At 74.1% G+C, this 115,343-nt stretch carries 93 protein-coding genes and 3 pseudogenes (1 of these 96 running past the window's edge); 46 read left to right on the forward strand and 50 right to left on the reverse strand.

The window, feature by feature from the left end:
* Positions 1-204: 204 nt before the first annotated feature.
* The 10 genes from AB0L29_RS01900 (at position 205) to AB0L29_RS01945 (ending at position 10,775) form a co-directional block, all read left to right on the forward strand.
* Positions 205-372 carry a hypothetical protein gene (locus AB0L29_RS01900; RefSeq protein ID WP_365822272.1) on the forward strand — a complete coding sequence of 56 codons (168 nt, stop codon included), beginning with the start codon at positions 205-207 and terminating at the stop codon, positions 370-372.
* Positions 373-685: 313 nt separating this feature from the next.
* Positions 686-2,152 (forward strand): radical SAM protein, encoded by a 1,467-nt coding sequence (locus AB0L29_RS01905; RefSeq protein WP_365822274.1) that lies wholly within the window; start codon positions 686-688, stop codon positions 2,150-2,152.
* 108 nt (positions 2,153-2,260) lie between these two features.
* On the forward strand, positions 2,261-4,144 hold the full coding sequence (locus AB0L29_RS01910; RefSeq protein WP_365822276.1) for a carbamoyltransferase C-terminal domain-containing protein: 1,884 nt from the start codon (positions 2,261-2,263) through the stop codon (positions 4,142-4,144).
* 133 nt (positions 4,145-4,277) lie between these two features.
* The gene (locus AB0L29_RS01915; protein WP_365822278.1) at positions 4,278-5,180 is read left to right on the forward strand and encodes a phytanoyl-CoA dioxygenase family protein; all 903 of its coding nucleotides are present in this window, start codon (positions 4,278-4,280) and stop codon (positions 5,178-5,180) included.
* Entirely contained in the window at positions 5,173-6,522 is a 1,350-nt protein-coding gene (locus AB0L29_RS01920; protein ID WP_365822280.1) for an MFS transporter, read from the forward strand. The genes AB0L29_RS01915 and AB0L29_RS01920 overlap by 8 nt, the downstream gene beginning before the upstream one ends.
* A 3-nt stretch (positions 6,523-6,525) precedes the next feature.
* A complete protein-coding gene (locus AB0L29_RS01925; RefSeq protein ID WP_365822282.1) occupies positions 6,526-7,461 on the forward strand; it encodes an NAD(P)/FAD-dependent oxidoreductase in 936 nt (311 codons plus the stop codon).
* 130 nt (positions 7,462-7,591) lie between these two features.
* A complete protein-coding gene (locus AB0L29_RS01930) occupies positions 7,592-8,509 on the forward strand; it encodes an Inducer of phenazine A (RefSeq protein ID WP_365822284.1) in 918 nt (305 codons plus the stop codon).
* An 11-nt stretch (positions 8,510-8,520) separates the two neighbouring features.
* Positions 8,521-8,703, forward strand: a complete 183-nt coding sequence (locus tag AB0L29_RS01935) for a hypothetical protein (RefSeq protein ID WP_365822286.1) — start codon at positions 8,521-8,523, stop codon at positions 8,701-8,703.
* A 1-nt stretch (position 8,704) separates the two neighbouring features.
* Positions 8,705-10,597, forward strand: a complete 1,893-nt coding sequence (locus AB0L29_RS01940; protein ID WP_365822288.1) for a carbamoyltransferase N-terminal domain-containing protein — start codon at positions 8,705-8,707, stop codon at positions 10,595-10,597.
* The gene (locus AB0L29_RS01945) at positions 10,575-10,775 is read left to right on the forward strand and encodes a hypothetical protein (RefSeq protein WP_365822290.1); all 201 of its coding nucleotides are present in this window, start codon (positions 10,575-10,577) and stop codon (positions 10,773-10,775) included. The genes AB0L29_RS01940 and AB0L29_RS01945 overlap by 23 nt, the downstream gene beginning before the upstream one ends.
* 144 nt (positions 10,776-10,919) lie before the next feature.
* On the opposite strand, the gene AB0L29_RS01950 is transcribed toward AB0L29_RS01945, so the two are convergent.
* The 5 genes from AB0L29_RS01950 to AB0L29_RS01970 all read right to left on the reverse strand — a co-directional run bounded on the left by AB0L29_RS01950 (position 10,920) and on the right by AB0L29_RS01970 (position 14,090).
* A complete protein-coding gene (locus AB0L29_RS01950; RefSeq protein WP_365822292.1) occupies positions 10,920-11,543 on the reverse strand; it encodes a methyltransferase domain-containing protein in 624 nt (207 codons plus the stop codon).
* 525 nt (positions 11,544-12,068) lie between these two features.
* Complete coding sequence (locus AB0L29_RS01955) at positions 12,069-12,665, reverse strand: hypothetical protein (RefSeq protein WP_365822294.1); 597 nt, start codon at positions 12,663-12,665, stop codon at positions 12,069-12,071.
* 281 nt (positions 12,666-12,946) lie between these two features.
* Positions 12,947-13,363: a CBS domain-containing protein gene (locus tag AB0L29_RS01960; protein ID WP_365822296.1), complete on the reverse strand. Its 417-nt coding sequence runs from the start codon at positions 13,361-13,363 to the stop codon at positions 12,947-12,949.
* Positions 13,360-13,617 carry a hypothetical protein gene (locus tag AB0L29_RS01965; protein ID WP_365822297.1) on the reverse strand — a complete coding sequence of 86 codons (258 nt, stop codon included), beginning with the start codon at positions 13,615-13,617 and terminating at the stop codon, positions 13,360-13,362. Before AB0L29_RS01965 ends, AB0L29_RS01960 begins: the two co-directional genes overlap by 4 nt.
* The gene (locus AB0L29_RS01970) at positions 13,614-14,090 is read right to left on the reverse strand and encodes a DinB family protein (RefSeq protein WP_365822679.1); all 477 of its coding nucleotides are present in this window, start codon (positions 14,088-14,090) and stop codon (positions 13,614-13,616) included. The genes AB0L29_RS01965 and AB0L29_RS01970 overlap by 4 nt, the downstream gene beginning before the upstream one ends.
* Between AB0L29_RS01970 and AB0L29_RS01975 the strand changes: the two genes are divergently transcribed.
* The gene (locus AB0L29_RS01975) at positions 13,980-14,207 is read left to right on the forward strand and encodes a hypothetical protein (RefSeq protein ID WP_365822299.1); all 228 of its coding nucleotides are present in this window, start codon (positions 13,980-13,982) and stop codon (positions 14,205-14,207) included. The two genes, AB0L29_RS01970 and AB0L29_RS01975, sit on opposite strands and share 111 nt — an antisense overlap.
* 36 nt (positions 14,208-14,243) lie before the next feature.
* Here the strand turns inward: AB0L29_RS01975 and AB0L29_RS01980 are convergent, their stop codons facing one another.
* Genes AB0L29_RS01980 through AB0L29_RS02000 form a run of 5 tightly spaced genes read right to left on the reverse strand, consistent with a single transcriptional unit; the run spans position 14,244 to position 27,247 of the window.
* Complete coding sequence (locus AB0L29_RS01980; protein WP_365822301.1) at positions 14,244-16,064, reverse strand: hypothetical protein; 1,821 nt, start codon at positions 16,062-16,064, stop codon at positions 14,244-14,246.
* Positions 16,061-19,999, reverse strand: coding sequence for a DUF5682 family protein (locus AB0L29_RS01985; RefSeq protein WP_365822681.1), 3,939 nt, complete (start codon positions 19,997-19,999; stop codon positions 16,061-16,063). The genes AB0L29_RS01980 and AB0L29_RS01985 overlap by 4 nt, the downstream gene beginning before the upstream one ends.
* A gap of 53 nt (positions 20,000-20,052) precedes the next feature.
* On the reverse strand, positions 20,053-21,240 hold the full coding sequence (locus AB0L29_RS01990; RefSeq protein ID WP_365822302.1) for an AAA family ATPase: 1,188 nt from the start codon (positions 21,238-21,240) through the stop codon (positions 20,053-20,055).
* Between the two features lie 35 nt (positions 21,241-21,275).
* On the reverse strand, positions 21,276-26,396 hold the full coding sequence (locus tag AB0L29_RS01995; protein WP_365822304.1) for a hypothetical protein: 5,121 nt from the start codon (positions 26,394-26,396) through the stop codon (positions 21,276-21,278).
* On the reverse strand, positions 26,393-27,247 hold the full coding sequence (locus tag AB0L29_RS02000; protein ID WP_365822306.1) for a DUF4132 domain-containing protein: 855 nt from the start codon (positions 27,245-27,247) through the stop codon (positions 26,393-26,395). Before AB0L29_RS02000 ends, AB0L29_RS01995 begins: the two co-directional genes overlap by 4 nt.
* Before the next feature lie 812 nt (positions 27,248-28,059).
* Between AB0L29_RS02000 and AB0L29_RS02005 the strand changes: the two genes are divergently transcribed.
* On the forward strand, positions 28,060-28,617 hold the full coding sequence (locus AB0L29_RS02005; protein ID WP_365822308.1) for a 2'-5' RNA ligase family protein: 558 nt from the start codon (positions 28,060-28,062) through the stop codon (positions 28,615-28,617).
* A gap of 288 nt (positions 28,618-28,905) precedes the next feature.
* On the opposite strand, the gene AB0L29_RS02010 is transcribed toward AB0L29_RS02005, so the two are convergent.
* Entirely contained in the window at positions 28,906-29,469 is a 564-nt protein-coding gene (locus tag AB0L29_RS02010) for a DNA starvation/stationary phase protection protein (RefSeq protein ID WP_365822310.1), read from the reverse strand.
* 305 nt (positions 29,470-29,774) lie between these two features.
* Here AB0L29_RS02010 and AB0L29_RS02015 point away from each other — a divergent pair, with 305 nt between their 5' ends.
* The 5 genes from AB0L29_RS02015 (at position 29,775) to AB0L29_RS02035 (ending at position 35,494) form a co-directional block, all read left to right on the forward strand.
* Positions 29,775-30,017, forward strand: a complete 243-nt coding sequence (locus AB0L29_RS02015; RefSeq protein WP_365822312.1) for a hypothetical protein — start codon at positions 29,775-29,777, stop codon at positions 30,015-30,017.
* 139 nt (positions 30,018-30,156) lie between these two features.
* Positions 30,157-30,474: a hypothetical protein gene (locus AB0L29_RS02020; protein ID WP_365822314.1), complete on the forward strand. Its 318-nt coding sequence runs from the start codon at positions 30,157-30,159 to the stop codon at positions 30,472-30,474.
* A gap of 321 nt (positions 30,475-30,795) precedes the next feature.
* Positions 30,796-32,496, forward strand: coding sequence for a hypothetical protein (locus AB0L29_RS02025; protein WP_365822316.1), 1,701 nt, complete (start codon positions 30,796-30,798; stop codon positions 32,494-32,496).
* Between the two features lie 171 nt (positions 32,497-32,667).
* Positions 32,668-34,929 carry a helix-turn-helix domain-containing protein gene (locus tag AB0L29_RS02030; RefSeq protein WP_365822318.1) on the forward strand — a complete coding sequence of 754 codons (2,262 nt, stop codon included), beginning with the start codon at positions 32,668-32,670 and terminating at the stop codon, positions 34,927-34,929.
* A 10-nt stretch (positions 34,930-34,939) separates the two neighbouring features.
* Positions 34,940-35,494, forward strand: coding sequence for an XRE family transcriptional regulator (locus tag AB0L29_RS02035; RefSeq protein ID WP_365822320.1), 555 nt, complete (start codon positions 34,940-34,942; stop codon positions 35,492-35,494).
* Positions 35,495-35,600: 106 nt separating this feature from the next.
* On the opposite strand, the gene AB0L29_RS02040 is transcribed toward AB0L29_RS02035, so the two are convergent.
* Positions 35,601-36,125 (reverse strand): ATP-binding protein, encoded by a 525-nt coding sequence (locus tag AB0L29_RS02040; protein WP_365822322.1) that lies wholly within the window; start codon positions 36,123-36,125, stop codon positions 35,601-35,603.
* Between the two features lie 765 nt (positions 36,126-36,890).
* On the opposite strand from AB0L29_RS02040, the gene AB0L29_RS02045 reads away from it, so the two are divergent.
* Positions 36,891-37,283, forward strand: a complete 393-nt coding sequence (locus AB0L29_RS02045) for a hypothetical protein (protein ID WP_365822324.1) — start codon at positions 36,891-36,893, stop codon at positions 37,281-37,283.
* On the opposite strand, the gene AB0L29_RS02050 is transcribed toward AB0L29_RS02045, so the two are convergent.
* The 5 genes from AB0L29_RS02050 to AB0L29_RS02070 are packed head-to-tail and all read right to left on the reverse strand — an operon-like array spanning position 37,205 to position 41,041.
* A complete protein-coding gene (locus AB0L29_RS02050; RefSeq protein ID WP_365822326.1) occupies positions 37,205-38,011 on the reverse strand; it encodes a TniQ family protein in 807 nt (268 codons plus the stop codon). The genes AB0L29_RS02045 and AB0L29_RS02050 overlap by 79 nt on opposite strands.
* Position 38,012: 1 nt before the next feature.
* On the reverse strand, positions 38,013-38,762 hold the full coding sequence (locus AB0L29_RS02055; RefSeq protein ID WP_365822328.1) for a hypothetical protein: 750 nt from the start codon (positions 38,760-38,762) through the stop codon (positions 38,013-38,015).
* Complete coding sequence (locus AB0L29_RS02060) at positions 38,759-39,271, reverse strand: hypothetical protein (RefSeq protein WP_365822330.1); 513 nt, start codon at positions 39,269-39,271, stop codon at positions 38,759-38,761. Before AB0L29_RS02060 ends, AB0L29_RS02055 begins: the two co-directional genes overlap by 4 nt.
* The gene (locus AB0L29_RS02065; protein WP_365822332.1) at positions 39,249-40,373 is read right to left on the reverse strand and encodes a hypothetical protein; all 1,125 of its coding nucleotides are present in this window, start codon (positions 40,371-40,373) and stop codon (positions 39,249-39,251) included. The genes AB0L29_RS02060 and AB0L29_RS02065 overlap by 23 nt, the downstream gene beginning before the upstream one ends.
* An 11-nt stretch (positions 40,374-40,384) precedes the next feature.
* Positions 40,385-41,041, reverse strand: a complete 657-nt coding sequence (locus AB0L29_RS02070) for a TnsA-like heteromeric transposase endonuclease subunit (RefSeq protein ID WP_365822334.1) — start codon at positions 41,039-41,041, stop codon at positions 40,385-40,387.
* A gap of 501 nt (positions 41,042-41,542) precedes the next feature.
* Between AB0L29_RS02070 and AB0L29_RS02075 the strand changes: the two are divergent.
* The 3 genes and pseudogenes from AB0L29_RS02075 to AB0L29_RS02085 form a co-directional block, all read left to right on the forward strand.
* Positions 41,543-41,925 (forward strand): annotated as a pseudogene (locus AB0L29_RS02075) (hypothetical protein); the annotation flags it as partial.
* Between the two features lie 111 nt (positions 41,926-42,036).
* The gene (locus AB0L29_RS02080) at positions 42,037-42,906 is read left to right on the forward strand and encodes a hypothetical protein (protein ID WP_365822336.1); all 870 of its coding nucleotides are present in this window, start codon (positions 42,037-42,039) and stop codon (positions 42,904-42,906) included.
* On the forward strand, positions 42,903-47,186 hold the full coding sequence (locus AB0L29_RS02085; RefSeq protein WP_365822338.1) for an AAA family ATPase: 4,284 nt from the start codon (positions 42,903-42,905) through the stop codon (positions 47,184-47,186). Before AB0L29_RS02080 ends, AB0L29_RS02085 begins: the two co-directional genes overlap by 4 nt.
* Positions 47,187-47,266: 80 nt before the next feature.
* Here AB0L29_RS02085 and AB0L29_RS02090 read toward each other — a convergent pair whose 3' ends face one another.
* From AB0L29_RS02090 to AB0L29_RS02100, 3 genes are all read right to left on the reverse strand, one after another.
* Positions 47,267-47,395, reverse strand: coding sequence for a hypothetical protein (locus AB0L29_RS02090; RefSeq protein ID WP_365822699.1), 129 nt, complete (start codon positions 47,393-47,395; stop codon positions 47,267-47,269).
* Between the two features lie 323 nt (positions 47,396-47,718).
* Positions 47,719-48,600 carry a YegS/Rv2252/BmrU family lipid kinase gene (locus AB0L29_RS02095; protein ID WP_365822340.1) on the reverse strand — a complete coding sequence of 294 codons (882 nt, stop codon included), beginning with the start codon at positions 48,598-48,600 and terminating at the stop codon, positions 47,719-47,721.
* A gap of 43 nt (positions 48,601-48,643) precedes the next feature.
* Positions 48,644-50,239: an FAD-binding oxidoreductase gene (locus AB0L29_RS02100; RefSeq protein ID WP_365822342.1), complete on the reverse strand. Its 1,596-nt coding sequence runs from the start codon at positions 50,237-50,239 to the stop codon at positions 48,644-48,646.
* Between the two features lie 72 nt (positions 50,240-50,311).
* Here AB0L29_RS02100 and AB0L29_RS02105 point away from each other — a divergent pair, with 72 nt between their 5' ends.
* Together AB0L29_RS02105 and AB0L29_RS02110 are read left to right on the forward strand one after the other, a co-directional pair.
* Positions 50,312-50,911 (forward strand): TetR/AcrR family transcriptional regulator, encoded by a 600-nt coding sequence (locus tag AB0L29_RS02105; RefSeq protein WP_365822344.1) that lies wholly within the window; start codon positions 50,312-50,314, stop codon positions 50,909-50,911.
* A complete protein-coding gene (locus AB0L29_RS02110) occupies positions 50,908-52,479 on the forward strand; it encodes a glycerol-3-phosphate dehydrogenase/oxidase (protein ID WP_365822346.1) in 1,572 nt (523 codons plus the stop codon). Before AB0L29_RS02105 ends, AB0L29_RS02110 begins: the two co-directional genes overlap by 4 nt.
* Before the next feature lie 190 nt (positions 52,480-52,669).
* Here the strand turns inward: AB0L29_RS02110 and manD are convergent, their stop codons facing one another.
* The 12 genes from manD to AB0L29_RS02170 all read right to left on the reverse strand — a co-directional run bounded on the left by manD (position 52,670) and on the right by AB0L29_RS02170 (position 65,031).
* A complete protein-coding gene (gene manD / locus AB0L29_RS02115) occupies positions 52,670-53,911 on the reverse strand; it encodes a D-mannonate dehydratase ManD (protein ID WP_365822348.1) in 1,242 nt (413 codons plus the stop codon).
* A gap of 892 nt (positions 53,912-54,803) precedes the next feature.
* A complete protein-coding gene (locus AB0L29_RS02120; protein ID WP_365822350.1) occupies positions 54,804-55,823 on the reverse strand; it encodes a pectate lyase in 1,020 nt (339 codons plus the stop codon).
* Between the two features lie 16 nt (positions 55,824-55,839).
* A complete protein-coding gene (locus AB0L29_RS02125; RefSeq protein WP_365822351.1) occupies positions 55,840-56,862 on the reverse strand; it encodes a pectate lyase in 1,023 nt (340 codons plus the stop codon).
* A 10-nt stretch (positions 56,863-56,872) separates the two neighbouring features.
* Positions 56,873-57,895, reverse strand: a complete 1,023-nt coding sequence (locus AB0L29_RS02130) for a pectate lyase (RefSeq protein ID WP_365822353.1) — start codon at positions 57,893-57,895, stop codon at positions 56,873-56,875.
* 15 nt (positions 57,896-57,910) lie between these two features.
* Entirely contained in the window at positions 57,911-58,951 is a 1,041-nt protein-coding gene (locus AB0L29_RS02135) for a pectate lyase (protein ID WP_365822355.1), read from the reverse strand.
* Positions 58,952-59,141: 190 nt separating this feature from the next.
* Positions 59,142-59,492 carry a TetR-like C-terminal domain-containing protein gene (locus AB0L29_RS02140; RefSeq protein WP_365822356.1) on the reverse strand — a complete coding sequence of 117 codons (351 nt, stop codon included), beginning with the start codon at positions 59,490-59,492 and terminating at the stop codon, positions 59,142-59,144.
* A gap of 483 nt (positions 59,493-59,975) precedes the next feature.
* Complete coding sequence (locus AB0L29_RS02145) at positions 59,976-61,172, reverse strand: cytochrome P450 (RefSeq protein WP_365822358.1); 1,197 nt, start codon at positions 61,170-61,172, stop codon at positions 59,976-59,978.
* Positions 61,173-61,396: 224 nt separating this feature from the next.
* Positions 61,397-61,954, reverse strand: a complete 558-nt coding sequence (locus tag AB0L29_RS02150; protein WP_365822360.1) for a hypothetical protein — start codon at positions 61,952-61,954, stop codon at positions 61,397-61,399.
* Between the two features lie 79 nt (positions 61,955-62,033).
* On the reverse strand, positions 62,034-62,711 hold the full coding sequence (locus AB0L29_RS02155; RefSeq protein ID WP_365822362.1) for an NUDIX domain-containing protein: 678 nt from the start codon (positions 62,709-62,711) through the stop codon (positions 62,034-62,036).
* Positions 62,708-63,061: a DUF4406 domain-containing protein gene (locus AB0L29_RS02160; protein ID WP_365822683.1), complete on the reverse strand. Its 354-nt coding sequence runs from the start codon at positions 63,059-63,061 to the stop codon at positions 62,708-62,710. The genes AB0L29_RS02155 and AB0L29_RS02160 overlap by 4 nt, the downstream gene beginning before the upstream one ends.
* Before the next feature lie 74 nt (positions 63,062-63,135).
* On the reverse strand, positions 63,136-63,921 hold the full coding sequence (locus AB0L29_RS02165) for a DeoR/GlpR family DNA-binding transcription regulator (RefSeq protein WP_365822364.1): 786 nt from the start codon (positions 63,919-63,921) through the stop codon (positions 63,136-63,138).
* Between the two features lie 450 nt (positions 63,922-64,371).
* The gene (locus tag AB0L29_RS02170) at positions 64,372-65,031 is read right to left on the reverse strand and encodes a lysophospholipid acyltransferase family protein (protein WP_365822366.1); all 660 of its coding nucleotides are present in this window, start codon (positions 65,029-65,031) and stop codon (positions 64,372-64,374) included.
* A 268-nt stretch (positions 65,032-65,299) separates the two neighbouring features.
* Here AB0L29_RS02170 and AB0L29_RS02175 point away from each other — a divergent pair.
* Both AB0L29_RS02175 and AB0L29_RS02180 read left to right on the forward strand, forming a co-directional pair.
* Positions 65,300-66,012 (forward strand): annotated as a pseudogene (locus tag AB0L29_RS02175) (NAD(P)H-binding protein).
* A gap of 363 nt (positions 66,013-66,375) precedes the next feature.
* Entirely contained in the window at positions 66,376-67,284 is a 909-nt protein-coding gene (locus tag AB0L29_RS02180; protein WP_365822368.1) for a CAP domain-containing protein, read from the forward strand.
* A 145-nt stretch (positions 67,285-67,429) separates the two neighbouring features.
* Here the strand turns inward: AB0L29_RS02180 and AB0L29_RS02185 are convergent, their stop codons facing one another.
* On the reverse strand, positions 67,430-68,347 hold the full coding sequence (locus tag AB0L29_RS02185) for an AraC family transcriptional regulator (RefSeq protein ID WP_365822370.1): 918 nt from the start codon (positions 68,345-68,347) through the stop codon (positions 67,430-67,432).
* A 143-nt stretch (positions 68,348-68,490) separates the two neighbouring features.
* On the opposite strand from AB0L29_RS02185, the gene AB0L29_RS02190 reads away from it, so the two are divergent.
* The 3 genes from AB0L29_RS02190 (at position 68,491) to AB0L29_RS02200 (ending at position 70,693) form a co-directional block, all read left to right on the forward strand.
* Positions 68,491-68,808 (forward strand): antibiotic biosynthesis monooxygenase, encoded by a 318-nt coding sequence (locus tag AB0L29_RS02190; protein WP_365822372.1) that lies wholly within the window; start codon positions 68,491-68,493, stop codon positions 68,806-68,808.
* A 102-nt stretch (positions 68,809-68,910) separates the two neighbouring features.
* On the forward strand, positions 68,911-69,879 hold the full coding sequence (locus tag AB0L29_RS02195) for an alpha/beta hydrolase (protein WP_365822374.1): 969 nt from the start codon (positions 68,911-68,913) through the stop codon (positions 69,877-69,879).
* A gap of 55 nt (positions 69,880-69,934) precedes the next feature.
* Positions 69,935-70,693 carry an SDR family oxidoreductase gene (locus AB0L29_RS02200; protein WP_365822376.1) on the forward strand — a complete coding sequence of 253 codons (759 nt, stop codon included), beginning with the start codon at positions 69,935-69,937 and terminating at the stop codon, positions 70,691-70,693.
* 128 nt (positions 70,694-70,821) lie between these two features.
* On the opposite strand, the gene AB0L29_RS02205 is transcribed toward AB0L29_RS02200, so the two are convergent.
* Positions 70,822-71,781 (reverse strand): chlorophyllase, encoded by a 960-nt coding sequence (locus AB0L29_RS02205; protein ID WP_365822378.1) that lies wholly within the window; start codon positions 71,779-71,781, stop codon positions 70,822-70,824.
* A 166-nt stretch (positions 71,782-71,947) separates the two neighbouring features.
* Between AB0L29_RS02205 and AB0L29_RS02210 the strand changes: the two genes are divergently transcribed.
* Entirely contained in the window at positions 71,948-72,544 is a 597-nt protein-coding gene (locus AB0L29_RS02210; RefSeq protein ID WP_365822379.1) for a TetR family transcriptional regulator, read from the forward strand.
* 544 nt (positions 72,545-73,088) lie between these two features.
* Positions 73,089-74,570: an amidase gene (locus AB0L29_RS02215; protein ID WP_365822381.1), complete on the forward strand. Its 1,482-nt coding sequence runs from the start codon at positions 73,089-73,091 to the stop codon at positions 74,568-74,570.
* A 345-nt stretch (positions 74,571-74,915) separates the two neighbouring features.
* On the opposite strand, the gene AB0L29_RS02220 is transcribed toward AB0L29_RS02215, so the two are convergent.
* The 3 genes from AB0L29_RS02220 to AB0L29_RS02230 form a co-directional block, all read right to left on the reverse strand.
* Entirely contained in the window at positions 74,916-77,282 is a 2,367-nt protein-coding gene (locus AB0L29_RS02220; RefSeq protein ID WP_365822383.1) for an AbfB domain-containing protein, read from the reverse strand.
* Positions 77,283-77,370: 88 nt separating this feature from the next.
* Positions 77,371-79,770, reverse strand: a complete 2,400-nt coding sequence (locus AB0L29_RS02225; RefSeq protein ID WP_365822385.1) for an RICIN domain-containing protein — start codon at positions 79,768-79,770, stop codon at positions 77,371-77,373.
* A gap of 1,462 nt (positions 79,771-81,232) precedes the next feature.
* Positions 81,233-83,527 carry an FhaA domain-containing protein gene (locus AB0L29_RS02230; RefSeq protein ID WP_365822387.1) on the reverse strand — a complete coding sequence of 765 codons (2,295 nt, stop codon included), beginning with the start codon at positions 83,525-83,527 and terminating at the stop codon, positions 81,233-81,235.
* A gap of 387 nt (positions 83,528-83,914) precedes the next feature.
* On the opposite strand from AB0L29_RS02230, the pseudogene AB0L29_RS02235 reads away from it, so the two are divergent.
* Positions 83,915-84,268: pseudogene (locus AB0L29_RS02235) on the forward strand (fibronectin type III-like domain-contianing protein); the annotation flags it as partial.
* A 33-nt stretch (positions 84,269-84,301) separates the two neighbouring features.
* Complete coding sequence (locus tag AB0L29_RS02240; RefSeq protein WP_365822389.1) at positions 84,302-85,342, forward strand: LacI family DNA-binding transcriptional regulator; 1,041 nt, start codon at positions 84,302-84,304, stop codon at positions 85,340-85,342.
* 345 nt (positions 85,343-85,687) lie between these two features.
* Here the strand turns inward: AB0L29_RS02240 and AB0L29_RS02245 are convergent, their stop codons facing one another.
* From AB0L29_RS02245 to AB0L29_RS02255, 3 genes are all read right to left on the reverse strand, one after another.
* Entirely contained in the window at positions 85,688-86,773 is a 1,086-nt protein-coding gene (locus AB0L29_RS02245; RefSeq protein WP_365822391.1) for a DUF1996 domain-containing protein, read from the reverse strand.
* Between the two features lie 193 nt (positions 86,774-86,966).
* Complete coding sequence (locus tag AB0L29_RS02250; RefSeq protein ID WP_365822393.1) at positions 86,967-89,141, reverse strand: discoidin domain-containing protein; 2,175 nt, start codon at positions 89,139-89,141, stop codon at positions 86,967-86,969.
* 707 nt (positions 89,142-89,848) lie between these two features.
* Positions 89,849-90,775, reverse strand: coding sequence for a GNAT family N-acetyltransferase (locus tag AB0L29_RS02255; RefSeq protein WP_365822395.1), 927 nt, complete (start codon positions 90,773-90,775; stop codon positions 89,849-89,851).
* A 305-nt stretch (positions 90,776-91,080) separates the two neighbouring features.
* Between AB0L29_RS02255 and AB0L29_RS02260 the strand changes: the two genes are divergently transcribed.
* The gene (locus tag AB0L29_RS02260; RefSeq protein WP_365822397.1) at positions 91,081-91,395 is read left to right on the forward strand and encodes a hypothetical protein; all 315 of its coding nucleotides are present in this window, start codon (positions 91,081-91,083) and stop codon (positions 91,393-91,395) included.
* A 198-nt stretch (positions 91,396-91,593) separates the two neighbouring features.
* Entirely contained in the window at positions 91,594-91,815 is a 222-nt protein-coding gene (locus AB0L29_RS02265; RefSeq protein ID WP_365822399.1) for a hypothetical protein, read from the forward strand.
* A gap of 72 nt (positions 91,816-91,887) precedes the next feature.
* Here AB0L29_RS02265 and AB0L29_RS02270 read toward each other — a convergent pair whose 3' ends face one another.
* Positions 91,888-95,007: a family 78 glycoside hydrolase catalytic domain gene (locus tag AB0L29_RS02270; protein ID WP_365822401.1), complete on the reverse strand. Its 3,120-nt coding sequence runs from the start codon at positions 95,005-95,007 to the stop codon at positions 91,888-91,890.
* A 988-nt stretch (positions 95,008-95,995) separates the two neighbouring features.
* Here AB0L29_RS02270 and AB0L29_RS02275 point away from each other — a divergent pair.
* Positions 95,996-96,340 (forward strand): MerR family transcriptional regulator, encoded by a 345-nt coding sequence (locus AB0L29_RS02275; RefSeq protein WP_365822403.1) that lies wholly within the window; start codon positions 95,996-95,998, stop codon positions 96,338-96,340.
* Positions 96,341-96,622: 282 nt separating this feature from the next.
* Here the strand turns inward: AB0L29_RS02275 and AB0L29_RS02280 are convergent, their stop codons facing one another.
* Positions 96,623-99,022, reverse strand: a complete 2,400-nt coding sequence (locus AB0L29_RS02280) for a lectin (protein ID WP_365822405.1) — start codon at positions 99,020-99,022, stop codon at positions 96,623-96,625.
* 400 nt (positions 99,023-99,422) lie between these two features.
* Complete coding sequence (locus tag AB0L29_RS02285) at positions 99,423-100,448, reverse strand: LacI family DNA-binding transcriptional regulator (protein WP_365822407.1); 1,026 nt, start codon at positions 100,446-100,448, stop codon at positions 99,423-99,425.
* A gap of 115 nt (positions 100,449-100,563) precedes the next feature.
* On the opposite strand from AB0L29_RS02285, the gene AB0L29_RS02290 reads away from it, so the two are divergent.
* A complete protein-coding gene (locus tag AB0L29_RS02290) occupies positions 100,564-101,415 on the forward strand; it encodes a phytanoyl-CoA dioxygenase family protein (RefSeq protein WP_365822408.1) in 852 nt (283 codons plus the stop codon).
* A 199-nt stretch (positions 101,416-101,614) separates the two neighbouring features.
* Here AB0L29_RS02290 and AB0L29_RS02295 read toward each other — a convergent pair whose 3' ends face one another.
* The gene (locus AB0L29_RS02295; protein ID WP_365822410.1) at positions 101,615-102,112 is read right to left on the reverse strand and encodes a helix-turn-helix domain-containing protein; all 498 of its coding nucleotides are present in this window, start codon (positions 102,110-102,112) and stop codon (positions 101,615-101,617) included.
* Between AB0L29_RS02295 and AB0L29_RS02300 the strand changes: the two genes are divergently transcribed.
* The 8 genes from AB0L29_RS02300 to hypE all read left to right on the forward strand — a co-directional run bounded on the left by AB0L29_RS02300 (position 102,111) and on the right by hypE (position 110,580).
* Positions 102,111-102,359, forward strand: a complete 249-nt coding sequence (locus AB0L29_RS02300) for a hypothetical protein (protein WP_365822412.1) — start codon at positions 102,111-102,113, stop codon at positions 102,357-102,359. The two genes, AB0L29_RS02295 and AB0L29_RS02300, sit on opposite strands and share 2 nt — an antisense overlap.
* Before the next feature lie 100 nt (positions 102,360-102,459).
* Complete coding sequence (locus AB0L29_RS02305; protein ID WP_365822414.1) at positions 102,460-104,259, forward strand: enoyl-CoA hydratase-related protein; 1,800 nt, start codon at positions 102,460-102,462, stop codon at positions 104,257-104,259.
* Positions 104,256-104,852, forward strand: a complete 597-nt coding sequence (locus AB0L29_RS02310) for a hydrogenase maturation protease (protein ID WP_365822415.1) — start codon at positions 104,256-104,258, stop codon at positions 104,850-104,852. Before AB0L29_RS02305 ends, AB0L29_RS02310 begins: the two co-directional genes overlap by 4 nt.
* Before the next feature lie 53 nt (positions 104,853-104,905).
* The gene (gene hypB, locus AB0L29_RS02315) at positions 104,906-105,655 is read left to right on the forward strand and encodes a hydrogenase nickel incorporation protein HypB (protein ID WP_365822417.1); all 750 of its coding nucleotides are present in this window, start codon (positions 104,906-104,908) and stop codon (positions 105,653-105,655) included.
* Positions 105,652-108,033, forward strand: a complete 2,382-nt coding sequence (gene hypF, locus AB0L29_RS02320) for a carbamoyltransferase HypF (RefSeq protein ID WP_365822418.1) — start codon at positions 105,652-105,654, stop codon at positions 108,031-108,033. The genes hypB and hypF overlap by 4 nt, the downstream gene beginning before the upstream one ends.
* Before the next feature lie 3 nt (positions 108,034-108,036).
* The gene (locus AB0L29_RS02325; RefSeq protein WP_365822419.1) at positions 108,037-108,372 is read left to right on the forward strand and encodes a HypC/HybG/HupF family hydrogenase formation chaperone; all 336 of its coding nucleotides are present in this window, start codon (positions 108,037-108,039) and stop codon (positions 108,370-108,372) included.
* Positions 108,369-109,511: a hydrogenase formation protein HypD gene (hypD, locus tag AB0L29_RS02330; protein WP_365822420.1), complete on the forward strand. Its 1,143-nt coding sequence runs from the start codon at positions 108,369-108,371 to the stop codon at positions 109,509-109,511. The genes AB0L29_RS02325 and hypD overlap by 4 nt, the downstream gene beginning before the upstream one ends.
* On the forward strand, positions 109,504-110,580 hold the full coding sequence (gene hypE, locus AB0L29_RS02335) for a hydrogenase expression/formation protein HypE (RefSeq protein WP_365822421.1): 1,077 nt from the start codon (positions 109,504-109,506) through the stop codon (positions 110,578-110,580). The genes hypD and hypE overlap by 8 nt, the downstream gene beginning before the upstream one ends.
* Positions 110,581-110,703: 123 nt before the next feature.
* Here the strand turns inward: hypE and AB0L29_RS02340 are convergent, their stop codons facing one another.
* Positions 110,704-111,291 (reverse strand): ABATE domain-containing protein, encoded by a 588-nt coding sequence (locus AB0L29_RS02340; protein ID WP_365822422.1) that lies wholly within the window; start codon positions 111,289-111,291, stop codon positions 110,704-110,706.
* A gap of 85 nt (positions 111,292-111,376) precedes the next feature.
* Between AB0L29_RS02340 and AB0L29_RS02345 the strand changes: the two genes are divergently transcribed.
* Positions 111,377-112,273, forward strand: a complete 897-nt coding sequence (locus tag AB0L29_RS02345; protein WP_365822423.1) for an alpha/beta hydrolase — start codon at positions 111,377-111,379, stop codon at positions 112,271-112,273.
* Between the two features lie 58 nt (positions 112,274-112,331).
* Entirely contained in the window at positions 112,332-113,273 is a 942-nt protein-coding gene (locus AB0L29_RS02350) for a GNAT family N-acetyltransferase (RefSeq protein ID WP_365822425.1), read from the forward strand.
* 53 nt (positions 113,274-113,326) lie between these two features.
* On the opposite strand, the gene hypA is transcribed toward AB0L29_RS02350, so the two are convergent.
* The 5 genes from hypA to AB0L29_RS02375 form a co-directional block, all read right to left on the reverse strand.
* A complete protein-coding gene (gene hypA, locus AB0L29_RS02355; protein WP_365822427.1) occupies positions 113,327-113,683 on the reverse strand; it encodes a hydrogenase maturation nickel metallochaperone HypA in 357 nt (118 codons plus the stop codon).
* Positions 113,676-113,840: a hypothetical protein gene (locus AB0L29_RS02360; protein WP_365822428.1), complete on the reverse strand. Its 165-nt coding sequence runs from the start codon at positions 113,838-113,840 to the stop codon at positions 113,676-113,678. Before AB0L29_RS02360 ends, hypA begins: the two co-directional genes overlap by 8 nt.
* Positions 113,841-113,891: 51 nt before the next feature.
* On the reverse strand, positions 113,892-114,098 hold the full coding sequence (locus tag AB0L29_RS02365; RefSeq protein WP_365822430.1) for a hypothetical protein: 207 nt from the start codon (positions 114,096-114,098) through the stop codon (positions 113,892-113,894).
* Positions 114,099-114,162: 64 nt separating this feature from the next.
* Positions 114,163-114,756, reverse strand: a complete 594-nt coding sequence (locus AB0L29_RS02370; RefSeq protein WP_365822432.1) for a DUF5947 family protein — start codon at positions 114,754-114,756, stop codon at positions 114,163-114,165.
* A protein-coding gene (locus AB0L29_RS02375) for a NifU family protein (RefSeq protein WP_365822434.1) crosses the window boundary here: on the reverse strand, positions 114,753-115,343 show its 3' portion. It continues 18 nt past the right edge of the window; the window shows 591 of its 609 coding nt (coding positions 19-609); the start codon falls outside the window, past its right edge; it ends in the stop codon at positions 114,753-114,755. Before AB0L29_RS02375 ends, AB0L29_RS02370 begins: the two co-directional genes overlap by 4 nt.

A 115,343-nucleotide genomic window follows, 5' to 3' on the forward strand; every position in this document is an offset into this window, starting at 1 on the left:
CGCCCGGTCGCGCCGGATCATGAGGGGCGTGCGGGTGAATCGGCAGACGGGAGCGGAAAATACCGAATGACGGGAGATCGATTAAGCCGGGAAACCCGCGGAGCGGTGCGCTTTTCCAAGCGTGACCGGTTGAAGTCTTCTTGGGTGTCTCTTTCTTCTGCTTCAGTGGGGCGCGTTGTGTGTCGCACCTACTGAGGAGGCCACATGGCCGAAGTCAAGAAGGTCGCCCGTCCCGCGGTCACCGCGTCGTCCCGTCCGTGCGCGTTCGTCTCGCCGGACAAGGGCAACGCCCCGACCATCACGCCCGCCCGCAAGCAGGCGGAGGTCGTCTCGGTCCCCGCTGAGCAGCGGGAAGAGTGTACGTCGGCCTAAGGGCTGAGGTTCTCCGGGGCCCCGCTCACGGGCCGGGCCCCGGTCTGCAGGGCGGGCCGGGCCCGGAGGCGAGACCGGGCCGCGTCCAACGGCCCCGCTCCCGGTCCTTTCCACCGGCGCCGTGCCGCACGCCGCGCGCCCGGAGCGCGCCGTCCGCCGCGTCGGAAGTCGCAAGACGCAGGGAGAAATCTTCAGCATGCAGAATTCGGTGTACCAGTCCTCGCGCTATGTCCGCACGTTGCGGGCGACGGGAGATCGTGATTTCACGTCGTTCGGAGGCCGGCTCGACTCCTATGAGGGAGACGAGCAAACCATGGCCTTTCATTCACTCTTCGGAAATGCGCGGTTGATCGACCGGGACATCGTCGAACTCCTCAAGGAGGCGGACCGGGGCATCAGCTGGGACCGGCTGCGGGAGCGGGTCGGCGACGACTCGCTGCGCGACCTCGTCGAGGCCCGGTTCCTCGTCGAGGCGGGGCACGACGAGGCCCGGGAGATCGACGGCCTGCTGGAGAGCCGGCGGAGCGCGCTCGGCACCGGCGTGTTCCACTCCTCCATCCAGCTCGTGCTCACCAACGCCTGCAACTTCTCCTGCCAGGGCTGCTTCGCGTACAACTTCGACGGCGGCGTCGAGGAGCGCAACACCTCCGGCGAGTCGGTCAAACCCGGTCCGGTCCTGGTCGAACTGCGCCGCTCGCGCGAGGACGCGGCCCCCGCCCGCCAGGACTCCGGCCCCACCCTCGCCCGGGGCGACTGGAACCACGGCTCGAACGAGGCCCGCAACCCCTCGATGCACATGTCGCGCGAGGTGGCCGAGAAGACCATCAAGGAGGCCATCGAGCTGCGCAAGGCCAACGGCGGCGGCCACCTGACGGTGTCGTTCTTCGGCGGCGAGCCCACCCTGGCGCGCGGCACCATCCTGCACGTGCTGCGCACCTTCGGCGACCGCCACGACGGGGTCACCCTCTCCTACGACCTGACCAGCAACGGCTCCCGTATCGACGACGAACTGCTGGCGGCCCTGGCCCGGCACCGCGTCGACACCACCGTCTCCATCGACTACCTGGTCCCGGAGACCGGCGAGTTCCGCGGCGGGCAGCAGCAGCGCACCCCGTGGGCGGTGGTCCGCAAGGCGATCCTCGACATGAAGGCCGCGGGCGTCCCGGTCAGCATCACTTCGGTGCTCTCGCAGTACACCTGGGACAAGTGGGGCACCCCGCTGATCGACTTCGTCGCCGAGGCCGGTCTGGACACCCTGGACGTGATCGTGTCGTTCCAGGCCAAGGAGTTCTTCGACCGGCACAGCCCGCACGACGTGGCGCAGCGGCTGCTGGCCGCCGTCGACTACGGGCGCGAGCGCGGCGTGCAGCTCAGCGGCTACTGGTACCAGACCTTCCAGATGATCATCGACGAGGGCAAGTGGGCCGAGCAGGCCGACTACAAGACCTGCCCGGCGGTCGGCCGCCAGCTCTCCATCGAGCCCAACGGCAGCGTCTTCGCCTGCAAGGCCACCGCCCGCAAGCTGGGCACCATCGACGACTGGCGCGGCATCTTCTCCTCCCCCGCCTACCAGGACTACGGCATGCGGGCCTACACCAACGGCCCCGGCTGCCAGGGCTGCGAGCTGCAGGGCACCTGCTCGGGGGGCTCCGCCGGCGCGCTGGAGGAGGAGAACGGCTCGATCCAGGTGATGTCGCCCGGCTACTGCGCCTACATGCGCGAGGTGGTACAGGGCCTCCTGGAGCGCCACCACGCCCAGAGCCTCGCCGCCATGTCCTGATCCAGGCCCCGGCGATCCCCGCTCCGGCCCGCCCCGCGCGAGGTGGGCCGCCGATCCACGACCCGGCCCCGCGACCTTCGCCCCGGCCGAGGAAGGGTGACTGGTTCCATGGCAACGATCGGAATGCACTTCGGCCATGACGCGGGTGCCGCGCTCACCGACGCGGGCGGCTACCGCGTCATCGAGGCCGAGCGCCGCCTGGGGCTGCGCCATGTGTGCGGCGGCAACGGCGGCTTCCCGCAGGCCGCCGCCGAGTGGCTGGCGGAGCTGCGGGAGGGGGCGGCCAGCCCGGTGACCCGCGTCGCCGTGGCCGACTGGTACACGCCGATGTGCCGGGTGCTGCCCCCGGCGCTGGTCGAGCTCGTCAACGACGACGCCCGCTGGACGGCCACCGGCGGCGCGGGCCTCGCCGACGCGGTGACCCGGGTGATCAAACCCCTGGACTGGCCGCTGGCCGAGGGGTTAGGCGACATCACCCTGACCGCGGTGCGCCACCACTACGCGCACGCCGCCCTCGCGTACTACACCTCCGGGGCCCGCAAGGCCCTGGTGCTGGCCCTGGACGGGACGGGGAACTACGCCGAGTGCGGCATGGTGTGCCTGGGCGACGGAGACCAGCTCACCCCGGTGATGTCGTTCACCAACCGCACCGGCCCGCGCTTCGGCCTCGTCTACGAGGCGCTCGCCCGGCGCGTGCACGGCAGCCAGTTCGACACCGGCAAACTGCTCGGGCTGACGGCCACCGGGGAGACCGACGACCGCCTGCTGCCGGTGCTGCGCGCCATGCTCGTCCCGCAGTCCACCCGGCGCGCCTCGCCGGACCTGTACGAGCCGCTCGACGAGGACCGGCTGACCGGCACGGCGCTGCGCTACGCCGACACCTGGTGGGAGTACGACCCCGGCAGCGGCGGGTACCTGGACGCGGGCCTGGCCGACTCCTCGGACGAGGACGTGGTGCACTCCTTCGGATCGGTCTTCCCCGACGAGATCCGCACCGCCGACGGCCGCACCACCACGGTCGGCACCTCGCCCGACGACCGGGTCTGCCGGGACCTGGCGGCCACCTTGCAGAGCGCCGTGGAGCGGGACCTGACGCGTCTGGTCACCGGCGTCAGCCGGCGCTTCCCCGGCTACGCCACGCTCTGCTACGCGGGCGGCTGCGCGCTCAACATCACCGCCAACAGCCGCCTCGCCGAGTCGGGCCAGTTCACCCGGGTGTCCATCCCGACCTGCTGCGACGACTCGGGGATCGCGCTGGGCGCGGCGCTGGCGGCCGCCGACCCGGCCGACCGCCCCGCCCTGCTGGGACGCGCGCAGTGGGCGCCGCTGGCCTATGCCGGACCGCCGCTGCAGGGCCTGGGCGCGGCGGAGGGCGACGACGCGGCCCGGGCCGCCGGCCTGGCACGGCGGCTGGAGAGCCTCGGGCTGTCGCTGCGCCGCCCGGCCGACGACGAGGACTTCGTCCAGGCCGTCGCCGAGCTGCTGGCCGGCCGGCGGTGCGTGGCCTGGCTGGAGGGCGGCCTGGAGACCGGGCCGCGCGCGCTGGGCCACCGCTCGCTGCTGGTCTCGGCCCACTGGAGCGGCGCCCGCCGGTACGTCTCCCAGACGATCAAGCGCCGGGAGTGGTTCCGGCCGGTCGCGCCGATCTGCCCGGAGGAGGTGGCCGACCGGTACTTCACCGGGCCCCTGGACCACGCGCAGACCATGCTGTTCGCCGTGCGGGTGCGGCCCGAGCGGGCCGGGCAGCTCGCCGAGGCCCGGCACATCGACGGCACGGCCCGCCTCCAGACCGTACGGCCCGACGCGCAGCCCCTGCTGCACCGGCTGTGCCACGCGGTCGCCGCTCGCACCCGGTTGCCCGTGCTCGTCAACACCAGCGCCAACGGCGGCGGCCGCCCCATCCTCAACCACCTCGACGAGGCCCTGGAACTGCTCACGGAGACGGAGCTGGACGCCGTGGCGCTGCCCGGACTCCGCGTGATCGTCGAGTGATCCCCGTCCCGTCCGATGCCCCCGTCGCCGTCCGCCCGGCGCCCCGGCCCGGCGAGGCCGGCCGGACCGGCGGTGCCGGGGCCGGCCCGTCCCACCCGATCATGTGCAGGCGTCGTGCCCCTGGAGAGTGCCCGTGACCGCCGTTCAACTGCGAGACGTACACAAGACCCGACCGTTGCGCGTCCTGTCCCCCGCGGAGTGGGAACAGTGGATCACCCAAGGCTATGTGATCGTCCGTCAGGCGGTGGCGCCGGAGACGGTCGACGCCCTCACCGAGGGCCTGTACGCCTTCCTCGACATGCGTCCGGAGGATCCGTCGACCTGGACCTCCCCGCACACCGGCAACGACCGGCTGCCCGGGCACAGCGGGCTGGTGGAGATGTACAACCACCAGGCCCAGTGGGACGTCCGGCAGACCCCGCGGGTCTACGAGGCCTTCGTCGACATCTGGGACCGCACCGACCTGTGGGTCACCATCGACTTCGCCAACGTCAACCCGCCCAACCGGGGACCGCGCGCCTTCGACGGCTTCGTCCACTGGGACGTGGACACCTCCACCGACCCGCTGCCGGTGAGCTGCCAGGCGGTGCTCTCGCTGACCGAGGGCGACGAGGAGATCGGCGGCTTCCAGTGCGTGCCGGAGATCTTCACCGAGTGGGAGAAGTGGGTGGGTCAACAGCCGGAGGACCGCGACCCGTTCACCCCGGACATCACCGGCCACCCGGTCATCACACCCGAGGTCGCACCCGGCGACCTGATCATCTTCAACAGCCTGCTGCCGCACGGGGTGCACCCCAACGTCTCCGAGGACCGGGTGCGCATGGCCCAGTACCTGACCATGGCGCCCGCCTGGGAGGAGAACGCCGACCTGCGCCGGGCCCGGGTGCGGTTCTGGCGGGACCGGATCCCGCCGCACCCGCCCGAGGGCGGGGTCCGCAAGGACGAGGCCGAGCTGTACGGGCCGGCGGCGCTGACCGAACTGGGCGAGCGGCTGCTGGGCAGGCGCACGTGGCACGAGGGGAGCGTTGTTGGCTAGCACCGCCCCGTCCGGGACCCGCCCGCACCGCCGGGCGGACCTGGGCCGCCCGTTCCGCTGGCTGTGGGCCTCGACGGCCGCGTCGAACGCGGGCGACGGCATCACCCGCACGCTGCTGCCGCTGCTGGTGGTCGCGCACCACCCCGACCCCGCGGCGGTCGCCGGGCTGACCGCCGTCAACATGCTGCCCTGGCTGCTGTTCGCGCTCCCCGCGGGCGCCCTGGTGGACCGGGTGGACCGGCGCCGGATCGTGCTGGGCAGCAACCTGGTCCGCGCGGCGGCCCTGCTCGGCGCCGCCCTGGCGCTCGCCGGCGACCGCCCGCTGGTCCTGCTGTACGCGCTGGCGTTCCTGCTGGGTGTCGCCGAGACCCTCGCCGACACCGCGGCGCCCGCGATGCTGCCGCGCCTGGTCGACGAGCGGCACCTGGAGCGCGCCAACGGGCGGCTGTCGGCGGCGCAGATCGTGCTCAACGAGACGGCCGGACCGCCCGTGGCGGGCCTGCTGGCGGGCCTGGCCGCGGCGGCGGCGCTGGCCACCGGCGGGGTGCTGTACGCGCTGGCCGCGCTGCTGCTGCTCGGCCTCGCCCCGCTCGCCCGGGCCGGCGGCGGGGCGGCGCCGGACGGGCCGCGCGGCGGGGTGCTGCGCGACATCCGCGAAGGGCTCGGTTTCGTCCTCGGCCACCGCACCCTGCGGCTGACACTGGCCGCGAGCGCCCTGTACGGCCTGGTGTTCTCGGCGACCTTCTCGATGCTGGTGCTGCTCAGCCACCGCACCCTGGGGCTGGGCGGGGCGGGGTACGGACTGCTGCTGGCCGCCGGTTCGCTGGGCGCCGTCGCCGGCAGCTGGCTGGCGCCCCGGGCCGCCGACCGCCTGCCCGCCCTCCGGCTGGCCCGGTGGTCCCTGGCGGCGTCCGGCGCCGCGTACGCCGCGCTGGGCCTGGCCCGCCACCCGGTCCTGGCCGCGCTGGCGCTCGCCGCCAACGGGGTCTTCATGATGGGCTGGAACATCCCCGTGATGTCGCTGCGCCAGCGGCTCACCCCGGAGGATCTCCAGGGCCGGGTGATGAGCGTGTCCCGGCTGTGCGCGTGGGGCTCCATGCCGGTCGGCGCGACACTCGGCGGACTGCTCGCCGAGGCCCTGTCCGTGCCCGCGGTCTTCGTGGTGTGCGGGACCGTCCTGGCGGTGGGCGCGTCGCTGCTGCTCGCGCCCCTGCGCGAACCGCCCCGCGCGTCCGGCGGCCGGCCCGCGCGCACCGGACCCCCGGCGCCCTGCCCGCCACCGCCCGAGGGCCCGCCGCCCTCCGTTCCGCCCGAGCACAGCGACCTTCTCGACAAGGGGTGACCATTGGACACGCAGCTCTACGACACGGTGATCGTCGGAGGCGGCCCGGCAGGCCTGAACGGAGCACTGTACCTGGGCCGTTCACGCCGCCGCGTGCTGCTGATCGACTCGGGCGACGCCCGCAACATGGCGGCGGGCGTCATGCACAACGTCCTGACCAACGACGGGGCGACGATCGCCGACTTCCGCTCCCGCGCCCGCGCCCAGCTCGCCGCGTACGACGTGTCGTTCCGCGACGACGAGGTGGTGTCGGCCGAGCCCGACGGCGACCGGGTGGCGGTCACCACCAAGGAGTCCGGCACCTTCCGCGCCCGCACCCTGCTGTACGCGGCCGGTGTCCGCTCGGTGCTGCCGCCGGTCGCGGGCCTGGCGGACCTGTGGGGCAAGGCGGTCTTCGAGTGTCCGTACTGCCACGCCTGGGAGGTGCGCGAGCGCTCCTTCGCCGTGTACGGAGGGGCCGTGCCCGGCGAGTGCCTGGCCGCGACCCTGACCGTGTGGTCCGACAGCATCACCTACCTCACCGACCGGCGCGAGCTGCCCGGGGACGAGCGGGACCGGCTCACCGCGGCCGGAGTCCCCGTCGTCACCGACAAGGTCGGCGGGGTGAGGCCGCACCCCGAGGGAGTCGAGGTCCTCTTCGAGGACGGCCGGTCCGCGAGCTACGGCGCGCTGTTCCTGCACCTGGACACCGAACCCCGGGTGGCCCCGCTGCGCCCCTGGCTGCAGGCCCCGGACCTGGAGTCCGTACAGACCGACGAGCGCGGCCGCACCAGCCTGCCCCGGCTCTACGTGGCCGGAGACCTCGGCCGGAACATGCAGCAGGCCGCGATGGCCGCCGCCAGCGGAGGCCTGGCGGGCATGGCCATCAACGCCGACCTGATCCGCGAGGACCGCCCCGGCTCCCTGCCCGAGCCGCCGCCCCCGGCCCCCGCCCGCTGAACGCACCCGCACACGCCGTGGCACCGGCCCCGCGCGCACGCCGTGGCACCGGTCGACGCGCACGGCGGGACGGCCGGCCCGCACCCCCAGGCACGACAGCCGCACAGCACACCGACGGGAGCCCCTCGCGATGACGTCACCCCGCGCCGAGTTCACCCCGCACATGGAGCACTACACCTTCGTCCTGGAGGACCAGCCCTACCTGGGGTACTTCCAGTACGGCAACGAGAAGACCCCCGTCTACACCACCGACCGGCACGGCTTCCGGGTCACCCCGGGCCCTGCCGGACTGCGGGCGACGGTCGGCGACGACCGCCCCGACGGCCCGGTGCGGGTGCTCGCGGGCAGTTCCGCGGTCTTCGGGGTGGGCGCCACGGGCGACGCGGCGACGATCACCGCGCGGCTGTGGAACGCCCACGCGCCCCGGCTGCCCTGGCTGAACTTCGCCGGGCAGAGCCACAACTCGGCCCAGGAGCTGCTGCTGTTCACCCTGTTCCAGCACGAACTCCCGCCGGTGGAGGACATCGTGCTGCTCTCCGGGGTCAACAACCTGGTGCTCAGCCGGCTGCCCGAGGAGAAACAGGGCCGGCACGGCGCCTTCTTCGACTGCGGGCCCGCCCCCGACGTGGTACCGCCCCCCGACCGGCGGGTCGCCCACGCCACGGAGTTGACGATCCGTCACCTCGGCGGGTGGAAACGGCTCGCGAACGCCCTGGGCGCCCGGCTGACCTTCGTGCTCCAGCCGCTCGCGCCCTGGGTGCGCGAGGAGCCGCTGCCCCGCGAGAGGCAGCTCTTCGACGAACTGGACGAGGTGTCCAACTTCCGCCGCTTCCACAACGACATCTCCACCACGGCGGTGGGCCGCGCCTACGCGGACCGGCTGGCCGCCGGGTGCGCACGGCTCGACGTGCCGTTCCTGGACATGAACGTCGCGCTGGCCGAGGCCGCCGGTCCGCGGGACTGGCTGTTCATCGACCGTGTGCACTGCACCGACCTCGGCTACGACCTGGTGGCCCGGCAGCTGGCCGGCCGCCTCGACCTCGGGTGAGGAGCCCAGCGATGCACGACGACAGCAACGCGGCGCACACCTCGGCGTTCCGCCGCCTCGCCTCCTGGCTGCGCCGCCGCGGCCGGCCCCGGCCTTCCCCCGGCACCCCGCCGGAGCGTCCCGCCGCCCAGGCCCCGCCGTCCCGGCTGCGACCGCAGCCCGAGGACGACGCGTCCGTCTACCCCCTGTTCTGACATGCGGACCGGCAGGGGCGGCGCGCGCGCCGGCCGCCCGGACCACGGCGGGGCGGACGGCCCGGTGCTGGGCATCTCCGCCTACTACCACGACAGCGCGGCGGCCCTGGTGGCCGGCGGCGCCCCGCTCGCGGCGGCGCAGGAGGAGCGCTTCACCCGGCGTCGCCACGATCCCGGCTTCCCCTCGCACGCCGTCGCCTACTGCCTGCGCGAGGCCGGCCTGCGCCTGGACGAGCTGGCGGCCGTGGCGTTCTACGAGGACCCGGCGCTGAAGTTCCGCCGGGTGCTGGCGACCTGGCTGGCCACGGCCCCGCGCGGTTTCCCCGTGTTCCGCCGGACGTTCCCGCAGTGGGCCGGCTGGAAGCGGCGCGCCCTGGACGAGGTGCGGGCGCATCTGCGCGGCCTGGCGCCCGGGCGGCGGCTGCCGCCGGTGGTGGCGCACCGCCACCACGCCTCGCACGCCGCGTCGGCGTTCTTCCCGAGCCCGTACCCGTCGGCGGCGGTGCTGTGCGTCGACGGCGTGGGGGAGTGGGCGACGACGACGCTGTGGCACGGCCGGGGCACCGGGCTCCGCCCGCTCGCGGAACTGCGCTTCCCCCACTCGCTGGGCATGCTGTACTCGGCGTTCACGTACTTCTGCGGCTTCAAGGTCGACTCCGGCGAGTACAAGCTGATGGGCCTGGCGCCCTACGGGACGCCGCGCTACGCGCCGCTCATCCGGCAGCGGCTGATCGACGTCAAGCCGGACGGCTCCTTCCGCCTGGACCTGAGCCGCTTCACCTTCCAGTACGGGCGGACCATGGCCGGCCGGGCCTTCGAGGAGCTGTTCGACGGGCCGCGCCGGACACCGGAGGGCCCGCTCACCGAAAGGGAGTTCGACCTGGCGGCCTCCGTGCAGCAGGTGACCGAGGAGGTGGTGCTGCGGCTGGCCCGGACGGCGCTGGAACGCACCGGGGAGCGACGGCTGTGCCTGGCCGGCGGCGTGGCGCTCAACTGCGTGGCCAACGGCCGGATCCTGGCCGACGGGGTCTGCGAGGAGGTGTGGGTCCAGCCGGCGGCCGGGGACGCGGGCGGGGCGCTCGGCGCGGCCCTGGCCGAGGCGCACCGCCGGGGCGCGCCCCGCGCCCACGTGGGGCGCGGCACGGACGCGATGCGCGGCGCGCTGCTCGGCCCCGGCTACGGCGACCGGGAGATCGCCGAGTTCCTGACCCGCGGCGGCTACCCCGCCGTGCGCCTGCCGGAGCGGGAACTGGTGGAACGGGTCTCGGCGGAGCTGGCGCGGGGCAGGGTGGTGGGCTGGTTCCAGGGGAGGATGGAGTTCGGACCGCGGGCGCTGGGCAACCGGTCGATCCTCGCCGATCCGCGCGACCCCGCCATGCAGTCCACCCTCAACCTCAAGACCAAGTTCCGGGAGTCCTTCCGCCCGTTCGCGCCCGCGGTGCTCGCCGAGGACGCCAAGGACTGGTTCGACCTGGCGTCGGAGAGCCCGTACATGCTGCTGACCGCGCAGGTCGCCGCGGCCCGGCGGCGGGAGTGCGGGGACGCGGCCGAGGGGGTCAGGGGCCTGGACCTGCTGCGGGTACCGCGCTCGACGATCCCGGCGGTCACCCACGTCGACGGTTCGGCCCGGGTGCAGACCGTGACGGCCGGGCACAACGCGCGCTTCCACGCACTGCTCACCGCCTTCCGGGACCGCACGGGCTGCCCGGTGCTGGTGAACACCTCGTTCAACGTGCGCGGGGAGCCGATCGTGCGCGACCCCGGGGAGGCGTACGCCTGCTTCATGCGCACCCGGATCGATCTGCTGGTCCTCGGCGACTTCCTGCTGGACAAGCGGGACCAGCCCAAGTGGCGGGAGGAGGACGACTGGCGTGCCAGGATCCCGGTGGACTGAGCGGCTGCGGCACCTGGCCCTGGCGGCGCTGTACTTCGCGGTGGTCACCCCGGCCGGGTGGTGCGTGCGGACGGTACGGGACCCCCTGCGGCGTTCCTGGGACGGCGCCCGGACGAGCTACCTGGACGACCCGGCACCTCCCCGCGTCCCCCGGGCGCCTTCTCGCCGGGCGCGCTGAGCGGACGCGGCAGGCTCACGAGGCTCCGCCCGCGGAGGGCGGCACGGCACGGACGCGGAGGCCGCACGCGGCCGGCACCGGCCGCGAGGCCGGCTCCCCGCCCCCGGTCCGCCGTGGATCCCGCGCGGGGGACGGGTTCCCGGTCTACCCGGCGTCCGGGCTGGTCGCCGAAGTCACCACCACGCGACGCGTACCGACGACGTGGACGCGGGAATCGGCCTGGGTGAACCCGCACTCCGTCGCCCAGGCGCTCGCCTCCCGCGCGCTGCCGGGCAGCGGCACGTCACGGGCGACATGGCCGGCGAAGCGCTGCGAGGGACGGAAGTGCGTGGCCAGGGGCAGCGTGAAACCCACCCGGCCGCCCGGACGCAGGGCGCGCCGCCAGTCGGTCAGGGCCCGGCGCCCCAGGAAGTGCAGCGAGGACGCGCAGAGCACGACGTCGAGGGAGTGATCGGCGACGGGCAGCGGTACGGCGTCGGCGACCCGCCAGTCGATCGCCGTGTCACGTCCCAGGGCCGCGGCGCGGGCCCGGCCCACCGCGACCATCCCGGCGGACAGATCGACGGCCAGGACGGGCCGGGCGGTGCCGGGCCGGGCCTGCGCGAGCTGCAGGGCGACGGCTCCCGCGCCGCACGCCACGTCGGCGACCGTGTCGGCCGCGCCGGGTGCCACCCATGCGATCAGGGCCCGCGCGATCTCCTCGTGGTGGGGGTGATCGTAGGTGTCGGCCAGCTCGTCGAAGGCCCCGGCCAGCGCTGTGCTCCGCATCACCGTCCGATCCTAGCCGCCGGGCCGCGCCGGCCGGCCGCGGACCGGGCACCTATCGGCGTCCCGCCGGAGGAGCACGTGAGAGGGCCGGCCGGCCCTGGTCCGGCTGGCGGGCGGGCGCGGTGACCGTGGCACGGCGGCGATGGTCCGGGGCCGGAAGCACCTCGCGCAGGGGCGCGGTGCGCGTATGCGTGTGACCGGGCGGAAAGGCGCCCGCCGCCCGCGACGGGGGAGTGGACGGCGGGGTCCGGCCCGGGGGTCGCCCGTACGGGTCCGGAGCACGGGGTGCCGCTTTCCACGGGCCGGCCGCGTCCGCCCTTCGGAGGCGGGGCCCGCTCCGCCCTGCCCGCCGCACCGCCGTCCGGTTGCTTCCCGGCGGTCACCGGCACGGACGTCGCGGTGACCGTGGTGACCGTGGTGCACGGCGGCCCTCGGCACACCGGGCCGTCAGGGGACCCGAACGCGCCGTCCGGCCGTGGTCACCGGATCCGCCGTCGTGCGCGACACCACGTCGGCACCGGCGGTTCAATGCATGAAGTGGTGGCCCCGTCCCGACTGCATGTGCGGGGTGAAGGTGCGGGCCCGCTGCCACATGCCGCGCTGCTGCTCCTCGGGCCGCTGCTGCTCGCCGTGCAGGGCGTTGAGGACCAGCAGCCCGCCGGTGAGGGCCGGGACGACCCACTGCATGCGCGTGAGCTGCTGCTGGGCCTTGTCGGTGTCGATGGGGTGCTGGGCGGCCTTCTCGGCGTCCTCCTGGTCGGTGGAGGAGGCGAGCTCGATCTTCTTGCCCAGCACGCGGCTGTAGGCGGTGGCCGCGAGTGCGGCGCCGGTCAGGACGGTCTTGGCGAGCGTGGAGGCGCCCACGCCCTGCTGGGCGGTGACGCGCGGGGCGTTCGCGGCGAGCAGGCCGCCGCCGCCGAACAGGTGCGCTGCGATCGCCGCGGCGTTGACGGGTGTCCACTTCGCCCAGCCGGAGCTGGAGATCCTCGCGGTGTTCGCCCAGGTGCCGCCCTCGTCGCGGGCCGCGCCGTTCAGCCCGATCGCGCCCATCAAGGAGCCGCCGAACCAGGCGGCCAGCCCCACGTCGTGCAGGCTGCGCAGCAGCGTGTTGCGTTCGGACATGCCAAGAGCTCCCTTGCTGTGGGGTGAAAGAAACGCCGACGAAGTCCGGTCGACGTCCTCCTCACCGTCGCCCATCGTCCGCACGCCCGCCATCGGGCCGGGGCAAACGGGCCACAGGGGGCGGGAAGTCCGCAAGGGGGCGGGCCGGGTGGCCTCACGGCGGGCCGGGTGGCCTCACCGGCTCCGGCGCCGGTGAGGCGCCGGGCTAGCGCGGCGTCGGGCCGCGGGGGCACGGCGGCGGCCGGAGGGCCCCGGCCCGCGCCCCCCGGCCCACCCGCGGGTCACTCGCTGGAGATGACTTCGAGCAGGTCTCCGACGGCGCGGTCGGGCAGGGCGCGGGCCACGTCGGCCAGCGCGACGATGCCGACGAGGCGGTGGCCGTCGATGACGGGCAGACGGCGCACCTTGTGGGAGGCCATGGTGCTCAGGATCTCCTCGGCGCCGTCGTCCGCACCGATCGTCACGGCCTCGCCCTGAGCCAGGTCACCGGCCTTGACCTGGGCCGGGTCCTTGCCGACGCCCAGAACCTTGACGACGATGTCCCGGTCGGTGAGCACGCCCTTGAGGCGGTCGTCGGTGCCGCAGATGGGCAGCGCGCCCACACCGAGTTCGGTCATCTTGCGCGCCGCGTCCAGGACGGTGTCCTCGGCGCCCACGCACTCAGCACCCTCGGTCATGATCTCCCGCGCCGTGGTCATGCGTCCTCCTGAAAGGTCGAAACGTTGGGGATGCTGTCGGATAACCCGCCTGCGGCGCGGCGAAACACCCTGGGCACGATCTTGCTCATTCCGTGGGTCGAGACGTTCCCGTTCCCGGAGGGCGCGGCCGAAGCGGGCGCGGGGCCGGTCCGGGAGGTCTGGCCGGCGGTGTCACGACGGCGGTCACCGGGGTCGTCGAGGGCGTCGAGGGCGTCGTGGTCGCCGTGGGCGTCGTGGTCGCCGGGGGCGATCACCCCATGCTCTTGGCGCCGTCCAGGGACTCGCGGATGATGTCGGCGTGACCGGCGTGCTGGGCTGTCTCACCGATGATGTGCAGCAGGACCCGGCGAGCGGACCAGCGCGTGCCCGGCTCGTGCCAGGGGGCCGGGGGCAGCGGCTGGGACGCGTCCAGGCCGGGCAGTGCGCGGACCACTTCCTCCGTCCGCCGGGCCACCTCGGCGTACTCCTCCAGCACTCCGGCCAGGGTCTCGCCGGGCAGCATGCGGAAGTCGTCGGCCCGCCGGGCCCAGTCGGCCTCGGTCATGCGGTTCCAGTCGCCCAGTGCCGCCGGGCCTTGCAGGAGGAAGTCCACCCAGGACCGTTCGACGGACGTGACGTGTTTGACGAGGCCGCCGAGGCACAGTTCGCTGACGGTGGTCCGCCGTCCGGCCTGCTCGTCGGTGAGGTCGCGGGTGGTCAGGCGCAGGAACCCGCGGTGGTGGGCCAGTGCCTCCAGCAGGTCGGCGCGTTCGCCGCGGGCCTCGCGGGAGGGCGCGGTCGGGTCGGTGGCGGGGTTGGTCGCGTTCAGCGTCTCCGGCTTTCGTCGGTGGTGCTCCGCGTGTGAGCGCCACGTTATGAGCCGTGTAGGCCGGATCCCGGCCTAAAGACGCGGCAGGGAACCTGGCGCGGACACGTCGGCCGCGTCGGCCCCCCAGGCGCCCGCGCACAGTGCCCGTTCGACCGCCTCGGTGTAGAGGGCCGCAGCGAGCCAGGCGCGGGCGAAGCGGTCCGTGTCGGCCGGGAGCAGGCGGCCGAAGGCGTCGCGGGAGCGGTCTGCGGCGGCGGCGTGGAGGCCGTCCAGGAGATCGCCCGCCGTGGCGAGGCCGAGACGACGCAGGCGGACGGCGTCACCCGGCCCGCTCCCGGCGAAGGCGAGGACCCGGCGGCCCCCGGACACCGCCTGGTGGACGCGGCGGCGCAGCAGGTGCAGCGGGGCCTCGTCCCCGGCGGGGACGGCCGCGGCCGGTGGCGGGACCGCCCCGGTGGGCAGGTCCGCGTGCTGGAGGCGGTCCAGGCCGAGGTCCACCCGTGCGGCGGGGTCGGTGGGGTGCTCGGCGGCGAGCAGCAGGGCCCGGGGGAGCGGCCCGGGGACCAGGCGCGCGACGATCCGCAGCCGGCTGCCCCGGGCGGCGGAGAGCAGGCGGAGGTTGTCGCGGCAGGGGAGCGAGGGATCGTCGTGGGCCGCGGCCAGCCGCAGGGTCAGACCCGCGCAGTCGGCCAGCAGGCAGTCGCCCGTCGCCTCCCGGACCGTGCCCGTGAGGGTCACGTCGAGGAACAGCAGGTCCTGCCCGCCGTTCAGGGCCCGGGCCACCTGTCCGGCGACCGGCACGGCCCACAGCTTCTCCAGCGGCTCGGCGTGCCAGGCCGTGCCGGACGCGCGGACCGCCCGTACCGAGGCCCCCGCGCCCAGGCGGCCCGTCGGGGAGACGGTGGCACCGGACACGGCCAGGCCCGCGCGCGACAGTTCACGGTGGGTCAGGGCGGTGTCGCCGATCCGTACGGTCCGGTCGGCGGCGCCGGCCGCCCGGGCGGGTCCGCCCGGCGCCACGTCCGACACCGTGTACAGGCGTCCGTCGGCGTCGGCGGTCCAGGTGACCGCGCCCGCGTAGCCGGTGGCCGTCAGGACGGGCTCCGAGAAGAGCCCGTACAGACGCAGGGAGCCGTCCGGGCGGTACGGCCGGCGGACCGTGCCGCGCAGTTCGGCCAGGTCCGGGCCGGTGGCGCGCGGGATGCGGTGGGTGACGCCCAGGACGCCGGCCAGCGCCCCGGCGAGGTCGGCGAGGCGGTGTCCGGGGTCGGCGGAGCGGGCCGCGCGCACCCCGGTGACCACGGAGACCGCCGCGGCAGAGGCCCGGGGGAGGCCGGCGAGACGGGCGGTGTGCGCCGCGCGCAGGAGTTCCGCCTGGAGCACGGCGCCCGCACCGTCCGTGCCCGCTTCCAGGACGGCGGCGGCCGCGTCGTACACCGCTCGGGCGGCGGCGCGCTGCTCGGCGGTGGCGTGCTGCTCGGCGGTGGCGGCCTCGGCCCGCGCCTGTCCCGCCGGGTCCGTCTCCCCGGCCGTCCCGGTGTCCTCCGCCGCCTGCACCGCCTGCACCGCCTCCGCGGCCCCGGCAGGGTCCGGGACGGGAGCGTCGGCGGCGACCGGCGCGGCCGAGGCGGCCGCCGCGCGGTGCAGGCAGCCCGGCGCCAGCAGGCACCCGCAGCGGATCGCGTCCGCGCTGCTCACCGTGTTGCCGGGCGCGTGCAGGACGACGTCGGTCTCGTCGTCGACGGCGATCCGCACGGTGTCGCCCGCACGGACCACCGGACGCGCCGCGAGCTTGGCGACACCCGCGTCCAGCCGCTTGCGGAGCCGGGGCGAGAGCGCCCCGACCAGTTCGGCGGTGACGGACGGGAGGACCGGAGGCAGATCCGGGCTCATGCGATCTTCTCCCCTACCCAGCGGGCGAGTTCGAGCGGACTGAGGGCGGCGACGGGCATGCCCGCGGCGACGAGCCGGCCGGCGACTCCCGTGGAGTAGCGGGGCCGGCCCGTGTCGTCGAGGCTCGCGCAGCCCAGGACGTGGCAGCCGGCTCCGACCAGCGCGCGGACCTCGGCGAGCAGGCCGCCGAGCGGATGGCCCTCCTCGAAGTCGCTGACGACCACGACGAGGGTGCGCGACGGCACGGTGACGAGCTCGCGCGCGTGCCGCAGGCCCGCCGCGATGTGGGTGCCGCCGCCCACGCTGACCTCCAGCAGCAGCGACAGCGGGTCGTCCACGTGCCCCGTGAGGTCGATGACCTCCGTGGAGAACGCCAGGAAGTGGGTGGAGAGCGTCGGCACCCCCGCCAGTACCGAGGCGGTCAGCGCGGCCCACACCGTGGACGCCTCCATGGACCCCGACACGTCCGTGACCAGGATCAGCCGCCAGTCGGCGGCCCGGCGCGCCCGCGTGCGGAACACCGGCCGCTCGGGGATCACCCGGATCGTGCCGTCCGGGCCGCGGCGCGCGGTCGCCAGGTTGGCCCGCAGCGTGCGGGGCAGGTCCAGGCCGCCGCCGGGCCGCCGGCCGGGACGCGGCAGGGCCGTGCCGTGCAGGGCGGGGCGCAGGCGGGTGGCCAGTTGCCGGGTCAGCGCGTCGACCAGCCGCCGCACGAGCGGGCGCAGCGCGGCCAGCCGCGCCTCCGGGAGCCCGCCCGCGTGCCGCAGCACGGTGCGCAGCAGGTCCACCGAGGGCCGCACGCTGTCTGCGTCCAGCTCGGCGAGGACGTCCTTGCGGCCCGTCGCGGCGGCCGCCGCCAGCACCTCCTCCCGGATGTCCGGCCCGAACAGCGCGGCCAGCTCCTCGGACCACTCCCGCACCCCGGGGTACGGCGCCTCCCGCCCGCCACCGGTCCCCGGACCCGTCAGGCCGCCCCGGCTGCCTTCACCGCGTCCGCTGCCGTACAGCTCGTCCAGCGCGGTCGCCAAGGGCGCGGCGGACGGCGGCAGCCGGTCCGCGCGGCGGCCGAGGAGCAGGCGCCACCGGTCGGCGGGGGCGAGGAGGCGTTCTCCCGCCCGGGCCGGTGCGCCCTGCGCGGCGGCGCCCTGCGCCGCGCCCCCCGGCGCGGGCTCGCCGGGGACGCCCGCGGGGGCGTCCGCGATGACGCCCGCGGGGACGCCGCGTTCCCGGACCCCGTCCGTCGGGGCGTCGCTCGCCGGGGTGTTGCCCGTCGGGACCCCGTCGGTCGGGGCGTCGCTCGCCGGGGTGTTGCCCGTCGGGACCCCGTCCGTCGAGACCCCGCCCACCGGAACCTCGCCCGTCGGGGCGTCGCTCGCCGGGGTGTTGCCCGCCGGGGCACCGCCCGTCGGGCCCTCGCTCGCTGGAGCGCCGTCCGCCGGGGCGCCGCCCGCCGGGGCGCCGCCCGCCGGGACCCTGCCCGCCGGGGCCCTGCCCGCCGGGGCGTCGCTCGCCGGAGCGTCGCCCGGCGCGGGCAGCAGCCCCAGCGACCGCAGCGTCTCGCGGGCCGCGAAGTCCGCCCCGGTCCAGGCGGCCAGGGCGGCCGGGTCGACTCCGTCCGTGTCGGCGACGCGCGCGGTGCCCAGGCGCTCCTCGACGGCGTCCAGGAGACGGTCGCGAGCCGCGGGGGCGAGGGTGTCGAAACCGCCGCGCAGCGCGGGGAGCCGGTCCAGGAACTCCCGGTCGGACAGCTCCGACACCCGGCTGAGCAGGGGCTCCAGCGCGGGCGCCGCCGACTCCAGCAGCGGGCCCGCGGCGGTCAGCAGGCCACCGAGCCGGGCGGTGAGCGCCGCGCGCGAGTCCGGGCCGGTGGCCCCGTCGACCCAGGAGGCCACACGGTCGCCGAAGACCCGCGCGTCCTCCTGCCCGAGCAGGACGCGCACGGCCCCCGCGGCACCGCGCATCAGCGGCGAGCCGCCGGCGGACAGGCGGGCCAGGGCGTCGGCGAGCCGGATGCCGCCCAGCAGGTCGGCGCGGTGGGCGAGTTCGAGCAGTGCGTGGGCGTCGGCGGGGTCCTCGGACCCGGTCAGGCCGTCCACCTGCCGCACCGCCGCCGCCGTGAGCAGCTCCGCCACGGCGGCCGCCCGGGCCGTACGGTCCGTCCCGGCGCCGAGTCCCGGGACGTGACCGGCCCGCACCCGCTCCAGCAGGGTCAGGCCGGCGAGGAGTTCCGGCAGGGTACCGGCCTGCGGGAGGACTTCGGCGAGGTCGTCGAGCCGCTGGTCCGCGAGCACGGCCAGACCGCACTCCGCCGCCCGTTCGAGCCCTTCGAGGGCCTGTGCGGCCGTCGGGCCGCCCTCGTCCCGCTCCACGCGCCGCCGTTCGCGCAGAACACCCTCGGCGGCCTGCGCGGGAGTGACCCCGCGCACGCCGGCCGCGTTCAGCACGGCCGCCGTGGCGGGTGTCCAGCGCACCTCCCAGCGCGAGGTGAGGGCCTCGGCGCCGCCCGCCCCGACGACTTCCCTGACCTCCCCGTAGGGCACCCCGCACACCGCCAGCCGGCGCAGCAGCAGCTCACGGCGCCGGTCGAGGTCGGACCGCAGCGGGTCCAGCCGCAGATCCCGGGCCGCGCCGGGGCCGTCCTCCTGCGGGCCCGGCAGGCCGATCCGCGCCACCTCGGCCTCCACCGCGGGGGCGAGACCGCTGCGCGGCGCCTGCGGGGCGGGGCGCCCGGTGCGCGTGCCGACGAGGACCCGCTCCATCGCCCGCGCCACGGCCCGCCCCCGCCCGTACGGCTCACCCTGCGCGAGCACCGTCTGCACGGCCTCGACCAGTTCACCGCGGCCCGCCGCGGGCAGCCCGCGCAGCCGGGCGAGGTCCGAGGCGAGCCGGCTGATCTCCCGCGCGTCCGCCGGCCCCGAGGGGTGGCCCAGGTCCCGCAGTTCGGCGCAGACGCGGACGGCCGCCCGCGTGAGCGCCTCCTCCAGCGCCGCGGGATCGCCCGCCGCGCGCAGGACCATGTCCTGCCACTGCGGATCCCGGATGCCCGCCGGGTAGCCGGACCGTTCGTCGAGGAGGGCGTACGTGTACGGGATCAGCGAGGTCGTCCAGGCGGGCCGGTGCGCACCGGCCGCCGCCGCGGCCTCCTCGCCGGTGCCCCGCCGCCCGGGCGCCGGGACGTGGAACGCGCCGGCCCCGGCCGCCGTCCCGTCCTCCTGCCGTACGAGCGCGGGGGCGTGGAACGCGCCGACCACCACGGCGGCCCGCTCCCCGCGCGCGGTGGCCTCGGCCAGCCGGGCCCGCATCCACTCCTCGCGCCGCAGGTCCAGTTCGGGCACGCCGCCCGAGGCGGCCGCGTCCTCGCGCAGCGCCCACCCGGTGAGCAGGGCCGCCCGGCGCAGGGCCTCGGGCGGGGAGCCGGGGGCGGTGGCCTCCACGAGCCGGTCCCACAGGTCGTCCCCGGGGCGGCCCGTCAGCCGGGCCCGCACCGCGGTGGCGAGGCCGGGTGCGCCGGCCTGCCGCCCGCCGTCCCGCCGTCCCCCGTGCCACGCGCGGTCGGCGAGCGGCAGGTCGCAGGCGACGACCGGCACGCCGCGTTGGGCGGCCCAGCGCACCGCGGCCAGTTCGGGCGAGAAGTCGGCGAACGGGTAGAACGCCGGCCCCGCGCCGCCGCTCCCGTCGCCGGGTGCGGCGGCGAGCGCCACCGGGGCCCGCGTCTCCTCGTGCCCCAGCCAGGGCAGCCACTGCTGCATCTCGGCCGGCAGTTCGACGAGCAGTACGTCCGGCTCCGCCCCGTCCAGCAGCGCGGGCACGGCGGCGGCCAGGGAGGGCGCGTGGTGCCGTACGCCGACGAGATAGGGCGCGCACGGGCCGGTGAGGGCGGCGAGTGCCGCGTCGGGCGAGGCGGGCGGGTCACCCGGGCCGGACGGACCGGGCAGGCCACCCGGGCCGGGCGGGGCGGGGACGGCTCCGGGGGAGAGGGACACGGCCGTCAGCCCTCCAGAACCGTACGCAGGTCCCACAGGGTGCGCCAGGTGGCGGAACCCTGCTCGGCGCGGCGCCGGACGGGACCGTCCCAGTAGCCCCGCAGCCGGGCCGCGTCGGCGGGGTCGTCCTTGCGGACCACGCCCAGCAGGTGCCCCGGCAGCAGTCCCAGCACGTCGCGGTCGCCCGGGAAGTACGCCGCCGCGAGGGCGAGCGCGCCGGCCACGGACACGGCCTCCGCGGTGCTCATCACCGTGGACGGCCGCTCCACCTCCCAGCCCTCCGCGGACCGGCCCTCGCGCAGGTCCCGGAAGGCGGTGACCAGGACCTCCAGCACGGCGTCGTCGACCTGGAACGGCGCCCCGGCCCGCTCCACGGACGCCCGCGCCTGGCTGCGCACCAGCGCGGTCTCCGCCTCGAGGTCCCCGATCGGGCCGACCGTCTCGAAGTTGAAGCGGCGCTTGAGGGCCGCGGACATCTCGGAGACGCCCTTGTCGCGCAGGTTGGCGGTGGCGATGAGGTTGAAGCCGGGCGCCGCGTGCGCCAGGGCGTCCTCGGTGCCGGCCAGTTCGGGCACGGCGATCCGCCGCTCGGAGAGCAACGACACCAGCGAGTCCTGCACTTCGGGCAGGCAGCGGGTGACCTCCTCGACGCGGGCGACGGCGCCCCGGGCCATGGCGGTCAGGACGGGAGAGGGCACGAGCGCCTGCCGGGTGGGGCCCTGCGCCAGCAACAAGGCGTAGTTCCAGCCGTACTTGAGCTGGTCCTCGGTGGTGCCGGCCGTGCCCTGCACCACCAGGCCGCTGGTGCCGCACACGGCGGCGGAGAGCAGCTCCGACAGCATCGACTTGGCGGTGCCGGGCTCGCCGACGAGCAGCAGGCCGCGTTCCCCGGCGAGGGTCACCACGCACCGCTCGACCAGCGCCCGGTCGCCGACGAACTTGTCCTCGACCACCAGGCGGCGCGGTACCCCGTCGGGCACTCCGGCGCCGTCGGGCAGCTTCAGGGCCCGACCGCCGCTGCCCATGACGAACGTGACGACCGCGCGCGGGGTGAGCCGCCACGCGGGCGGGCGCGGCCCGTCGTCGTACGCGGCGAGGAAAGCCAGTTCGGCCGCGTACCGGTCCTCGGGCGGGACGATCTGGCGGGCCGGGGAGGGAGAAGGGGAAGGGGAAGGGGAAGAGTTGGTGGTCATCGGCGCGGGTTCTTCCGGGTGCGGGTGGACGGTGGTCATCGGCGGCGGCCCCTGCGGGTGGCGCGGGTGGCGAGTTCCTCGTAGGCCGGGGCGTCACCGGCGCGGACGCGGTCCCACGCGCGCGTGAACAGCTCGGGCACCGGCACCAGCGGCACCGCCCGGGCGTGGCCGCGGACCGGGTACAGGCCCCGCTTCCAGATCTCCACCGGCAGCGCGGGGGACTTCAGGTCGAGCCAGCCGCCCGGCAGGAAGAGGGTGCGCCCGGCGCGCGCCCGCTTCGCCTCGACGACCAGGCCGGTGGCCGCCAGTTCGGCGCGCGCCTTCTTCGCGCGGGCGGGCTTCCAGCCGGTCCAGCGGGCGCAGTTGCGGTCCGTCGGGTCCGGCAGGGCCAGCAGCTGCAGGTAGAGCGCGGCCGCGTCCTCGCCCAGACCGTGGGTCCGCGCGACCTCGGCGACCAGGCCGGGCACGCTGACGGCCGGGTCCTGGGCGTACCCGGTGGGCCCCCCGGCATCCGTTCCGGCCGCGACCGCGCGGGCGAGTTCGTCGCCCAGGATCGTCCGCAGCGCCCGCATGCCCTCGCCCCGGCCGGGCCCGACCAGCCCCTCGACCAGTCCGAACACCGGGTCGTCCGCCCCGCCGAGGCCACCCGTGCGGACCAGGACGGCCTCCTGGTCGCCGTACCAGGGGCGCAGCACCAGCGCCTCGCCGACGCGGGTCAGACCGTGCGCGTCGGCACCCCCGGCGGCGGGCAGTCCGTACGCCCTGCGCAGCTCGGCGGCGGACGCCGTGCCCTTCTCCGTCCACGCGAGGTCGAGATCGAGCAGCAGCCCCGGGTCCGCGACGCGGCGGCGCAGCGCGGCCAGTGCCTCCGGCAGGACGGCGCGCAGACGGTGCCCGTACGGCAGGGAGTAGGCGAGCCCGGCCAGGGCGGCCACGGCACGCGTCAGGTCGTACCGGCCGGGCAGCGCCCTGGCGTCCTCCGGTACCAGCTCGCCGTCCTTGCCGGGCCGCTGCACCGTGGTGCGGCTGATCCAGGGGGTGCGGCGCGGGTTGAGCACCTCCTCGGCGCAGCCGGTGGGCAGACCGTCCAGGGCGAGTTCCCCGGCGAGGTCCTCGGGCAGCCGGACGACCTCGCCGAGCCGCTCCGCCCACACCCGGCCCGCCGCGTCCGTGTCCGGTCCGGCCGTCCACAGGTCGCCGGGGTCGTCGGGCAGCAGCGCGCCGATCAGCGCCGCCCGGTCCCGGGCCCCCAGCGAGGCCAGCAGCGCGTCGCCGAGCTGTTTCTGCCGCGGCTTCAGACCGGTCGCGGCGACGACCTCGGCGGTGAGCTGCGCCGGCTTCCCGGCGAGCAGCAGGGCCGCCTGCACGGGCCCCAGGCCGTCCCGCGTCGCGGCGGCCAGGGCGGCGGGCGCCTGCGGCCGCCAGGGCGCGGCCCCCTTGTCCCGGATCAGCCCGGTCACCGCGGCGAGCGCGTCGGCCGGGAACACCGGCGGGTGCGCGGTCTCCCTCTCCAGCGTGAAGTGCGCGACCGCGCCGAACACGCCGGCCGGATCGTGGTCCAGGGCCAGCCAGTGCACGCGCCCGTCATGGTGGTCGACGCGCCGGCAGCCGAGGACGACGACCGTGCGGCCCCCACGGCGCAGCACCTGGCCGATGCGTTCCTGCTTGCCGCGCGGCTCGCTCAGCACGACCTCGCGCAGCGCGCCCCCGGGCGCGGCCAGCGGCCCCTCCGCGATCGCCTCGAACAGCAGCAGCAGCGCCCGGCGGTGGGCCTCCGGCACGGTGGGCGAGGCGGCGCGGTAGGCGAGCGGGCGCAGCACGTCCAGCACCGACGGCCACATCACACCGATGCCCGGAACGGTGCACGCGTCGCTGCGCCACCCGTCGGCGGGCCCGGCGAGCCGGGAGGCCTCGGGCAGGGGCCTGCCGTCGGCGGGCTTCCCGGACAGCACGTGGTTGACGGCGCGGATCTGGCGCAGCGCGCTCCAGCACTGCCCGCCGCCCCACCAGCCCTGCGGGTCGGCGAGCCCGGCGGTCGCCTCGCGCAGCGTCTGGTCGTCGCCGTCCTCGGGGCTGTAGTCGGCGAACATGCCCTCGACGCGCTTGCGGTCCGCCTCGGGCCGCTCCGCCGGAGGCGCCACGAACGTGGCGATCGACTCCGCCAGACGCAGGACCGCGCGCACGAGGGCGGTGACACCGGTGAGCAGACAGGGCTCGGTGAGGGCCGGCAGGGAACGGGAGACCGCCTCCCGCAGGACCTCGTCGGCGGTCGGAACGGCGGGCTCGCCGGCGGTGGACCCCGCGGGGTCCCCGGCGCCGCCCGCCGCGTTCGCCGTCGCGCCGCCCGGCGCTGGGCCGCCCGCCGTCGCGCCGCCCGCCGCCGTGTGCGCCGGGCCGCCGGCCGCCGCGACCCTCGCCTGCCGCTCCGCCAGCGCCCGGGCCCCGGCGCGCAGCAGCGCGTCGGCCTGTTCGTCGCCCAGCGACCGCAGGAGCGCCGAGGCGCCCTCGTCGCGCGGCCGCAGCGCATGCCAGAAGTCGACCGGCGGGACGAGCCGCGTGCCGGCGGCGAACTCGCCGCCCCGCTCCAGCGGCGTGACCCGGCCCAGTTCCCGCACACCGGTGCCGTCGTCGCCGGTGTACAGGGCGACCTGGCGGTGCAGGGCGACGACGAGGGGCTCGACACCGCCGGGCAGCCGCAGCGCGCCGAGCGGAACGCCCGGTATCCGGCCGCGCGCCGCCGGCAGGGTGACGGTCCGCCCGTCCGGCGTTCCGACGGTCGTGCGGGCCTCGGCCCCCTCGCCCTCGGTGCGCACCCAGCGGCCCAGGACCGTGCCGTCCGTGCCGAACGGGCTGTGCTCCAGACCGGGCAGGAGGGGCAGCACCGCGCAGTGCTGCGGGAGCAGGGTCGCGCCCTCGCGGATGCCGGACCGCAGGAACGCGGGCAGCGAGGCACGCCCGTGCGTACCGGTCACCGGGTCGTACTCGAGCCACACCTGCTGCCGCCCCTGCCGTCCCTGGCGCCAGTACGAGGTGCCGTCCCCGAGGACGCGGCGGCCGGGCGGCACGACCGTGTCGCCGGCGTGCAGGGCGCGCCCGCCGGTGGCGCGGCCGCCGCCCGGCAGCGGGATCGAGGTCTGGCCCGCGTCACCGCCGCCGTACCAGTGCGGGAGCCGCTCGCCGCCGAGCGGGAACACCTCGGACGGGCGGGCCGACCAGTAGCCGTACTGCTTGCCGTCGTGCCGCCACATCACCAGCAACTCGCCGTCCGTGTAACGGAACGACGGGCGCTGCCAGCGGTCCGGGTCCGCCGGCAGCCGCAGCTCGTGCTCCAGCAGGATGCCCTGCGGCCCCACGACGAACGCCTTGTGCCCGCGGGAGACGATCAGCGCCGGCCAGGCCTCCTGGACGGTGAGGGCGTCCCGGCGGTCGCGCCGGGTCTCCGCGTCGAGCCGCCGCAGCGCCTCGTCGAGGGCGGGCCAGCCCAGTTCGTCGGGGATGCCGGCGCGCAGGGTGCGGCCGAGCAGCGGCGCGACCTGGACCGAGGCGACCCGGGCGACGGCTTCCGGGCTGACCCGGGCGGCGACCGCACGGAACGGGCGCATGCGTTCCAGCGCCGCGCGCGCGGCGGGCAGGCCGGCCGCTTCGGCCAGCTCGCGGGCCGCGTCGTCCAGCCACTCGCGCAGTACGTCGGCGAGCACGGGGTGCCCGGCCAGTTCCTTCGGCAGCCCGGTGCCGGGGCGGCGGCCGCTCAGGTTCCCCACGGACCTGTACAGCAGGCGCCGGCAGCGCGGGTCCGCGGCGAGGGCCGTCAGGTCCCGTCGCCCGGGCCGGGTCTCCTTGAGCCATGGGCCGAGAGGGAGGAAGACGTTCTCCTCGGCCCCGGGCAGCGTCAGCGGTACGCCCTCCGCCGTGCACAGGTCCAGCAGGTCCAGGTCGGCGCCGGCGTGCCAGCGGCCCGTGAAGAGGTCCACCGGGCGGCCCTGTGCGCGCAGGCGCGCAGCCATGCGCTCCACGAGCGCCAGGGTGGCCGGCGAGCGGCCGCCGACCGTGGCCCCGTGCTTGCGGTGCAGGGCCCAGCGGCTGAGCCAGTCCGCCGCGTCGACCCCGTCCGCCGCGGTCTCGCCCGTCAGCAGCCGGTCGGCGCCGGTCTCCGCGAGCAGCGCCAGCCAGAACTCGTCGTCCCCCGCCGAGCGGCCCAGCCCGGCCGGCATGATCTCCAGCAGCCGGACCCGTACGGCGGGCCGCTCCTCGGCCAGGACGACGAGCGTCGCCCGGTAGGCGTTCCAGAACGACGCGGGGGCCCGGACCGCCGCGGGGGAGGCGAGCAGGTCCGCCACCAGGGCGCACTCCTCGGCGACCCGGTCCAGCCCGGCGGCCTTGATCAGTCCGCGCGCGTCCTGGGGCAGCGACGCGTAGGGCGGCAGGCCGGCCGCGCAGCGCTCCACGGTCAGCTGCCGGAACTGCGCCCACGCCTCGGCCGGGGTGAGCCGCGCCGAAAGGGCCTTCACGTGTTCCTTGAGGGCCTTGACCGTCAACGCCCCGGCGAAGGCGAACTCCAGGAAGACGGCCCGCTGCCGCTCCTCGTCCACGGTCAGCGCGTGCACCCGCTCGGCCTCGCGGGCCTTGCCGAAGAAGGCGGCGGCGTACGTGGTGTTCTCGTGCTGGAGGAAGACGCGGGCGGCCTGCTCGTAGAAGGTGGGCAGGAAGTGCGGCACGGCCCGGCCGAGGCGCTCGCCGAGCGCCTCGAAGCCCTCCTTGGCGGTGCCGGGACGGGACTTGGCCTGCCGGGCGAGCCGCTCGACGTCCCTGACCAGCGCCAGCGCGTGGTGTCCGTTCGCCGGGTCGTTGACCAGCGCCCACGCGGGGAAGCCGAGGGCCTCCCGGCGCACCTGCCCGACCTCGTGGGTCTGCGGCTCGCGGACCAGTCCGAGGAAGTCCAGGGCGAGGTCCTCCGCCTCGCCGAGCGTGCCCGGCACCAGCCGTACGATCCTCCGCTCGTCCAGCGCGGGGTGCGTGTACGTGCGGACGGTCAGGACGTCGGCGTCCTCCCGGTCCGTGGTGCCCGGGGGCAGGACGGCACCGGCGTCGAGCAGCGCGGCGGAGGCGGTCCCGTCCTGCGCGGCGGTGTTCTGCGTGATGGCGTCGTACGTCGTCATGCCGCGCGCTCCTCGTCCTCGATGTCCCGCCCGGCGTACAGCGCGGCCGCCATGCGCATGCCCTCCGACCAGGCCACCGGCCCGACCCGGCCGAGCTTCAGCACCCGGCCCGCGGGGTCGGTGAAGACCAGGGGGCCGGTCTCCGTCTCCTGGTAGCCGTCGTAGTCGCCGACCCAGACCCGGGCCTCGACACCGCGGCCGTCCTCCAGCACGGAGCACACGGCGTGGCCGCCGCGCACGCGGTAGCCGAGCTGAGTCGCCCGGCCGTGCAGGAACCGCAGCTCCTTGAAGACGCCGCCCGCGTAGTCCTCGACGGAGGCGGCCTCGGCGTCGAGCGCCGCGGGCCGGTGCCACACCTCGCGGAAGAGCTGCTGGGCGCGCTGCTCGACGCCGAGTTCGACGGCGAACTCCCGCAGCTCCTCCAGATCGTCGAGGAGCACGGGGTGCGGCAGGCGGACCAGGCCGGGGCGGAAACGGACGGTGTCGCCGTCGAGGTCGACCAGGCCGAGGCCGCGCTCGGGGTCGGCGTCCCGCAGGAACCCGGCCACCACGCCGTCCGCCCCCGTGACCACCAGGTCGCGCAGGGCGGCCCGCCAGGCCGGGTCCGGCCACACCCGCGCCAGCACCGCGAACGGCACCGGCAGCGAGCGCACCATCCACCGCTCCACGTCGGCCAGGCACTGCCGTTCGTGCCGCTCCAGCCATTCGGCGAGCTGACGCAGCCCCACCACCGCCGGATCGTCGGCGATCTTGGACGGTACGGACTTCAGCCGCCGCCCGGTCGCGTTGCGGCACACCACCTTGCCGTCGTCGAGGGCGACTTCGTAGCCGCCGGCCGACACCCACCCCATGTGTGCCTCCCGCACCCGCAGTGATCAAGTGACGGGAACTGTAGAGCAGGGTGCTGACAACGGGTGTCCCGGGCGACGCCGGGCGGTCCGGGGGCCGGAAGGCCACAGGACGGGGGACCGGTTTCGTCCCGGTGCCTCGGACGGCCCCGGCGGCCCGCCCGGCACGCATACGCGGTCCCGCGGGCGGGCGCCGAACTCCCGGACGCGCCGCGCGGGTTCGGACGGCGCGTCCGGAGCGCCGGTGACGGGGTCCCGGCTCCTGACGCTCCCTCGGCACCGTCCGGGGCGGGGCGGCGGGGCCTTCGGGATCGGATGCCCACGGAGGCCGTCTCGACGGCGGAGCGGTGGCCGGCCGCGGCACGAGGGCGAACGCCACGTCCGAGGTGCCCGCTGCCTGCGGTCACCGCGCACCCCTCCGGCCGGACGACCGCCCCCGGCGCGGGGACCGTCCGAAGGCGTCACGGGATGAACAGGGCCGTCGACGGCGACAGTCCGCCACCGGGGCGGGTGCCGATGAGGGGCGGAGGGCCCGGCCGGTCCACCCGGTCGTGCGGGGCCGGCCGGTGATCGGCACGAGAGGGGACGGGCGGTGTCAGTGCCGTGTGCGACTCTCGCCGCATGGGCTTCTTCGACGACCTCGTCCTGCCGGAGGAACCGGCGGCCGGGCGCGCGGCGTCGATCCGGCTGACGCCGGCGGCCGAGGACGACGACCGGTACGCGCCGCCCGTCGACCGGTTCGCGCCCGCACTGTTGCCGCAGCTCGCCGTGGCCGCCGTCGTCCCGCCCACGCGCCCGCCGCATACGCTGACGCCGTGCGCACCGTGGAACTGCTGCCGGACGCCGCCACCGAACTGCACGTCCGGGACATGTGGCACGCAATCGCCGCCGCCGGGCTGCCCAGCCTCGCGGCACACCGGCACCCGACCAATCGGCCCCACCTGACGCTCGCGACGTGCGAGGACCTCCGCCCCTCGACCCGGGCGGCACTCGCGGCCGTCCTCGACGACGCTCTGCCCGCGCCGTCCCGGCTGGACGGGCTGCTGCGCTTCCCGGGACGCACCCGTGTCCTCGCCTGGCGCGTCGTGGCCGGCCCGGAGCTCGTCGAGCTGCACCGCCGGGTGTGGGACGTGCTCGCCACGGACGCCGTCGGCCCCCTCAACCCCCTCCACGCCCCCGGGCGATGGATCCCCCACCTGACCCTGGCCCGGTCGCGCCGCACGTCGGCGCGATGGCCCGCACACCTCCTGCCACCGGCGCTGTCGCACCCCTGGGAGGCGAGCTTCACCGGCGCCCGCAGCTACGACTCCGCGACCCGCACCGTGGAAACCCTCGGCGGCGAGGCCGGCGGCACGGAACGGTGGGAAGGGTGACGATCCGGCAGTGAGGACCCGGCCGCCGCCGGGTGCGCCGACGAGGGGCGCGCCCCACGACCTCCACCGGACCGCGCGACGCACCGTTCCGGCCGGCCCCCGCACCACGTCACGCCCCGGCCGGTGCCGGCCCGGCGGGGGCGGCACCGCCCCCTCTCCCGCATCGCGGGGCTTCTGCGTCGCGGGCGGTTCGCCGCGGATCAGCGGGACGCCGGGGGGAGGGCCGGGGAGGCCGGCGCGGCGCCCGGCGCCGGACGCCTCGCCCCCGGACGGCCCGGCGCTCGGCGTTCAGCCCAGGTCCGCTCCTCGTTCGGCGGCTTCGACCTCGGAGTGCGCCCCCGCGGTGGCCAGGGTCCCGCCGGCGCTCTCCAGGTGCGCCCGCACGAACCACTGGAACTTCTCCAGGTCGCGCAGCTGGCCGATGAGGAGGTCCTCCGTCGCCGGGTCGATCTCGCCGGCCACCTTGATCGCCTCCCGAACGCCCTCGATCACCCCCGTGTAGACGAGGTCGAGGGCGCCCAGGTGCGCGATGGCGTCGGCCCTCCCGATGGAGTAGTCGTCCCAGTGCCGCTCCGCCACCAGCGCTCCGGGGGTTCCCTGGGCCACGCCGCCGAGGGCGCCGATGCGCTCCGCGACGTCGTCCGCCATCTCGCGCACGCTGTCCACCTGGGGGTCGATCATCTCGTGCACGCCGATGAAGTGCGGACCGACGACGTTCCAGTGCACGTGCTTGAGGGTCAGGTGGAGATCGTTGAGCGCGTGCAGACGCATGCGCAGCACGCCGATCAGCCGGCCGGCCGCCTCGCGCTCGATGCCGGGAACGGTGTACTTCGGGGTCAGGTCCTGCGTCATGGCTCTACCTCTGCTCCTGATTCGGTCTGCGGGTTGCCGCACGTGCGCGTTTGCCCCCGTTCGACCGTGTCAGACATGCCAGGCTGGAGCGAGACGGCCCGGCCCGTACGGGTGGCCCGGCAACCGGGCGGTGGGCGGCCCGTCGGGCGACGCCCCGCCGGGCCGACGGGCGAGGCGGCGGCGAGCTGTCCGAAAGGTGCGCCCGCCGCGGAATCGACCGCGATCGCGTGCGATGAAGTCGCGTGGCGGGGGTATCGGCAGGGCAACGCGTGACGGGACGGTTCGGAAGGGTGACGATGGGTTCGGTGAGTCAGTTGCGACAGCTCAGGGCCGTGTATGCGGGCGGTGTGGTGGCCTGGGCCTTCTGCCTGTTGCTGACCATGGTCCAGGGCGAGGGGTCGACACGGCAGACGGTGGTGCTGTTGGGGCTGCTCGCCGTCTTCCTCGTCCTGCTGCTGTGGGCGACCTGGTGCCTCTGGGAGGCCGGGGCGCGCCGCCCGGCGGAGCGGGCCGGCGGCGCGGCGAACGCGCGCGTCGAGCCGTCCTGAGCGGGGCCGCGGCCGGCACGGTGCGGGCCCGTACGGAAACGGAAGGGGCGGCCCGGGTCCGGGTCCCGGGGTCCACGGGCAGGTCCGGGATCTTGTCGCCGGACCGGGGTAGGCGGGAAGGGACCGAGGGAGGAATGCCATGACGACGTACGTCATCTCGGTGCCGGGGACGTTCACCGGCGGAGCCGGGCCGGAGACGCAGGCCGAGCTCGCCCGGACGCTGCGCCCGGCCGACCCGCACCACACCCACCTGGGGAACGAGGAGGACCTCGACGTCCTCGCCGTCAACGACGACGGCACCTTCACCCTCCGCCTCACGGTCGACGCGCACAGCGGCCCCGAGGCCGAGAGGGAGGCCCGCCGGCTCGCGGAGGCCGCCCTGAACGCCGTCGGCCTGGACGACGGCAGCGCGCCTCTGGGGCCGGCGGTGATCACAGGCATCGACTCCGACGGCTGAGGCCGTCAGCCCCGACGCGGTGGCCGGACCAGGAGCGTCCGGCCACCGTGAGGTCCGGGCGGGTGCGTGACGCCCGGGCGGGCGAACGCGCGCTCCTCATAGGTCCAGGTGGAACACGGGCCGTCCGACGCGGCCGCGGCGCCCCGTCCCCCGGGCGCGGCACCGCCCGTTTCCGGCCCTCCACACGGAGCCGGGTGCTCCGGCACGAGGGGACCGCCCGGCCGGGGCCGGGGCCGGGGCCGGGGCCGCAGCCGTTCGGATGTCGCCCGTCCGGCCCAGCCCGATGTCAAGATCGAGTTGACGTGGGTCGATGAACGGATCATGACGTCGACGTACCCCGCCCGCCAGGCACCCTCCCCCACGCCCCCAGGTCCCGGACGCCCGCCCCGCTCGGACACCGCGGGGGCGGCCCGGCTGCGGCCGGCCGTGTGGCTCGTACCCGCCCTCCTCGTCGCCCTCGTCGGTTTCGAGCGACGGTGGATGTCCGACGACGCCTTCATCTACGTACGGACCGTGCGGCAGGTACTGGCGGGCAACGGGCCGGTGTTCAACGCCGGGGAGCGAGTGGAGTCGTCGACCGGGACGCTGTGGCAGTGGCTGCTGGTGGGGGCCGGCCTGAGCGGCGCCGACATCGCGGACGCCGCGGTGTACGGCGGTCTGCTCCTGACCGCGACCGGGTTCGCCCTGGCGGGGATCGGGGCGCTGCGCCTGCACGGCCGGCCACGGGCCCTGCCGCTGGGATCGCTCGTGCTGCTGGGGCTGCCGCCCGTGTGGGACTTCGCCACCTCCGGCCTGGAGACCGGGCTCGGCACCTGCTGGATCGCGGGAGCGTGGCTGGCGCTGACCGCGCGCCCCGGATCCCTGTGGACGTCGGCGCTGCTCGGCCTGGGGCCGCTGGTACGCCCCGACCTGGGAGTGGTCTCCGTCGTCTTCCTGGGCGCGCAGTGGCTGCTCGCGCGTCCGTCCCTGCGGGGCCTGGCCGGCGGGGCCGCGGCCGCGGCGGCGCTGCCGGCCCTCTACGAGGTCTTCCGCGCGGGCTACTACGGGCACCTCCTCCCGCTGCCCGCCGTCGCCAAGGAGGCGTCCCACAGTCTGTGGGGACGCGGAGGGGCCTACCTCCAGGACTTCGCGCAGCCCTATCTCCTGTGGATCCCCGCGCTGTTCGTGGCCGCCGCCGTGGTGCCCCGGCGGCGGCCCGCGCGCGCCGCGGCCCTCGTCCCGGCGCTCGCGCCGGTCGTGGCCGGACTGCTCTCCTGGCTGTACGTGATCCGGGTCGGCGGCGACTTCATGCACGGGCGCATGCTGCTGCCGGGTCTGCTGCTGATGCTGCTGCCGGTGTTCGCGGTGCCGGTCACGCGGGTGCGGGTGCTGGCCGCGGCCGGGGTCGGGGCGTGGGCGGCGGTGTGCGCCGTATGGCTGCGGGTCCCCTACCCGGGGCAGGTGGGCCCGGCCGGCATCGCCGACGAGCGGGGCGTGTACGTCCGGCTGAACGCCGACGCCCACCCCGTGCACCACGACTTCGCGGGGGGACCGTACAACCGGGCGTACCTGCGCAAGGTGCGGGAGGCGGCACGCTCGGGAGAGCCGGTGCTCCTGCTCGGCGGATACGGGCGTACGACCGCTGGATCCCCCTCGGTGACCGCCGTGTACGTGGTCCTCGGCCTGAACGGCTCCGCCGTTCCGCTCGGGGGAGCCGCGCTCGACCCGGTCGGACTGGCCTATCCGGCCGCGGCGCACTCCGAGCGGATCGACGGCGGACGCGTCGGACACGACAAGCGCCTGCCCGCGGCGTGGGTCGTCGCGGACCGGGGCGACGGCAGGCACGTGCCGCCCGGAATCGACCCTGCCCAGGTGGCCGCGGCCCGGCACGCCCTGCGCTGCGGAGCGCTCGCCGAACTGCACCGCGCGACGCGGGACCCGCTGACGCCGGGCCGCTTCCTGCGCAATCTGACCGGTGCCTGGGAGCGCACCTCGTTCCGTTTCCCGGCCGATCCGAAACAGGCGGAGCGGGAGCTGTGCTGACGGGCCGGCGGCAAGGCGGCGCCCCGCGGTGATCCGCGTGAACGTGCGTCAGGTCGACGTGGGGGCTTGCGCGGTGACCTGTCGGCCCGTACGCGCTCCGTACGCCTTCCCTACGTGTCACGTACGCGATTCGTGCGCTTCACGATACGGTTGGGGGCCAGGAGGTGTGCCATGTCGGAGCTGTTCGACGCGGTCGACGCGCTGGTCGCGTCCAGGTCCCCGCTGCCCTCGCCGGCCGAGCGGAAGCGGCTGCGCCAAGCGCACGGGCTGACGCTGGACGAGGTGGCCAGTGCCCTGAAGGTGCGGCGCGCGACCGTGAGCGGCTGGGAGGCCGGCAAGACCGAACCGAGGCCCCCGGAGCGCGAGGCGTACGCCCGGCTGCTCCAGAAGCTCGCGAAGCTCTACCCCGCCGACGCCGCGGCACCTCCCGAGGACACGACGGTTCCCGGCACGTTCGCCGGCCCGGCCGTGCCCGTACCGTCGGCAGCCGGACCCGCGGACGCCCGCGCGGTACCCCCGGCCGCGCCCCTGGAAGCCGCTTCCGGCACCCCAGGGCCGCCTCGCTCCGCCGACCTCGCCGCTCCGGCCGCCGTGTCGCGTGCGGCGTCCACCGTGTCGCGTGCGACGGTCGCCGGGCCGCCGTCGCGGCGGCCGGCCGCGAAGAGGACGGCACCGGCCAACCCCCCGGTGACCGGCGCCGACCCGCGGTTCGAGAACGGTCCGCTGCTGGTCGTCGACGCCGACGGCGGCCGTCGGGTGACCGGCCACGGCGTGGGCGGCCTGATCCTGGACGTACCCGCCAAGTCCCTCCCGGCACTGGTGGAGTGGACGCTGGAGGAGGCGCGGCTCGGGGCGGAGAAACTGCACGGCTGCGGCAAGGACGCCGACCCGTTGCTGGTGCTCACCGCGGCCGCGTGCGAGCGGTACGGGCTGCCGGCGACGCTGTCGGAGGCCGAGCGGCTCGCCGGGCGCCTCCCGGACGGCCACAAGGTCCTCAAGCAGCTGGACCGGGCGGACTGGCAGCTGACCAGGCGCGGCTTCGGGCCGTGGGCGCGGATCTACCGGCCCGCCCAGGGCAGCCGGCGGCAGTGCGTGCAGCTGTGCATCCCGTCCTGGGGCGCGCTCGATGCCCGCACCTGGGGCCACGCCGCGCAGCTCGGACCCGCGGAGCTCGCCCGGGTGCTGGGCGCCTACGCGACCCGGGTGATGACGCCGCGCGGATCGACGGCCGTCACCGGCCTGGAGCTGATGACCGCCCTCAACCCGCCGACCCGGGCGAGCGAGCCGGACGGGACGGGCCGGCGGCACAAGGAACACCGGCCCGGATCGCTGGGCGAGGAGCCGATGGACTGCGCACCGTGCGAGGCCCCGGACGGGCATCCGCTCCTCGCGCACCTGCCGCGCTTCCACCAGCGGGGACCCGCGGAGATGTTGTTCGAGGAGGCCTACGACTGGGCGCGCGAGCTCACCGACGCCGAGTGCATGCGGCGCTTCCTGGTCGGCATCGACGTCAACCTCGCCTTCGGCGCGGCCGCCAACGGCGCGGTCGTCGGCCTCTCCCGGCCGCCGGTGCACGTCACCGACCCCGAGTTCGATCCGACGCTGCCCGGGGCGTGGCTGGTCGACCTCTCCCACGTCGACCTCTCCCGCGTCCTGGTCGGCAAGCAGTGGCGCCGGCTGCAGGGCGAGCTGCTGCCCAGCCCGTTCACGCCCACCGGCGAGCGGCCGACGGGCCCCGCCTGGTACGCGACCCCGACGGTGGCGTACGCGGTGGAGCTCGGCTACGACGTCGCGCCGCTCGAGGCCTGGGTGCGCCACGAGAAGGGCAAGTTCCTGGACGCCTGGTACAAACGGCTGCGCAACGCGTACGTCGACACCATGGCGGACCTGGGGGTGGGGGAGAAGCTGCCCCCGGAGCAGTACCTCAGGGCGATGGAGGGCCACCGGCAGCGCGATCCGGAGATGACGATCGTCCTGGACGCGATCAAGTCGACGGTGAAGGGCGGCATCGGCAAGCTCCGCGAGAGGGCGCGCGGCGGCGGCTGGAAGCCGGGGCAGGCGTGGCCGGCCCTGTCCCGGCCGACGTGGCGCCCCGACATCCGGGCGGTGGTGATCTCCCGGGCCCGCGTCAACATGCACCGCAAGATGGTCGCGCTCGCCGCGGCGACCGGCCGCTACCCGGTGGCGGTCCTGTCGGACTGCGCCGTGTACGCCGCCGACGGGCCCTCGCCGCTGGACGTCCTGCCGTACGACGCCGACGGCAGGACGGTGCCCGGCAGCTTCCGGATCGGGGTCTCCCCGGGGATGGTCAAACACGAGGGCACCCAGACCACCCTGTGGGCCGAGGAAGTGCGCGAGAAGCACGGCCAGGCCCTCAACCTCGCCCGGTACGTCAAGACGGGCGAGGTCACCGCCAAGGACGACGGAAAGTAGGGGGCGGCCGATGGGCACGGTCGGGGACGGTCTCGACGCCGCGCTGCAGAAGGCGTTCACACGCCCGATCCCGAAGAGCGCGGGCGCGCAGATGCGCTACCTGGTCAGGCAGCTGGGGAGCACCAGGGCGGTGGCCGGGCTGCTCGGCATCACGCAGCGCACCGTCGAGCGGTATGTGAAGGACCGGATCAAAAAGCCCCGGCCGGACCTGGCGCGGCGCATGGAGCACGAGGTCAGGAAGCGGTGGCAGCCGAGGGTCAGGGCCAGGGCCAGGCAGGCCGCGGCCACCGGCGGCGGCATCGTCATCGACACGCGCGCCCGGTTCGGCTACACCGCCGCCCCCGGCACCACCGACGACGCGCGGCTGCGCCACCTCACCGTGGCGCTGCCCCCGCAGTACGCCGCCCGCCTGTTCGAGGCCAAGGACGCCGGCGGCACCGAGCAGCAGCTGCGGGACATCGCAGCCGAAGGACTGCAGGAGATCTACTTCAGAGACGGCGGCCGCCGCGCCCACGGCCTGGAAGTCGAGTTCACCGACGTCGAACACCTGGAGTTCGACCTCTGACCCGGCCGTGACGGCGCGCGCCCCGGCCACCGGTCCTGAGCCGAGGCACGGTAGTTGTCACATAGGCAGTCTTGTTGTCACTTGCGAGTACGGGCGCCGGAAGGTCTCAACTCTTGACGGCCTCTGCGATCTGCTGGGCAGCCTGGGCGGGGGTGAGGTGCGTGGTGTCGACGACCTCGGCTTCGGCGTGCAGCCACGTGCGGGCCGCCTCGGCGTAGGGCTCGAGGTATTGCAGACGGAATGGGGAGTTGGGGCCTAGAACGGTGTCGCCTGCGATGCGCGCGCGGAGGGTGCCCTGGTCGGCATGGAGGACGAAGTGCCGGACCGGAATAGCGTGCTGCGCAAGGCCCGAGCTGATCTCGCGCCAGTACTGCTCGACAAGGACCGTCATGGGCATCACCAGGGTGCCGCCGGTGTAGTCGAGGATGCGTCGGGCGGTTTCGACCACGAGGGGCCGCCATGGCGGCCAGTGCTGGAAGTTGTCCGTCGCGGGCAGTCCTGGCTTGATGTCCATGAGTGTCTCGCCGACTTTCTCGGCGTCGAACACCCGTGAGTCCGGGATGAGCTGCTGGACGAGCGCACTGGTCGTCGTCTTGCCTGCGCCGTGCGTGCCGTTGAGCCATACGATCATGGACTTGACGCTAGCGTCGCGTGGGTCGCGGGGACAGGCAGAGTAGAAGATCCGGTGCGGTTGATCGTCTTGGCGAGTTGCTTGGCGTGGTCTTCGAGCAGCGGCTTGAGGGCGCCGTAGTAGGGCTGGTAGTCCGTTGTGCGGAGCCAGTGGAAGACGTTGTGCCGCTCCCGTGTCCAGACAGCGCGTAGCGCTGGATCGGGTGCGATGTGCGGTGGGCAGGGGGCGAAGACGGGCTCGCCTTCGGTGGCGCGGGTCCAGGTATAGGCGCTGACGGCCAGGCGTCTGCGGTCGTCGCTGATGGGTTTTCGGTGGCTTGTGAGGACCGGGAGCTGAGCGAGGATGTGCTGCCAGTTCTCAGGTTCCAGGGTCCAGGTGGCGAGGGCCTCGCGTCGGCGCTGGTAGTCGATGACAGGGCCGTCGGGAGTTCGGCGGTGATGGCGTCGAGGGCCTGTTCGAAGTCGCGGGCCGTGCCGCTGGTGCGGAGATGGCGGTTCAGCAGCTGTGTGTAGCCGTTCCTCTTGCCCTGGGGGTTGATCCCGAGGAACTGGGCGGCTTCGTCGAGGCTGCCGCCGCGTGCGCGCCGGACGAGGAAGACCGAAGCACTGCGTCGGCGCATCTTGGGGGCGATAGCTGAGAGGAAGTTGAGGTGATGTTCGGCGAGCGCTTGGGGCAAGAACGCGGGGATGTGTTCGGGTCGCAGGCCGGCACCGGTGGAGGGGAGGCGAAGTCCGCCTTTGCCGGTGCGTCGGAAGGTGGGGCGGCGTGCTGGAAGCGTTCGGAGCATGCGCTGCGGTGCTTCTTGAAGTTCTTGTCCCAGATCAGGTGCCGGGTGGGCGGGATCCCGCTGCGGGTCCGGTTCTCCTCGGGCGCGAGCGCGGAGAGCGCTTCGCGCAGGTCGTCGGCGGCCAAGAGGTGATCGGTGACCTGGAGGAGGCCGGCGCAGGCGAACGCGTCGACAGGCGCCCCAGTGGAGCGGTAGGGACGGGAGTCGGTTCCTTCATGGATGGCGAGGTGCTGGGCGACGGCTTCGGCGAGTTGACGGGTGGTGCCGACCGGCTGGACGCGCGGCCAGCAGATCATGACCAGTCCCGCGAGCAGGATGAGCTCGGTGAAGTACTGCTGTGCCGGCTGTTTCGGACCGCCCGGCCGGAGTAGTCGAAGGATCTTGTGCTGGAGCGCGAGCAGGGCGGGGCCGGGCCGGTGATGGTGCAGTGGAGTGGGTCGTGCGCAAGCGGTGTCCCGCAGGGGGCGCCGGGCCGACTGGTCGGGATGTCCTGATCCGTGGAAGACCGGCAGTGGGCAGGGTGGACTCCGGAGGCGGCAGGACGGGGAAACAGCTGGGCTCTGCTGCTGAAGTTGACCGGTTTATGGCATTGAGGGCGGAGGTGTTCCAGGAACACCTCGTGGAGCGGGCAGGCGAAGACGACCGGAAGGCGCCAGAGGATCTGCCAGGGCCCGCCGTGGGCGCTCTGGATGTCGGAGCCGTCGCCGGCGAGACAGCGAGGGCAGTAGCGGGCGGTCGTGGCGAACAGCCATCCGTCCGTGTGCATGGAGTAGACCTTGCCAGCTCGCACGTTGGCGACGCTTCGGGCCGCCGGCGGGTAGCGGGAGGCGAGAGGTTCCAGCGTCATCGCGCGGACCTCGCGGGGGTCCAGGCGGGTGGTGGCGGCGAAGTTCTTGATCTCGGCGGTGGTCAGCCGCGTGGAGAGTGACGCCCGGGCCCGACCGAGCCGGTCCTGTTCGGTCAAGCCGGTCAGCCGGGCGAGCTCGTGGGGCGAGATGTGCAGGCGGTGGGCCAGCCGCAGGACGAAACCGGCCAGGGACTCGCCCTCCAGCGGGTCGAGGCTGAGTCCGAAGGGCCGCCGCCCGGAGCTCATGGTCATGTCAGTCACCTGCGGCCGGCCTGTTCCCGTGGTCGTCGAGGACCGTGTTGCGTCCGCGGCAGGGCTTGGGCTTGGTGGGCGGGGTGGTGTTCTGCGGGATCTCGGGGACCTCGCCGGCGCCGGGGTCGAGGTCGTCCAGGTTGCCGAGGTGGATCGTGGTCTTCGCGAGCAGTTCGGGGGTGAGGCGTTCCTCGCCGGTGAGGATCGCCTCGGTGCAGCCGTCCTCGATCAGCCGCCGCAGCAGGCCGACGACGCCGCGGGTGCGGCCGAAGAGGTACTCCGGCATTTCGCCGCTGGTGAGCATGCCTTCGAAGGACCGCAGAAGCCGCAGCTGGTCCTCGATGCCGGCCAGGTGGTCGAGGAAGGCGGTGATGCCGGCCGGGGTGGAGTAGTCGAACGGGTCGAGATCGACCATGTCGAACCGGCGGCCGGTCTGCGTGGCTGCTGCGGTGCTGTGCCGCCCGCCTCGCCCGTTGTCGGGGAAGACCCACTGTCCGGTGCGCTGGTCGACGTAGGCGCCGCGCAGGAGGCCGGAGCCGGGGATGTCCACGCCGATCAGGATCAGGGTGACGTTGAGGTCCATCAGTTCGCGGATGAGGTCGAGGGTGTCTTGGTCGTCCTCGCGGTGGAGCCGGAGCCAGGTGATGTCGTCGATCAGCAGGGCGGTGGTGTGATGGTCCCGGATCGCGTCCCGCACCGCTCTGACCAGGTCGTTCAGGGTTCCGGGGTGCGGGTTGCCGTAGACGTTCAAGATCGCCTTGCAGAGTCCCTTGGGTGTCGCGCGGACCGGCAGGCGGCAGTAGGCGACGGGGACGAACACGTCCCGGGTGCCGGGGTGGGGCCGGGTAGCAGCTGGAGGACCTCGCGCCAGACGTCCTCGAAGGACGCGGCCGCGTCGCAGGCGGTCTCGGTCTTGCCCTGGGACCCGCCGCCGTTGATCATCAGGCCGTCGCGGGTGCCGGGCATGAACTTCACCGCGTTGTTCTGCAGCCGGCCGCGCATCAGGTTCGCGACCCGCGCGCTCATCGGCGTCTCCTGCAGCCGCATGTTGACGTGCGTCGCGGTGCGGTGCAGGTCGTGCAGGGCCCGGCGCCGGGGGCTCAGGCTCTGGTGCTCGGCCAGGCTCAGACGCGGAGCGGGCACGAAGGTGCCGCGGATCTTCCGCCACTGCTGCCAGCCCTCCCAGCGGGCGCGGTCCGGCGGCGGACCGGCCCGCAGGAACGGGACGACCGCGTGCTCATCCGGCGTCGTCTGGTCCACCACGGTCCTCCTCCAGGTCGTCCTCGGGCAGGACGAACACGCTGCGGGCCCGGAAGCTGTGGCCCAGCTCGGGCGGCGGGACGGGAGCGGACCGGACGGCCTCCCGCCGTCGGCGCCGTTCCCCGGCGACCGCTTCCTGCGTCTGGCGGGCCCGGCCCGGCCAGCTCAGCACCGTCGCCGTCTCCTCCCCAGCGGGATCGGGAGCGGGGGCGGGTGGTGGGGCCGGTGCGGGCGTGCTCGGCGGCCTGTCGGCCTGCGCGGCCCTGGCCTGGTGCGTCTCGCGGGCGTGCTCGGTGCGCTGGGACTTCTTCAGCTGGGTCGGCCACTTGCTGACCGGGATGTTCGAGCCGATCAGCTCCAACAGCACCGGCAGCAGCTCGGTGTCCGACTTCGGCTTCAGCCCGGCCGCGGCGGCCTTCGCGAGCAGGGCGCTGGCCCGCGCGTCCCCGAACGCCGGCATCTGCCCGGCCCGGGGCATGCCCGTCCAGGGCAGCGGGTGCCAGGCATGGCTGATCGGGTCCTGGAAGAACACCTGGCGCCGATCCCGCGGGTCGCGGCGGATGAGCCACTTGCCCTTGTGCTTGCCGCCCCGCGTCGACAGCTCGCCGCGATAGTCCCGCAGGACGTCGGCGGCGTCGTACCAAAGTCCGCGGATCTTCACCCCGCGGCGCTTGTCGATGCGGACGTAGTGCGCGGGCAGCAGCTCGTAGAAGAGCTCCGGGGAGGGGATGTCCATCGCGAAACCGGTCTGCGCGAACGACGCCGCGAACAGCGAGTTCGGGCTGTGCGAGCCGTCCGGATCCCAGGCCGGGGCGTACTCGCCCAGCTTGCGCTTCTGCCAGACGCCGACGATCCACGTCGCGATCAGGTGCTCGAGCTGGTCGGCCGTCAGGACCGCGTCCGCGGCCGGGTCGGCCCCCGCCGACGACATCCGCGACGACGGCCGGCACTGCGGATGATTGGCCAGGAACCGGAACGTCACTCGCTCGCGGGTGCCGTCGTCCTTCACCAACTGCACCCGGCCCAAGTGCGGTTCGCGACGCTCGACCGTCCACTCCGTCCCGTCCAGCACCAGCCCGGCGCCGGGGGAAAGGTCCAACACCGCCGCCACGGTCACCGGCCCGCCTCCCCGGCGGGCATCACGAGCGAGCGGTCCTGCAGCGGGACGGCCAGGTCGACGCCCAGCTGCCTCGACCACAGCAGGTGCAGCAGCTGGGCCCGGGCGACCGGCTCGCAGCCCGTCGCCGCCGATAGCTCACCGAACCTCCGCCCGCCCTCGACCTCGGCGAGCAGCACCGGTCGAAGCCCCAGCGGATCGGAACTCAGCCGGCGCCGCGACGCCATCGCGTCCAGCCCTGCGAAGGCGTGCTCGCGCCAGCGGGCGGCCACCGCGTAGCGCCAGCCGCAGGCGACGGCGACCTCGGCGGCCGCGGCGAACGACTCCCGGTCCGTGTCCTTGATCAGGGGCTCGGGGCGTACGTCGATCAGCCAGACGCCGCGGCGGGTCACCGCGAGGTAGTCAGGGGTGTGGGCGCGCCGCTTCCCGCAGGTGGCGAAGGAGATCTTCAGCGGCTGCGAGACGACGTCGACCACGTCGCCGGCAAAGTCCAGGGCCAGCAGCACCCGGCTCTCCTCCAGGCTCTCCGCGCCGTGATGACGGCCGGTACTGGTCAGAAACTGCAGGCCAGGACGGTGCCGTTGGTCCCGGCGCCAGGTGAAGTGCCGCATCGGGTCGCTCGTGAGCACCGGCTCCTGTACGAGATCGTGCACCGAGCAGGACACATCGTCCCCGCCGACCCGTCAAGAGACCGTCCACCGTCTCGTCCAGCCGTCGCCCAGCTCCAGACCGAACCTGCCCGCGTCGACGCCCGTCGGCACGAAAAGGTCCTCCCAGCTGCACTGATGCGACCAGACGGACTTGGTGTCAGCGGCTTCGACTACCCTTCCCAACCCAGCGTGTGTAGCGGCCATGACCTCATGGAAGCGCCGTGGAGATCCTCAGGCTCCCGATCTTCGTTTCTGGTGACAGAAAGACTGCTGAATGAGCGTCTGTGACAAGTCGGTTGCCTCGCTGGTGACAACCGGGCTGCTTCGGCCGTCCCCGTTCACCAGCTCAGCCGGTCTCGCTGGTGACAACTTCTGAGCTTCGGCTCATGTACGTGAGTCGAAGCGCGATAGTTGCTACATAGGCAGGATTGTTGTCACCTGTGAGGTGGGGCGCCGGAAGGTCGTTTTCTCAGCTCTTGACGGCCTCTGCGATCTGCTGGGAGCAACTGGCAGGCGGCCGCGTCGGGCTGCTGGCTGGCCTTCGACGGTCCGCCACGCACCCACCACGCCACCGACTGGCGGATGCCGGAGGCCGTACGGGCACTGGCGGAGGGCGGTTTCGGAGACCGGTTGCTGCTGGCGGGGACACGGTGACCGCCGGCGCCCACTCGGTCGACGGTGGTCCGGGGGTGCCGTACCTGCTGCGCGGGGTGCGGACACGGCTGGCCGAGGCGGTGGGTGCCGAGCTGACGGACCGTATCCTCGGCCAGCACCCGGGGCGGGCGTTCGCCACCGGCTGGAGCCGGGCGGCCCGCGCCCCCGGCGCGCCGTCACGTGGCCCTCGCGCCCGCTGCGGCGTCGCTGCTGTCAGCGGGCGATACCCGTGACCCGTGTGTGCGTACCGAGGTCGGCTCCTCCTCGACCGCCACGTAGTCCGGCCCCATACTGTGTCGGCGGCTTCATGGTGCGGCTACAGGGCGAAGAACCGGGGGGGCGGGATGGCGCGGGTCGTGGCGGTGCACGGGATCGGCAAGCAACTCCTCGGCGAGGATTCCCTGTTACGGCAGTGGCGGCCCGCCCTGGCCGACGGGTTGCGCCGAGCGGGGGCCGGGCGCGCCGCGGCGGAGCTGCATGTGGAGATGGCGTTCTACGGTGACTGCTTCCGCCCGGCAGGCGGCTTCCTGGCCCCCGGGGACCCGCCGTACTCCGCGGACGACGTCGCGGAGGGCTTCGAGAGGGAATTGTTGCTCGCATGGTGGACTGCGGCTGCCGAGACCGACGCGGGAGTCGTACCGCCCGGCGCGGAGACACTCGCGGCCACTCCGCAGTCGGTGCAGGCGGCGCTCCGCGCGCTGTCGGGGTCGCGGTTCTTCGCAGGGGTGGCGTTGCGCGGTCTGATCTCCGACCTGAAGCAGGTCCGTCTCTACCTGACCGACGCCGGGATCCGGCAGCGGGTGCGGGGCCGGGTACTGGAGGTGATAGCCGAGGACACGAGGGTGGTGGTGGCGCACTCGTTGGGTTCTGTGGTGGCCTACGAGGCGTTGTGCGCCCGGCCCGGCCACGGGGTGCGGGCCCTGGTCACCCTTGGCTCACCCCTCGGAATCCCGCATCTGGTCCTGCACCGGCTCGAACCTGCGCCGCTGCGCCTGGGCGGTGGGGTACGGGGGATCTGGCCGGGAGGGCGGGAGGTGGTGTGGACGAACATCGCCGATGACGGTGACGTCGTGGCGCTGGTGAAGGATCTCCGCCCGTTCTTCGGCAACCGTATGCGGTCCGTGAGAGTGCACAACGGCGCGCATGCACACGACGCGCTCGCGTACCTGACGGACGCGCTGTGCGGTCGTGCTATCGCTGGCGGCCTTCTGTGAGGGTCCATGCGGACAGGGACAGCGAGGAGCCGCGCCGCTTCCTGATCGCCACGGCCGTCACCAGGTACACCGAGTATCCCGCGTGGGACCGGCCCGAGCTGGCGGAAGCGCGGGAAAAGATCGTCGATTTGTTCAGTCAGCAACTCGGTTACCAGCACCGGACCGAGCTGGGGCTCAACCCTACCCGCAACGAGCTCACGGACCACCTGCGCGCGTTCTGCAAGGCCTCGGACCGCCGTGAGGACGACCTGCTGGCCGTGTACGTCTCGTGCCACGGCGATGTCCTGGACCACAGCGGCGACCATGTCCTGTACATGGCCGACACCGACCCCGGCGATGTGTCGTACACCGCGCTCCGCACCGTGGAACTCGCTCGCGTCACGCTGCTCGAAACCAAGGTCCGCCGCCTGCTGTTGATTCTGGACACCTGCTATTCCGGTCAGGGAGGCAATGAACTGGCCGCGGCCGCCCTCGAACGGGTCGGCGTAGGCTGGGGAAAGTCCACCGGAGCCGGTCTGATGGTCATCTCGTCCGCTCAACCTCACGAGCAGGCGAAGGCCGGCGCCTTCCCGACGCTGTTCACCGAGGCCGTCGGCAGCTGGGCCACCGCCGGTGAGGTCCCGCAGGCGCTCCCGGTGTCCACCGTGGTGCAGGCGATGAACGATCACCGCGCACGGCCCAAATACCAGCGCATCTCCCTCACCGTCGTGGGACTGACCGGTGAACCGCCTCCGTTCCTGGCCAATCCCCGGCACAGTACCCAGCTGCCCCATGGCGACCTGGCTGTTCAGCACGCCGCCGAATTCGCCGCACAGGCCCGTCGCCGGGACACGGAGCTGACGACGCGCCTGCTGGCGCGCGCAAAGGCCTCTCACGGTGACAGCACAGACGAGTGGTGGTTCTGCGGTCGCCACTCGGCCCTCACAGCGATCACCGACTGGCTCGGCCGGCGTGCACCGGAGAGGCATCCGGCCGCGCTCGTGGTCACCGGAGGACCCGGCTCGGGAAAGACCGCCGTCCTGGGTCTGATCGCCGCTCTTTCCCACCCCGAACGCAGCGACACCGTGCCGAAAACCCATCTCGGTCTCGCTCCGCACATGATCCCCGCCAAGGGCTCCCTCGATGTGGCCCTCTACGCTCAAGGACTCACCGACAGCGATGTCCTCCAAGGCTTGGCGGCTGCGATGAAGGTCCGCGCTGACACCACTGATACTCTACTGGCGGCCCTCAAGGGCCGTAATGGCACGCGTCCCTTCACCGCGCTGATCGATGCCGTCGACGAGGCCGCCACGCCCGAGACCCTGTGTTCGCAACTGCGAGATCTGATCGAGAAGTCCCGCGGCCGCATCCGGTTCCTGCTGGGTCTGCGCCCGCACCTGATGGGTGCCCTCGGCCTGGACGACGAGAGCACCCCTGACCGTGAGCCGGCCATCGACCTGGACGCCCCCCGCTACGCCGACCGTGATGCCCTGCACGCGTACACCGTGCGCAGCCTGCTCGATTCCCACCCCCACTCTCCCTACCGGCTCAACCGCACCGCGCTGGGACCAGTGGCCGAGGCGGTGGCAGACGCCGCCGGCAATTCCTTCCTCGTCGCCCGCATCACCGCCGGCACCCTGGCCGCGGCCGACCACGCCGCCGACCCGCACGACCTCAAGTGGGTCGCCGGGCTGCCACGCCATGCCGGGCAGGCCATGCGCGAGGACCTCACCCGCAGGCTGGGCCGGGACGCCGAGCGCGCCGCCGACCTGCTGCGCCCCCTGGCCTTCGCCGCCGGACAGGGCTTGCCCTGGGAGGACATCTGGGCCGCGCTGGCCCGCGCCGTCTCCGGGCGGGACTACACCGACGAGGACCTCCAGTGGCTCCGCCAAAAGGCCGGCTCCTACGTCGTGGAGGCCACGGAGGCCGGTCATTCCGCCTACCGGCTCCACCACCAGGCCTTGGCGGAACACCTCTGCGAGGGAATCGATCCCAAGGCCGTGCACGCCGCGTTCACCGACATCCTCATCACACGCGTTCCCTACCGGATCGACGGTACGCGCAACTGGTCCGTCGCCCACCCCTACACCCTGCGCCATCTGCCGTACCACGCCGCTGTTGCGCACTGCCTGGACGACGTCGTCACGGACCCCGGCTTCCTGGTCCACGCCGACGCCGACGTCCTCGTACCCGCCCTGCGGTCCGTCCGTACTACCGAGGCACGAGCAGCCGCCACGGTCTACCGCACCTCCCTCGAGCAGCACCGCCGCGCCACGCCCGCACTCAGACACCACGTGCTCGCCCGCGACGCCGCCCGGCACCAGCTCTCCGCTCTGCACGCGCCCCTCGTGGAGCACCTGCCCCCGGACAGCTGGAAACCGAGGTGGGCCACGGCAGGCACCGTTTCTCCCGGGGAGCTGCTGGACACGCTCCTCGGGCACACGGCCGGTGTGCTCGCCGTTGCCTGCGCCACGGTCAAAGGCCGCCCGGTCGCCGTCACCGGCAGCCACGACCGTACGGTGCGCGTATGGGACCTGAACAACGGCCGGCTCCTGATCGATCCCCTTCCCCTCTCCGGCAGTTGGCAGTGCGCCGTGGCCTGCACCACGGTCGACGACGTCCCCGTGGCCGTGATCGGCGACAACGACGAGGTACAGGTGTGGAACCTGACCAATGGGCGCCTTTTCGCAGAACCCCTCCCCACGTCCGCCCACGGAACGAACGCTTTGGCCTGCACCACCATCGGCGATCGCCCCGCCGTAGTCATCAGCGAGAACGACGCGATACGAGCGTGGGACTTGAAGACCAGCCGCCCGGCCGGTGCGCCGCTTCCCATCCCATTCGGATGGGGGAGTCAGCCCCTAGCCTGCGGGATGGTCCGTGACCAGCCGGTCGCCGTCACCGCCAACGACGACTCCGTGCTGGTGTATCACTTGGCCGGTGACCGCCCCGTGCGAGTGCCCCCCGGTCTTCAGTCATGGACGGCTGCCCAGGTCGCCTGCACCACGGTCGGGAACCTTCCCGTCGCCGTCACCGGCAGCCTGCGCGGACACCTGCGGATCTGGAACCTGAACACCGGCCAGCCCATCGGCGATCCCCTCACCGGCCATGCCGGAATGGTGCTCGCGGTGGCCTGCACCACCATCGGTGATCGCCCCGTCGCCGTCAGCGCCGGGGAGGACCGCACCGTACGCGTCTGGGACCTGAAAAACCGCCAGCCCGCCGGCGATCCCCTGACCGGCCACACGAAACCGGTGCGGGCAGTAGCCTGCACCATAATGGACGGCCGCCCCGTCGCCGTCAGCGCCGGGGAAGACCGCACCGTACGCGTCTGGGACCTGAGCACCCGGGAGTCGGCGAACGCGCAGGGGATTAGGACCGCCAGACCGGTGCGCGCGGTGGCCTGCGCCACCCTCAACGGCCTCCCCGTCGCCGTGAGCGCCGATGCCGGTGGAAGAGTACGGATCTGGGAGCTGGCCACCGGCCGGCCATTGGACGAGTGGCGGGCCGGGCACACCGGCGCGCTGTGCGCGATGGTCTGCACCACGGCCGGTGCTCACACCGTCGCCGTCACCGCCGCCGAGGACGGAAGCGTGCGGGTCCAGGACCTGGCCACAGGTCGGCTGCAAGACGAGATCCTTCCCGACTACCAAGGGCTCCGTGCGCGGCCGGTGCTGGCTTGTGCCACGGTCCGCAGCCGTTCGGCCGTCGTCATCGGTAGCGATGTGGAAGGACTGAGAGTGTGGGACCCGGTCGCCCAGCAGGCGCTCACCGGCCCCTCAAGGGCCTTCGGCATATGCGCGGTAGCCTGCACGACGGTCGAGGGTCATCCCATCGCCGTCACCGGCAGTGAACACCGGACGGTGGGCATGTGGAACCTCAACACGGGCCATCCGGTGGACGAACCCCTCACCGGTCACACCGGGGCAGTGCGGACGGTGGCCTGCACCGCGGTGAGAGGACGTCCCGTCGCCGTCACCGGTAGCGAACACCGGACCGTACGCTTCTGGGACCTCGCCGCAAGACAGGCCCTCGGCGACCCCGTGAACGCCCATGCCGGGGCAGTGCGGACGATCACGTGCACCACCGTCGCAGGCCGCCCGGTCGCCATTACCGGCGGCGACGACAGCACCGTGCGCGTGTGGGACGTGGAACACCGACGCTGTACGGCCGAACTGCTGATGCCCGCGCCCGTGTACGCGTGCGCGGCCGGCCCGGGCGGGAAGCTGGTCGTGGGTACCGGCAGCAGTGTCGTGATGCTCAGCCGCGACCGGGCCGGTCTGCCCTCGGTGGCCTGGTGAGCCCGCCCGGGGTGGTGGCCCGGGCGGCGAGCCGGGCGCAGCTGTCGGCCGCGCTGGCGGGACGGAGTGCGGTCCGGCCGTCAGCGCAGCGCCCCCAGTGGGCCGTCGAGCACCGGCTGCCAGGCCAGTTCCGCCGCACCGACCAGGCCGTTGCGGTCGAGCGTGCACGTGAAGATCTGCCGCAGCGCGTGTAGCGGCCATGCCCTCATAAAACCGCCACGGAGAGGCGCAGGCTCTCGATGCACTTCTGGTGACAGAAAGACTGCTGAATGAGCGCGTGTGACAAGTCGGATGCCTCGCCTGTGACAACCAGGATGCTTCGACCGATGCCTTTTGCCAGCTCGTCCGACCCTGCTGGTGACAACTCCTGAGCTTTGGCTCAGGTCCGGGCGCGCTCACCGGCCCCGCGTGCCGGCCCGGGGCGAGCGGGCGGGCGACCGCCCCGCCCGGCCGGGCGGGGCGGTGGTGCGGCCGGGGTCCCGCGGGCGGCTTCGGGTACTGTCCGGGCGGTGGCCGCCCGGACCCCCGGCGCTCAGCGGAGCACGTTGAGCGCGCCCGGCTGCACGCACACCCTCACCGGCAGCGCGGCGTCGACCTCGCCGTCCGCGCCGTAGGGCAGGGCCCGGTCGGCCTCGATGCGGATCTCCCTGCCGCGCAGCACCTCCACCTCGGGGCGTTCGAGGTGCTCGCCCGTCTTGAGCTCGTTCATCACGGCGAAGAACAGCCGCCTGGGGGCGTGCCGGATCACGACGACGTCGAGCAGGCCGTCGTCGACCCGGGCGCCGGGGGCGATGCGGCGCCCGAAGCCGTAGAAGCCGGAATTGGCCGCCACCACCGTGTAGCCGCGCCGTTCGTGGACCTCCCCGTCCACGGTGACGCGGTAGCAGGCGGGCCGCCAGGTCGTCACGGCGCGCAGCCCGCCCGCGTAGTAGGAGGCCGCGCCGCGCAGCAGCCGGGTTTCGTTGGCGTACCGGTTGGCGACCGCGTCGATCCCCGCGTACACGCTGCCGAGCACCGACACCCCGGCGTGGACGGCCGATTCGACGCGGATGGTGTCGACCGGCCGGGGCGAGCCGTTCAGCAGCAGAGCGGCCAGGGACGGCGCGTCGGCGGGCAGGCCCAGGGCCCGGGCGAAGTCGTTGCCGCGGCCCGCCGGCACCAGGCCGAGGACGGAGCCGGTGCCGCTGAGGGCGCCGCCGACGCGGCCGGCCATGCCGTCGCCGCCGACGGCGAGCACGACGTGCCCCTGCTCGCCCGCCCGCCGTGCGAGGTCTCCGGCGTGCTGGAGGCTGCGGCTGTACTGCGTGTCGAGCCGGGCCCCGGCCTCCCTCAGCAGCCGGGCCAGCGGAAGCAGGGCCGCAGTGCCGCTGGAGCCGCCTGCTGCGGGGTTGACGACCGCGGTGAACTGTCGCATGGGTGCGCCTTTCGGGAGGCGGGGCCGGTCGGGCGGAGGTCGGTCAGCGGAGGGGGAGAAGCACGCCGGGGTTGAGGATCCCGGACGGGTCGACTTCGGCCTTGACGGCCTGCAGGACGCGGATGCCGACCGGTCCCGCCTCCCGGACGAACCAGTCCCGGTGGTCGGTCCCGACGCCGTGATGATGGCTGATCGTGCCGCCGGCCGCCAGGATCGCGTCGTTCACCGCCCGCTTCACCGGGGCCCAGTGCGCGACGGGGTCCTCGCCCTGGGCCGAGACCACGGTGAAGTACAGCGACGCGCCGTTCTCGTACACGTGCGAGACGTGGCACATGACCAGCGGCGGAGTGCCCGCCTCGGTGAGCGTCGACGTGAGCGTCCGGCGCACCGCGTCGTACAGCGCCGGGAGACCGGACCAGAAGGCCGCGGTCTCCAGGGTCTCCACGAACGCGCCCGCGTCCAGCAGCGCGTCGCGCAGGTACGGGGCGTCGTAGCGGCCGCGGGCCCAGCGTTCGCCCGGCTCCTCGCCCGCGAACTCGCCCCCGCAGGCCAGCAGCACCTCCCGGGCGCGGGCCCGCCGCCGCGCGGTCTCCTCGGCCGTCCCCTCGTACCCGGCGATCGCCGTGCAGCCGGCCGGCGGCGCGCCGCCGGAGCGTCCGATCCCGTCCGGCTGGGCGAGGCCGACGAACGTCTCGGTCTCGTCCGACAGCCGCAGCACGGTGGGCCGCGGCCCGTCCTGGGCGAGCCTGCGCAGCGCCGCGGTCCCCGCCTCGAAGGAGGCGAAGCGCCAGCCCTCGTGGATCCGCGTCCGCGGCAGCGGCCGGATCCGCACGGTCACCGAGGTGATCACCCCGAGCGCGCCCTCGGAGCCGAGGATCAGCTGGCGCAGGTCGGGCCCGGCCGCCGAGCGGGGCGCGCGGCCGGCCTCCAGGGTGCCCTCGGGCGTGGCGACGGTCAGGCCCAGCACCATCTCGTCGAACCGGCCGTACCCGGCCGACGCCTGGCCGCTGGAGCGCGCCGCGGCGAAGCCGCCGATCGAGGCCCACTCGTACGACTGCGGGAAGTGGCCCAGGGTGAAGCCCCGCTCGTTGAGGAGCGCCTCGGCCCGCGGGGCGCGCAGCCCGGGCTGGAGCGTGGCGGTGCGGGAGACCTCGTCGAGCGCGAGCAGCGCGTCCATGCGCCGCAGGTCCAGGGCGACGAAGGCGCGCCCGCCCCGCGGGGCGAGCCCGCCCACGACCGAGGTGCCGCCGCCGAACGGCACGACGGCCAGCCCGTGTCCGGCGCAGACCCGCAGGACGGCCAGGACCTCCTCGTGGCTGCCCGGCAGGACGACGGCCGCCGGGGCGTCGTCGGCCTCGCCGGTGCGGATGCGCAGCAGGTCGGGCGTCGACCTGCCGCGCGTGTGCCGGATCCGGCTCTCGGCGTCGGTGCGCACGTGCGCCGGCCCGCCGCAGCACTCGGCGAGGGCCGCGCGCGCCTCACCGGTGAGCGGGGAGGCGGGTACGGCGACCGAGCCGAGGGGGACGGGGGCCGTCCCGCGCGGTGCGACGCCGAGCAGGTCGCGCAGCAGGCCGGTCACCGAGTCGGGCAGCGGGGCCGCCCTGGCCGGGTCCCCCCAGCCGCTCCACACCATGTCCACTTGGGTCGTTCCTCACGTCGGTCTCGCGGGGCGCCGCGCCGGGCGGCCTGCACTGGCATTACACTGTGACAGATGACGCCCATTCGTCACAACCAGTCGGACGCGGACGCCGTGCTCGACGCCGCACGCGACTGCGTCCTCGCCGTCGGCGTGCGCCGGACCACCCTGACCGACGTGGCCCGGCGCGCCGGCGTGTCCCGGATGACGCTCTACCGTCGCTGGCCCGACGTGCGGACCCTCGTCGGCGACCTCATGACCAGGGAGTGGATCGCCCTGGCCGTCTCCGCCATGCCCGCCCCCGACCCCGCCGTCCCGACCCGGGCCAGACTCGTCGGCGGACTGGTCGCCGGAGTCGCCGCCTTCCGCGCCCACCCCCTCTTCCACAAGATCCTCGACGTCGACCCCGAACTGCTCCTGCCGTACGTGCTCGACCGCCGCGGCGCCAGCCAGGACGCCTTCCTCGGCCTCATCACCGGCGCCCTGGGCGAAGGACACGCCGACGGGTCGGTCCGCCGCGCCCACCCGGACCGCCAGGCCCGCTCCCTGCTCCTGGTCGTGCAGTCCTTCACGCTCTCGCTGCGCACGATGACCGACGAGTCCGACCCCGACCTCACCGACGCCGCCTTCCTGGAAGAGCTGCGCACCCTCCTGGAGAGGACCCTCGCCCCATGAGCAGCCCCAGCGGCAACCCCGGCGCCTCCTCGCTGAACGCGCAGCGCCGCGCCCGGGAACTCGCCGGACTCGCCGACGGGGCCCGCGTCGACGTCCTCGTCGTCGGCCTCGGCGCCACCGGCGCCGGAGCCGCCCTCGACGCCGCCGGCCGAGGCCTGACCGTCGCCGCGATCGACGCCCACGACATCGCGTTCGGCACCTCCCGCTGGAGCTCCAAACTCATCCACGGCGGACTGCGCTACCTCGCGAGCGGACAGTTCGACGTCGCCCGCGAAAGCGCCGTGGAACGAGGCGTCCTCATGGAACGCACCGCGCCCCACCTGGTGCGCGCCCAGCCCTTCGTCCTCCCCCTGACCCCGCTCGTCCCGCGCGGACAGGCCGCGCTCGCCCGGGCCGGACTGCGCGCTGGCGACCTGCTGCGCGCCGCCGCCCGCACCCCACGCGCCACCCTCCCCGCCCCGCGCGCCCTCACCGCCGTCGAGACCCGGCACATGGCCCCCGCCCTGCGCCCCACCGGGCTGCGCGGGGGACTGCTCTCCTGGGACGGCCAACTCACCGACGACGCCCGCCTGGTCACCGCCATCGCCCGCACCGCCGCCGCCCACGGCGCCCGGATCCTCACCCGCACCCGCGCCCTCGCCCTCGACGGCTCGGGCGCCAGGGTCCGGGACGAACTCACCGGCACGGAGCTGGACATCCGGGCCCGCGCCGTCATCAACGCCACCGGCGTCTGGGCCGGCGGCCTCGTCGGCGGCATCCGGCTGCGGCCCTCCCGCGGCACCCACCTCGTCCTGCGCTCCGACGCCCTCGGCAGCCCGGCCGCCGGCCTGCACATCCCGGTCCCGGGCGAGAGCAACCGCTTCGTGCTCGTCCTGCCCCAGGGCGACGGCCGGGTGTACGCCGGTCTCACCGACGAACCCGTGGACGGCGACGTCCCGGACGTGCCGGAGGTGCCCGAGACCGACATCGGCTTCCTCCTCGACGTCCTCGGCTCCGCCCTCGATGCCCCCCTGCGCCGCGAGGACGTCGTCGGGGCCTTCGCCGGACTGCGCCCCCTGCTCGACACCTCCGGCGCGCAAGGCCCCGGCCGCACCGCCGACATCTCCCGCAGGCACGCCGTGCTCACCTCGCCCGAGGGTGTCGTCACCGTCGTCGGCGGCAAGCTCACCACCTACCGGCGGATGGCCCAGGACGCCGTCGACGCCGCCGTCGCCGCACGCGCCCTCACCGCCGGCCCGTGCCGCACCCGCGCCCTCCCCCTCGTCGGCGCCGCCGGCCGGGCCGCCCTCGCCGCCGTCGACGCGCCCGGCCGCCTCGTCCGCCGCTACGGCACCGAGGCCCCGGCGGTCCACGCCCTGGCCCTCGCCGACCCGGACCTGGGCCGCCCCGTCGTCCCCGGCCACCCGGTCACCAAGGCCGAACTCCTGTGGGCCGTACGCCACGAGGGCGCCCTCGACGAGTCCGACCTGCTGGACCGGCGCACCCGCATCGGCCTGGTCCCGCACGACCGCGAGGCGGCCCGCGCGGCCGTCGCCGACATCCTCGCGACCGCGGACGGGACCGTCTGAGCCGGCGGGGGAGCGCCGTCACGTTGCCGGAGCGGCATCCGACGGTACGTCGGAACGTGGTCGGCCCGGGCGCCGGACCCGGACCCGGGCCCGGCCCGGGCCGCCGCGACCGCGGCGGCGATGTCGGTGAGCCGGTCCCGGATCACGGGACGGCCGGTCGTTCCGGTGCGGCGGCCGGGGCGGGCCCGGCTCACCAGTCGTGCACGGTCCCGTCCCGCAGCCTGCTGACCGGCAGGTACGCCGGCTGGTACGGGAAGCGGCGCGCCGCCTCGAGGTCCAGGTCGACGCCCAGCCCCGGGGTGTCGGACGGATGCAGCAGCCCGTCCTCGAACCGGTAGGAGGTGCGGAAGACCTCCAGCGTCCGCTCCGAGTGCCGCATGTACTCCTGGATGCCGAAGTTGTGGACGGCCAGGTCCAGATGGAGCGCGGCGGCCATGCCCACCGGGGAGATGTCGGTCGGGCCGTGCATCCCGGATCTGACGCCGTGGACGGCCGCAAGGTCGAGGAGCTTGCGCATCGCGGTGACGCCGCCGATGTGGGTGACCGCGGAGCGCACGTAGTCGATCAGCCGCTCGCTCAACAACGTGGTGTAGTCGTACACCGAGTTGAAGACCTCGCCGATCGCCAGCGGTGTGACGGTGTGCTGCCGGATCAGACGCAGGGCCGCCTGGTCCTCCCCGGGTGTGGCGTCCTCCAGCCAGAACAGGTCGTACGGCTCCAGCGCCTTGCCCAGCCGGGCGGCCTGGATCGGCGTCATCCGGTGGTGCCCGTCGTGCAGCAGCGGCAGTTCGGGGCCGAACTCGGCCCGCACGGCCTCGAAGACGGTGGGAACGTGCCGCAGGTAGGCGCGCGTGTCCCAGGTCTCCACCGCGGGCAGGGGCCGCCCGCCGGCGGCGCGGCGCGCGGGCTCGTAGTCGTAGCGCTCCCCGCCGCCCGCGCCGGAGGCGGCCACGCCGTAGACCGGGCCGAGGCCGGGGATCCCGGTCTGGACGCGGATGGCGCGGTAGCCCAGCTCCAGGTGCGCGCGCACGGAGTCGAGCAGTTCGGGCACATCGCGGCCGGAGGCGTGCCCGTAGGCCAGGGCGCCGGTGCGGGACGCCCCGCCCAGGAGCTGGTAGAGGGGCATCCCGGCGCTCTTGGCCTTGATGTCCCACAGCGCCGTGTCGACCGCCGCGACGGCCGCCATCGTCACGGGACCGCGCCGCCAGTACGCGCCCCGGTAGAGGTACTGCCAGGTGTCCTCGATGCGGGAGGCGTCGCTCCCGACGAGGAGGGGCACGACATGATCGTCCAGGTAGGACCGGACGGCCAGTTCACGGCCGTTGAGCGTGGCGTCACCGAGGCCGGTGATGCCGTCCTCGGTGGTGATGCGCAGGGTGACGAAGTTCCGTCCCGGGCTGGTGACGATCACCTCGGCGGACACGATCTTCATGGCTGGGGCCCCTCTTTCGGTCGGTTCGGTGGATCGGCCGGGCGAGCAGGCCTCGTCCAGGGGAGGGCCGGCGAGGCCGTGGGACCTCCGTGCCGTCGTCGCCCGTGGAGCTCCCTGACGCGTCCCCGGAACCCGCGGGCGGGTCGTCCTCGGGACCGGTCATGCCAGCGAGGCTAAATCACGGGACCCGTCTGGTCAGCCGTCCGGCCGGCAGCAAGAGGAGCACGGACGACCCCCGTGGGCGCATGCCGGGGCGCACCCTCCGCTGCGTCCCCTCTCGTGCGCCCACCGCCAAGTGAAGACGCATCAAAAACCTCTTCTGATGGCGCCCGCACGGCTACTGTGGTCAGCCGTTTGCGCCGTCCCGCTCGGCTGTTCACGGGATCCGGGCCCGTTCCCGGTGCGTCGTGAGCCGGACCCGGATCGCAGCCGGTCCGGACTCCGGGCCGACGCCGCGGACGGTGGTGGACGCCTGCTGTCCCGCGGCACGGAGACGTTGCGCACGGTGGGTCCGGCGGCGGCCGCCCCCGCGCAGCGGACGGCGACCGGGGTGGTGCCGCCCCGTCCCGGAGGGCCCTCGCCGGCCGGCCGCCCCCTCCGCGGCCACCTCGCGCCCACCGCCCGGGCGCCCCGCACCAGCGCCGCGGGACACGCCGAGGGCCCCGCCGCGCGGGGCACGCGCTCGAAGCGCTGCGGCGGCTCCGGCCACTGGAGCACGGCGCCTCCGGATCGGGGTCCGACGGCTCGTCGAGGTCCCACCGAGTGGAACCCGGCCCCGAATCCGGGCCGGGCTCCACCGGCACTGCGGGCGGGAACCGAGGGTTCCACGGCCCTCATCCGCACCGTCCGCACGCTCGTCCGCCACCGTGGACCCACCGGACGGGACGGCCTGTCACAGACCGATGGTGCCCGGGCCCGCGCCCCGCATCACGGCGTCCTTGACGGTGCGCGGGTCGTCGACGGTGTAGTCGTAGTAGTCCGCCGGGTCCTCGACGCTGCCGCCCGTGACCGGTTCGCCGGTGTCGCCGACGAAGACGTTGTTCCGTTCGACGATGCTGCCCTCCGGCCCCGAGTAGCTGTTGGTCATGGGCTCCTCGACGTCGTCGAAGTAGTTGCCCTCGATGAAGCAGCCCGAGTCCGCGTTGCAGGCCGGGCCGGTGTCACTGTTGTCGAGGAAGTAGTTGTTGTAGATGTGCACCGGGTCGCCGAAGCGGGTGCGCGGATTGCGCTGCGGGGTGCGGTCGTACCAGTTGTGGTGGTAGGTCACCTTCAGCCGGCCGGTGTCCTGGGCGCCGTTCTTGTCGGAGTGGCCCAGCAGCATGTTCTTGGTGTGGTGGTGGGTGTGGTTCCAGGAGACGGTGATGTAGCTGGATCCCCGCTTGATGTCGAGCAGCCCGTCGTACCCGGCGGACAGGTCGTTGTGGTCGATCCAGACGTGGTGCGAGAACATCTGGATGTTGATGGAGTCGTCACTGGCGTTCTTGAACGTCAGGTTCCGGACGATGACGTTGTGCACGGCGTCCGCGGGCGGCGAGGTGACGCTGTCACTCGCCGGGAGGCCGATGTTCAGGCCGCCGCCGGAGATGCCGGAACCCGCGCCGACCCCGACGATCGTCTTGTCGGAGCTGACGTCGTACATCCCCGCGGGCAGCGTGATCATGCCGTTGACGCGGACGGTCCTGGGGCCCTCGGCCTTGACGGCGGCGATGAGGTCGGCGGCGGTGGAGACGGTCACGGTCGGACCGCCCGCGCCGCCGGTGGTGCCGTTCTGGCCCCACGCGTCGACGCTCGCGAATCCGGTGGGCGCCGACTCCGCCGGTACGGCAGGGGCCGCGGGGGCGGGTGAGGGAGCGGCGGCCGTGGCGGTCAGTGCGGCCAGGGCAGTGAGGAGGAGGGTGCCTTTGCGGTGCATCGTGTGCCTCCCGGGTTCAGGCGATCCTGCCGACACCGGCGCCGGCCGGGACGACGGTGGGGACGGTCGACGGGGCGTCGAGGGTGTACGCGTAGAAGGTGCGCGGCTCGATCACCGTGCCCAGCGTCTGGGGCGCCCCGGAGTTCACGTAGAGGTTGTTGCGCTCGACCACCCGGCCGGGTCCGCTCTCGTCGTAGCCGGAGTAGACCGGGTGGGCGACGTTCTCGAAGTAGTTGCCCTCCACCAGCACGCCCGCGTCCTCGGTGGAGGCCACGCCGTAGAGCCGGTTGTTGCGGTAGTAGTTGTTGTAGACGTGCACCGGCTCGGCGAACCGGACGCGCGGGTGGCGCTGGTCGGTGCCGTCGAAGAAGTTGTGGTGGTACGTCACGCGCAGCTTGCCCCGGTCGGCGGTGTGGCTGTCGCTGTGGCCCAGCAGGCACGTCTTGCTGTGGTCGTGGAAGCGGTTCCAGGAGACGGTGACGTAGTCCGACTCCCGCTTGATGTCGAGCAGTCCGTCGTACCCCTGCGAGAAGTCGCAGTGGTCGATCCACACGTGGTGGGCGCGGTTGGTGACGCTGACGGAGTCGTCGGAGGCGTGGGTGAAGCGGATGTTGCGGATGATGACGTTGTTGCCGGGCCGGGTCGTGGAGCCGAGCTGGAGACCACCGCCGGTGATCTCGGCGGTGGAGCCGACGCCGAGGATCGACTTGTCGGCCACCACGGTGATCATGCCGTCGATCTCGATGCGGCCGGAGACCAGGACGGTGTAGGGGGAGTTGCGGCCCGCGTAGTCGGCGAGCTGGGCGCCGTCGGTCACCGTCACGGTGGGCCCGGCGACACCGCCCGTGGTGCCGGTCAGGCCGAGGGCGCTGACACTCGCGAAGCCGTCGGCGGCCTGCGCCGCCACGGCGGCGAGCCGGTCCGGGGCGGTGGAGGCCCGGGCGCGCGGGGCCGCGCCGACGACCGGCAGGGCGACGGAAGCCGCGGCGGCGGCGCCCGCCAGCAGGCCGCGGCGGGTGATCGGGGGAACTTCGGACACGAGGGCTCCTTCAGATCCGGCCGGCGCCGGCACCGGCGGGCACGATGACGGGGAGGTCCGCGGGGGCGTCGAGGGTGTACGCGTAGAAGGTGCGCGGCTCGACGACGGTGCCGAGCGTCTCGGGTTGCCCGCAGCGCACGTAGACGTTGTTCCGTTCCACCACCCGGCCGGGTCCGCTCTCGTCGTAGCCGGAGTAGATCGGGTGGGCGACGTTCTCGAAGTAGTTGCCCTCCACCAGCACGCCCGCGTCCTCGGTGGAGGCCACGCCGTAGAGGGTGTTGTCGCGGTAGTAGTTGTTGTAGACGTGCACGGGTTCGCCGAAGCGGACGCGCGGGTGGCGCTGGGCCGTGCCGTCGAAGAAGTTGTGGTGGAAGCTGACCCGCAGCCTGCCCCGGTCCTGGCTGCCGTTGGCGTCCGAGTGGCCGATCAGCATGGTCTTGCTGTGGTCGCGGAAGTGGTTCCAGGAGACGGTGACGTAGTCCGCGCCGCGCACGATGTCGATCAGACCGTCCGCGCCCGTGCTGAAGGTGCAGTGGTCGATCCAGATGTGGTGCGAGGACTGCTGGATGCTGATCGAGTCGTCGTCGGCGCCGGTGAACCGCAGGTTCCGGATGATCACGTTCTGTCTGCGGTACATGTCCAGGCCGCCGCCGGTGATCTCCGCGCCGGTGCCCAGCCCGACGATGGTCTTGTTCGAGCGGACGCCCTGCTTGCTGCTGATGCGCAGGGTGCCCGAGACCTGGATGACGTAGGGCTCGTCGCGGTCGCAGTAGTCCAGGAACGTGTCGGCGTCGGTGACGGTGACCACCGGGCCGCCGGCGCCGCCGGTGGTGCCGGACAGGCCCAGTGCGGGGACGCCCGCGAAGCCGTCGGCGCTCTGCGCCGCCGCGGCGGTCCGCGTCCGCCGTGCGGAAGCGGGCCCGGCGGCCCACGCGCGGCCGCCCGTGCCGGTGGCCGGCAGGGCGGCGGAGGCCGCGGTGGCGGCGGCGCCCGCGAGCAGGCCGCGGCGGCTGAGGGAGGGGAGGTTCCTCATCGTCGTCTCCGTTCCTCAGATCTTCCCGACGCCGGCCCCGGCCGGGACGACGGCCGGGACCTCGGCCGCCCGGTGCGGGGTGTAGGCGTAGTACGTGCGCGGCTCGACGACCGGACCCCGCGTCTCGACGGGGTGGTTGCACTCGACGAGGACGTTGTCGCGCGCGACCAGGCGGCCGAGGCCGCCGCTGAAGTCCACCCGGGCCGGGTTGTTGACGCTGTGGAAGTAGTTGCCCTCCAGCACCACCCCGGCGTCCATGGCGGAGACGACGCCGTAACTGTTGTCGCGGTAGTAGTTGTTGTAGACGTGCACCGGCTCGGCGAACCGCACCCGCGGATTGCGCTGGTCGGAGGCGTCGAAGTAGTTGTGGTGGTAGGTGACGCGCAGCCGTCCGCGGTCCTGGGCGGCGTTGTCGTCGTCGTGTCCGAGCAGCAGGGTCTTGTCGTGGTTGTGGAAGCGGTTCCAGGACACGGTGACGAAGTCCGAGCCGCGCTTGATGTCCACGGCGCCGTCGTTGCCGTCGGAGAAGTCGTTGTGATCGATCCAGATGTGGTGCGAGAACATCTGGATGTTGATCAGGTCGTCCGTGGCTCCGTCGAACGACAGGTTGCGGATGATGACGTTGTGCACCGCGCCGGCGGGGGGCGAGGTGACGCCGTCGCTCGCGGGGAGGCCGATGTGCAGACCGCCGCCGGTCAGCCGGGCGGTGCCGCCCAGGCCGACGATGGTCTTGTCCGAGGCGACCGGGTGCATGCCGTCGCTGGAGCCGGTGGGCAGCGTGATCGTGCCGCTGACCTGCACGACCAGGGGCTCGGGGCGGGAGATGTAGTCGAGGAACTGCGCGGTGGTGGCGGCCGTGACGACCGCGCCGCCCGCGCCGCCGGTGGTGCCGTTCTGCCCCAGGGCGTCGACGGAGGCGAAGCCGTCGGCGGTCGCGGCGGAAGCGGAAGGGGAGGACGCGGGAGGGGCCGAAGGGGCGGCGGAGGCGGGGCCGACGGGTGCGGTGGTCAGCAAGGAGGTGACCAGTGCGACGGCGACCAGCCCGGCTCGAGACACGCAGCGGTTGGATAATCGCATGGGGACAGCCCTTTCTACAGATGTTTCCGGGCATGGCGAAGAAGGTGTTTCTCGGGGCGCTGTACTGAGCGGATGGCGGCTCACTCTCCAGCAAGCGCTTTCCGTGGAAAGTAGAGGCCTTGTCTCAGGCACGTCAACAGGCGTGCACGTTCACGAAAGGCGAAGGTTTTCAACAGGAACGAACAGAAGCCTGCTGCGGTCGGTCATGTCCGGGCCTGCCGTTCGACGAGGCGGTGCGCCGGGTGGCCGCGATCGATGTCAGGGGGCCTCGGCCGACAGCTCGCGCGCGGGTGAGCGTAAGCCGGGCCGTGGTGTCCACCAGCTCCTCGTCGATGGGCGAACCGGACACGAGCACTCGGTGGTGCAACGGGCCGAGCAGCAGATCGACGAGGTGGCCGAGGCTGCGGTCGTCGACGGTGATCTCCTCGCGCGCGAGGAGATCACGCAGACCGGCCGTGTCACGCTCCCGTTGTTCCCGCGGGAATCCGGCGCGCAGCGCCGCCGCCGTGTCGTCGTCCAACTGGCGGAACGCGGACGGAGCCCACTGATGCGGACATGGCGATGGCCCCCCACGGGCGGTGAGACGGAATGACCCGCGGAAAGATCGCGCGCGGACGCGCGATACGCCGGACGTGAAGAACCCGTCCGGGACGGTCCGTGGAAGCCGGGGGCGTGAAGCGCCGGGACGCTCACGGGACGAGCCGGCCGGTGGGACTCCTCCGCCGTCCGACGACCTGGCCCGCCCGCCGGCCCGGCCGGCTCACCCGGACCGGCGGGGCGACAGCGCCATGCCCCGTACGGCGGACGGTGATCGTCCCGGCGGTCCCTCCCGGGACGCGGAGCGGTGAAGCCGTCCTGGACGCCGGTCCCGCGAACCGGCGGTTCGGGAAGACGACCGGCGCCGGCCGTCGTGGCCACACCCTGTTCGCCGAAGGCCCCTTCAGGGCCCGGGGCGTGCGCCCGGGCCCTGATGAGCCGGGGACGGCGCGCGGCCGCCGCCGGCCTACGCGGTGAAACGGACGGGCAGACTGCGCGGGCCGCGGATCATCATGCCCGGCCGCCAGGTGATCGCTGCCGGGTGGATGTCCAGGGCCAGGTCGGGGCAGCGTTCCAGCAGCGTCCTGAAGACGATCCGCGCTTCCAGGCGGGCCAGCGGAGCCCCCAGGCAGTGGTGGATGCCGTGGCCGAACGCCACATGGCCGCGGGTGTCACGGAAGATGTCGAAGCGGTCGGGCGCGGGGAAGCGGGCGGGGTCGCGGTTGGCGTCCGCCATGGCGACCAGGACGAGTTCGCCGCCCCCCGGGATGACCGTGTCGCCGATCGTCACCGGCTCGGTGGTGAAGCGGAACGTGGGCGTCTCCAGCGGTCCCTCGTAGCGCAGCATCTCCTCCACCGCGCCGTCCACGAGGGAGAGGTCCGCGCGCAGGGCGGCCAGTTGCCCGGGATGGGTCAGCAGGGCGAGGACACCGTTGGAGATGAGGTTCACGGTGGTCTCGTGGCCGGCGACCAGCAGCAGCCAGGCCATGCCCACCAGTTCCTCGCGGGACAGCCTGTCGCCGTCGTCGTCCGGGTTGTGGATCAGCGCGCTCATGAGGTCGTCGCCTGGCCGCTGCCGCTTGCCGTCCACCAAATCGGCCATGTAGTGCGCCATCGAGGCCGCCGCGGCCTTGCGGACCTCGGGGTCGGTGGCGCCGAGCGCGTCGTTCGACCACGTCCTGAACGACTCGCGGTCCAGGTCCGGAACGCCCATGAGCTCGCAGATCACCGAGATGGGCAGCGGGAAGGACAGCGCCTCGACGAGGTCGGCGCGCCCACCGGGCGCGGTGAGCATCCTGTCGAGCAGCGCGTCCGTGGTCTTCTGGATGCTCGGGGCGAGTGCCTCCACACGCCGTGCGGTGAAGGCGCGGGCGACCTGTTTGCGCAGCCGCGTGTGGTCCGGCGGGTCGGCCCTGAGCATGTGCGGGCCGGAGGAGACGGAACCCAGCGGCAGGGACGGTGACGCCTTGCTCCAGTCCTTCGAGAGCCTGGGGTCGGCGAGCGCGGCGCGTCCGGCCTCGTATCCGACGACGAGCCAGGCCTGCGCGCCTCCTTCCGGCATCCGGACGCGGTGCACCGGGCCCTGGGCCCGTAACCGGGCGTACACGGGGTAGGGGTCGCGGGTGAACGACTCGCCGAGCGCGGCGAGGTCGATGATGCTCATGGGGCTGTCACCTCGTTCGTGGGAACGGACATCTGGTCGGGCAACACCGTCTTCGCCGGGGCCCGGTGGGACCTCGAGCCGGGGCGAGGCGGCGCCCCGGCCCTCAGAGCGACCCATGGCCGGGCGGTGCGCGTCAAGCACCCGGGTCCCTCGCCGATCGCCGGGCCCGGCACCGCTCCTGGTGACGACGTGTGCCGACACCAGGAGCGGTGCCCGGCGCGAGATCAGTTTCCGCCGTCGGCGGGGCGGCGGACCTTCAGGTCGAAGGCGAAGGCGGAGTCGCACGTCAGGTCGACCCGCTGTCCCAGGGCGTCCACGGTGACCGCGGCAGACAGAGGCGTGTTCCACCCCTTGGACACGACCCGGCCCCACGGCTCGTCGTACACCTCGTGGACCCGCTCGCGCGGACCGGCGGGCACGTAGGAGCCGTTGACGACCACCGTCTCCGAGGACCCGGCCGCCTCCTCCTGCGCCGCGACGACCAGGCGGCGGGAGATCGTGCCGTTGTCGAACAGGCCGCCCTCCGTCTCCCCGCCGCGCAGGTACCGGGTCCCTGCCGTCTGCACGGACACCTGGGCGTGGGTGTCGAAGGCGGAGTTCTCGTAGAGCTCGACGGCCACGCGCAGCCCGTCCTCCTCCCCGGCGCAGGCGAGCACGTGGCCCTTCTCCACGGTCCAGGTGTACGGCCCTGCGGCGCCGGCCGCGGCCGCGACGGCGGGTGTGGCCGCGAGCAGCGCGGCGGCCAGAGCGCCGGCCGCGGCCAGACGGGTGCGGTGGGTCATGACTTCTCCCTGCGATGAGTCGGGTCGTGCGGGAACGCCGCCGGGAGGCGGCGCTCGCTGCGGTCGGGCTGTGCGTCCGTCACCGGCGGGCGGATGCGCGGATGTGCGCGAACGGGCCGTCCAGGGCCGCCCACTGCAGCAACATGACGGTCTTGGCGTCGGCGATGCCACCGCTGCGGATCATGGCCAGCGCCTCACGGAAGGGCAGCTCCAGGACGGTGATGTCCTCGCCTTCGTCGGCGACGCCCAGCGCCGTCGCCGTGCCGGTCGCGGCCCGGTAGGGGGCGGCGAAGAAGTGCAGGCGTTCGGTGACCGAGCCGGGACTCATGTAGACGTCGAAGAGGTGCTCGGGGGTTCCGATGACGTGGCCCGTTTCCTCGGCCGCCTCCCGGCGGACCGCCTCCTCGGGGGTGTCGCCGTCCAGCAGGCCGGCCGCGCTTTCGACGAGCATCCCGTCGGGATGCCCGTTGACGTAGGCGGGCAGGCGGAACTGGCGGGTGAGCAGGACGGTTTCGCGGTCGGCGTCGTAGAGGAGGATCGTGGCGCCGTCGCCGCGGTCGTAGGTCTCGCGCTGTTCGCGGCTCCAGTGGCCGTCGCCGTGCCGGTAGTCGAAGGTGGTTCTGCGCAGGACGTACCAGTCGCAGGAGAGGACCTCCACGTCGACGATCCGCACCCCGGGGTTGCCGGTCAGGTCGCGGCCGTGCCGGTCGAGGCCGGTGCGGCCACGCCGGTCCGGTGTGTCGACGCCCGCGGTCACCGGGCGGCCGGGACGTCGTCGAGGCCGGTGTACACGGCCTTGCCCCGGGCGCGCGCCCGGGCGACCATCCGGTCGGCGCCCTCGGACGGGCCGCCGATCCGCAGCACCGCGTCGCAGCGGTCCAGCAGCCGCTCGGCGACGGGGTGGAAGATCTCCTGGTACGCCGCGTCACCGGGGCGGGTGCTGCCGGCGTTCTCCAGCAGCGGCAGGGCGAGGGCCTCACCGGTGACACCGAGGTGACCGGCGCGGAAGAGTTTCAGAGCGGCCTCGTTCATGGCCCGGACGTTCGCCTCCAGTTTGCGGGGGTCGTCGCCGGTGCCCGACCGGTACGGTCCGGCGACCAGGATCATCAGCGAGCGCGCGGCGGTGTGCACGGAACTGCTCCTTGACGGGAAGTGGGCGAAAGGGAGTATGCGAAGGCGTGTCAGGCCAGGTGGGTCTCGACACCCGACTGCCACGGGGCCTTGAGGGTGGCCGGGCCGCTGGGATGGGTCTGCGGGTCGTCGTCGGCGGCGTCGGTGACGAAGTGGTCGGCGGCGTCGAGCGGAGCGACCTGACTGAAGGCCCGGACGCCGAGTTTGGTGGCGTCCGCGACGGCGACGGTGCGGGCGGACTGGGCGAGCCCGGCCCGCTTGACGGCCGCGTCGTCCAGGGAGAACTCCGACCAGCCGTGCTCGGCGTGCACGCCGCCGATGGACATCACGAAGCAGTCGAGGCTCGGTGACTCCAGCGTGCGCAGGGCCAGCGGTCCCACCAGCGAGCGTTCCCCGGGGCGGGAGCGCCCTCCCACGACGAGGAGGTCGGTCCCCGGGCGGTCCGCCAGGCGCAGCGCCGTCTGCAGGCTCAGTGCGGCGGCCGTCAGCGGCGCGCGTGCGGCGAGGTGCTCCGCGACGTGCACGGTGGTGGTCCCGGCGTCCAGCAGCACGCGTGAGCCGGGCTCCACCATGGCGGCCACGGCGGCGCCCAGGCGGTCCTTGGTGGCGGACTGCCACTGCTCCCGTGCGGCGAACCCCCCGCCCTGCTCGCGGGGGCGGTCGGCGATCGCCCCGCCGCGCACCCGGCGCACCAGGCCCTGGCGCTCCAGTGCGTCCAGGTCGCGGCGCACGGTCATCTCCGAGACCCCCGGACGCCGGGAGAGCTCCGACACGGACAACTGGCCGGAGCCCTGCACCAACCGCAGGGTCAGGTCCAGACGATCGGCGACACCCATGGGTCATTTCTAACACAGTGATGTCCATTTGAACATGAGTTTGTGAGAAGGGTTCGCCGGACGGGTTCCGGCCGCCGTTTCCCGGAGAGCGGGCCTGCCGGGCCGCCGTACGGGGGTTGCGGCGGGCGCGGCCCCGCCGCCGACCGGCCGCTGTCGGGGACGACGGCCGGGGGATGAGCCGTGCCGACGCCCCGGCCGCCACCTGCTCCGGCGTCCGCCACGGACTCGCCTGTGCGCGAGCCACGCCTGCGGCGACCAGGCCCAGCGCGACCGCTGACCGGCGGGGGAGCGGTGCCGGGCCCGGGGCGGGACCGGGCGGCGTCGCACACGCCCGGGGCGGGACCGGGCGGCCGTCGTACACGCCCGGAACGAGCCGGCCGCGCTGGGCGCGCACCCGCAGTCGCCATCGGCCGGTGGCGTGCCGCGGGGCGTCGGCGCACGGTTCGGGGCTCAGCCCGCCCGTGCCGGTTCGCCCACCGCCCGGGCGGCCTTTGCCCAGGCGAGGCTGACGGCCCGGTGGGCGGCGGCCGTGCCGTCCGCGACGTCGGCCGGCAGGCGCACGGGGGTGCCGACGTGGACGTGGAGCCGCGGGCGCCGGACCGGCGCGGTGAGGGCGCCCGCGAGCTGTTTGGCGACCGAACCCGAGGACAGGCGTCTGGCGCCCGCGTGACCCACCGGTACCAGGGGCGCGCCGGAGAGCCGCGCGAGGCGGGCGAGTCCGGTGCGGAACGGGCCGGGCGGGCCGGCCACGGCGTCCGTGCGCCCGGGGAGCCCGCCCTCCCCGTAGACGAGCACATGGCGTCCGCAGGCGAGCGCGGCCGCCGCGGCCTCCAGTGCCTCCGCCGCCCGGGCCGATCCGCGGTGGACCGGGATGTGCCCCTCCGCGGCCAGCGCCCTGCCGAGCAGGGGAATCCGCCAGAGCCCGGCGGTGGCCATGACGACCGGCTCGACGTCCAGGGACCGCAGGGCGGCCACCACGAGCGCGGGATCGGCGAGTGAGTCGTGGTTCGCGGCGAAGACGCTGCCCGTGGGGAAGGGCGGGCCGGCGTCACGGGTGACGGTCAGCCGTCCGAGGACGGGGACGACGGCAGCGGCGGCACGACTGAGCAACGGACGGCCCTTCGACGCGGGTGGAAACCTCGACGCCAGGCTCGCCCCCCGGCCGGTCCGGCGCCTGGGCCGTCGTACTCATCCGCGGGGGTGCGCATACTCAGCGCCTTCGCGGCCGGCGTCGCGGCCGGCGCCGGGCACCGCAGACCGCCGGTTTCGTCCTCGCCCTGGCCGCGTTGCCCGCCGCGCAGTTCGACTCCCCGGGCCCGCGCGGGCGCATCGCGCGCGGCGGACCTGCGGGAGACCGGGTCCCCGGGGAACGGACTCGATGACGGCAGGGTCGAGGCGGGCCGGTTCGACGGCCACCCGCAGGACGATCGCCGAGCTCGGCGCCACCGGCACGGTGGGCGGCCGGGTGCTCGACGAGGCCGCCACGCGCGGACACCGGGTGCTCGCCCTGTCCCGGAGGCCCGCAGGCGAACGCCCGGACGCGATGCCGGTCGCGGTCGACGCGAACGACCCGCACGCCCTGCGCGAGGCGCTGGCGGACTCCGCGGCCCACGGCACCGTCCCGGACGCCGTCGTGGTGGCCGTCCGGACCTTTCCGGCCGACCGGGAGTTCCTGGTCGGCGTGACCCGTGCCGTGCTGGACACCGCCGCCCGGCGCGGGACACGCGTCCTCGTGGCCGGTGGCGCCGGCGCCCTGCGCAGCCCCGGCGACCGGGACCTGCTGGTCGTCGACGACCCCGTGTACGTGCCCGCCGAGTACCGGGCGGGCAGGACGTCGGGGTCGCCCAGTTGCGGGCCTGCCAGGCCCACGCCGGCGCGGACTGGGTGTACCTGAGCCCGCCGGCCCTGTTCGGACCCGGCGAACGCACCGGCCGCTACCGGCGCGGCACCGACGCCCTGCTCATCGCCGCCGGCGGCCGGTCGTGGATCAGCGCCGAGGACCTGGCCGTCGCCGTGGTCGACGAAGTCGAGAACCCCGGCCCCGAGCGCCACTTCACGGTCGTCCACCAGGACGCACACCCGCCGGCGTAGGGGCACCCGGCCTCGCCGGGGTGAAGGGAGCCGCGCACGATGCCCGTGCGACCGCCCCCCACGGCATCGCCGGCCTCCCCGCCGGAGCCGGCACCGGCTGCGGGCTGCGGGGCGGACAAGGGCCGCCGGGGCACCGACGGCACGGCCCGCCCGCCTCGAAGGATGCGGGAGGAAGCGGACCTCACGGGAGGAAGGACCCTGAAGGCAGTTTGATGGTTTCCTTAAGGCTCCCTTAAGTCGGCCCTCCGGGGGCGGTTTCCGCCCCGGCCCGGCCTAGGCTCACTGCACCCCCCACGGTCCCGGTGAGTGCGGCCGCGCCCACCGGGACTCCGCTTCCGACCGACCAGCCGAGGTGTCGTACGCATGGGTTCCCGCCGAGCCGCCCGCCCGCCCCGCTCCCACGCCCGGTCCGGCGGCGGGCCGCGGAGGCGCGCCACCGCACTGGGGCTCGGGGCGGCGGCACTCGCCGCAGGCGCCGGGATCGCGCTGACCGGCATCATGGGCGACGACGGCGACGCCTCGGACCGGGTCGCCGCGAGCTCCGCCGGCGACGCGCCGGCCGCCGAGGGCTCCTCGTCCCCCTCCTCCTCGCCGTCGGCGAGCCCGAGCGCCACGGCCGGCCGTTCCGCAAGCCCTTCCGCTTCCCCGGAGAAGTCCGGGGAGGCCGGGAAGCCGGGGAACTCCGCCGGTCCGGCCGAAACGGCCGCGCCGGTGACGAAGACGCCCGAGGAGACGTCGGCCGAGGCCGCCGGCGACCGGTCCGCCGGCGGGGGCGGCGGCTCGAGGACGGACTCCAGTGGTCCGGCCGGTACGGGTGGTTCAGGTGGTACCGGTGGTACCGGTGGTTCGGGCGGTGCCGGTGGTCCGGGCGGTTCGGACGCCCCGGGCGGCGGTCCCGAGGCACAGGTCCTCGCGCTCGTCAACAAGGAGCGGGCCGCGGCGGGCTGTTCGCCGGTCACCGCCGAGGACCGGCTGACCCGGGCCGCGGACGACTACAGCGACGTGATGGCCCGAAGCGGCGTGATGTCCCACACGGGCCCCGACGGCTCCACGATGGCCAGCCGGGTCGAGGCCGCCGGGTACCGGTGGTCCACGCTGGGCGAGAACATAGCCCGCGGGCAGGCCGACGCCGCTTCGGTGATGGAGTCCTGGATGAACAGCCCCGGCCACCGCGCGAACATACTCAACTGCTCGTTCAAGGAGCTGGGCGTCGGCGTCCACTTCGGCGACGGCGGTCCCTGGTGGACCCAGAACTTCGGCGCGAGCCGCTGACCCGGGTCCGACGCCGGCCACGGCCGGGCCGGGGCCGGCGGAAGCGGCGGCCGGGAAGGTGGCGGCCGGGGAAGTGGCGGTCGGGAAAGTGGTCCTCGTCCCTTTGCCGGGCGGACGTCGTCGCGCTGCCCGGGCCGCCCGCGGCTCAGGGAAGGACACCTGCCGGGGCGCGCACGGCGTGACGCAGGCGGGCGGCGTCCCGGCTGGGGGGCGCACCGAACCGGCGGCGGTACTCCCGGCTGAACTGTGACGGGTTGTCGTAACCGACGCGCCTGCCGACCCCGGTGACGTCGCCCGGGTGGGTGGCGAGCAGCAGCCGGGCCTCCTGGAGCCTGATCTGCTTCTGGAACTGGATGGGGCTCATCGCGGTCACCGCCTGGAAGTTGCGGTGGAAGGCGGAGACGCTCATGCCGGACATCCGCGCCACGTCCTCGACCCGGAAGGGCTCCGCGTAGTGGTCCCGGATCCAGCGCACGGCCCGGGAGACGTGGCTCAGGCCGCTGTCGGCCAGACCGAGCTGGCGAACCGTCGCCCCCTGCTCGCCGGTGATCACGCGCCACAGGATCTCGCGCTTGACCAGCGGCGCCAGCACGGCCCGGTCGCGGGGCTCGTCGAGCAGCCGCAGCAGCCGGACCACCGCGTCCAGCAGCGCGGCCGGAGCGTTGCTGACGGCGATCCCCGACGGCGTGCCCCCGCGGGCGGGAGGAGCGCCCTCGGACCCGGCCTGGAGCAGCAGCTCCGCGACGGCGGACGGCTCCAGCACGAGACCGAACCCCAGCGCCGGCCGCTCGGGCTCCGCCTGGGTGAACTGCCCGGTGACGGGCAGGTCGACCGAGGCGACCAGGTACTGCCCGGCGCCGTACTCGAACACCTTCTCGCCCAGTGCGAGGCGTTTCGCCCCCTGGGCGATGACCGCCAGCACCATGCCGGACATCGAGGGCGCCGGCGGGTCCGGCCGGTCGACCCTCGAGACGAGCACGCCGTCGACGGCGGTGGTCCAGCCGGGCCGGGCATGGCGCGCCAGCAGGGTGCGGAGCTCGTCCAGGTGCTCTTCGGAAGACATGCCCCCATTGCAGCACCATCCCGCGCCGCGGCTCCCGCCCCGCGAGGATCGTGCAAGCGCGAGCGAGCATCGTTCTAACGTTTCCGCAGGTCACGCCGGTTGAATGGAATTACCTCACGCCATCACCGCGGAAGAAGGCACCCATGATTGCCCACTACGGCTTCACCGCCACCCTGACCGCCAGGCCCGGGGCGGGCGGCCGGCTGGTCGACCTGCTGCTGACCGGCCTGAGCGAGGGCAACCCCGGCACCAGCGCACACTGCGTCGTCTACCTCGTCTCCCGTTCCGCGTCCGACCCCGACGTCGTCCACGTCACCGAGGGCTGGACCAGCGAGGAGGACCACCACCGGGTCTTCGCCGGCGAGGCCGCCCAGGCCATCGTCGCGCGGATCGGCGGACTGCTGGCCAAGGAGCCGGAGGGCACCGACTACGTGCCGGTGGGCGGCAAGGCCGCCTTCTGACCCGTCGGTCCCCCGGACCCGGCCCCTGCCGCCTCGGCGCCCGCCGGGACGGCCCCCGCCCCGCCCGGCCTCCGGGCGCCACCCCGACGAAAGGCAACCACCATGACCACGGCACGCCCCGGCCTGGACCCCGAACTGCGCGAGCTGCTGGCCGGCATGCCCCTGATGTCGCGGCTCGGCCCGGAAGCGCTCGCGCGACTGCGCCGGCTCCCGTCGACGCCCGTCGAGTCCCTCCTGGCCCACCGGCGGGTCGACCGGCGCGAGGTCACCGTGCCCGCCGGGGACGGCGCCCCGATCCCCCTGTCGGTCTTCAGCCCCGCGAACCCCGGCCGCACCGCCGCCGCACCCTGCGTCTACTGGATGCACGGCGGCGGGATGATCATGGGCGACCGCTTCTCGCAGCTCGACATCCCGCTGGAGTGGCTCGACGAGTTCGGTGCGGTCGTGGTCTCCGTGGACTACCGGCTCGCACCGGAGGCCGCCGGCACCGTCCTGGTCGACGACTGCTACCGGGGACTGCTCTGGGTCGCCGAACACTCCGCCGAACTGGGCGTCGACCCCGCCCGGATCGTCGTCGCGGGCGTCAGCGCGGGCGGCGGTCTCGCCGCCGGCGTCACCCTGCTGGCCCGCGACCTCGGCACCCCGGCCGTCGCCGCGCAGATGCTGATCTGCCCCATGCTCGACCACCGCAACACCAGCACCTCCAGCCGCCAGTATTCCGGCGGGCCCGGCGTCTGGACCCGCGAGACGAACGAGTTCGCATGGCGCTGCGTCCTCGGCGACCTCACCGGCGACGAGGTGCCCGAGTACGTCTCACCCGCGCTGGCCGACGACCTCTCCGGCCTGCCGGCCACCTACATCGACACCGGCTCCGCCGAAGTCTTCCGCGACGAGGACACCGACTACGCCACCCGTCTCTGGGCAGCCGGCGGCCAGGCCGAACTCCACGTCTGGGCGGGCGGCTTCCACGGATTCGACGCGCTGTACCCGCAGGCGCGCCTCTCGGCCACGGCCCGCCGGACCCGCACCGACTGGCTCGCCCGGGTCCTGCTTCCGGACTGCGCCGCGTAGCGCAGCCGGCACGCCCACGCACCCCGCGCGCACGACCACACCAGGGAGGAACACCATGAGGATCGCCATCGTCACGGGCGCCAGCTCCGGCATCGGGCGAAGCGCCGCGATCGAGATCGCCAGGCGCGGCGCCGGAGTCGTCCTGACCTACGGCAACAACCGGCGAGGAGGGCGGGAGACGGCGGCCGCCATCGAGGAGGAGGGCGGTACGGCCGTCGCGCTGCCGCTGGACGTCGGCGAGAGCGGCACCTTCGCGGCCTTCCGGGACACGGTGGCCGGCGTACTGCGCGACGTCTGGCGGCGCGACACCTTCGACCACCTGGTCAACAACGCCGGTTTCGCGCGGACGTCGTTGATCGAGGACACGACCGAGGAGACGTTCGACCGCCTGATGCGGGTCCTGCTCAAGGGACCGTACTTCCTGACGCAGAAGCTGCTGCCCCTGATGGCGGACGGCGGGGCCGTCGTCAACACCAGCAGCAACTCGACGGCGACGGCCGGCCTGGAGCCCGGCTACTCGGCCTACGCGTCGATGAAGGGCGGCCTCGAGGTGCTGACCCGGTACATGGCCAAGGAATTCAGCCCGCGCGGCATCCGCGTCAACGCCGTCTCACCGGGGGCGACCCGCACCCGGATCGCCGATGACGCCTTCACCCGGTTCCCCGAGGTCGTCCCGGCCCTCGCCGCGAGGACCGCGCTCGGCCGGGTCGGCGAACCCGACGACATCGGCTCGATGATCGCCACACTCGTCTCCGACGAGAGCCGCTGGGTCACGGGCCAGAACATCGAGGTGTCGGGCGGCTACAACCTCTAGGACCTGCCGTCCAACTCCCGCCCGCCCTCGGGGCGGACGACGGGAGTCCGACGTTCCGGAAAGGCGCGGGCCTCCGCGGCGGCCGCCCCGTGCCGGTGGTCGCCGCGGAGGCGGGTGTCCCCGCGGGCCTACTTGGATTCGACCCGTCCGAGCGGGCCGGGGCCGGCCGTCAGCGCGTCACACGCCTCCTGCCAGGCGGGATCCCCGGGGTAGAGCTCGGTGCGGAGGTAGGCCCAGGTGAGCCGCTGGACCGCGGACACCCGCTCGGGGTTCTCGTCCGTGGTCTCGGCGACGTCGTACCCGGAGATCCCGCCGAGTCCGTGCTCCGCGTCGAACAGGGTGAGCAGGGACTTGGGCCCCGGGGCGAGGACGTACGGATCGGTGTGCCACTGCGGACCCCGGACCGTCAGGTGGGCGGAGGCGTCCTTGTCGCCGGCGACCACGAGCGCGGGCGTCGTCATCCTGGAGAAGTCCGTGGTCAGGAAGAAAGGGAAGTTCTCGGCCACGGACTCGGTGAGGGCGTCGCCGCCCCTGCCGGGCGCGGCGAGCAGCACACCCGCCTTGATCCGGGGCTCGGCCAGGTCCACTTCCGTTCCGTCGTCCGGATCGGTGAGCCGGGCGCCCAGCAGCAGGCTCGCGGTGTGCCCGCCCATCGAGTGCCCGGCCACGGCGACCCTGCTGCGGTCCAGGCGCCCGAGGAGCTGCGGGACGGCGGCCTCGATCGCGTCGAGCCGGTCCAGGACGCGCTTCATGTCCTCGGCCCGCGACCGCCAGTACAGAGGCGCACCGGGCGTGTCGGGAGCCAGGCTCAGCGTCCGCGAGCTCAGGTGGGTGGGCTGGATCACGACGAAGCCGTGCGCCGCCCAGAAGTCGGCGAGGGGGGCGTAGCCGTTCAGCGAGGAGAGGTGGTTCGAGTAGCCCTGACCGTGCGAGAGGAGGACGACCGGCAGGTCGCTGCCGGTCACGGGCGCGGAGACGCGTATCTGCAGGTCCACGGCCCGGTCGGGGGCCGGCAGCACCACCGGGGCGACCGAGAGGACGGGAACGGGCGAGCCGGGGGAGCCGGCTGTGCGGGGTGATTCGCTCATGATGCGTGTGTCCATTCAATGGCCTCGGCCGCCGGTCTCGTCCGGTCGGCGGCGGGGGAGGCGGTCGGAAGTGCCCGGCTTCGGCTAGGCTAAAAGCGGAGCGTTGTTCCGATTAACATACGGAACGCTGTTCCGCTTTGTCAACGAGTGTGGGAAGGAGAGCACCGTGCCCTTCGCGAGCCAGCCCGGGGAGACGCCGGCCCGACGCAAACGGGCCGACGCGCTGCGCAACCAGCAGACGTTGCTGGAGGCCGCCGCCGCGGTGTTCGTCACCTCCGGCGTCGACGCGCCGATCCGTGAGATCGCGGCCAGGGCGGGCGTCGGGATGGGGACCATCTACCGCCACTTCCCGACCCGGGCGGATCTCGTCGTCGCCGTCTACCGCCACCAGGTCGAGGCGTGCGCCGAGGCCGGCCCGAGCCTGCTGGCCGGCGCCGACTCCCCGTTCGCGGCACTCCGTCAGTGGGTGGACCTCTTCGTCGACTTCCTGGTCACGAAGCACGGACTGGCCAACGCGCTGCAGTCGGACAGCAGCGGCTTCGAGGCGCTGCACGCCTACTTCCTCGACCGCCTGGTGCCCGTCTGCGGGCAGTTGCTCGACGCCGCGGCCGACGCCGGCGAGATCAGGCCCGGTACGCACCCCTACGAACTGATGCGCGGCATCGGCAACCTCTGCGTCGGAGGCGACGGCGACCCCCGTTACGACCCCCGCCGACTGGTCGAACTGCTCCTTAGGGGGCTACGGCGACCGCAGTCGTCCTGATGCCGGCGGGCGGACCCGCGCCGTCACGGCACCGGCCCGGAACCCGGCCCCGCGGAAAGCACTCGCTCCGGCGCCGTCTACACCGCGCGGCAGCGGACCGGCCGCGTCGGCGGTGAACCGCCGGGGGCGACCGCGGAGCCGTTCCGCCTCCTCACGTCCCATGCCGACGGGGCGTTTCGGGGTGTGACCCGGATACGAGCCGGAGGGGCACGGCCTCGGCGAGCGCGTCGAGCCGGCTGTGGAGCTCCTGCGGGGCGGTGCCGCGCCTCGCGTAGCCCACCCCGGTGGGTTACGTCGCGGCTTCGGGCAGGGCGGCGTCGACGGCGGGGCCCGTCTCCCACGCGCGGCCGGTTCGGCGGGCTGGGGCATGTCGCGGAACCGTCGTGACCGTCTCCGCAGGTGCGCCGGGCCGCCGCGCGTCGCCATGGCCGGCGGTCGGGCGAATTCTCCGTGGCCGGAGAGCACCATGATGAGTTGAGACGTCCATCCCGTTGTGCGAATCGGTATTTTATGGCCTCTTCCGGAGGTCGGTACGGTCGGATTCATGGAATGGAACTCTCAGTCCGCGGAAGAAATCGCGGCCGCCTTGCGTGCCGGTGAAGTGACATCGGTGGAGCTGACCGACGACGCAATCGCTCGTATCGAGCGGGACGACAAGGCGATCAACGCGATCTGCGTGCCGGACTTCGACCGTGCGCGGGCCGCCGCGCGCGGTGCCGACCAGGCGCGCGCCCGCGGCGAGGACCGGCCACTGCTCGGTATTCCGGTGACGGTCAAGGAGTCCTACAACATCGCCGGGCTGCCCACGACCTGGGGCATGCCGATGTACCGGGACTTCGTGCCGGCCGAGGACGCGGTACAGGTGTCGCGGCTCCGGGCCGCCGGCGCGGTGGTGCTCGGTAAGACCAATGTGCCCTTGGGACTGCAGGATCTGCAGAGCTTCAACGAGATCTACGGCACCACCAACAACCCGTGGGATCACGCTCGCACGTCGGGCGGATCGTCCGGTGGATCGGCGGCGGCCCTGGCGGCTGGATTCGGCGCGTTGTCCATCGGCTCCGACATCGGCGGTTCGTTGCGCACCCCCGCGCATTTCTGCGGTGTCTACGCGCACAAGCCGACGCTCGGGCTGGTGGCGAACCGCGGTATGGTCCCGCCGGCCACGCCGGCACTGCCGGTCGACCTCGACCTCGCCGTCGTCGGCCCGATGGCGCGCACCGCCCGCGACCTCGCGCTCCTGCTCGACGTCATGGCCGGGCCGGACCCGCTGACGCTCGGCGTGGCGCACGACCTGACGCTGCCGCTCGCGCGCCACCAGCGGCTGAGCGACTTCCGGGTCCTGGTCCTCGACGACCATCCGTTCATTCCGACCGGGTCCGCCGTGCGGGCCGGCGTGAACCGGGTGGCCGACGCGCTTGCCGACGGCGGCGCCCACGTCGAACGGCACACTCCGCTGCTGCCCGACCTGGCCGAAGCCGCGACGCTCTACACGCAGTTGCTGTTCTCGGGCTCCGTTGCGCGCTTTCCCGCCGAGGCGTACGAGCAGCTTCGGGCCCGCGCCGCCGGACTGAGCGCGGACGACCGGAGCCTCGGCGCGGCGCGGCTGCGCGGGATGGTGTTCAGCCACCGCGACTGGATCGAGGCGAACGACCGTCGCGAGCTCCACCGTCACGGCTGGCGGCGGCTCTTCGCCGAGTTCGACGCCGTGGTGTGCCCGATCACGCCGACCCCCGCGTTCCCGCACGACCACGACCCCGATCTGCTGGAACGCCGGATCGACATCGACGGCGTCGAGTACCCGTACTTGGACCAGCTTGTCTGGGCCGGTCTGGCCACCATGCCCGGCCTGCCCGCCACCGCCGTACCAGCGGGCCTGTCCCCCGACGGCCTGCCGGTGGGAGTGCAACTCATCGGTCCGATGTCCGAGGACCGCACCCCGCTGCGGCTGGCCGAACTGCTCGAGCAGAGGACCGGCGGCTTCCAGGCACCGAAGCAGGGCGTACCACCGGGTGTCCGCCGAGGATGAGGAGCGGGGACGAACGAGGGCTGGGGCCCGGTCCTGACGCTCGCGGCCCGGCACGCGGGACCGGCCGTGCCGGCCGGCTGCGGCCAGGCCCTCCTCGTGCAGCGGGGCGAAGCCGACGTCCGGCTTCGGACCGTACGGCCCGGACTGGATGCCGAGTCCGCGCGTGGAGCACTCACCGAACCGGTCGATGTGCTCGGTCAGGTACGGCGAGACGGGGGCCGGGTCCTCCGGGGGCGATCTCCCGGCCCTCCTCCGGCAGCTGCCGGAGGAGGGCCGGGACGGCCGGGGCGTTGCCGGCGGCCGAGCCGGTGGCGAGCCGGCATCGGCCGGGGCGGGGGAGCGGCGTCAGGGAGCCCAGGGCGCCTCCACGGCCCAGGTGGTGTCCTGGGCGAAGTGGGCCGGGGCGTCCCAGGCGTGCGTGCCGCCCGGGGTGGCCAGCCAGAGTTCGGCGTCGTAGTGGCGCAGGTACTGCTCGGGGAAGTTCCAGGCCGACAGGCGTACACCGCCGTCGGCCCCGCGCACGGCGCAGAACGTCGCGTCGGCCCTGAACAGGTCTCCGCTGCCCGCCTCCTTGTAGACCCGGTACTGGCGGTGCCGCAGGTACTCGCCCGGGTAGTTGCGCGACTCGAAGGAGTAGCAGCCACTGCCGGCGAGGCCGGGAACGACCTTCCAGGTGGCGTCGTTCTTGAGCAGGCCGTCACTGCCGGAGCCGACGACCTCCGTGAAGAGGGCGCCGTCCTTGTGCCGGACGTACCGGTCGGTGTAGCCGGGGGTGGTGACCCGCAGCGACCTGTACTGGCCGGTGGGCAGCGTGACGGGTGCCGCCGGGGTGCGCGAGGCCTCGATGAGGGCCTGGTTGGCCGCCCTGACCCTGGCCGTGTCGACCTTGACGACCTGGCGGTCGTAGGTCAGCAGGCCGTTCGCCTCGTTCTCGACGTCGGTGATCTCCGTGTACACGGAGGCCGACAGCCCGGCCGGCATGCGCACCTCGCGCAGGGCGTCGAGCAGTCCCACCAGCCGGTTGTCGAGGTGGGCCAGGCTCGGCTGGTCCTCGTAGCTGAAGCCGCCGCCGGGGTACCACTCGTGACCCGGGACCCGGTGGCCGAGTCCGCCGAACTCGCCGAGGACGGCGGCGCGGGTGGCGCTGGGCACCGTCGTGCCCGGACCCACGTAGACGTGGTGGTCGATGACGTCGCCGTTGCCGCCGTCGACCGCTCCGCAGCAGTTGACGCCGCTCATGTTGTCGACCAGGCGCGAAGGGTCGTAGGCCTTGACGTGGTCGGCGATGCGGGCCTGGTCGTACTGGCCCCAGCCCTCGTTCTGGTTGACCCACATCACCAGGGAGGGCGAGCTGCGGTGCTGGTCGATGATGCGGTCGTACTCGGCCTCCCACTGGGTGCGGGCGGCGCCGTCCGGCGTGCGGGTGTCCATCGACGGCATGTCCTGCCACACCAGCAGGCCCAGTCTGTCGGCCCAGTGGAACCAGCGCTGCGGCTCGACCTTGATGTGCTTGCGCACCATGTTGAAGCCGAGGTCCTTGTGCTTTTGCAGGTCGTACCTGAGGGCTTCGTCGGTGGGCGCGGTGTAGATGCCGTCGGGCCAGTAGCCCTGGTCGAGGGTGCCGGTCTGGAAGACGAACTTCCCGTTGAGGACCGGCCGCAGGACGCCGTCGACCCTCGCGACGCCGACGGAGCGCATCCCGGTGTAGCTGCCCACCGAGTCCACGGTCGTCCCGCCGGAGCGCAGCTCGACCCGCACGTCGTACAGGAACGGGTCGTCCGGCGTCCACAGGCGCGGGTTCGGTACCGGCACCGAGAAGGTGCTGCCGGCCGGGCCGGTCGCGCTGCCCACCGTGGTGGACCCGGTGGACACGGTCACCCGCGCGCTGTGCCCGCTCGCACCGGCGCCGTGGACGGTGACCTTGAGGGTGCTGTCCCTCAGGTCGGGCACCAGGTCCAGGCGGGTGATGCGGGCGGGGGCCGTCGGCTCCAGCCACACCGTCTGCCAGATGCCGGAGGCCGCGGTGTAGAAGATGCCGCCGCCGGGGTGCGGGGTCACGTCGTTGATGCGCTGCTTGCCGACGGCCTGCCCGCCGGTCTGGGTGGGGTCCCAGACGGAGACGACGAGCGTGTTGGTGCCGGCGGAGAGCAGGTCGGTGATGTCGTAGGAGAAGGCGTCGAAGCCGCCGCTGTGGGGGCTGCCGGCCTGCCTGCCGTTGACCCACACCGTCGTGCGCCAGTCGCTCGCGCCGAAGTTGAGCTGGATCCTGCGGCCGTTCCAGCCCGACGGGACGGTGAAGGCGCGCTTGTACCAGAGCTTGTCGTTCTGGGTGATCCTGCGCTGGATGCCGGACAGCGCGGACTCCGCGACGAACGGTACCCGGATCTGCTCGGGGAACGACGCGGGCTGGCCGGCGTCCGCCGGGGTGACCGCGAAGTCCCAGACGCCGTTCAGGTTGGCCCAGTCGGGCCGGGTGAGCTGGGGACGCGGGTACTCGGGAAGCGGCTTGTCGACCGGGACCCGGTCGGTCCACGGCGTGGTCATGGGCGAGGGCTTGGGGGTCCACGCGGCCGGGGCCGCCTGGGCGGCGGTGCCCGCGGCGGTCAGCCCGGCGGCGGACACCAGCGTGAGGGCGGCGCACACGGTGGCGGTCCGCCGCGCGCGCCGTCTGAACCACGCCGTCAGGGGAGGGGGTAAGGACACACTGCGCATCGTGACTCCTCAGGGTGGGGGGAACACGGCTCGGGAGCGTCTGCGGCGGCCGGCGCCGGCGGCACGCCGCCCGGGCCCGGCCGGGTGGTCACAGGAACCGCCACAGGTGGTCGGCGGTGCCGTTGTCCTCGTACTGGACGACCTGGGCGCTGTCGGCGGTGGACATGCCGTCGACCCCCAGTACCTTGCCGCTGTGGCGGTTGCGGATGCGGTACCAGCCGTCGCCGTTCTCGACGAGGGTCCACAGGTGGTCGGCGGTGCCGTTGTCCTCGTACTGGACGACCCGGGCGCTGTCGGCGGTGGACATGCCGTCGACCCCCAGCACCTTGCCGCTGTGGCCGTTGCGGACGAGGTACCAGCCGTCGCCCTTGTCGACCAGTTGCCAGGCGTGGTCGGCGGTACCGGTGTCGGCGAACTGCACGACCCGCGCACTGTTCTCGGTGGACATGCCGTCGACGGCCAGCACCTTGCCGCTGTGGCGGTTGGCGATCCGCCGGAACGGCGGCTCGGGCGTCCAGGGCCGTCCGTCGGGCGAGGCGGTGGGGAAGGCCGTGATCCGCAGCCGGGCCGCACCCATGGGGATCAGGGTGACCCTCTCCACCGGCGCGGTGCTGCGGGCGGGGCCGTCCTGCAGGGGGGCCACGACATGCTCGTCGTCCGCGATCCACGCGTCGACGCGGCGGGCCCGGGCGGTGATGCGCACCGGGACGGTGTCGTGGGTGAAGGGGTTGTCGGGGACGGGGCCGCCGGTGCGGGTGAACGTCGGTTCCGGGAGGGGGTCGAGGCCGTAGTTCCAGGGTGACGTCGCATGCACCTCGTAGGAGGGGAAGGCGTCGTCACCGGCGTAGCGGTCGTAGCGCTCCCCGATCTTCAGGGAGTACGTCAGGGGGCCGTGCTGCACACTGACGGCGTCGTGGTTCCCGGGCCAGCGCCGCAGCGCGGTCCGCTGCGGCAGCCGCAGGCTCACCACGTCCCCGTCGTGCCAGGTCCGCTCCACGACGGCCCACGCCGGGCCCCCGGGCGCGGCCACCGGCCCGCCGTTGACGCGCAGTTCGGGGTTCGGGCACCAGCCGGGCACGCGCAGCCGGAGCGGGAAGCGTACCGGCCCGGGCGTGGCCAGGGTGATGCGGACCGTCTCGGTGAAGGGATAGCCGGTGTCCTCGGTGAGGGTGACCGTGGTGCCGCCCGCGACCTGCGCGCGGACCCGGCTGGGGGCGTACATGGCGGCGGCCAGACCGTCGTCCGGCGTGGCCAGCCACAGCTCCTCGGTGAAGTACGGCCAGCCCATGCCGTAGTTGTGCGGGCAGCAGCGGTACTGGTCGACGCCGGGCTGGAAGGCCTGCATGGCGAAACCGTTCTGGAACTGCCCCTGCGTCTTGGGCCTGTTGTCGAGGTCGACGCCGTTGGCGCTGGTGATGTAGTGCACGGAGCGGCCCTGCGGGTCCAGGGCGGCGGGCAGCATGTTGAACGCCAGGTCCTCGCAGCGGTCCGCCCACACCGGGTCGCCGGTGATCCTGGTCAGCAGTTCGTGGCTGGCCATGAACTCGACGATGCCGCAGGTCTCGAAGCCCTGCCGGGGATCGCCGAAGCCGGGGCGGTAGTTCTCGTCGCCCGCCATGCCGCCGCCCGGGAACTGTCCGTAGGCGCCCATGACGGTGTCGTAGGCGCGGTACGTCGCCCGGGTCAGCTCCGCGGAGCCGGTCAGCTGCGCGTACTGGGCGGGTTCGCGGAAGCCCTGGGCGATGTTGACGTTGTGCCGGCTCGGCGTGGCACCGGTCCAGTCCGCGCCCAGGGTGTGCATCTTGGCGGCCAGCTCCAGCAGGAACGCCTCTCCGGTACGGCGGTACAGCCACACCGCGACGTCCAGGCCGTCTCCCCAACGGTAGGAGACCCAGCTGGTGTCGAACGCTCCCGGCCCCTGGCCGTTCATGAAGCGCAGGAACCGGACGAGGAACGGGACGACACGCGCGTCGTGCGTGTACTCCTCGTACGAGCGCAGCGCCTGCAGCAGCGGCAGGAAGGGCCAGAAGTCGGGCCCGCCGCCGAGGGACGTCCTCAGCGCCTCCGGCCCGAAGAAGCCGTCGCCGCGCTGGGTCGCCAGGATGGCTTCGATCCACTGGCGCGAGCGTGCCAGGGCGTGCCGGTCGCCGGTGGCGATGGCGAGCGGCACGTAACCGCGCAACCAGTACGGCACCTCCTCCCAGGCACCGCGCCCGGGGTGGGTCCAGCCGGAGGCGGAGAAGTCCAGGAAGTGGGAGACCGACTCGAAACGGCCGCACAGACCGTCGAGTTGGAGCCGGAGCTGCCCGGCGAGCCATCCCCGGGCGGTCACGCTGCCCGGCGTGAGTCTGCGGAACCGGTCGGGTGCGGGAGGCGCGGACCGCGGGCGGGGCGCCGCCGTCGCGGCCGGGGACAAGGGGCCGCTCAGGGCCGATGCGCCGATGGCCGATGCGCCGGTGCCCAGGAGGGCGCGTCTGCTGAGGGACATGCGGGGCTCCTGTTCCGAAGAGCTGTCGCAGGGAGGGGAAGGCGGGGCAGGGGCGGTCCGGACGGCAGCCGCCCGGTGGGACTGCGGGCGGCGCGCTGCGGACACCGCTTCGGGCGTGTGCTGATGACGATGCCGAGCCGTGCGGCCGCGGCCCCCGGTGAGGAGCGCCGCCCGTTCGCCATCGGGTCGTCCCGGGTGCGCGAAACCTCCTGTGCGGAGGGGCGGTCGGCGCGCACTCGGCTTTATAACGTTGGAAGGTGCGATGGTTGGGATGACAGCACGGCCCGCGGACGCTGTCCAGCCCTCCGGCAGGCAGAAACCGTTTGAGGTTCCCCCCGTTCGCGCTCCGCGCGCCGCCGTCCCGCGTATGCGTCGTCGGCGTGACTGTTCCGCGCGGCCCGTGACGAGCGGCGGCGGCACTCGCCGCGCGGTTCCCGCCGTCGCGGCGTGCGTCGGGGAGGGCCGGTGGACGGCCGAGGGGGACTGACGGGCCGGGCCGGTCCGCACAGGGCTTCGGCGAGGGCCTTTTCGCCGGTGCCGTCCGCGCCGGTGAGCTGCGGCCGCCCACCGGCGACGGGGCCGCCGGCCCCGTCGATGCCGAGGACACGCCGCGGTGGTGCTCGCCGCGCCGGCCGAGGACCGGCACACGGGCCGGGCCCACGAGTCGTCCGGGTCCCGGGCGGCGACGCCGGACGAGGCGGCCGCCACGATCTCCGGGGCCACCGGCCGCGGCGTCCGCCGGGTGCCGTTCTCCGTCGGGGACCACGTCGCGGAACTCGTTCGGCAGGGGCTGCCGCCCGCGGACGCCGGAGTCTTCGCGGACGTCGTCGAGCCACTCGGGGAGGGGAGGGGAGGGACGCGTACGTCTCCGACGGCGTACGGCGCGTTCTCGGACGTCTGCCGCGCAGCCGCGCCGAATCCGCCGAGTCCGCCGCCGCGGGCGGGCGGCCGGCCTGGCCGCCTCGCCGATCGTACCGGGACGGGGTGCGTGGCCGCCGCAAGCGGCTGATACCGCGGGTGAGCTGGAGCAGGGCCTGCTGGAGGCCGGCGCGTGTCCCGTGACGGATGCGAGGGCGTTCGAGCCGGTGGAGCCGGGCGGAGGCGCGCTCGACGGCCCGGCGGGCCGAGCCCGGGCCGGAGCCGTGTGCGGTGCCGCGGCGGGCGGTCTGCGGTATGACGCCACGGGTGCGGACGGGAGGGTTTCGCGCAGCCGTGGCCGGACACCGGCTTCGGCGCGGTCCCACGGGCGCCGCCGGCACCTCACCCGCTGCGGCCGGTCCGCTCCGTCGGCGCATCCCGCCGGCCGGCGTCCTCGCGCGGGGGCGGAGCCGTCCGGCGGCCTGCGGCGGTGCCTCGCGTGCTCGGGAGCCCTTGTGCCGCCGCCCCGGGAGCGGGGCCTGGGGCGGCGGATCCGTCCCGGCCGGCGGGACCGCCCCGCCCGCGCCGCGTCGCCCGTTCCGTGTCAGCCCCAGGCCGGGGCGGCGAACATGCTGGCCGCGTTGTAACCCGAGTGCGGGTAGGAGGCCGCCCAGCTCAGCGCCTCCGGCTGGGTACGGGGGAAGTCCGCGGCCACCAGCGTGGCGAGGTTGAAGTAGGCCTTGCGGGTGCGTGCCTGCAGCTGCGCGAGGTCGACCTCGGCACCCGCGGCGAGATGCTCGTCGAACGGAACCTCCACCACTCCCCGGCAGCGGGCGCGGAAGTGGTCCACCACCTCGTTGACCTTGACCGCCTTGCTCTTCTGGCGCGTCTCGGACACCACGGTGAGGCTGCGCTTGACGAGCTCCTCGTAACCGTGGGCGTTGAGCCAGTCCAGCGTGGTGCTGGCACTGGTCGCACCGTCCACGCTGGAGGTGGCGACCACGATCAGCTGGTCGGCGGAGTCCAGGATCCCCCGCATCGCGCTGTGCAGCAGTCCGGTGCCCGAGTCGGTCAGGATGATCGGGTAGTGCTGTCCGAGGCAGTCGACGACCTGGCGGTAGTCCTCGTCGTTGAAGGCCGTCGACAGGGTGGGGTCCGCCTCGTTGGCGAGGATCTCCAGGCCGCTCGGGGACTGCGAGGTGAAGCGGCGGACCGCCATGTAGTTGGTGAGGTTCGGGATCTCCGCCACCAGGTCGCGGATGGTCGCTCCGGTTTCGCGCTGCACCCGGCGGCTCAGCGTGCCCGCGTCCGGGTTGGCGTCGATCGCGATGACCCGGTCCTGGCGCTCGGAGGCGAGCGTGGCACCCAGGGCGGTCGTGGTGGTCGTCTTGCCGACCCCGCCCTTGAGGCTGATGACGGCGATCCTGTAACACTGCATCACGGGAGTGCGGAGGATGGCCAGCTTCTGCAGCCGCTCCCGTTCGGCCGCCTTGCCGCCGATGCGCAGCCGGCTGATCCCGCGGCGGTCGGCGGGCCTGCTGCGCAGCAGCCGGTCGGAGGAGAGCTCGGCAGCGGAGCTGTACCCGATCCCTCCACCACGACCGGCCCGGTCCGCCGCCGCCCAGGACGCCGGGGCGTGGGGGACCGGCATGTGGGGAGCCGGCCGCACGGACGACGGTGCTCCCGCGGCGCCCCCCGGCGGCTGCGCCGCCCGGGCGTACGGGGCGGACGAGAGCTCCGGAACATGGTCGTTCCCGGCGGACGCGGGGCGGCTCTCGGACCGGGACACCGGCGGCGGGACCTCCTCCGCCGCCCTTACGACGGTCTGGGGTCCCACGGGCGCACCGGCCGGGTGCCCGTTCGTAAGGTATTGGTCCGGAGGAGCGAAACCGAGGCCGTCCGCGTACTGGCCGCCTCGGGCGGGGGTCGGGCCGCCGACGATGTCTGGATCGTTCGTCACGATGTTCAGTCCTTTTGACGAGGTGGTGGATGCGTAGGACAGGGAGTCGTCCCGGCGACGTCCTTGTTCCGCGGGCAGGAGGTCGGACTGCTCGGCGGCCCGGTGACCGGGCGTGCCTATGAGAGGGGAATCGCCGGACGCACCGACGGCTACGGCCGGCCGCCCGGAACCCGGGCCGGCCTGCCGTGCCGCCGTGCCGACGAGGCCGAGCCCGGCACCGCTCCGGCCCGTGCGCCGCGTCCCGCCCAGCGCGGGGCCGAGGGCGGGCCGCCCCTGCCCGGAGGGGGGCAGGGCGACGGCGCCCGGACGGCGTACCGCGGGCCGTACGGGGCGCAGGAATTCGGGCGCGGTGGCAGGCCTTCGGGCGTCCGCGCGGACCAGCATGCCGCTCTTGTCGAACGTCAGTCCCATCGAGAGGAACTGATCGACGCTCAGGACCCTTTTCTCCCCGCGCAGGACGTGCGCCTCCGCCGGCCAGGCGCCGGCCGCGCCGCCCCTGCGGAGGACCGGTGCCGAACGCGGGGCGCCGGTGCGCCGGGCGGATCCCAGGGCGTGCTGGACCTCCGGCGGGATCTCCAGCCGGCTGCGGACCCGGAACTGTCCGGCCTTCAGGGTCTCCGCCCGCAGCAGCTGGATCTTCAGCGGACCCACGAAGGAGTAGCACTGCTCCTCGGCGTATTCGCGGACCTCCTCGGCCAGCTCTTCGCCGAGCATGACCAGGCACGCGCTGTGCAGTTCGTGGTCGCCCGGACTCAGTTCGACGACGAAGGCGTTGGGCACGATGGTGCAGCCCTGGTTCCATATCCTGGCGTTGACGTCGCACTCGCGACGCAGCGCCCCGATGAACTCCATGGGTTGCACCGCGGATTTGAAGACCTTGGCGAACGTACCGTTGATCAAGGCCTCGAAGCGCTGTTCCAGCTTGTTCAGTGCACCCACTGACAGCCTCCTGGAAGCCGATCTGACGCGTGCAAGGCAGCCAGACAGAACGAGGGTCACATTACTAATAGTATTTTTATGACCGCAGAAGGTGATGTCGGCCGCGAGAATCGCCCTAATTCACCGGATCGGTCCCACGCCGGGTCACTGCCGGCGGACGCCGCCGACGCGGACGGCTCGTTCCGGAACCGGCTTGCCCCGGTCCGCGAATGACGGAGCCGCATATTCGCCCCCGTCACCTTTTCGTGGCCGTGCGACGCGGTCCCCGTCTCCGGGCCCTGCGTGGCCCGTGCCCCTTCTGCCCGTGACCGGCGACGGCCGGCCCGGTGGCGGGGAGGAGGGCCGGCACGGCGGCGTCCTTCGTCGGCGGCCGGAGCGGCACCGCGGGACGGTGCGTTCACCGTCTTCGCGCGGGTGCGCAACAGGGGCGGGTGGCGGGGCCGGGAGGTGGTGCAGGTGTACCTGGCCGAGCCGGACCCGGCGGTCGAGCGTCCGGTGAGGTGGCCGGCCGGTCACGCGCCGGTGGAGGCGGACCCGGGCAGGACGGTCACCGCCGTGGTGCGGGTGCCGGCGCGCGCACTGCGGCACTGGTCGCAGCGGGAGCACCGTCGGCGCACGGAGCCGGGCACGTACCGGGTGCTCGTGGGACGGTCGGCCGGAGACCTGCCGCTGGCCGCGTCCGCGCAACTGCCCGGGACCGGCGGGCCCTCACCGGCCGGAGAGCGCTTCCCCGGCTGGTGAGGGCCTTTCGGGCACCGCCGGTAGGGTACGGCCATGACCAGACGCGCCCCGACGCTCGAGGACGTCGCTCGGGAGGCGGGCGTCTCCCGGGCGACCGTCTCCCGAGTCGTCAACGGCATCCGCAACGTGGATCCCGCCATCCAGGAGGCCGTTCGGGAAGCGATCGAGCGGACCGGTTACGCCCCGAACAGGGCCGCCCGGGCACTGGTGACCCGGCGCGCGGAGACGATCGCCCTGGTCGTCTCCGGGGCGGGCGACGACTCCGAGAGCGAGCAGAACGCCTTCGCCTCCCGGGTGCTGGCCGACCCCTTCTTCGGACGGGTGGTCGGCGGAGTCGTCGGTTTCCTGCGCCCGAGGTCGATGTACCCGGTGCTGATGTTCGCCGAGACCGACACCGCCCGGCGGGAGGTGGTGGCCTACCTGCGGCAGGGCAGGGCGGACGGCGCGCTGGTCTTCTCCACCCACGCCGGGGACCCGCTGCCGGCCGCCCTGGCGGCCGAGCGCCTGCCCTGCGTACTGTTCGCGCGCCCGAGCACCCCGGTCCCGGTCACCTACGTGGACCTGGCGCACCGGGACGGCGCGCGGCTGGCCGCCGAACACCTGCTCGCGCGCGGCTGCCGGCGCGTCGCCACCATCACCGGGCCCCTGGACCTGCCCGCGGCGCAGGACCGGCTGGCCGGGTTCCGGGAGACGATGGAGCGGCACGGTCATCCGTACGTACCCGTGGCGGAAGGCGGCTTCACCGCCGAGAGCGGTGCCTCGGCGATGGCCCGGCTGCTGACCGAGCACCCCGGCGTCGACGGGGTGTTCGCCGCCAACGACCTGATGGCACAGGGCGCCTGCCGGACCCTGCGCGAGCGGGGCAGGCGGATCCCCCAGGACGTGGCGGTGGTCGGCTTCGACGACTCGCGCGTCGCCGCCGCCTGCCGGCCGCCGCTGACCACGGTCCGCCAGCCGACGGAGGAGATGGCGGCCACGATGGCGCGGCTGCTCCAGGAGGAGATCGAGGGGACACGGAGCGACCCCACCGCGGTGATCTTCAATCCCGAACTGGTGGTCCGCGAGTCGGCGTAGCCGGCTTGCCGGGCGGGACCGGCTGCGCCCGGGGTGCGGGTGGCGGCCCCGCGCCGGGAAAGGGGGCGTGCAGACGCCCGCGGGAGAGCGCCCCGGCGCGCGGCGGCCGGCCGCCGCGCGCCGGAGCGGCCTCCACCGGCCGGGGAGGTCCCGGCGCGGTGCGACGCGCGGGACCGGGCAGTCGTCGCCCGCGGATCCCGGCCGCCACCGGCGCACGGCGGTCGTCGCGCAGGCACCGCGGCGGGCGTGGTGGGCACCACGCTCCCGGCCCGGCGACGGTCCGCCCGCCCTGCACCGCGAGCCGGGGAGGACGGGGGCAGGACGGGCGGGTGGCCGGGGGACGGATCACGGCAGCCGGTAGTCCGCGGTGAGCGCGGCGCCTGCCTCCGGGTGGGTCTGGTCGTAGCCGCGGGCGTCGCACTGCAGGCCGCCGACGACGCAGTGGTCGACCAGGGCCTTCAGCGTCGGCTCGTGCCACGCGTTGAAGAAGTCGTAGTGGAAGGAGTAGCCGCGCCCGCTGGCCAGTCTGACCTGTGACATGTCCCCGTCCGCGGGGAAGGCCATCTTGAACTCGATCATGGGCAGCGCCACGGGGTGGCCCGCCGGGCAGACGTTGTCGTTGGTGCCCGGCTTGACGACGGGGTAGGCCATGTGGCTCTGGTGGTCCGGCGTGTCGAGGTACCGGCCGTCCCAGCAGCTCGGCGCCTGCATCCGGATGTTGAGCTGGGTGCCGGCCGGGCAGTTCGGCGGGAAGTCGACGTTCTTGAAACTGTCGCCGCACTCCCATCCCTCCACCCAGCCGGGGTGCCCGCGGAAGTCCTGGGCGCTCTGCAGGGGGTTGCCGACCACGTAGCGCAGGCCCTTGGGGAAGGGGCGCACGCTGGTGTAGTCGGTGACGCCGGCCTTGTAGTAGATGACCTGCGGCCCGACCGGGAGGATCTTCCGGTCGCCCTTGTAGAGGGAGGGCATCCAGTACGCCGAGGAGTCGCCGGGCGCCTTGCAGGTGGTGGTGCCGCCGTACAGCGACGCGGTGACGCTGCCGGCGTTCGTCGTCGTGTTGCCCATGAACGTGTGGTCGTGGGACTTGCCCGGTTGGCCGGGGTAGACGATGGGGTCGTCCGGCGCGGTGTGCGAGACCGAGCAGTTGGCCTGGAACTCGTGGAAGTAGCGCGGTGGCGGCGTCTTCTGCGACGGGGTCACACCGGTGACGGGCGGGTTGGCGGGGATGTAGCCGTCACCGTCCGGGTCGTCGCCCGACGGGAGGGCGGAGACCACCGCGGTGTGACCCGCGTGCGCGGGGGCCGCCGGCGCGGTGGCGGCGGACGCCGGAGCCGGCCCGGCGGCCGCGGCGATCGAGCCGACGCCGACCGCGGTCGCCGCCAGCGCGGTACAGAGGAGCAGTGCCGGGAACCTTCTCGAGGTGCTTTTCATGGGGAGCCTCTCTGCCGGAGGTGGCGGGGAGCCGGCCGGGCGCCGGGTGGCGCCCTGACACGCCGGTGGTGAACGCGCCGCACCCACGCCGCCGCACCCGTGCCGGCGGTGTGCGCACCGCGCGCACCGGGTCGCGGGGCCGCCCCGGGAGGCGGCTTCGCCCTTCGTCACGGATCGGTGCGGTGCGGCGCCGTCAGGCGTAGACCCCGAACTCGTACAGCGAGTAGCCCCAGCCCGTGCCGCGGGCCGTCAGGTGCAGCCGGACATGGCGCGCGGTCTGTCCCACGTCGACGGTGTCGACGTCACCGTTGCCGGTGGTGGTCGAGTAGACGGTGCGCCAGGTGCCGCCGTCGTCGGACAACTGCACCTCGTAGGCCTTCGCGTACGCCGGGTCCCACTGGAGCTGCAGTTGCCGGACGGCGGTGCGGGTGCCGAGGTCGACCTGGATCGACTGCGGGTCGCTCCAGTCGCTCGCCCAGCGGGTGTCGGCCCGGCCGTCGGTCGCCTTGGCCGGCACGCACGGGCAGTCGCCGTACTGCTGCTGGTGGGAGGAGGCGGTGGTCGGCTTGTTCAGCGCCGCATTGGTGCCGCTGACCGGCGGCGCGACCACCTTCACCGACTTCGTCTCGAAACCGGCGTTGCCGTGCCCGTCCTCGGCCCGGAGGTAGACCTTCCACACGCCCAGCCTCTCCGGCGCGGTGACGGCGAAGGTGCCGTTGCCCGTGGACCGCCACCTCGCCTCCACCAGGCCCTTGTCGCCGTTGGCGTAGTTGCCGCCGAGGAAGATCCGGTACGTGACCGGGTCGCCGTCCGGGTCACGCACGTCGGCGCGGACGGCGAACTCACCGCCGGCGGGGGCCGCCGACGCCGGCGAGACGGCCATGGCGTCGATCACGGGCGGCGTGTTGTCCCCGGCCGTCGAACCGGCGTACGCCTGCTTGACGGCGTAGTACGACAGCCGCTTGTGCCCGCCGGGCAGCAGGTTGAACCACACGCCGCCGAAGTCGTGCTCGGTGCCGTAGTGGAACAGCGTCCCGCCGAGCGCCACGCCCCGGTGTCCGGTGATGCAGTCCCACGCCTGGGTGTACCCCTGGGCCTTCTGCACGTCGGTGGGCTCCTGCGGGACCCCGTTGGCGTCGTCCGGGACCTCCCACTCACCGGCCGGCCCGGTCTCGGTGACGATGTACGGCTTGGTGTAGCCGCCCGCCTCCCAGTCCTCCCGCACGTCGCAGACGTGGCCGTAGGAGTTCACCGCGTACAGGTCGAGGTCGGGAGCGTTGCGCCGGTAGTACGGCCAGGCGCCCGTCCAGGCGTCGGTGGAGGTGACGGGGTGGTCCGGGTCGATGGAGTGGATTCTCCTGGCGACGTCGTTGACGAAGCCGGTGTACGCGTTGCGCTGCCGCTCCAACTCGTCGCCGCCGTAGCAGTTCTGCAGACCGAGGACCGACTCGTTGCCGACGTTCCACATCAACGTGGCGGGGTGGCTCTTGTACGCGTCGACCCACTTGGCGAACTCGGTGAGCGCGTTGTTCTTGTACGTCGTGTCCGTGACGTAGTCGACGCAGCCCCCGCTGCCGGGGCCGCCGCCGGGCTGCAGCCAGAAGCCGTTGACGACCCGGATGCCGTGGGCCGCCGCCGTGTCGAGCAGCGGCCTGGTCGACCCGTCGGTGCCCCAGGTGCGGATGGTGTTGGCTCCCGTGGACTTCACGTCGGGCATGTACTTCGGGGCGTCCGCGACGGACGGACCCCAGGTGAGGCCCTTGACCGTGTACGGCTGGCCGCCCACCTGGAGCTGCCAGTTCCCCGGGGAGCCGGTCACCTCGACCGCGCCCCCGGGGGCGGGCGGGGGAGTGCCGCCGGTATCGCCGTAGACCTGGAACTCCCACAGCGAGTAGCCGTATCCGCCGGAGCGCTGGGTGCCGAGCATCCGGACGTGGCGGCCGGAGCCCGAGACCGCGAGGTCGTCGGTGCCGCCGTCGCCCCGGGACACCGTCCTCAGGGTGCGCCAGTCGGTGCCGTCGTCGGACGCCTGGATCTCGTACGCCGTGCCGTGAGCGGCCTCCCAGGTGAGGACCACCCGGCTCAGGTTCGCCGTCCTGCCGAGGTCGACCTGGATCCACTGCGGGTCGCTCCACCGGCTCGCCCAGCGCGTGCCGGTCACATCCCCGTCGACGGCGGCGGACGCGGGATAGCCCGCCCCTTCCTGGGACGAAGCGACGGCGGTTCTGCCCTGGGACAGCAGGGTGTCGGCGGCTCTCGCGTCCGGAGCCGCCGTGAGGGTGAGGGACGACGCCAGTACGGCACCGAGGGCGGCGACCAGCGTTCCGGCCCGTAGCCGGTGGGGCAGGAGGGAGGGGGATCTGAACACGTGCGGCTCCTGGCGGAAGAAGGGGGAGGCACCGACTGCCCGAGCCGGGTCCGGAGAGCGCTCTCCCGAGCGTGTCGCTAGGGCGTGTCCCTGTCAATGCGTAAGGTCCGACTTCCGCGGCGGGCGGCTGCGCCGCCGTCGGCTCGCGCCTGCCCGGGGCGCCGCGGGCCGGCCCTCAGTCCGGAGGGGACGCGGGCGTTCGCGCGGTGGCGAGGGTGCCGACGACGCCGCTCACGGGCGGTTCTCCTTGCGTGACGGGTCGGGAGAGCGCTCTCCGAAGTCGCGGGCCGGCGCTCGTGCGCCTGAGGGGGCACGGGGCGCGCGTCCGTCCATGGCCGCGGAGCGCGTCGAGGTGCCCGGCCGGTGGGGGAGGCGGAACGGGAGACCGGTGCCTTGCGCACGGGCGCGCAGTCGCACGGTCCCCGGCGGATGAAGGGCGTACCGGGGGACGCCGATCCCGTTGCCCGTGCACCGGCGCGGGGACTCGGACGCCGAGCCGGCGGTCGGCATCACCGTGTCGCGGTGCCCGACGTCCGGCGCGGTGACGACGGCGACGCGTGACCACGCGCTGGTTTCCCCTGCCCGTCGTCGGCGCCGCCGGAGTGCGGCGCGGACCGTCGGCCGACGCCGACACCGGTCCGAAGACGTCCCGCCCCGCGATTGGCGGGGGCGATCGGCCTCCGACCGCGGCTGGACCGGCCGGCGGTTCAGCGCAGCACCGCCTCCCAGGTGTCGACGGCGTAGTGGACGGTCATCCCGTGGCGCGCGTACAGCTGAGGAGCCCCGGTGTCGTTGGAGGTGTCCACGCCCAGACCCACCATGCCGCGCCCCCGCGCGGCGAAGGCCGCGAAGGCGTGCCGCAGCAGGAGCCCGGCCAGACCGCGCCCCCTGGCCTCGCTCAGGACGCCGATGCTGCGGATCCACCCCATGGCCTCACGGTCGTTGCGGGCCAGCAGGAACCCGCTGTCCCCGAAATCGTCCGTGTCGACGATCCACACCAGCGACCAGTCGAGCCCCTCGGCGCCGATGTCGTGCAGCCACTGTGCGTAGCCGCGCGGCTGGAAGTCGAAGTGCCGGGCGAAGCTCGACTGGTGGAGCGCGTGGACGCGCACCCGGTCCTCCTCGGTGGTGCAGGGCCGCACCCGTACGCCCTCGGGCAGGGACGGCGCGAGGTCCGTCGTGGGGTCCAGGGGCCGGCGCAGCACGTGGTAGCGCCGTACGACGGCCCAGCCCCGCGTGCGGAGGAGGTCCGTGTCGAGGGTGGGCCGCACGTTCAGGTGCAGGTGCACCACGGCCCGCTCGGCGCCGTTCTCGCGGGCCTTGGCCAGTGCCCTGGTCTCCATCGCCTCCAGGACGAGAAGCCCGGCCTCCTGATGCTCGGGCAGGACGTAGTGGTCGACGTCGATCCGCTCGCCACCCGACTCGTCCCACAGCAGACCGTAGGCCACCAGCCGGTCCCCGTCGAAGGCCAGCCAGGAGTCCTGCGTCAGGTCGGTCTCCGGGTGCTTGAGGTCCGCCACGACGGTGTGCAGGTCCGTCTCGGGCCGGCCGATCTCCCTCAGGTCGATCGCGTTGAGCAGGTCGGTGACGGCGGGCGCGTCGGCGAGCGCGGCGGGACGCAGGTCGTAGGGCATGCCGTCAGGGTCCGGGCGAGGGAGGCCGGCCGCAACGGAATTTTCCCCGGCCGACACCACAGCGGACGGGAGCCGTGGGCGGCCGCGGTCGCCACGCGACGCGACGCGAGGAGCGCAAGGGGTCCCGCGGGCCCGCCGTGAGCTCTCCCGGTCCCGACGCCGCACCGCCCTCGACGCCGCACCGGCCCCGGCGGCGGTGCCGGAAGCGTCCCCCGGTCCCAGGCCGGCGACCGGGGAGCCGGCGCCTTCTCCTCCGCCCCGCTGAGGGCTTCCCGGGTGGGCATTCGGCCTGGCCGGTATGTGACGTGGTGGTCGCGCACCTCTCCTGCCGGCACGGCCTGTCCATCGCGCCGGGCCGGCAGGCCGGCGGCCACGCCACCCGGCATGCGGCCGGCCCGGCCCGCGCCGACTGCTCCCGCGGTACGCCGGTGGGGCCGCTGCCCACGGCCGACGGCGGGGAAGGGGACGGGGTGACGAGCCGGGTACCGGTCGGGGACCGGCACGCCGTCGGCGTCCCGAGCGCCTCCATCCCGGCCGGCGCATGCCTCGGCCGGGGCCTGAGGCGGACCTTCACCTGCCCCGCCGGTCCCGCCCACCCGCACCGACTGAACTTCCGGTAGCGTCGCCCGAGCCGTGATCGCCCCCTGACCTCGTCCGTCTCCGCCCGCCGCCCGCCGCCCGCCGCCCGCCGCCCGCCGCCCGCCGCCCGCCGACCCACCGGTCCGCGGCGGCCACGGACCGGGACGCGGCGAAGGCCACGCCCGCCCCGGCCCCACGAGGGCCGTCTCCGCATGTCCGCACCTGTGAGGAGGACCGCCGTGATCTGGTGTCCGCGCTGCGACCAGGGGTGGGTCGCCCGTGCCCGCGTCCCGGGGGAGCCCGGGACCTTCCTGCTGTGCCACGAGTGCGACACGGTGTGGGCGGACCGGGAACCGGACGCCGATCCGCCGTTCCTCATCCTCGAGCAGTACCTGGCCCGCTTCGGGCTGGACGGCCTGTGGTCGAACATCGAACTCCTGGAGAAGAAGCCGGGCGAGTAGAACCGGACCGCGGGACCGTGGACACGTGGGGCACCTGGGGGCCGGTCCGGAGGCGGCCGGACCGGCCCCGCGTCACAGCGTGGACGTGACCTCGTAGCGGCCGGACGGCAGCCGGTAGGAGGCGGTGCCGTCCGCGAAGCCCAGGTAGGTCACGCCCGCCGCCCGGGACAGGGGCGTGCGGCCCTCGCGCACGGTGCCGGGGTCGGCGGTGGGCAGGCGCAGGGTCGCCGTGCTGTTCGCGGGGACCACGGCCCGGTAGGCCAGCCTCCCGTCCCGCACCGACCAGGCGCTCTCGATCCGGCCGTAGGGCGACCGGTGGGAACCGCTCACCCGCGTGATCCTCCCGGTGGGGTCCGGGTGCGGCCGCAGGAGGAAGTGCCGGAAGCCCGGGTGTTCGGGATCCCTGGCGATACCGGCCACGCTCTCGTACATCCACTCCATGATCGCGCCGTAGGAGTAGTGGTTGAACGAGTTCATCTCCACCGGGCCGAACCCGTCCTCCTCGGAGTACGAGTTCCAGCGCTCCCAGATCGTGGTGGCGCCGTTCTCCACCGAGTACAGCCAGGACGGCATGGCGTTCTGGTGGAGGAGCCGGTAGGCGAGGTCGACGCGGCCCTCGTCGGTGAGGACGGGAGCCAGGACGTTCACGCCGAGGAAGCCCACGGAGAGGGTGTTCTCGGCGTACTGCACGCGCGTGCTGCCGGGGTGGGCGGCCTTGTAGGAGGCGTCGTTGCCGATGTTGTCCGCGAGCAGCGCGAGCAGGCGGCGGCGCTGGGCCTCGGTGTCGTACAGGCCGAGCCTGAGCACCCACAGCAGGGCGGTCTGGCTGTTGTCCTCGGGTGCCGCGCCGTTGATCGGCCTGCCGCCCAGGCTGGAGCGGACGGTGAGCTTCCCGTCCTCGGTGGCCAGGTACTTGGCGATGAAGGCGCGCTTGATGCGGGTGAAGAGGTCGTCGTAGGCGGCGGCCTCGGCGGTGCGTCCGGTGGCGCGTGCCATCTGGGCCATCAGGCGGGTGCTGTGGCCGTAGTAGACGTCGCTCATCAGCTGGGTGCCGGTGCTCTGCGGGGCCAGCCAGTCGGCGAACAGGGCGCCCTGGCCGGCGTACGTGTCGCCGGTCCTGCCGCGGATCCACTCCAGGTACCGGGTCATCGCCTCCCAGCTGCGCTCGATGACGGTGGTGTCCCCGCTCATCTGCCACACCGTCCACGGGACGACGACACCGCAGTCCGCCCAGCCGCTCACCGGGGCCTCGGCGTTGTACCGGTTGCCCGGTGCCACGGCGGTGAACTGGGCGCCGTCCAGGCCGTAGATCTGCTGCGATTCGATCAGGGTGTCCTGGAAGCGGGACAGGAAGGCGGTCGTGTCGGCGTTGTACAGGCCGGTGCCCGCGAAGACCTGGGTGTCGCCGGTCCAGCCCAGGCGTTCGTCGCGCTGCGGGCAGTCGGTGGGGATCCACAGGTAGTTGCCGCGCTGTCCCCAGCGCACATTGCCGATCAACTGGTTGACCTGGTCGTCGTCGGTGGTGACGGAGCCTGTGTCGCGCAGGGCGGAGGTGGCCACCCGGCCGGTCAGGCCGGTGACGGTGACCTCCCGGGTGGTGGTCACGGACACGTGGCGGAAGCCGTAGAAGGTCAGAGAGTCCTGGTGGGTCTCGCCGTGGGGACCGCCCTTGAGGAGGTATGTGCTGGTGGCCTCGGCCGTGCGCAGGTTGGCGCGGTAGACGGAGCCGGCGGGGCCGTCGGCCCCGGCTCCGTCGTCGTTCAGCATCTCGCCGAACCGGAAGGAGACTTGGGCGCCGGCAGGGCCTTCGAGGGTGTAGCGGGGGACGCCGACCATGTTCTGGCCGAGGTCGAAGACGGCGGTCTCGCCGGGACGCAGGGTGGTCGCGGCGGTGGCCGCCGCGGCCGGATCGGTGACCGTGCGGGCGGCGTCGACGACGATCCGGCCCTTGCCGTTGGGGCTGCCGGCTTCGCCGGTCACGCCGGTGTACACGGTGATCGACCGTGGGGCGCGGTCCCATTCGGGCACGATGCGGGCGGTCTCGCCCGGGTAGGCGACGAGCCGGGCGCCGGGGAAGCGCGTGGTGTGGTCGTGCTCCTCCACGCCGGCCCAGTCGGAGGCGTCGAAACCGTTCGCGGCCCAGCCCGGGATCTCCTTGCGGGCGTCGTAGGTCTGCCCGTCGTAGATGTCGTCGGCGCGGTAGGGGCCCGTGTCCGTCGCCCGCCAGCCCGCGCCGGGTGCGGTCACCAGGGTCTGCGTCGAACCGTCGGCGTAGCGGACCAGGAGTTTGGCCTTCAGAGCGAGCCGGTTGCCGCCCTGGGGCAGATAGGTGCTGCCCTCGGAGACGCGGCCGTTGTACCAGCCGTTGCCGAGCACGGCCGCCAGCGTCACCTGCCGCTCTCCCGCGACCAGACCGGTCACGTCGTAGGTCATGTAGTCGATGGTGCGGTCGTAGTTGGTCCAGCCCGGGGTGAGCAACTCGTGCGTGGTGCCGTCGCCGTGGGGCACGGTGACCCGGTGGCCGTTGACGTACGCCTCGAAGACGCCGAGGGCCGAGGCGTACAGGCGGGCGGCCGTGATCCGGCCGTGCTCGAGCGCCGTCTGTCCGCGCAGCAACGGGGCGCCGGGGCTGTTCGGTTCCTTGCCCGCCATGGTGATCCACCGGGCGCCGTCCCAGCCGGCCACACCGTCGGTGCCGAGCAGGCCGGTCTCGAAGGACGCGGCCGGGACCGTGGTGACGGGGCGGCCCCTCTCGTCCCACACGCGGACCGTCCAGTGATAGCGCGTCGAGGGGCGCAGCGGGTCGCCGTCGTGGCGCACCGCCACCGAGTCGGCGGACCGGACGCGGCCGCTGTCCCACACGTCGGCGCGGCCGCGGGCCAGCCGCTCGGCCGAGGAGGCCACCAGGATCCGGTACGCGCTCTGGCGCCGGCCGCGGACGGGGGACGCCATGCGCCAGCCGAACCGGGGGCGGGCGGCGTCCACGCCGAGTGGGCCGGTGCGGTGCTCCACGGTCAGGCCCGTCACGGACGTGCGCGCGGGGGCGGGTGCGGCGGCCGGGGGCGCGGCCGCCGCGGGTGCGGCGCCGCCGAGGCCGCCCGCCAGGGCGACCGGGACGGTTCCCAGCGCGGTCGTGAGGACGGTTCTGCGGCGCACGGGGCCGCTCTGCGGGCGGTCGATCTCGTCGTTCATGCCGTTGTCCCTCCGGCTGTCGCGAGATGTATCGATTCAACTGAGCTGGCGGATGAAGGTAGTGGCGGGCGCGGTGACTGTCCATGTTTTCAACAGGAAAAATCAGCCGTCACCCTTTTCGTGCTCAATTGCTTCAAGCTGAAGTTAAGGGTGAGAGTTGAAACCGTTCAATTCAGAGGGCCCGGTGCGGGAGCGAAGCGGGGCGGTGCCGGCCGGGAGATCCGGACGATGTCGGCGCGACGGCGGGGCGCGCGCGACGGGAATGCGTCACGGCGGCGCGCGGGCGGACACGCTCGTCCCCGGTATCGGCCTGCCCGGTCTCCGCTTCGACCGCCGCCGTCTGGCGCGGCGTGCCGGCCGGCCCGACGCCGATCCTGGCGGGGCGGCCTCCGCGGCACGTACGGCCTGCGTGCCGTTCATCCGCCGCCCCGCCCCGGATCGGCCGCCCCGCCCCGGATCGGCCGCGCCCCCAAGCTCGCGGTATGCCCCTCGGACTGGAATTCCGCCCCGTGGCACCACTCTTCCGGACGCAGCTCCATCAGAAGTACGGATGACTGAAGCGGAGAAAATCTGTCGTGGCGACAGTAGACATTGGTCTGTCGCGGGGTTACGGTTGTGCCGTACTCAGGAAGTCGAAGAGAGTGCGGCAGAGACGAACTGCCGCGCACGCACGTCGAGCAGGACGCAGCCCTACGGGGCTGCGAGCAGTACCCGCGGTATCCAGCAGTACAACCGAGTAACCGAAGGTAAGGAGCAGACGCCATCAGGATCGCCCGGGCGAGGAGAAGCCCGCCCGGGTACCGCAGGCCCCGGATTGGAAGGTGGTCCCCGGTCACGCATCCGCGATCCCCGCAGCCCCGCCCTCCCGGGTGGAGCCTGCGGACACAAGAGGCCGGCGCAGTCAGCCGGTAGATGGTGTTGAAAGCTCGGGGCCCGGGTGCCGACACGGCATCCGGGCCCCCGACGCGTCCCCTGGAAGAAGAGGTCTATGCCCCCTCGCAGTACCCGTTCCGTCGCCCCTCTCGACGACGACGACTACCCCGCCTACACCATGGGCCGGGCCGCCGAGATGCTCGGCACCACCCCCGCCTTCCTCCGCGCCCTCGGCGAACACCGCCTGATCACCCCCCTGCGCTCCGAAGGCGGTCACCGCCGCTACTCCCGCTACCAACTGCGCATCGCCGCCCGTGCCCGCGCACTCGTCGACCAGGGCACCCCCATCGAGGCCGCCTGCCGCATCGTCATCCTCGAGGACCAGCTCGAAGAAGCCCAGCGCATCAACGAGCAACTGCGCGCCCGGGGCAGCGAGTCACAGCCGAAGACCACGGCCTGACCGGAACACCGGGCGACAGGCGGACACCGGCCGCCGGCGAGCACGCCGACGCCGGTGACGGCGGCCGGAACGGGATCAGCGCGGTCCGCCGCGACGGGAGCGCCGGCCTCGCCCTGACCGGCGGCTGCCCTCGCGGATCGCGCGTACTCCTCCCGCGCGATCCGCGGCCTTCTTCGCCGGCCCGCTCCGCAGGAGCGGGCTCGGCCCTTCGGCCGGGTGAGGGCCGGGGAACGCCCCGGCCCTCACCGCTGTCCGCCGCGCCTCGAGCCGCGCGGACCGCTCTCAGGGAAGAACCCACTTCTGGTTGGGGCCGGTGTGGCAGGTCCACAGATGGACGGGGGTGCCGTCGTTCCACGTGCCTCCCGAGGCGTCGAGGCACTTGCCGGACTGCGGGTTGCGCACCGTGCCGTCGGCCTGGGGCTGCCAGCTCTGGGAGCCCGTGCCGTTGCAGGTCCACAGCTGGATCTTCGTGCCGTCCGCCGTACCGCCCCCGGAGACGTCCAGGCACTTGCCGAGGACCCTCATCGTCCCGTCGGCGGACACGGTCCACTTCTGCGCGTCCGTGCCGTTGCAGGTCCACAGCTGGATCTTCGTCCCGTCGGCGGTCTGGGAGTCGTCGACGTCCAGGCACTTGTCGTTGGCGCCCCTCACCTCGCCCGTTGCGGACGCTGCGCCGGGCAGCCGGTTGAGCGTGTACCAGGCCTCGGTGCTCCACAACGACTCGCCGCCGGCCGAACTGAAGGGGCGGGGTGAACGGACGTGGACGACGCGGTCGGTCTTGAGCCCCGGAATGGTGAGGGTGACCGTCCTGCGGTCGCCGGAGAGGGAGGCCGACTGGGCGGTGAGCGTCTCCTCGTCCACCTTCGGACCGCCGTAGTCCGCGGTCGGGACATAACGCCACTGCTTGATCCGGTACCGCTTGGCCAGATCGGTGGCCGTCTCCGCCGACAGCGGCTGGGTGTACTCCAGCGCGAAGCCACCCGGTACGGCGCGCATGGCGCGGATGTCGAAGGCGTTGCTTCCGTTGGGTGTCAGCTTCTGCAGGCCGTAGGTGAGCTTGCCCTCCTGGCCCCAGTTGCCGCCCGCGCCCAGCCCGCCGGCGTACAGCGCGCCGTCGGGGCCGACGCTGATGCGGGTGACGCCGGCCTCCAGCCCCTGGGTGAGCCGGAAGACCGCGCCTTGGTACTCGCCCCCCACCTTCTCCAGGAACCCGCGCTGGATGCCGCCGTAGGTCACGTCACCGAACAGCATCTGGCCGGCGAACGGGCCCTCCGTCAACTGGAGCGGAGTACTGGGGGAGTTGGCGATCTCGTTCTGCGGCAGCCACAGCACCGGCCTGGTCACCGGATGGGAGTCGAAGGGCCCGTCCGGGTTGGTGTGGTGGTTGAAGAACCGTCCCTGTTTGATGTGGACCAGTTTGGACGAGGGCAGCCAGCCGCCCTGGTTGTCGGTGACGAAGATGCCGCCCTCCGGACCCCATCCGATGCCGTTCGGGGTGCGGAGCCCGCCGGCGACGTACGAGACCTCTCCGGTCTGCTTGTTCACCTTGATGGTGGTCCCGCGGTTCTCCGCCGGCTGCGGATCCGTCGTCGCCCCGCCGTAGTTGATGGAGACCGACAGGTTCAGGTAGAAGAACCCGTCCTTGTGGAGCAGACCGAAGGCGAATTCGTGGAAGTTGCCGCCGAAGGGCCAGGTCGCCACTCTCCGGTACTGGTCGGTGACTTCGTCCCCGTTGGTGTCGTTGAGCTCGGTCAGCTCGTGTTTCTGCGAGACGTAGAGCTTGCCGTCGACGTACTTGATGCCCATGGGCTCCTTCAGGCCCGAGGCCACCTTCTTCACCGTCACCTTGCCCGGGCCGGTGCTCCCCGTGACGTTGCCCAACAGGTAGACCTCGCCCACCGTGTTGTTGCTGCCGCCCCAGGTCGCCACGGCCAGACGGCCGTCCGGCAACCAGTCCATCGCGGAGACCTGCGGCTCGAAGCCGTTCGGCCGTAGGTCGGTGAGGGTGTAGTTCGGATGCACACCGGTCAGCGGCAAGCCGTCCCCGGGTGAGTCCGCGCCGGTCTCGCACTCCTTGCGGCCCGGCGACGTCACGCGCACGACACCGGCGTCCGTGCTGAGAGCCGAGGTCGGCACGACACCGAAGCCGGAGGCACCGGGCGGCTTCCAGGCCAGTGTCAGCTGCTGACCGCCGTCGCGTTCGAAGTGCTCGACACGTAACGCGTGGTGGCCGGCCGTCAACTCGACCGTCCCGTCCTTGGGGTCCGGACCGTGCAGTCCGTCGTGGCTGACGACCACTTGGTCGTCGATCCAGAGGCGGGAGCCGTCGTCGCTGGTGAGACGGAAGGTGTAGCTGCCGGCCCGAGGGGCGTCGAGATTGCCGACGACATGGGTGACGAAGTTGCTCTCCAGGCCGAAGTCCCCGGCCGAGGACCAGTCGATCACCGGCATCAACTTGTCGATGTTGGGTGTCTGCCCCGCTTTCAGTGTGCAGATCCCGCTGAGCGGGACCTGCACGTCGAAGACGCGCAGGGTGACACCGGGTTCCTGCGGAGGGAGGTCCGCGGTGGCGGCATCGTCCGCGGGGGCCGGGGAGGCCGACAGACCGATGGTCACCAACGAGGCGAGAAGGGTTCCGGCCAGGCGTCTGCCCGGTCGGCGGGGGTACAGCCGTGGATACACGTGACCTCCTGACGGCCCCTCGGGGGTGAGGGGCTCGATCGGGTAAGCGGGAGATCCACCGCTGCCGGGACGCGCCGTCGCCCCGGATACGGAGGCGCGTGGGCGGGCCGCACGGGGCCCGCACCGTCGCCTCGGACACAGTAGGGACTTCTTCTTGCGCCGTCCATGCTTTGTCAACGGTGTGTGCAAAGTTCCGGCCGCCCGGTACGGATCCGCCGTTCCCGGTGTCGAACTCGCCGGTGCGGTCAAGGGGAAGAACCGGCCATGACCGTGGGCGACCCCGGTTCGGCCGTGGCACCCAGCCGGTTGCTCCCCGGTCCCTGACCGGCGCCGGCGCGGGGGCCGGGCCACGGATGCGGACCGCGCGCCGGCGCCCGGAGCGCGCGAGGTCCGTACGGGCTCAGCGCGCTTCGCCGCCCGGAGCGGTGCTCCCCCGTACGACCAGGCGGTGGGGGATCGTCAGGTCGGAGGCGGGCACCTCGTTGTCCGGGCTGTAGATGCGATCCGCCAGGCACTGCAGGGCGCGCTGGGCGATCTGGCGCTTGTCGGGGGAGACGGTGGTCAGCGTCGGGTGACTGAACCGTCCGTCCTCGATGTCGTCGAACCCGGCGATCGCCAGCTCCTCCGGTACGCGCACTCCTCGGGTGTGCGCCATGTACATGGCTCCCAGGGCCAGTTCGTCGGTGAAGGCGAACACCGCGTCCGGGGCGGCGTCCCCGTCGAGCAGCTCCGCCATGGCGCGGGCGCCTTCCTCACGGTGCAGGGAGCCGACCGCTCGCTCCCACTCCGGCCGGGGCGTGATGCCGGCGCGCCGCAGCGCCCGGCGGTAGCCCTCGGCGCGCTGCTCGGCCGTACCGTTGCGCAGGTGCGGTTGCAGCCCGATGGCCGCGATGCGGCGGCGCCCCCGGGCGAGCAGATGGGTGGCCGCCTCGTCGGCGGCGGCCACGTTGTCCACCGCCACGCGGTCCGCCAGACCCTGGGGGTCGCGCTCGCCGAGCAGCACGAGGGGCAGGGAGGGCGCGGTGGCCGCCAGCTCCTGTGCCTCCAGCGCCCACGGACTGATGATGAGCCCGTCCATCACCCGGCCCCCGCCGCCGGCCAGCAGCCGCCGCTCCGCCTCGGCGTCTCCCCGGGTCTGGTCGATGATCACCGTCCACGAGCGGCGCTGTGCCTCCTCCACCAGGAGTCCGGCGAGTTCGCCGAAGTAGGGGGAGTGCAGCTCCGGGATGGCGAGCCCGATGATCCCGGTGCGGCCGGCCCGCAGGCTGCGAGCCGCGAGGTTGGGCCGGTACCCCAGCTCGTCGATGGCCTCCTGGACGCGCTGCCGGGTCTGCGCCGAGACCCGGGCGGAACCGTTGACCACGTTCGACACGGTGCGCGCCGAGACCCCGGCGCGGGCGGCTACGTCTTTCAGGCTGCTGCTCACCCGCACATCGTGGCATGCCGCGCCCCGGACGGATCAGGATGTCCCCACCGGGTATTGCAACGTTGAATTCAACGATGCAATATGGCTCGGACGGTCCCGCTGCAAGGAGGCACGCATGAGCCCGCACGCTTACCCCGGCATCGCCCCGGCCGACCTCGACCTCGACGTGACGGCCGACGTCGAGGCCCTGTACGCGGACGGCATCACCGCCCGCAAGGGCGCCTTCACCCCCGAATGGGCCGACCGGCTCCGCGAGGACATCGAGGTGGCCTTCCAGGAGGCCCTGGCACGACCCGGCGGCGCGGTCGGACGCGGCCCGCACCGTTACTACGTGGAGATCCACCCCGAGCAGCTGCGCGGCTTCGTCGATCTCGTCGAGCACCCCTGGGTGCGCTCGGTCTGCACGGCCGTGCTCGGCCCCGCCTACCGCATCGTCGAGCTCGGCTTCGACGTGCCGCTCGAGGGAGCCGTCGACCAGCCCTGGCACCGCGACTTCCCCATGCCGGAGGAGACCCGCGCCGAGCGGCGGCTGACCTCCCTGGCCTTCAACGTGACGGCCGTCGACACGGAGGAGGACATGGGTCCCTTCGAGATCGCGCCGGGCACCCAGTGGGACGACGGCCCGGAGTTCGAGCACGGCATGTTCCCGCCCAGGAGCCACTATCCGCGCTACGAGGAGCGGGCCGTGCGCAAGTACCCGCGGCGCGGCGACATATCGGCTCGGACCGCGCTGACCATCCACCGCGGGACCAGGAACAACTCCTCGAAGTCCCGCCCCGTTCTGGTCCTGGGCGTCGACGGTCCGGAGGCGACCAACGGCGAGCGGCACGACACCGCGGTGACCCGCGCCTACTGGGAGGCGCTGCCCGAGCGCGTCCGGCGCCACCTGGACTGCCCGGTCGTCGATGTGCTGGAGCCGGTGACGCAGAAGCACACCATCGAGGGCCTGGTCATGGGCGATGCCTGAACCGGCCCCGCGCGAGGGCCCCGGCCCGGGCGCGTGAGCAGGGGGCCGTTGCCGGCGTCACCCCGTCCGGTGCGGTGGCGGGGGCGTTGCCGCCAGGGCGCCCGGCCCCGCGCCACGCGGGCCGCAGGGCCGTCATCGCGGTCGTCCCGGCGGCGCGGGCCGCAGCGGCCCCCGCGACCGCGGAGTCCGAGGACCGCCGTCACCCTCGTGGACGGCCGGCCTCCTCGAGCCGCCGGCGTGGACGGTCCCCGCCTCGGCTGCGCAGGGGGACGTCCGCCTCGGTGAGCACGCGGTGGACGAACCCGTACGACCGTCCGTGCGCCTCGGCGATGGCCCGTATGGACAGGCCGTTCCCGTACTGCTCCTTCATCTTCCGCGCGAGTTCCTCGCGGGCCGCACCCGTGATCTGTTTGCCCTTGTCCACGACTCGTCTCCTTCGGTGAGCGACGTGCGGATGTGATCGTCGTCTACCCCCGGCAGGGGACAAGCCACAGAACGCGGACGTGTTTCCGGGCACCGTCGAGCAGCCGCCGCGCACCGGCGGGCCGCCCGCCGCTTCGCGGGACCCGCGGACGATGCCCCGGCCCGCGGCCACACCGCGACCGCACGACGTGCGGGAGTCCCCCGCCCCCCCCGCGAGCCCTCGGCTGCGCTCCGCGCTGTTCCGGACCGCCGCGCGGACACCGGGGGCGGCCATGCCCGCGAACGTCGCGGACAGCCTGGGCCGTCCGGGTACTGCGATCGACTTCCGCCGCGAGGTGGAGAACCCGGAGGAGAAGCACGGGTCCGCGCCCGCTGCCGCCTCCAGTACCTACATGGACGACCCCTGCCGCTTCACCGCCCCGGGGGCCGGCCGCGTTCTGCGGAGCGCCGGCGAACTCGGCGCCACCCCTCTCGTCCGCACGACCTGCCTCGAGACCGGCTGGACCGACCGCATCGGCTGACTCGCGCCGGGGCCCGGATGGAGCAACAACACGGGTGAAGGCGGAGAAACACCGCGAAGGTCCTTCCGGGCACCGGCCGGGCTGGCGACACTGCCGCGTCATGGACCTTCTGCTCGTCGCGAGCGCGTTCAACAGCCTCTCCCAGCGCGTGTACGCCGAACTGTCCGACCTGGGGCACCGGGTGGACGCCGTGCTCGCCTCCCACGGCGCGGCCGCGATCCGCGCCGCCGTACGCGAGGTACGCCCGGACCTGATCATCGCGCCGATGCTCAGGACGGCACTGCCCGAGGACGTCTGGCGCGAGCACACCTGCCTCATCGTGCACCCGGGGCCGCCGGGGGACCGCGGCCCGTCCTCCCTGGACTGGGCCGTCGCCGAGGACGCGCCGCGGTGGGGGGTGACGGTCCTGCAGGCCGAGGCGGAGATGGACGCGGGCCCCGTCTGGGCGGCGGTGCCGTTCGACGTGCCGCCGGTCGGCAAGAGCGACCTGTACCGCAACGAGGTATCCGACGCCGCCGTCGCCGCGGTCCTGCTGGCCGTGCGGCGCTACGGCGACAGCTCGTTCGAACCGCGGCCGCAGAGCGACCCGTCGGTCCGCGTGGTCCGGCGCGGCCCCGTCCGCCAGGAACAGCGGCGGATCGACTGGGAGGGCGACAGCACCGAGACGGTGCTGCGCAAGCTGCGCGGCGCCGACTCACAGCCCGGGGTGCTCGACGAACTCCTCGGCAGGGAGGTCTTCCTGCACGGCGGGCACGGCGAGGACGAGTTGCGCGGACGCCCCGGAGAACTGCTCGCCACGCGCGCGGGAGCGGTGTGCCGGGCCACCCGGGACGGCGCGGTCTGGATCCCCGAGCTCCGGCCGCGCAAGGCCTCCGGTGATCCGGCGCCCTTCCGGCGCCCGGCGGCCTCCGTGCTCGCCACGCTTCCGGTCCCGTCCCGGCTGCGGGACGGCGGCGTCCCCGGCGTCCGGCCGGCCGAGGACGGCCTTCCCCCGCACACCGGTGACCGGCCGCCGTGGCTTCCGGAGGTGGCCGCCCCGCTGGAGCCCGCTCCCGGGCGGAGCACCTGGACCGACATCCGCTACCGGCAGCGCGGCGAGGCCGGGTTCCTGTCCTTCTCGTTCCCCGGCGGGGCCATGAGCACCGACCAGTGCCGCAGGCTGCTCGCCGCCTACCGGTACGCGCTCGCCCGCCCCACCTCGGTGCTGGTGCTCGGCGGTGCCCGCGACTTCTTCTCCAACGGCATCCACCTCAACGTCATCGAGGCCGGTGCCGACCCGGCCGCGGAGTCCTGGGCCAACCTCAACGCCATGAACGACCTGGTCGAGGCGGTGCTGCGCACCACCGACCGGCTGGTGGTCGCCGCGCTCGGCGGGAACGCGGCAGCGGGCGGTGTCATGTTCGCCCTCGCCGCCGACGAGGTGTGGTGCCGCACCGGCGCCGTCCTCAACCCGCACTACCGGCGGATGGGCCTGTACGGATCGGAGCTGTGGACGTACACGCTGCCGCGCCGGGTGGGGCCCGAAGCGGCCGAGCGGCTGACGACCAGGGCACTGCCGGTGAGCGCCGCGACGGCCGCCGGCATCGGACTCGTGGACCGTCTGGTACCGGTTCCCGCGCGGGAGTTCACCGCCGAGGTGGACCGGCTGGCGACGGCGCTCGCCGCCGCCCCGGACCTCGGACGGCGGATCGCGGCCAAGGCGGCGGCCCGCCGGCGCGACGAGGCGGTACGGCCGCTCGCGGAGTACCGGCAGGAGGAACTGGCCCGTATGCGCGGCATCTTCCTCGACCCCGACGCCCCGTACCACGCGTTGCGCTCCGCCTTCGTCCGCAAGGCGCCGGGCGGCTCCGCCCGGCCGCTGGCCCCGGTCGGCGAACTCGTCACCGGAGGCAGCCGGTGAGCCCGTCCCCCGCCCGCCTGCTGGTGGCGGGCGTCGGCAACATCTTCCTCGCGGACGACGCCTTCGGCCCCGAGGTGATCCGCGCCCTCGGCCGGCGCCCGCTGCCGCCCGGCGTACGGGTCAAGGACTTCGGCATCCGCGGCCTGGACCTCGCCTACGAGCTGCTGGACGGCTACCGCACCGCGGTGCTGATCGACGCGGCTCCGCGCGGACACCGGCCCGGAACCCTGTCCCTGATCGAACCGGATCTCCCCGGAGCCACCGCCGCCGCGCCCCCGCCCGAGGCCCACGGCATGGACCCGGCCCGAGTGCTGGCCCTGGCCGCGCACCTGGGCGACGGGCCGCTGCCCCGCGTCCTGCTGCTGGCCTGCGAACCCCGGGTAGGGCCGACCGGCGACGAGGACGTCGTCCCCGGGCTCAGCGAGCCCGTGCGGGAAGCCGTCGACCGGGCCGTCACGGCGCTGCACACGCTGGTCCCGGCCCTGCTCGCCGACCCCTCGGCCACACCGCCGTTGGGCCGCCCGGAGGAATCCGCCGGGCCGTGCCCGGCCGGTCTCCCGCACGGGACGGCCGGCGGCACGCAGGATCGGTAGCGGTCCGGTTTGCCCCCCTTCCTGTCCTGTCCCGGCCCCGAGGAGCAGCGCGCATGTGTCAGTCCGCCGATGTCAGACAGGCCGTGCTGGCGAAGAACGACGGCCTGGCCGACGCCCTGCGCGACGACCTCGCGCGGCGGGGCGCGATCATGGTCAACCTGCTCTCCAGCCCCGGCAGCGGCAAGACGGAGCTGCTCGGCCGGGTGCTGGCCCGGGCGGTGCGGCGGGGCGTTCCGGTCGCCGCGCTCACCGCCGACCTGGCCACCGAGAACGACGCCCGCCGGCTGGCCCGCTCGGGGGCCCCGGCGAAGCAGCTGCTGACCGACGGACTGTGTCATCTGGAGGCCCGCCAGGTACGCGGCCACCTCGAGGGATGGCTGCCCGAGACCACCGAGCTGCTGTTCGTGGAGAACGTCGGCAACCTCGTCTGCCCGGCCTCCTACGACCTCGGCGAAACCCTGCGCGTCGTGCTGATGGCGGTGACCGAGGGCGAGGACAAGCCGCTGAAGTACCCGACCGCCTTCGGCTCCGCCCATCTGGTGGTGCTCACCAAGACCGACCTGGCCGGGCCCGCCGGCTTCGACGAGACCGCCTTCCGCACCCATGTGCACCGGGTCAACCCGGGCGTGGAGATCGTAGGGTCCTGCGCGCGCACCGGCGACGGCGTCGGCACCGTCCTGGAACGTGTCCTCGCCGTGCGCAACGGCGCGCCCGTGCACCGGCCTCCCCTCGCGCCCCACCCGCACGTGCACGGCCCCGACGGGTCGGTGACCGGGCACGCGCACGTCACCCCCGCCCCGTGACCGCGCCCGCCGCCGAGACGGTGCGCCGCCGCATCACCGTGCGGGGCACGGTGCAGGGCGTGGGGTTCCGCCCGTACGTGCACCGGCTGGCCGCCGACCTCGCCCTGGCCGGGTTCGTCAGCAACACCGCACAGGGGGTGCTGATCGAGGTGGAGGGGCCGGCCACGGGCGTCGCGCGGTTCTGCTCCCGGCTGGCCCAGGAGCCGCCGCCGCTGGCCGCCGTGACCGGTGTCGGCGTGGAGGACGTGCCCGCCACCGGTGCCACCGAGGGCTTCACCATCCGGCCCTCCGAGCGGTCCCCGGGACGCACCCAGCTCCCGCCCGACACCGCCACCTGCGCCGACTGCCTGCGCGAGCTGGCCGACCCGGCCGACCGCCGCCACCGGCACCCGTTCGTCACCTGCACCCACTGCGGTCCCCGCTTCACCATCGCCACCGCCCTGCCGTACGACCGCGCCGCCACGACCATGGCGGACTTCCCGATGTGCGCCGCCTGCGCGGGGGAGTACGGCGACCCCGGCGACCGGCGCTTCCACGCCCAGCCCGTGGCCTGCCCGGACTGCGGGCCCCGGCTGCGCCTGGTGCCCGGGAGCGGCACCGGGGTCCGCCCGGCGCGGGACGCGGACGCCCTGGCGGCGGCCCGCGGGCTGCTGGCCGCCGGGCGGATCGTCGCCGTCAAGGGCGTCGGCGGCTACCACCTCGCCTGCGACGCCACCGACGAGCGGGCCGTCGCCGCCCTGCGCGCCCGCAAGGAGCGGGGCGGCAAGCCGTTCGCGGTGATGTGCGCCGACCTGCCGACCGTACGGCGCGTCGCCCGGCTCTCCGACGGCGAACGGGCCGCGCTCACCAGCCCCCGGCGCCCCATCGTGCTGCTGCGCCGGCGCGCCGATCCGGACGGCCTCCGGCTCGCGCCCGGCGTGTGCCCGGGCAGCCCGCACCTCGGGGTGCTGCTGCCCTACACCCCGGTGCACACCCTGCTGTTCGGACTGCCCGGCGACCCTCCGGGTCCCCGCGTGCTCGTCATGACCAGCGGCAACCGCTCCGGCGAGCCGATCGTCACGGACGACGACGAGGCCCTGACCCGGCTGGCGGGGGTGGCCGACGCCTGGCTCGTCCACGACCGCGGCATCGCCGCGCCCTGCGACGACTCGCTGCTGCGGGTGCGCCCCGACGGCACCGAGCAGGTGCTGCGCCGCTCCCGCGGATACGTGCCCCGCCCGCTGCGCCTCCCGCTGGCGGTGCGCCCCGCGCTCGCCGTGGGCGGCGACCTGAAGAACGCGCTCTGCCTCGGCGACGGCGACCACGCCTGGTTCGGCCCGCACATCGGGGACATGGGCGACCTGGCCGGCCTGGAGGCCGCCGGGCGCGCGGAGCGGCACATGCGGCACCTGACCGGCGTCACCCCCGCCCTCGTCGCCGCCGACCGGCACCCGGGCTACCACTCCGCCCGGTGGGCCCGCCACCGCGCCGCCGGACTGCCGCGGACGCGGCCCGTCCTCGTGCAGCACCATCACGCGCACATCGCCTCGGCGATGGCGGAAGGCGGCCTGGACGGCACCACGCCCGTGATCGGCGTCGCCTTCGACGGCACCGGCTACGGCGACGACGGCACGGTCTGGGGCGGCGAGGTCCTGCTCGCCGACTACGCCGGCTACCGGCGTTTCGCCCACCTGGCCCCCGCCCCGCTGCCCGGCGGCGACGCGGCCGTCGCCAACCCCTGCCGCACGGCACTGGCGCGGCTGTGGGCCGCGGGCCTGCCGTGGGACCGCGACCTGCCCAGCGTCGTGGCCTGTTCACGGCATGAACTGGCCCTGCTGGAAAAGCAGTTGGCGAGCCAGATCGCGTGTGTGCCCACGTCGGGCATGGGACGGCTCTTCGACGCCGTGTCCTCCCTGGCGGGGGTGTGCCACCGCGCGGGCTACGAGGCACAGGCCGCGCTGGAACTGGAGGCCGCGGCCGCCGCCGCGTGGGACGCGGACGCATCGGCGTACGCCTTCGCGTTCCCGGAGGGAGGCGCCCCCCTGAGATGCGATCCCGCGCCGGTGCTGCGAGCCCTCGTCGCCGACCTGCGCCGCGGCACCCCGGCGCCGGTGCTCGCGGCCCGGTTCCACCGCGGTGTGGCCGGGGCCGTCGCCGAGATCTGCCGCAGGGCGCGCCGCGCCACCGGACTGGCCACCGTCGCCCTGAGCGGCGGTGTGTTCGCCAACGGCCTGCTGGAACAGGAGTGCACGGCACTGCTGGCCGCGGACGGCTTCACGGTGCTGCGCCACGGCGAGGTACCGCCCGGTGACGGGGGACTGGCCCTCGGGCAGCTCGTGGTCGCGGCCCGGGAGCGGCGTGAGGAAACGGCGACCGCACACAGCGACGAGACGGAGTGACCCATGTGTCTGGCAGTGCCCGGCAGAGTCGTGGCCATCGACGACCGTGCCGACCCGCTCACCGGGACGATCGACTTCGGCGGTGTGCGCAAGCAGGCGTGCCTGGAGTACGTGCCCGACGTGCGGGTCGGGGAGTACGTCATCGTCCACGTCGGGTTCGCCCTTCAGAAACTCGACGAGGAGTCGGCCCGGGCGTCCCTGGAGCTCTTCGAGCAACTGGGCCTGCTGGAGGAGGAGTTCGGCGACGCCTGGCAGCAGGCGGCGCAGCAGGCCGGGAGCGGCGCCCCGCACGCCCCCGCCACCGACCGGCGCGGGGAGAGCGGGAGCGAGACCCGATGAGGTACATCGACGAGTTCAACGACCCGGACCTGGCGCGGCGGCTGCTGGACGAGATCCGCGCGACGGTCACCCGGCCGTGGGCGCTGATGGAGGTGTGCGGCGGCCAGACGCACTCGATCATCCGGCACGGCATCGACCAGTTGCTGCCGGACGAGGTCGAACTGATCCACGGGCCCGGCTGCCCCGTGTGCGTCACCCCGCTGGAGATGATCGACAAGGCGCTGGAGATCGCCTCCCGCCCCGAGGTGGTCTTCTGCTCGTTCGGGGACATGCTGCGGGTGCCGGGCACCGGCCGGGACCTGTTCCGGGTCAAGGGCGAGGGCGGAGACGTCCGTGTGGTGTACTCCCCGCTGGACGCGCTCGAACTCGCCCGCCGGCACCCGGACCGCCAGGTGGTGTTCTTCGCCATCGGCTTCGAGACCACCGCGCCCGCCAACGCCATGGCCGTCCACCAGGCCCGCCGTCTCGGCGTCGACAACTTCAGCCTGCTGGTGTCCCACGTGCGGGTGCCGCCGGCCATCGAGGCCGTCATGACGGCCCCCGCCTGCCGGGTGCAGGGCTTCCTGGCCGCCGGGCACGTGTGCAGCGTGATGGGCACCGCCGAGTACCCGGGCCTGGCCGAACGCCATCGGGTACCGGTGGTGGTGACCGGCTTCGAGCCGCTGGACATCCTCGAAGGCATCCGCCTCGCGGTCCATCAGCTGGAGCGCGGGGAGCACCGCGTGGAGAACGCCTACGCCCGCGCCGTGCGCGCGGAGGGCAATCCGGCCGCGCTGCGCATGATCGAGGAGGTCTTCGAGGTCACCGACCGGGCCTGGCGCGGCATCGGGCGCATCCCCGCCAGCGGCTGGCGGCTGACGGACGCCTACCGCGCCTTCGACGCCGAGCACCGCTTCGACGTCGCCGGCATCCGCACCGAGGAACCCGCGGTGTGCCGCAGCGGCGACGTGCTCCAAGGGCTGATCAAACCCACCGGATGTCCCGCGTTCGGCACCGACTGCACCCCGCGCACCCCGCTCGGCGCCACCATGGTCTCCAGCGAGGGCGCCTGCGCGGCCTACTACCTGTACCGCCGGATGGACGGCCCGGTGCCGGACGGCTCCCGGGCCCCGCAGGAGGAGATGAACCCCGTTGGCTGAACTCGCTGACCCGTCGGCCCCCGTCGACCCCGCGAACTGGACGTGTCCGGCCCCCCTGCGCGACCAGCCGATCGTGGTGATGGGGCACGGGGGCGGCGGCACCCTGTCCGCCGAACTCGTCGAGCAGGTCTTCACCCCCGCGTACGGCAACGCCACCCTCGCCGCGCTCGGCGACTCCGCCGTCCTCGACCTCGGTGGCGCCCGGCTGGCGTTCTCCACCGACTCCTACGTGGTCAGGCCGCTGTTCTTCCCCGGCGGCAGCCTCGGCGACCTGGCGGTCAACGGCACCGTCAACGACCTGGCGATGAGCGGCGCCCGGCCGGCCCACCTGTCCGCCGCGTTCGTCCTGGAGGAGGGCGTGGAGCTGGCCGTGGTGGAGCGGATCGCGCGCTCCCTCGGGCGGGCGGCCGCCGCGGCGGGGGTCACGGTGGTCACGGGAGACACGAAGGTGGTGGAGGCGGGGCACGGCGACGGCGTGTACGTCACCACCGCCGGGATCGGGCTCGTCCCGGACGGCGTGGACATCCGCCCGCAGCGCGCGCGGCCCGGCGACGCCGTCCTCCTCAGCGGCCCGATCGGCCTGCACGGTGTGGCGATCATGAGCGTACGGGAGGGCATGGACTTCGGCGTCGAGGTGGCCAGCGACACCGCGCCCCTCGCCGACCTGGTGGCGGCCATGCTCGCGGTCGCCCCCGACATCCACGTGCTGCGCGATCCCACCCGTGGCGGGCTCGCCGCGTCGCTCAACGAGATCGCCCGCACCTCCGGCACCGGCGTACGGCTGCGCGAGCGGGCCGTCCCGGTGCCGGACGCCGTCGCGGCCGCCTGCGGCTTCCTCGGCCTGGACCCGCTGTACGTGGCCAACGAGGGCCGCCTGGTCGCCTTCGTACCCCGCCCGGCGGCCGACGAGGTCCTGGCCGCGATGCGTGCCCACCCGCAGGGCGCGGGCGCCGCGCTCATCGGCGAGTGCGTCGCCGAGCACCCCGGCATGGTGGTGGTCTCCACCGGTCTGGGCGGCACCCGGGTGGTGGACATGCCCCTCGGCGAGCAGCTGCCGCGCATCTGCTGACGCCTCCGGCACCCGCGAACGGCCCTGACGGAGGGGCGACATCACCCGCACCGTCAGGGCCGTGTCCGTCGTCCCGCCCGGGCCTGTTCCCGGTCCCCGCGCCTCATCGGCGGTTGACCTCTTTCACCGCTGCCGGCCGGCGGGCTGTTTGTGGCGCCGGTAGTGGCGGGCGACGCGGGCGCGGTTGCCGCAGCGGCCGGGGGAGCACCAGCGGCGGCGGGGGTGGGCGGGCAGGAAGAGCATCACGCAGCCGTCGGCCTCGCACTGTCTGAGCCTGCCGACGGCGGGGTCGGTGAGCAGGTCGGCGGCGGCCTCGGCCAGCCGGGCGGCGAGGCGGACACCGAGCGGGCCGGTGCGACGGGGCGTCGCCGTCACCGTGCTGCCGTCCCAGGCCAGTTCGCGGACGGCGGGCGCGGCGCGCTGGGCGTCGGTGAGGACACGCAGGGCGGCGGCGGGGGGCTCCTGCCCGTGCAGCACGGCCCGGACCGCCGCCTCGGTGTGGGCGCGTACGGCGTGGACGGCGGCGAGGTCGGCCCCCGTCGGCACGCCGCCGCCCGTTTCCGCGCCCAGCCGGTCGTCCTGCAGCGCGAGCCAGGCGGCCAGGCGCTGCGGCGTGTCGAGCAGGTCGGTGCGGCCGTCGGAGCCCGCGGGGCGGGTGTTGACGAGGTCCAGGGCCAGCGGCTCGCCGGTCAGCGGTTCACTGTCACGCATATGCCTAATGGTACATGTGGCGCTTGACCCATTAGAACCCGTGGGGCAGGATCTCATGCATGGACACGCCAAGGAGGCATGTGACATGACGGTTCCCGCGGCCCTCTCCCACGTCTCGGTCCCGGCCCGCGCCACCCACCGCTTCGTCGAGGTCGACGGCGTGGAGGTCTTCTACCGGGAGTCGCTGCCGGAACGCGCCGACGCCCCGGTCCTGCTGCTCCTGCACGGTTTCCCCTCCGCCTCGCACCAGTTCCGGCGCCTGATCGACAGCCTGGGCGGTCACTACCGGCTGATCGCCCCGGACTACCCCGGCTTCGGGCACACCCGCACTCCCGACGGCTTCACCCACTCCTTCGAGCGTCTGGCCGACATCGTCGAGGGCTTCACCGAGCGGCTCGGACTGACCCGCTACGCGATGTACCTCTTCGACTTCGGCGCGCCGGTCGGCTTCCGCCTGGCCCTGCGCCACCCCGAGCGGGTGACCGGCCTCGTCGTGCAGAACGGCAACGCCTACGCCGAGGGCCTGTCCGACGCCGCCCGCGACTTCACCGCGCTCACCCCGGACACCCCCGGCGCCGAGAGCACGATCCTTTCCCTGTTCACCCTCGCCGCCACCCGCGCCCAGTACGAGGGCGGCACCGCCGACCCCACGCTGGTCGCACCGGAGGGCTGGCTGCTCGACCAGCACTTCCTGGACCGGCCGGGCCGCAAACAGGCCCAACTCGCCCTCGCGTACGACTACAAGAACAACATCGCCGCCTACCCCGACTGGCAGGCCTGGCTGCGCGAACACCGCCCGCCCACCCTCATCGCCTGGGGCACCGGCGACCCCTTCTTCCCCGAACCCGGCGCCCGCGCCTACCTGCGCGACGTACCCGACGCGGAACTCCACCTCTTCCCCACGGGCCACTTCGCCCTGGAGGACCGCCTCCCCGACATCGCCCCGCTCATCGCCGGCTTCCTCGACCGCCTCCGGGCCTGACCGGTCCACCCGCACCGGCCCGTCCCGTCCGCAAGGAGACACGGTGATCCTCCGCCCCATGACCGCATCCGACCTCGACCGCGTTCTCCGCCTGCTCCCGCCCGGCCAGGCCGGCGCCTGGGCCGACGCCGGCACTTTCCGGCAAGGGCTCACCACGGGCGAGTACCGGCCCGAGTGGACCTGGCTCGCCGAGGACGGCGGCGAGGTGCACGCCATCGCCCTGTGGTGGGGGACCCCCGGCGCCACGGCACCCAGCGTGCTCGACACGCTCCACGCGCAGGAGCCCGCCGGCTCCGCCGAGGCCCGTACGACGCTCGCGGCCGGCCTCCTCACCGCCGCGCACACCGCCTTCGCCGCGCACGGGACGGCCACGCCGCCGGAATACCACGTCCTGCTGCCCGCGGACTGGCGCGAGCGGCCCGAAGCCGTCGCCGCCCTCGACTGGCGCCGGGAAGCGGCCCGCCGCGCCGGACTGACCGTCCCGCTCGAACGGCTCCGTTACGAGTGGACCCGGGAGGTCCCCGTGCCACGGCCGTCCGACCGCCTCCGCTTCCGCCCCGAACCGGACGACGACGTCTTCGCCGACCTGTTCCGCCGGGTACTGGAGGGCACCCTCGACGTCGGCACCCGCACCGAGGCCGAAACCCTGGGCGCCACCGCCCAGGCCCGCGCCGACATCGCCTTCTACCGGGACACGATGCGGGGGGAACGGTCCTGGTGGCGCATGGCCGAGACACCGGACGGCGAACCCGTCGGCTTCGCCCTGCCCTCGCGCAACACGGCCTCGCACGTCGTCGGCTACCTCGGCGTGCTCCCCGGGCACCGCGGCCACGGCTACGTCGACGACCTCCTCGCCGAGATCACCCGCTTCCTCGCCGACGAGGCCGGCGCCGGCGTCGTCCGCGCCGACACCGACCTGCCCAACCGCCCCATGGCCGCCGCCTTCGAACGCCTCGGCTACCGCAACTTCGCCCGCCGCCTCGTCCTGGCCGCGCCCTGACGCACGGCGCCGGACGGGTTCTTCTCCCGGCCTCGCCGGTCAGGGGCGGGCACTCAGGGCCGCGCCGGTGCCGGCTCGATCCCGGTGATCTCCAGTTCCCGGCCGCTGCGCAGCGTCGGGGCGGGGCGGTCGCAGCCCGGGCACCAGAAGAACGGCGGCACGCCCACCGGGAACTCCTCGGCGCACGGCTCGCACCAGGCACGGGCGGGGACCCGCTCGACGACGAGCCGGGCCGTGGCGAGGGCGGTGCCGTCGCGGGCCACCTCGAAGGCGAAGTCGAGGGCCTCGGGCACCACGCCCGCCAGCTCGCCGACCCGCACGGTCACCGCCGAGACGGAGTCCGTCCCGTCCGCCCGCGCCAGTTCGCCGGCCTGTTCCACGATCGCGGTCGCGATCGACAGCTCATGCACGCCCGGCTCGGAGGGGGTTGCCGGGGCCGGGGCGGAAGCCGGCCATGCGCCACAGCCGGACCTCCCGCACGATTCCCGGGAACTCCGCGACCAGGACCGCCAGGGCGACGCCGCCGAGCAGTACCGCCTCCGCAACCAGAATCCGTTTGGCGTTCATCGCCACTCCCTGCTCGTTCGTGCTCCTCGTGCCGTGCCCGACCGCCGGGGCTCAGCCCGGGGAGATGCTCGGCATGCTCTCCATGACCCTGTTGTGCCGCTTCCAGTGGACCCCGGTGGAGCGGCGCGCGTCGGCCGTGCCGTCCTCGTGGTGCCCGGGCTGCCGGCGGCGCGGGCCCCGGTTGCCCTGGTGGAGGCCTTTGACGTGCGTGGGCGTGTCGGGTTTCGCCTGGGGCCTGCCGACCTTGATCGTGCCCATGCCGTACTCCTTTCCCGCGGTGCTCCGCCGCCGGGTCCGGCGGCGGCTCCTGTCGCCGCGCCGGTCACGGGTGTGCGGCCAGCCCGGCGAAGAACTCCTCGACGGCGGGCCACAGGCGGCCGCCGCCGGACAGCCCCCGCCACTCCCGGCGGACGAGGGCGACCAGCCGGAAGCACTCGTCGACCGGCACGATCCAGTGGTGCCGCAGGTTCCGGGCGGTGTTCACCAGCAGTGCCTCCACCTCGGGTACCACGCCCGCGAGATCCGGACACCGCGACACCGCCTCCTGCCACGCCGAGGCATCCACCTCCCACCGGGTGGCCCCCGCCGGGCTCGGGTAGTACGCGACGACCGCGCCGTCCTCCCGGGGCACGAAGAACGCCATGCCGACGGGCACCCCGAGCGGTCCGGTCTCGACCGGCGGCAGCTTCACCCGCCGCTGCGGGATCAGCCGGTACTGGCGGTCGCCCGCCCCGTCCCCCGCGAACAGCACCGAGCACGCCGGGCAGGCGCACAGCGCCTCCTCGCGGCCGGTGTCGTACAGGTGCCGGTGGTCGTCCGCGAGCGGCGCGGCGCACAGTTCGCACCGCTCCTCGGGGCCTTCGGCCCGCCGGCTGGCGGAGGAGCGGATGAGCGCGGCCAGGGCGCCGCCGGTCATGTCGCCCCCTGCGGCCCGGCGGGCCGGCGCAGCAGCGAGTCGACGGGGACGAAGGCGGGGGGCCGGGACGCCGCCTCCGGCACGGTCTCGACCGCCGTCAGCTCCGGCGCCGCGGCGAGCACGGCCTCCCGTACCGCCTCCTCGACTCCGGAGGAGGCCGAGCCGCACCCGGAGCCGCATCCGGCGGTGCGCAGCCGCACGCGGGCGACCGGCCCCTCGACGCCGTCCAGCGCCACGTCGCCGCCGCGCTCCCGCACAGCGGGCCGCAGCCGCTCGACGGCGCGGGCGGCGCGGCGCTCCGGCGGCTCGGGATGCAGGTCGTGCAGCACGAGCAGGTGCCCGAGGAGCTCGTCCTCGGCCAGCCGCCCGGCCAGGACGGCGTCCGCGTGGTCCAGGACCCGGGCCAGCGCCTCGCCGTAGACCTCGGTGAGCGTGCGGACGGCGTCGACGGCCGTGCGCGCCATGGGTCCGGGCGCGGTCTGCACCTTCTCCAGCAGCTCGTCGATGCGGGCGACCCGCGCCGCCACCTCGCCGTCGTCCAGCCGGAGGGCGGGCCCGGCACCGCCGGGCGGTCGCGAGACCGGCAT

Source organism: Streptomyces sp. NPDC052701 (genome assembly GCF_040678355.1).
Classification (GTDB): Bacteria; Actinomycetota; Actinomycetes; order Streptomycetales; family Streptomycetaceae; genus Streptomyces.

What these genes read in the sequence shown, in the direction of transcription:
- AB0L29_RS01900 (WP_365822272.1), top strand. Translation starts at nt 205, where the DNA reads ATGGCCGAAGTCAAGAAGGTCGCCCGTCCCGCGGTCACCGCGTCGTCC.
- AB0L29_RS01905 (WP_365822274.1), top strand. Translation starts at nt 686, where the DNA reads ATGGCCTTTCATTCACTCTTCGGAAATGCGCGGTTGATCGACCGGGAC.
- AB0L29_RS01910 (WP_365822276.1), top strand. Translation starts at nt 2,261, where the DNA reads ATGGCAACGATCGGAATGCACTTCGGCCATGACGCGGGTGCCGCGCTC.
- AB0L29_RS01930 (WP_365822284.1), top strand. Translation starts at nt 7,592, where the DNA reads ATGACGTCACCCCGCGCCGAGTTCACCCCGCACATGGAGCACTACACC.
- AB0L29_RS01935 (WP_365822286.1), top strand. Translation starts at nt 8,521, where the DNA reads ATGCACGACGACAGCAACGCGGCGCACACCTCGGCGTTCCGCCGCCTC.
- AB0L29_RS01940 (WP_365822288.1), top strand. Translation starts at nt 8,705, where the DNA reads ATGCGGACCGGCAGGGGCGGCGCGCGCGCCGGCCGCCCGGACCACGGC.
- AB0L29_RS01950 (WP_365822292.1), bottom strand. Translation starts at nt 11,543, where the DNA reads ATGCGGAGCACAGCGCTGGCCGGGGCCTTCGACGAGCTGGCCGACACC.
- AB0L29_RS01955 (WP_365822294.1), bottom strand. Translation starts at nt 12,665, where the DNA reads ATGTCCGAACGCAACACGCTGCTGCGCAGCCTGCACGACGTGGGGCTG.
- AB0L29_RS01960 (WP_365822296.1), bottom strand. Translation starts at nt 13,363, where the DNA reads ATGACCACGGCGCGGGAGATCATGACCGAGGGTGCTGAGTGCGTGGGC.
- AB0L29_RS01980 (WP_365822301.1), bottom strand. Translation starts at nt 16,064, where the DNA reads ATGAGCCCGGATCTGCCTCCGGTCCTCCCGTCCGTCACCGCCGAACTG.
- AB0L29_RS01990 (WP_365822302.1), bottom strand. Translation starts at nt 21,240, where the DNA reads ATGACCACCAACTCTTCCCCTTCCCCTTCCCCTTCTCCCTCCCCGGCC.
- AB0L29_RS01995 (WP_365822304.1), bottom strand. Translation starts at nt 26,396, where the DNA reads ATGACGACGTACGACGCCATCACGCAGAACACCGCCGCGCAGGACGGG.
- AB0L29_RS02000 (WP_365822306.1), bottom strand. Translation starts at nt 27,247, where the DNA reads ATGGGGTGGGTGTCGGCCGGCGGCTACGAAGTCGCCCTCGACGACGGC.
- AB0L29_RS02010 (WP_365822310.1), bottom strand. Translation starts at nt 29,469, where the DNA reads ATGACGCAGGACCTGACCCCGAAGTACACCGTTCCCGGCATCGAGCGC.
- AB0L29_RS02020 (WP_365822314.1), top strand. Translation starts at nt 30,157, where the DNA reads ATGACGACGTACGTCATCTCGGTGCCGGGGACGTTCACCGGCGGAGCC.
- AB0L29_RS02025 (WP_365822316.1), top strand. Translation starts at nt 30,796, where the DNA reads ATGACGTCGACGTACCCCGCCCGCCAGGCACCCTCCCCCACGCCCCCA.
- AB0L29_RS02030 (WP_365822318.1), top strand. Translation starts at nt 32,668, where the DNA reads ATGTCGGAGCTGTTCGACGCGGTCGACGCGCTGGTCGCGTCCAGGTCC.
- AB0L29_RS02035 (WP_365822320.1), top strand. Translation starts at nt 34,940, where the DNA reads ATGGGCACGGTCGGGGACGGTCTCGACGCCGCGCTGCAGAAGGCGTTC.
- AB0L29_RS02040 (WP_365822322.1), bottom strand. Translation starts at nt 36,125, where the DNA reads ATGATCGTATGGCTCAACGGCACGCACGGCGCAGGCAAGACGACGACC.
- AB0L29_RS02050 (WP_365822326.1), bottom strand. Translation starts at nt 38,011, where the DNA reads ATGACCATGAGCTCCGGGCGGCGGCCCTTCGGACTCAGCCTCGACCCG.
- AB0L29_RS02080 (WP_365822336.1), top strand. Translation starts at nt 42,037, where the DNA reads ATGGCGCGGGTCGTGGCGGTGCACGGGATCGGCAAGCAACTCCTCGGC.
- AB0L29_RS02090 (WP_365822699.1), bottom strand. Translation starts at nt 47,395, where the DNA reads ATGAGGGCATGGCCGCTACACGCGCTGCGGCAGATCTTCACGTGCACG.
- AB0L29_RS02095 (WP_365822340.1), bottom strand. Translation starts at nt 48,600, where the DNA reads ATGCGACAGTTCACCGCGGTCGTCAACCCCGCAGCAGGCGGCTCCAGC.
- AB0L29_RS02105 (WP_365822344.1), top strand. Translation starts at nt 50,312, where the DNA reads ATGACGCCCATTCGTCACAACCAGTCGGACGCGGACGCCGTGCTCGAC.
- AB0L29_RS02110 (WP_365822346.1), top strand. Translation starts at nt 50,908, where the DNA reads ATGAGCAGCCCCAGCGGCAACCCCGGCGCCTCCTCGCTGAACGCGCAG.
- manD (WP_365822348.1), bottom strand. Translation starts at nt 53,911, where the DNA reads ATGAAGATCGTGTCCGCCGAGGTGATCGTCACCAGCCCGGGACGGAAC.
- AB0L29_RS02120 (WP_365822350.1), bottom strand. Translation starts at nt 55,823, where the DNA reads ATGCACCGCAAAGGCACCCTCCTCCTCACTGCCCTGGCCGCACTGACC.
- AB0L29_RS02130 (WP_365822353.1), bottom strand. Translation starts at nt 57,895, where the DNA reads ATGAGGAACCTCCCCTCCCTCAGCCGCCGCGGCCTGCTCGCGGGCGCC.
- AB0L29_RS02145 (WP_365822358.1), bottom strand. Translation starts at nt 61,172, where the DNA reads ATGAGCATCATCGACCTCGCCGCGCTCGGCGAGTCGTTCACCCGCGAC.
- AB0L29_RS02150 (WP_365822360.1), bottom strand. Translation starts at nt 61,954, where the DNA reads ATGACCCACCGCACCCGTCTGGCCGCGGCCGGCGCTCTGGCCGCCGCG.
- AB0L29_RS02160 (WP_365822683.1), bottom strand. Translation starts at nt 63,061, where the DNA reads ATGATCCTGGTCGCCGGACCGTACCGGTCGGGCACCGGCGACGACCCC.
- AB0L29_RS02165 (WP_365822364.1), bottom strand. Translation starts at nt 63,921, where the DNA reads ATGGGTGTCGCCGATCGTCTGGACCTGACCCTGCGGTTGGTGCAGGGC.
- AB0L29_RS02180 (WP_365822368.1), top strand. Translation starts at nt 66,376, where the DNA reads ATGGGTTCCCGCCGAGCCGCCCGCCCGCCCCGCTCCCACGCCCGGTCC.
- AB0L29_RS02185 (WP_365822370.1), bottom strand. Translation starts at nt 68,347, where the DNA reads ATGTCTTCCGAAGAGCACCTGGACGAGCTCCGCACCCTGCTGGCGCGC.
- AB0L29_RS02190 (WP_365822372.1), top strand. Translation starts at nt 68,491, where the DNA reads ATGATTGCCCACTACGGCTTCACCGCCACCCTGACCGCCAGGCCCGGG.
- AB0L29_RS02195 (WP_365822374.1), top strand. Translation starts at nt 68,911, where the DNA reads ATGACCACGGCACGCCCCGGCCTGGACCCCGAACTGCGCGAGCTGCTG.
- AB0L29_RS02200 (WP_365822376.1), top strand. Translation starts at nt 69,935, where the DNA reads ATGAGGATCGCCATCGTCACGGGCGCCAGCTCCGGCATCGGGCGAAGC.
- AB0L29_RS02205 (WP_365822378.1), bottom strand. Translation starts at nt 71,781, where the DNA reads ATGAGCGAATCACCCCGCACAGCCGGCTCCCCCGGCTCGCCCGTTCCC.
- AB0L29_RS02215 (WP_365822381.1), top strand. Translation starts at nt 73,089, where the DNA reads ATGGAATGGAACTCTCAGTCCGCGGAAGAAATCGCGGCCGCCTTGCGT.
- AB0L29_RS02220 (WP_365822383.1), bottom strand. Translation starts at nt 77,282, where the DNA reads ATGCGCAGTGTGTCCTTACCCCCTCCCCTGACGGCGTGGTTCAGACGG.
- AB0L29_RS02225 (WP_365822385.1), bottom strand. Translation starts at nt 79,770, where the DNA reads ATGTCCCTCAGCAGACGCGCCCTCCTGGGCACCGGCGCATCGGCCATC.
- AB0L29_RS02240 (WP_365822389.1), top strand. Translation starts at nt 84,302, where the DNA reads ATGACCAGACGCGCCCCGACGCTCGAGGACGTCGCTCGGGAGGCGGGC.
- AB0L29_RS02245 (WP_365822391.1), bottom strand. Translation starts at nt 86,773, where the DNA reads ATGAAAAGCACCTCGAGAAGGTTCCCGGCACTGCTCCTCTGTACCGCG.
- AB0L29_RS02255 (WP_365822395.1), bottom strand. Translation starts at nt 90,775, where the DNA reads ATGCCCTACGACCTGCGTCCCGCCGCGCTCGCCGACGCGCCCGCCGTC.
- AB0L29_RS02270 (WP_365822401.1), bottom strand. Translation starts at nt 95,007, where the DNA reads ATGAACGACGAGATCGACCGCCCGCAGAGCGGCCCCGTGCGCCGCAGA.
- AB0L29_RS02275 (WP_365822403.1), top strand. Translation starts at nt 95,996, where the DNA reads ATGCCCCCTCGCAGTACCCGTTCCGTCGCCCCTCTCGACGACGACGAC.
- AB0L29_RS02290 (WP_365822408.1), top strand. Translation starts at nt 100,564, where the DNA reads ATGAGCCCGCACGCTTACCCCGGCATCGCCCCGGCCGACCTCGACCTC.
- AB0L29_RS02300 (WP_365822412.1), top strand. Translation starts at nt 102,111, where the DNA reads ATGCCCGCGAACGTCGCGGACAGCCTGGGCCGTCCGGGTACTGCGATC.
- AB0L29_RS02295 (WP_365822410.1), bottom strand. Translation starts at nt 102,112, where the DNA reads ATGGCCGCCCCCGGTGTCCGCGCGGCGGTCCGGAACAGCGCGGAGCGC.
- AB0L29_RS02305 (WP_365822414.1), top strand. Translation starts at nt 102,460, where the DNA reads ATGGACCTTCTGCTCGTCGCGAGCGCGTTCAACAGCCTCTCCCAGCGC.
- hypB (WP_365822417.1), top strand. Translation starts at nt 104,906, where the DNA reads ATGTGTCAGTCCGCCGATGTCAGACAGGCCGTGCTGGCGAAGAACGAC.
- AB0L29_RS02325 (WP_365822419.1), top strand. Translation starts at nt 108,037, where the DNA reads ATGTGTCTGGCAGTGCCCGGCAGAGTCGTGGCCATCGACGACCGTGCC.
- hypD (WP_365822420.1), top strand. Translation starts at nt 108,369, where the DNA reads ATGAGGTACATCGACGAGTTCAACGACCCGGACCTGGCGCGGCGGCTG.
- AB0L29_RS02340 (WP_365822422.1), bottom strand. Translation starts at nt 111,291, where the DNA reads ATGCGTGACAGTGAACCGCTGACCGGCGAGCCGCTGGCCCTGGACCTC.
- AB0L29_RS02345 (WP_365822423.1), top strand. Translation starts at nt 111,377, where the DNA reads ATGACGGTTCCCGCGGCCCTCTCCCACGTCTCGGTCCCGGCCCGCGCC.
- AB0L29_RS02350 (WP_365822425.1), top strand. Translation starts at nt 112,332, where the DNA reads ATGACCGCATCCGACCTCGACCGCGTTCTCCGCCTGCTCCCGCCCGGC.
- AB0L29_RS02360 (WP_365822428.1), bottom strand. Translation starts at nt 113,840, where the DNA reads ATGAACGCCAAACGGATTCTGGTTGCGGAGGCGGTACTGCTCGGCGGC.
- AB0L29_RS02365 (WP_365822430.1), bottom strand. Translation starts at nt 114,098, where the DNA reads ATGGGCACGATCAAGGTCGGCAGGCCCCAGGCGAAACCCGACACGCCC.
- AB0L29_RS02370 (WP_365822432.1), bottom strand. Translation starts at nt 114,756, where the DNA reads ATGACCGGCGGCGCCCTGGCCGCGCTCATCCGCTCCTCCGCCAGCCGG.